This is a genomic window from Mycobacterium arosiense ATCC BAA-1401 = DSM 45069 (assembly GCF_002086125.1).
Lineage (GTDB): Bacteria > Actinomycetota > Actinomycetes > Mycobacteriales > Mycobacteriaceae > Mycobacterium > Mycobacterium arosiense.
This window is the reverse complement of record NZ_MVHG01000004.1, coordinates 1-115,343: the sequence shown is the minus strand read 5'-3', so window position 1 is coordinate 115,343 and position 115,343 is coordinate 1. Positions and strand designations below refer to the sequence as shown.

General features: G+C 66.4%; 106 protein-coding genes, 4 tRNA genes and 3 pseudogenes (1 of these 113 running past the window's edge). 58 read left to right on the top strand and 55 right to left on the bottom strand.

The window, feature by feature from the left end; all coding sequences use genetic code 11:
* The 8 genes from BST14_RS03135 to BST14_RS03100 form a co-directional block, all read left to right on the top strand.
* On the top strand, positions 1 to 187 hold the end of the coding sequence (locus BST14_RS03135; protein ID WP_083063130.1) for a decaprenyl-phosphate phosphoribosyltransferase. It extends 722 nt beyond the left edge of the window; 187 of the gene's 909 nt are visible here — the last part of the coding sequence; its start codon lies off the left edge, out of view; it ends in the stop codon at positions 185 to 187.
* The gene (aftB, locus tag BST14_RS03130; protein ID WP_281252791.1) at positions 174 to 2,147 is read left to right on the top strand and encodes a terminal beta-(1->2)-arabinofuranosyltransferase; all 1,974 of its coding nucleotides are present in this window, start codon (positions 174 to 176) and stop codon (positions 2,145 to 2,147) included. Before BST14_RS03135 ends, aftB begins: the two co-directional genes overlap by 14 nt.
* Positions 2,148 to 2,486: 339 nt before the next feature.
* Entirely contained in the window at positions 2,487 to 3,530 is a 1,044-nt protein-coding gene (gene ag85A, locus BST14_RS03125) for a diacylglycerol acyltransferase/mycolyltransferase Ag85A (RefSeq protein WP_083063128.1), read from the top strand.
* Positions 3,531 to 3,680: 150 nt separating this feature from the next.
* Positions 3,681 to 4,592, top strand: a complete 912-nt coding sequence (locus BST14_RS03120) for an esterase family protein (protein WP_083063196.1) — start codon at positions 3,681 to 3,683, stop codon at positions 4,590 to 4,592.
* Positions 4,593 to 4,735: 143 nt separating this feature from the next.
* The gene (gene culp6 / locus BST14_RS03115) at positions 4,736 to 5,746 is read left to right on the top strand and encodes a carboxylesterase Culp6 (RefSeq protein WP_083063127.1); all 1,011 of its coding nucleotides are present in this window, start codon (positions 4,736 to 4,738) and stop codon (positions 5,744 to 5,746) included.
* Between the two features lie 324 nt (positions 5,747 to 6,070).
* On the top strand, positions 6,071 to 7,969 hold the full coding sequence (gene fadD32 / locus BST14_RS03110) for a long-chain-fatty-acid--AMP ligase FadD32 (protein WP_083063126.1): 1,899 nt from the start codon (positions 6,071 to 6,073) through the stop codon (positions 7,967 to 7,969).
* A 15-nt stretch (positions 7,970 to 7,984) separates the two neighbouring features.
* On the top strand, positions 7,985 to 13,348 hold the full coding sequence (pks13, locus tag BST14_RS03105) for a polyketide synthase Pks13 (protein ID WP_083063125.1): 5,364 nt from the start codon (positions 7,985 to 7,987) through the stop codon (positions 13,346 to 13,348).
* 8 nt (positions 13,349 to 13,356) lie between these two features.
* Entirely contained in the window at positions 13,357 to 14,922 is a 1,566-nt protein-coding gene (locus BST14_RS03100; RefSeq protein WP_142279241.1) for an acyl-CoA carboxylase subunit beta, read from the top strand.
* 54 nt (positions 14,923 to 14,976) lie between these two features.
* Here BST14_RS03100 and BST14_RS03095 read toward each other — a convergent pair whose 3' ends face one another.
* The 20 genes and pseudogenes from BST14_RS03095 to BST14_RS03000 form a co-directional block, all read right to left on the bottom strand.
* Complete coding sequence (locus tag BST14_RS03095) at positions 14,977 to 16,761, bottom strand: acyl-CoA dehydrogenase family protein (RefSeq protein ID WP_083063123.1); 1,785 nt, start codon at positions 16,759 to 16,761, stop codon at positions 14,977 to 14,979.
* Positions 16,762 to 16,771: 10 nt separating this feature from the next.
* The gene (locus BST14_RS03090) at positions 16,772 to 17,209 is read right to left on the bottom strand and encodes an FHA domain-containing protein (protein WP_438502123.1); all 438 of its coding nucleotides are present in this window, start codon (positions 17,207 to 17,209) and stop codon (positions 16,772 to 16,774) included.
* A 184-nt stretch (positions 17,210 to 17,393) separates the two neighbouring features.
* Complete coding sequence (locus BST14_RS03085; protein ID WP_083063121.1) at positions 17,394 to 17,909, bottom strand: hypothetical protein; 516 nt, start codon at positions 17,907 to 17,909, stop codon at positions 17,394 to 17,396.
* Between the two features lie 171 nt (positions 17,910 to 18,080).
* A complete protein-coding gene (locus tag BST14_RS03080; RefSeq protein ID WP_083063195.1) occupies positions 18,081 to 21,308 on the bottom strand; it encodes an arabinosyltransferase domain-containing protein in 3,228 nt (1,075 codons plus the stop codon).
* A gap of 53 nt (positions 21,309 to 21,361) precedes the next feature.
* Entirely contained in the window at positions 21,362 to 24,688 is a 3,327-nt protein-coding gene (locus BST14_RS03075; protein WP_083063120.1) for an arabinosyltransferase domain-containing protein, read from the bottom strand.
* Positions 24,689 to 24,753: 65 nt separating this feature from the next.
* Entirely contained in the window at positions 24,754 to 25,377 is a 624-nt protein-coding gene (locus tag BST14_RS03070) for a maleylpyruvate isomerase family mycothiol-dependent enzyme (RefSeq protein WP_083063119.1), read from the bottom strand.
* Positions 25,374 to 25,859, bottom strand: coding sequence for an SRPBCC family protein (locus BST14_RS03065; protein ID WP_083063118.1), 486 nt, complete (start codon positions 25,857 to 25,859; stop codon positions 25,374 to 25,376). The genes BST14_RS03070 and BST14_RS03065 overlap by 4 nt, the downstream gene beginning before the upstream one ends.
* Entirely contained in the window at positions 25,856 to 26,179 is a 324-nt protein-coding gene (locus BST14_RS03060) for an ArsR/SmtB family transcription factor (RefSeq protein ID WP_083063117.1), read from the bottom strand. Before BST14_RS03060 ends, BST14_RS03065 begins: the two co-directional genes overlap by 4 nt.
* A 114-nt stretch (positions 26,180 to 26,293) precedes the next feature.
* Positions 26,294 to 29,569: an arabinosyltransferase domain-containing protein gene (locus BST14_RS03055; protein WP_083063116.1), complete on the bottom strand. Its 3,276-nt coding sequence runs from the start codon at positions 29,567 to 29,569 to the stop codon at positions 26,294 to 26,296.
* Positions 29,570 to 29,575: 6 nt separating this feature from the next.
* A complete protein-coding gene (locus BST14_RS03050) occupies positions 29,576 to 31,498 on the bottom strand; it encodes a galactan 5-O-arabinofuranosyltransferase (RefSeq protein WP_083063115.1) in 1,923 nt (640 codons plus the stop codon).
* A gap of 2 nt (positions 31,499 to 31,500) precedes the next feature.
* Positions 31,501 to 32,265 carry a decaprenylphospho-beta-D-erythro-pentofuranosid-2-ulose 2-reductase gene (gene dprE2 / locus BST14_RS03045; protein WP_083063114.1) on the bottom strand — a complete coding sequence of 255 codons (765 nt, stop codon included), beginning with the start codon at positions 32,263 to 32,265 and terminating at the stop codon, positions 31,501 to 31,503.
* Complete coding sequence (gene dprE1 / locus BST14_RS03040) at positions 32,266 to 33,654, bottom strand: decaprenylphosphoryl-beta-D-ribose oxidase (protein WP_083063113.1); 1,389 nt, start codon at positions 33,652 to 33,654, stop codon at positions 32,266 to 32,268.
* Between the two features lie 32 nt (positions 33,655 to 33,686).
* Positions 33,687 to 34,052: a GtrA family protein gene (locus BST14_RS03035; protein WP_142279240.1), complete on the bottom strand. Its 366-nt coding sequence runs from the start codon at positions 34,050 to 34,052 to the stop codon at positions 33,687 to 33,689.
* Positions 34,053 to 34,163: 111 nt separating this feature from the next.
* Positions 34,164 to 34,643, bottom strand: coding sequence for a GreA/GreB family elongation factor (locus BST14_RS03030; protein ID WP_083063194.1), 480 nt, complete (start codon positions 34,641 to 34,643; stop codon positions 34,164 to 34,166).
* A gap of 330 nt (positions 34,644 to 34,973) precedes the next feature.
* A pseudogene (locus BST14_RS03025) lies at positions 34,974 to 35,189 on the bottom strand (DUF222 domain-containing protein); the annotation flags it as partial.
* 109 nt (positions 35,190 to 35,298) lie between these two features.
* Positions 35,299 to 36,129, bottom strand: a complete 831-nt coding sequence (gene wzm, locus BST14_RS03020; protein ID WP_083063111.1) for a galactan export ABC transporter permease subunit Wzm/RfbD — start codon at positions 36,127 to 36,129, stop codon at positions 35,299 to 35,301.
* The gene (glfT1, locus tag BST14_RS03015) at positions 36,126 to 37,040 is read right to left on the bottom strand and encodes a galactofuranosyltransferase GlfT1 (protein ID WP_083063110.1); all 915 of its coding nucleotides are present in this window, start codon (positions 37,038 to 37,040) and stop codon (positions 36,126 to 36,128) included. The genes wzm and glfT1 overlap by 4 nt, the downstream gene beginning before the upstream one ends.
* Positions 37,037 to 37,831 carry a galactan export ABC transporter ATP-binding subunit Wzt/RfbE gene (gene wzt, locus BST14_RS03010; protein ID WP_083063109.1) on the bottom strand — a complete coding sequence of 265 codons (795 nt, stop codon included), beginning with the start codon at positions 37,829 to 37,831 and terminating at the stop codon, positions 37,037 to 37,039. Before wzt ends, glfT1 begins: the two co-directional genes overlap by 4 nt.
* A 20-nt stretch (positions 37,832 to 37,851) precedes the next feature.
* Positions 37,852 to 38,415, bottom strand: a complete 564-nt coding sequence (locus BST14_RS03005; protein ID WP_142279236.1) for a bacterial proteasome activator family protein — start codon at positions 38,413 to 38,415, stop codon at positions 37,852 to 37,854.
* The gene (locus tag BST14_RS03000) at positions 38,382 to 40,379 is read right to left on the bottom strand and encodes a DUF6541 family protein (RefSeq protein WP_083063108.1); all 1,998 of its coding nucleotides are present in this window, start codon (positions 40,377 to 40,379) and stop codon (positions 38,382 to 38,384) included. The genes BST14_RS03005 and BST14_RS03000 overlap by 34 nt, the downstream gene beginning before the upstream one ends.
* Before the next feature lie 117 nt (positions 40,380 to 40,496).
* Here BST14_RS03000 and BST14_RS02995 point away from each other — a divergent pair, with 117 nt between their 5' ends.
* Entirely contained in the window at positions 40,497 to 41,693 is a 1,197-nt protein-coding gene (locus BST14_RS02995; RefSeq protein WP_083063107.1) for a cysteine desulfurase-like protein, read from the top strand.
* 12 nt (positions 41,694 to 41,705) lie between these two features.
* Here BST14_RS02995 and BST14_RS02990 read toward each other — a convergent pair whose 3' ends face one another.
* Entirely contained in the window at positions 41,706 to 42,674 is a 969-nt protein-coding gene (locus BST14_RS02990) for an NAD(P)H-quinone oxidoreductase (protein WP_083063192.1), read from the bottom strand.
* 37 nt (positions 42,675 to 42,711) lie between these two features.
* On the opposite strand from BST14_RS02990, the gene BST14_RS02985 reads away from it, so the two are divergent.
* Positions 42,712 to 42,798 (top strand) — tRNA-Ser (locus BST14_RS02985).
* A gap of 7 nt (positions 42,799 to 42,805) precedes the next feature.
* Here BST14_RS02985 and BST14_RS02980 read toward each other — a convergent pair.
* The 4 genes from BST14_RS02980 to BST14_RS02965 are packed head-to-tail and all read right to left on the bottom strand — an operon-like array spanning position 42,806 to position 46,264.
* Complete coding sequence (locus BST14_RS02980) at positions 42,806 to 43,921, bottom strand: Rv2629 family ribosome hibernation factor (RefSeq protein ID WP_083063106.1); 1,116 nt, start codon at positions 43,919 to 43,921, stop codon at positions 42,806 to 42,808.
* 37 nt (positions 43,922 to 43,958) lie between these two features.
* On the bottom strand, positions 43,959 to 44,147 hold the full coding sequence (locus BST14_RS02975; RefSeq protein ID WP_083063105.1) for a hypothetical protein: 189 nt from the start codon (positions 44,145 to 44,147) through the stop codon (positions 43,959 to 43,961).
* A gap of 28 nt (positions 44,148 to 44,175) precedes the next feature.
* Positions 44,176 to 45,414, bottom strand: a complete 1,239-nt coding sequence (lipE, locus tag BST14_RS02970) for a lipase LipE (protein WP_211280642.1) — start codon at positions 45,412 to 45,414, stop codon at positions 44,176 to 44,178.
* Between the two features lie 25 nt (positions 45,415 to 45,439).
* On the bottom strand, positions 45,440 to 46,264 hold the full coding sequence (locus tag BST14_RS02965; protein WP_083063103.1) for a crotonase/enoyl-CoA hydratase family protein: 825 nt from the start codon (positions 46,262 to 46,264) through the stop codon (positions 45,440 to 45,442).
* A 23-nt stretch (positions 46,265 to 46,287) separates the two neighbouring features.
* On the opposite strand from BST14_RS02965, the gene BST14_RS02960 reads away from it, so the two are divergent.
* A complete protein-coding gene (locus tag BST14_RS02960; protein ID WP_211280641.1) occupies positions 46,288 to 46,872 on the top strand; it encodes a TIGR03086 family metal-binding protein in 585 nt (194 codons plus the stop codon).
* Between the two features lie 141 nt (positions 46,873 to 47,013).
* Here BST14_RS02960 and BST14_RS02955 read toward each other — a convergent pair whose 3' ends face one another.
* Positions 47,014 to 47,475, bottom strand: a complete 462-nt coding sequence (locus BST14_RS02955) for a DUF4334 domain-containing protein (RefSeq protein ID WP_083063101.1) — start codon at positions 47,473 to 47,475, stop codon at positions 47,014 to 47,016.
* A 9-nt stretch (positions 47,476 to 47,484) separates the two neighbouring features.
* The gene (hisC, locus tag BST14_RS02950) at positions 47,485 to 48,546 is read right to left on the bottom strand and encodes a histidinol-phosphate transaminase (RefSeq protein ID WP_083063100.1); all 1,062 of its coding nucleotides are present in this window, start codon (positions 48,544 to 48,546) and stop codon (positions 47,485 to 47,487) included.
* An 83-nt stretch (positions 48,547 to 48,629) separates the two neighbouring features.
* On the opposite strand from hisC, the gene BST14_RS02945 reads away from it, so the two are divergent.
* From BST14_RS02945 to BST14_RS31350, 3 genes are all read left to right on the top strand, one after another.
* Positions 48,630 to 48,718, top strand: a tRNA-Ser gene (locus BST14_RS02945).
* 42 nt (positions 48,719 to 48,760) lie between these two features.
* Positions 48,761 to 48,833 (top strand) — tRNA-Arg (locus BST14_RS02940).
* Between the two features lie 92 nt (positions 48,834 to 48,925).
* Positions 48,926 to 49,054, top strand: coding sequence for a hypothetical protein (locus tag BST14_RS31350; RefSeq protein ID WP_281252790.1), 129 nt, complete (start codon positions 48,926 to 48,928; stop codon positions 49,052 to 49,054).
* Here the strand turns inward: BST14_RS31350 and BST14_RS02930 are convergent.
* The 4 genes from BST14_RS02930 to BST14_RS02915 are packed head-to-tail and all read right to left on the bottom strand — an operon-like array spanning position 49,051 to position 51,520.
* Positions 49,051 to 49,620 carry a GNAT family N-acetyltransferase gene (locus BST14_RS02930; protein WP_083063098.1) on the bottom strand — a complete coding sequence of 190 codons (570 nt, stop codon included), beginning with the start codon at positions 49,618 to 49,620 and terminating at the stop codon, positions 49,051 to 49,053. The two genes, BST14_RS31350 and BST14_RS02930, sit on opposite strands and share 4 nt — an antisense overlap.
* Before the next feature lie 9 nt (positions 49,621 to 49,629).
* Complete coding sequence (locus tag BST14_RS02925; RefSeq protein ID WP_083063097.1) at positions 49,630 to 50,103, bottom strand: hypothetical protein; 474 nt, start codon at positions 50,101 to 50,103, stop codon at positions 49,630 to 49,632.
* A gap of 19 nt (positions 50,104 to 50,122) precedes the next feature.
* Positions 50,123 to 51,121, bottom strand: a complete 999-nt coding sequence (locus tag BST14_RS02920; RefSeq protein WP_083063191.1) for a phosphotransferase family protein — start codon at positions 51,119 to 51,121, stop codon at positions 50,123 to 50,125.
* Positions 51,122 to 51,160: 39 nt separating this feature from the next.
* Positions 51,161 to 51,520 (bottom strand): nuclear transport factor 2 family protein, encoded by a 360-nt coding sequence (locus BST14_RS02915; RefSeq protein WP_083063096.1) that lies wholly within the window; start codon positions 51,518 to 51,520, stop codon positions 51,161 to 51,163.
* A 125-nt stretch (positions 51,521 to 51,645) separates the two neighbouring features.
* Between BST14_RS02915 and BST14_RS02910 the strand changes: the two genes are divergently transcribed.
* From BST14_RS02910 to BST14_RS02895, 5 genes are all read left to right on the top strand, one after another.
* On the top strand, positions 51,646 to 52,590 hold the full coding sequence (locus tag BST14_RS02910) for a class I SAM-dependent methyltransferase (RefSeq protein ID WP_083063095.1): 945 nt from the start codon (positions 51,646 to 51,648) through the stop codon (positions 52,588 to 52,590).
* A 313-nt stretch (positions 52,591 to 52,903) separates the two neighbouring features.
* A complete protein-coding gene (locus BST14_RS02905; RefSeq protein ID WP_083063190.1) occupies positions 52,904 to 53,143 on the top strand; it encodes a hypothetical protein in 240 nt (79 codons plus the stop codon).
* A 23-nt stretch (positions 53,144 to 53,166) separates the two neighbouring features.
* On the top strand, positions 53,167 to 53,322 hold the full coding sequence (locus tag BST14_RS30255; protein WP_169926037.1) for a DUF6131 family protein: 156 nt from the start codon (positions 53,167 to 53,169) through the stop codon (positions 53,320 to 53,322).
* A 150-nt stretch (positions 53,323 to 53,472) separates the two neighbouring features.
* Complete coding sequence (locus tag BST14_RS02900; RefSeq protein WP_064880192.1) at positions 53,473 to 54,177, top strand: response regulator transcription factor; 705 nt, start codon at positions 53,473 to 53,475, stop codon at positions 54,175 to 54,177.
* Positions 54,155 to 55,663: a sensor histidine kinase gene (locus BST14_RS02895; protein WP_083063094.1), complete on the top strand. Its 1,509-nt coding sequence runs from the start codon at positions 54,155 to 54,157 to the stop codon at positions 55,661 to 55,663. The genes BST14_RS02900 and BST14_RS02895 overlap by 23 nt, the downstream gene beginning before the upstream one ends.
* Position 55,664: 1 nt before the next feature.
* Here BST14_RS02895 and BST14_RS02890 read toward each other — a convergent pair whose 3' ends face one another.
* The gene (locus BST14_RS02890; protein ID WP_083063093.1) at positions 55,665 to 56,132 is read right to left on the bottom strand and encodes a lipoprotein LpqH; all 468 of its coding nucleotides are present in this window, start codon (positions 56,130 to 56,132) and stop codon (positions 55,665 to 55,667) included.
* 172 nt (positions 56,133 to 56,304) lie between these two features.
* On the opposite strand from BST14_RS02890, the pseudogene BST14_RS02885 reads away from it, so the two are divergent.
* A pseudogene (locus BST14_RS02885) lies at positions 56,305 to 58,184 on the top strand (alkyl/aryl-sulfatase).
* Between the two features lie 7 nt (positions 58,185 to 58,191).
* Here BST14_RS02885 and BST14_RS02880 read toward each other — a convergent pair.
* The 6 genes from BST14_RS02880 to BST14_RS02855 form a co-directional block, all read right to left on the bottom strand.
* Complete coding sequence (locus BST14_RS02880; RefSeq protein ID WP_083063092.1) at positions 58,192 to 59,160, bottom strand: NADPH:quinone oxidoreductase family protein; 969 nt, start codon at positions 59,158 to 59,160, stop codon at positions 58,192 to 58,194.
* The gene (locus BST14_RS02875) at positions 59,160 to 59,783 is read right to left on the bottom strand and encodes a TetR/AcrR family transcriptional regulator (protein ID WP_083063091.1); all 624 of its coding nucleotides are present in this window, start codon (positions 59,781 to 59,783) and stop codon (positions 59,160 to 59,162) included. The genes BST14_RS02880 and BST14_RS02875 overlap by 1 nt, the downstream gene beginning before the upstream one ends.
* On the bottom strand, positions 59,764 to 61,047 hold the full coding sequence (locus BST14_RS02870) for an acyl-CoA dehydrogenase family protein (protein ID WP_083063090.1): 1,284 nt from the start codon (positions 61,045 to 61,047) through the stop codon (positions 59,764 to 59,766). The genes BST14_RS02875 and BST14_RS02870 overlap by 20 nt, the downstream gene beginning before the upstream one ends.
* Before the next feature lie 18 nt (positions 61,048 to 61,065).
* On the bottom strand, positions 61,066 to 61,830 hold the full coding sequence (locus BST14_RS02865; RefSeq protein ID WP_083063089.1) for an SDR family NAD(P)-dependent oxidoreductase: 765 nt from the start codon (positions 61,828 to 61,830) through the stop codon (positions 61,066 to 61,068).
* Positions 61,831 to 62,871 carry a phosphotransferase family protein gene (locus tag BST14_RS02860; RefSeq protein ID WP_083063088.1) on the bottom strand — a complete coding sequence of 347 codons (1,041 nt, stop codon included), beginning with the start codon at positions 62,869 to 62,871 and terminating at the stop codon, positions 61,831 to 61,833.
* 73 nt (positions 62,872 to 62,944) lie between these two features.
* Positions 62,945 to 63,628 (bottom strand): class I SAM-dependent methyltransferase, encoded by a 684-nt coding sequence (locus BST14_RS02855; protein ID WP_083063087.1) that lies wholly within the window; start codon positions 63,626 to 63,628, stop codon positions 62,945 to 62,947.
* Between the two features lie 75 nt (positions 63,629 to 63,703).
* On the opposite strand from BST14_RS02855, the gene BST14_RS02850 reads away from it, so the two are divergent.
* The gene (locus BST14_RS02850) at positions 63,704 to 64,342 is read left to right on the top strand and encodes a histidine phosphatase family protein (protein WP_083063086.1); all 639 of its coding nucleotides are present in this window, start codon (positions 63,704 to 63,706) and stop codon (positions 64,340 to 64,342) included.
* A 64-nt stretch (positions 64,343 to 64,406) separates the two neighbouring features.
* Positions 64,407 to 65,453, top strand: coding sequence for a phosphotransferase family protein (locus BST14_RS02845; protein ID WP_083063085.1), 1,047 nt, complete (start codon positions 64,407 to 64,409; stop codon positions 65,451 to 65,453).
* On the opposite strand, the gene BST14_RS02840 is transcribed toward BST14_RS02845, so the two are convergent.
* Complete coding sequence (locus BST14_RS02840; protein ID WP_083063084.1) at positions 65,450 to 65,800, bottom strand: LapA family protein; 351 nt, start codon at positions 65,798 to 65,800, stop codon at positions 65,450 to 65,452. The two genes, BST14_RS02845 and BST14_RS02840, sit on opposite strands and share 4 nt — an antisense overlap.
* A 99-nt stretch (positions 65,801 to 65,899) precedes the next feature.
* Between BST14_RS02840 and BST14_RS02835 the strand changes: the two genes are divergently transcribed.
* Genes BST14_RS02835 through BST14_RS02815 form a run of 5 tightly spaced genes read left to right on the top strand, consistent with a single transcriptional unit; the run spans position 65,900 to position 69,958 of the window.
* A complete protein-coding gene (locus BST14_RS02835; protein ID WP_083063083.1) occupies positions 65,900 to 66,847 on the top strand; it encodes an ABC transporter substrate-binding protein in 948 nt (315 codons plus the stop codon).
* A gap of 1 nt (position 66,848) precedes the next feature.
* Entirely contained in the window at positions 66,849 to 67,955 is a 1,107-nt protein-coding gene (locus BST14_RS02830; RefSeq protein ID WP_083063082.1) for an ABC transporter ATP-binding protein, read from the top strand.
* Positions 67,956 to 67,958: 3 nt separating this feature from the next.
* Entirely contained in the window at positions 67,959 to 68,645 is a 687-nt protein-coding gene (locus BST14_RS02825; protein ID WP_083063081.1) for an ABC transporter permease, read from the top strand.
* Entirely contained in the window at positions 68,642 to 69,358 is a 717-nt protein-coding gene (locus tag BST14_RS02820; RefSeq protein WP_083063080.1) for an ABC transporter permease, read from the top strand. The genes BST14_RS02825 and BST14_RS02820 overlap by 4 nt, the downstream gene beginning before the upstream one ends.
* The gene (locus tag BST14_RS02815) at positions 69,359 to 69,958 is read left to right on the top strand and encodes a putative glycolipid-binding domain-containing protein (protein ID WP_083063079.1); all 600 of its coding nucleotides are present in this window, start codon (positions 69,359 to 69,361) and stop codon (positions 69,956 to 69,958) included.
* Here BST14_RS02815 and BST14_RS02810 read toward each other — a convergent pair.
* Positions 69,921 to 70,865 carry a prephenate dehydrogenase gene (locus BST14_RS02810; RefSeq protein ID WP_245845274.1) on the bottom strand — a complete coding sequence of 315 codons (945 nt, stop codon included), beginning with the start codon at positions 70,863 to 70,865 and terminating at the stop codon, positions 69,921 to 69,923. The genes BST14_RS02815 and BST14_RS02810 overlap by 38 nt on opposite strands.
* Before the next feature lie 129 nt (positions 70,866 to 70,994).
* Between BST14_RS02810 and BST14_RS02805 the strand changes: the two genes are divergently transcribed.
* From BST14_RS02805 to BST14_RS02785, 5 genes are all read left to right on the top strand, one after another.
* Positions 70,995 to 71,516 carry a tRNA adenosine deaminase-associated protein gene (locus BST14_RS02805; protein ID WP_066872937.1) on the top strand — a complete coding sequence of 174 codons (522 nt, stop codon included), beginning with the start codon at positions 70,995 to 70,997 and terminating at the stop codon, positions 71,514 to 71,516.
* Positions 71,517 to 71,528: 12 nt separating this feature from the next.
* Positions 71,529 to 71,987 (top strand): nucleoside deaminase, encoded by a 459-nt coding sequence (locus BST14_RS02800; protein WP_083063077.1) that lies wholly within the window; start codon positions 71,529 to 71,531, stop codon positions 71,985 to 71,987.
* A 29-nt stretch (positions 71,988 to 72,016) separates the two neighbouring features.
* Positions 72,017 to 72,106, top strand: a tRNA-Ser gene (locus tag BST14_RS02795).
* A 115-nt stretch (positions 72,107 to 72,221) separates the two neighbouring features.
* A complete protein-coding gene (locus BST14_RS02790) occupies positions 72,222 to 73,226 on the top strand; it encodes a glycoside hydrolase family 6 protein (RefSeq protein ID WP_083063076.1) in 1,005 nt (334 codons plus the stop codon).
* 102 nt (positions 73,227 to 73,328) lie between these two features.
* A complete protein-coding gene (locus BST14_RS02785; RefSeq protein WP_169926036.1) occupies positions 73,329 to 73,805 on the top strand; it encodes a CAP domain-containing protein in 477 nt (158 codons plus the stop codon).
* A 63-nt stretch (positions 73,806 to 73,868) separates the two neighbouring features.
* Here the strand turns inward: BST14_RS02785 and BST14_RS02780 are convergent, their stop codons facing one another.
* The 4 genes from BST14_RS02780 to BST14_RS02765 all read right to left on the bottom strand — a co-directional run bounded on the left by BST14_RS02780 (position 73,869) and on the right by BST14_RS02765 (position 77,988).
* Positions 73,869 to 74,390 carry a hypothetical protein gene (locus BST14_RS02780; protein WP_142279234.1) on the bottom strand — a complete coding sequence of 174 codons (522 nt, stop codon included), beginning with the start codon at positions 74,388 to 74,390 and terminating at the stop codon, positions 73,869 to 73,871.
* 23 nt (positions 74,391 to 74,413) lie between these two features.
* A complete protein-coding gene (locus tag BST14_RS02775) occupies positions 74,414 to 76,057 on the bottom strand; it encodes a putative alpha/beta hydrolase (RefSeq protein WP_083063074.1) in 1,644 nt (547 codons plus the stop codon).
* Between the two features lie 124 nt (positions 76,058 to 76,181).
* Positions 76,182 to 77,315 carry a cellulase family glycosylhydrolase gene (locus BST14_RS02770; protein WP_083063073.1) on the bottom strand — a complete coding sequence of 378 codons (1,134 nt, stop codon included), beginning with the start codon at positions 77,313 to 77,315 and terminating at the stop codon, positions 76,182 to 76,184.
* A gap of 232 nt (positions 77,316 to 77,547) precedes the next feature.
* A complete protein-coding gene (locus tag BST14_RS02765) occupies positions 77,548 to 77,988 on the bottom strand; it encodes a TM2 domain-containing protein (protein ID WP_083063072.1) in 441 nt (146 codons plus the stop codon).
* A 129-nt stretch (positions 77,989 to 78,117) separates the two neighbouring features.
* Here BST14_RS02765 and BST14_RS02760 point away from each other — a divergent pair, with 129 nt between their 5' ends.
* The 5 genes from BST14_RS02760 to BST14_RS02740 all read left to right on the top strand — a co-directional run bounded on the left by BST14_RS02760 (position 78,118) and on the right by BST14_RS02740 (position 82,595).
* A complete protein-coding gene (locus BST14_RS02760; protein WP_064953898.1) occupies positions 78,118 to 78,504 on the top strand; it encodes a DUF2237 family protein in 387 nt (128 codons plus the stop codon).
* A gap of 92 nt (positions 78,505 to 78,596) precedes the next feature.
* Positions 78,597 to 79,868, top strand: coding sequence for a sulfotransferase family protein (locus tag BST14_RS02755; protein ID WP_083063071.1), 1,272 nt, complete (start codon positions 78,597 to 78,599; stop codon positions 79,866 to 79,868).
* A gap of 12 nt (positions 79,869 to 79,880) precedes the next feature.
* On the top strand, positions 79,881 to 81,119 hold the full coding sequence (locus BST14_RS02750; protein ID WP_083063070.1) for an MBL fold metallo-hydrolase: 1,239 nt from the start codon (positions 79,881 to 79,883) through the stop codon (positions 81,117 to 81,119).
* A complete protein-coding gene (locus BST14_RS02745) occupies positions 81,116 to 81,607 on the top strand; it encodes a VOC family protein (protein WP_083063069.1) in 492 nt (163 codons plus the stop codon). Before BST14_RS02750 ends, BST14_RS02745 begins: the two co-directional genes overlap by 4 nt.
* A gap of 16 nt (positions 81,608 to 81,623) precedes the next feature.
* Entirely contained in the window at positions 81,624 to 82,595 is a 972-nt protein-coding gene (locus tag BST14_RS02740; protein WP_083063068.1) for an LLM class flavin-dependent oxidoreductase, read from the top strand.
* Positions 82,596 to 82,601: 6 nt separating this feature from the next.
* Here BST14_RS02740 and BST14_RS02735 read toward each other — a convergent pair whose 3' ends face one another.
* Complete coding sequence (locus tag BST14_RS02735) at positions 82,602 to 83,252, bottom strand: GntR family transcriptional regulator (RefSeq protein ID WP_083063067.1); 651 nt, start codon at positions 83,250 to 83,252, stop codon at positions 82,602 to 82,604.
* A 67-nt stretch (positions 83,253 to 83,319) separates the two neighbouring features.
* Between BST14_RS02735 and BST14_RS02730 the strand changes: the two genes are divergently transcribed.
* The 3 genes from BST14_RS02730 to BST14_RS02720 are packed head-to-tail and all read left to right on the top strand — an operon-like array spanning position 83,320 to position 86,798.
* Positions 83,320 to 84,684 (top strand): LLM class flavin-dependent oxidoreductase, encoded by a 1,365-nt coding sequence (locus tag BST14_RS02730; protein ID WP_083063066.1) that lies wholly within the window; start codon positions 83,320 to 83,322, stop codon positions 84,682 to 84,684.
* The gene (locus BST14_RS02725) at positions 84,677 to 85,861 is read left to right on the top strand and encodes a CaiB/BaiF CoA transferase family protein (RefSeq protein WP_083063065.1); all 1,185 of its coding nucleotides are present in this window, start codon (positions 84,677 to 84,679) and stop codon (positions 85,859 to 85,861) included. The genes BST14_RS02730 and BST14_RS02725 overlap by 8 nt, the downstream gene beginning before the upstream one ends.
* Before the next feature lie 13 nt (positions 85,862 to 85,874).
* Positions 85,875 to 86,798 (top strand): HpcH/HpaI aldolase/citrate lyase family protein, encoded by a 924-nt coding sequence (locus BST14_RS02720; protein ID WP_083063064.1) that lies wholly within the window; start codon positions 85,875 to 85,877, stop codon positions 86,796 to 86,798.
* Here BST14_RS02720 and BST14_RS02715 read toward each other — a convergent pair.
* The 4 genes from BST14_RS02715 to prpD are packed head-to-tail and all read right to left on the bottom strand — an operon-like array spanning position 86,795 to position 93,730.
* Positions 86,795 to 90,178 (bottom strand): pyruvate carboxylase, encoded by a 3,384-nt coding sequence (locus BST14_RS02715; protein WP_083063063.1) that lies wholly within the window; start codon positions 90,176 to 90,178, stop codon positions 86,795 to 86,797. The two genes, BST14_RS02720 and BST14_RS02715, sit on opposite strands and share 4 nt — an antisense overlap.
* Before the next feature lie 5 nt (positions 90,179 to 90,183).
* The gene (locus BST14_RS02710) at positions 90,184 to 91,311 is read right to left on the bottom strand and encodes a bifunctional 2-methylcitrate synthase/citrate synthase (protein ID WP_083063062.1); all 1,128 of its coding nucleotides are present in this window, start codon (positions 91,309 to 91,311) and stop codon (positions 90,184 to 90,186) included.
* Complete coding sequence (gene prpB, locus BST14_RS02705) at positions 91,308 to 92,225, bottom strand: methylisocitrate lyase (RefSeq protein ID WP_083063061.1); 918 nt, start codon at positions 92,223 to 92,225, stop codon at positions 91,308 to 91,310. Before prpB ends, BST14_RS02710 begins: the two co-directional genes overlap by 4 nt.
* Entirely contained in the window at positions 92,225 to 93,730 is a 1,506-nt protein-coding gene (prpD, locus tag BST14_RS02700; RefSeq protein WP_083063060.1) for a 2-methylcitrate dehydratase PrpD, read from the bottom strand. Before prpD ends, prpB begins: the two co-directional genes overlap by 1 nt.
* Before the next feature lie 110 nt (positions 93,731 to 93,840).
* On the opposite strand from prpD, the gene BST14_RS02695 reads away from it, so the two are divergent.
* Positions 93,841 to 95,274: a short-chain fatty acyl-CoA regulator family protein gene (locus tag BST14_RS02695; RefSeq protein WP_083063059.1), complete on the top strand. Its 1,434-nt coding sequence runs from the start codon at positions 93,841 to 93,843 to the stop codon at positions 95,272 to 95,274.
* Between the two features lie 9 nt (positions 95,275 to 95,283).
* Positions 95,284 to 96,273 (top strand): D-2-hydroxyacid dehydrogenase family protein, encoded by a 990-nt coding sequence (locus BST14_RS02690; protein ID WP_083063058.1) that lies wholly within the window; start codon positions 95,284 to 95,286, stop codon positions 96,271 to 96,273.
* Between the two features lie 5 nt (positions 96,274 to 96,278).
* On the opposite strand, the gene BST14_RS02685 is transcribed toward BST14_RS02690, so the two are convergent.
* From BST14_RS02685 to BST14_RS02675, 3 genes are read right to left on the bottom strand one after another with little or no spacing between them, the layout of a single operon-like run.
* A complete protein-coding gene (locus BST14_RS02685) occupies positions 96,279 to 96,875 on the bottom strand; it encodes a TetR/AcrR family transcriptional regulator (protein ID WP_083063057.1) in 597 nt (198 codons plus the stop codon).
* The gene (locus tag BST14_RS02680; RefSeq protein WP_083063056.1) at positions 96,872 to 97,645 is read right to left on the bottom strand and encodes an SDR family NAD(P)-dependent oxidoreductase; all 774 of its coding nucleotides are present in this window, start codon (positions 97,643 to 97,645) and stop codon (positions 96,872 to 96,874) included. Before BST14_RS02680 ends, BST14_RS02685 begins: the two co-directional genes overlap by 4 nt.
* Positions 97,642 to 98,718, bottom strand: a complete 1,077-nt coding sequence (locus BST14_RS02675; RefSeq protein ID WP_169926035.1) for an NAD(P)H-dependent amine dehydrogenase family protein — start codon at positions 98,716 to 98,718, stop codon at positions 97,642 to 97,644. Before BST14_RS02675 ends, BST14_RS02680 begins: the two co-directional genes overlap by 4 nt.
* A gap of 112 nt (positions 98,719 to 98,830) precedes the next feature.
* Here BST14_RS02675 and BST14_RS02670 point away from each other — a divergent pair.
* The 5 genes and pseudogenes from BST14_RS02670 (at position 98,831) to BST14_RS02650 (ending at position 103,572) form a co-directional block, all read left to right on the top strand.
* Positions 98,831 to 99,440: pseudogene (locus BST14_RS02670) on the top strand (SDR family NAD(P)-dependent oxidoreductase).
* Between the two features lie 84 nt (positions 99,441 to 99,524).
* Positions 99,525 to 100,880: a WS/DGAT/MGAT family O-acyltransferase gene (locus tag BST14_RS02665; RefSeq protein WP_083063054.1), complete on the top strand. Its 1,356-nt coding sequence runs from the start codon at positions 99,525 to 99,527 to the stop codon at positions 100,878 to 100,880.
* A 6-nt stretch (positions 100,881 to 100,886) separates the two neighbouring features.
* Positions 100,887 to 101,372, top strand: coding sequence for an NUDIX hydrolase (locus BST14_RS02660; protein WP_083063053.1), 486 nt, complete (start codon positions 100,887 to 100,889; stop codon positions 101,370 to 101,372).
* A gap of 1 nt (position 101,373) precedes the next feature.
* Positions 101,374 to 102,279 (top strand): haloalkane dehalogenase, encoded by a 906-nt coding sequence (locus tag BST14_RS02655; RefSeq protein ID WP_083063052.1) that lies wholly within the window; start codon positions 101,374 to 101,376, stop codon positions 102,277 to 102,279.
* Positions 102,280 to 102,312: 33 nt separating this feature from the next.
* Entirely contained in the window at positions 102,313 to 103,572 is a 1,260-nt protein-coding gene (locus tag BST14_RS02650; RefSeq protein WP_083063051.1) for a cytochrome P450, read from the top strand.
* On the opposite strand, the gene BST14_RS02645 is transcribed toward BST14_RS02650, so the two are convergent.
* Entirely contained in the window at positions 103,569 to 103,937 is a 369-nt protein-coding gene (locus tag BST14_RS02645) for a hypothetical protein (RefSeq protein WP_083063050.1), read from the bottom strand. The genes BST14_RS02650 and BST14_RS02645 overlap by 4 nt on opposite strands.
* Positions 103,938 to 104,049: 112 nt before the next feature.
* Between BST14_RS02645 and BST14_RS02640 the strand changes: the two genes are divergently transcribed.
* Positions 104,050 to 104,340 carry a CDGP domain-containing protein gene (locus BST14_RS02640; RefSeq protein ID WP_083063049.1) on the top strand — a complete coding sequence of 97 codons (291 nt, stop codon included), beginning with the start codon at positions 104,050 to 104,052 and terminating at the stop codon, positions 104,338 to 104,340.
* A gap of 22 nt (positions 104,341 to 104,362) precedes the next feature.
* Here the strand turns inward: BST14_RS02640 and BST14_RS02635 are convergent, their stop codons facing one another.
* Complete coding sequence (locus BST14_RS02635) at positions 104,363 to 105,433, bottom strand: ATP-dependent DNA ligase (RefSeq protein WP_083063048.1); 1,071 nt, start codon at positions 105,431 to 105,433, stop codon at positions 104,363 to 104,365.
* Positions 105,434 to 105,459: 26 nt separating this feature from the next.
* On the opposite strand from BST14_RS02635, the gene ligD reads away from it, so the two are divergent.
* Both ligD and BST14_RS02625 read left to right on the top strand, forming a co-directional pair.
* Positions 105,460 to 106,497, top strand: coding sequence for a non-homologous end-joining DNA ligase (gene ligD, locus BST14_RS02630; RefSeq protein WP_083063047.1), 1,038 nt, complete (start codon positions 105,460 to 105,462; stop codon positions 106,495 to 106,497).
* Positions 106,498 to 106,547: 50 nt separating this feature from the next.
* Positions 106,548 to 107,450 (top strand): tyrosine-type recombinase/integrase, encoded by a 903-nt coding sequence (locus BST14_RS02625; RefSeq protein WP_083063046.1) that lies wholly within the window; start codon positions 106,548 to 106,550, stop codon positions 107,448 to 107,450.
* 246 nt (positions 107,451 to 107,696) lie between these two features.
* Here the strand turns inward: BST14_RS02625 and BST14_RS02615 are convergent, their stop codons facing one another.
* Positions 107,697 to 107,897: a hypothetical protein gene (locus BST14_RS02615; protein ID WP_083063045.1), complete on the bottom strand. Its 201-nt coding sequence runs from the start codon at positions 107,895 to 107,897 to the stop codon at positions 107,697 to 107,699.
* A gap of 662 nt (positions 107,898 to 108,559) precedes the next feature.
* Here BST14_RS02615 and BST14_RS31645 point away from each other — a divergent pair.
* From BST14_RS31645 to BST14_RS02580, 8 genes are all read left to right on the top strand, one after another.
* Positions 108,560 to 108,823 (top strand): helix-turn-helix domain-containing protein, encoded by a 264-nt coding sequence (locus tag BST14_RS31645; protein WP_083063044.1) that lies wholly within the window; start codon positions 108,560 to 108,562, stop codon positions 108,821 to 108,823.
* 59 nt (positions 108,824 to 108,882) lie between these two features.
* Positions 108,883 to 109,854 carry a hypothetical protein gene (locus tag BST14_RS02605; protein WP_083063043.1) on the top strand — a complete coding sequence of 324 codons (972 nt, stop codon included), beginning with the start codon at positions 108,883 to 108,885 and terminating at the stop codon, positions 109,852 to 109,854.
* A gap of 171 nt (positions 109,855 to 110,025) precedes the next feature.
* The gene (locus BST14_RS02600) at positions 110,026 to 110,250 is read left to right on the top strand and encodes a hypothetical protein (RefSeq protein ID WP_083063042.1); all 225 of its coding nucleotides are present in this window, start codon (positions 110,026 to 110,028) and stop codon (positions 110,248 to 110,250) included.
* A 156-nt stretch (positions 110,251 to 110,406) separates the two neighbouring features.
* Positions 110,407 to 110,793 (top strand): HNH endonuclease, encoded by a 387-nt coding sequence (locus tag BST14_RS31640; RefSeq protein ID WP_142279230.1) that lies wholly within the window; start codon positions 110,407 to 110,409, stop codon positions 110,791 to 110,793.
* A gap of 205 nt (positions 110,794 to 110,998) precedes the next feature.
* Entirely contained in the window at positions 110,999 to 112,465 is a 1,467-nt protein-coding gene (locus BST14_RS02595; RefSeq protein ID WP_083063041.1) for a terminase large subunit domain-containing protein, read from the top strand.
* A complete protein-coding gene (locus BST14_RS02590) occupies positions 112,462 to 113,865 on the top strand; it encodes a phage portal protein (protein ID WP_083063040.1) in 1,404 nt (467 codons plus the stop codon). The genes BST14_RS02595 and BST14_RS02590 overlap by 4 nt, the downstream gene beginning before the upstream one ends.
* A complete protein-coding gene (locus BST14_RS02585; RefSeq protein ID WP_083063039.1) occupies positions 113,858 to 114,223 on the top strand; it encodes a hypothetical protein in 366 nt (121 codons plus the stop codon). The genes BST14_RS02590 and BST14_RS02585 overlap by 8 nt, the downstream gene beginning before the upstream one ends.
* A gap of 91 nt (positions 114,224 to 114,314) precedes the next feature.
* A complete protein-coding gene (locus BST14_RS02580) occupies positions 114,315 to 115,148 on the top strand; it encodes a phage major capsid protein (RefSeq protein WP_083063038.1) in 834 nt (277 codons plus the stop codon).
* The last annotated feature ends 195 nt before the right edge of the window (positions 115,149 to 115,343 follow it).

The following is a 115,343-nucleotide window of genomic DNA, read 5'->3' as shown; positions in this document are numbered from 1 at the left end:
CCACCACTCGGGGTCCTGGTACGCGGTGTCGCTGGTGCCGTTCACCATCGCGATCCTGCGCTACGCGGTCGACGTGGACGGCGGGCTGGCTGGTGAGCCCGAAGACATCGCGCTGCGGGACCGGGTGCTGCAGCTGCTGTTCCTGGCGTGGATCGCGACAATCGGAGCCGCCGTTGCCTTCGGTTAGCCCCGAACTGCAGGCTCTCAAAGCGCGCATGATGCGCAGCCGGCCGGTGATCAGGCGGCCCGGCTGGCCGGTGTTTCCGTACACCACCATGGTGCGGGTCAGCCTGTGGATCGGCGTGGTGGTGGTCGCCGTGCTGTTCGGCTGGGCGAGTTGGCAGCGGCGGTGGATCGCCGACGACGGCCTCATCGTGTTGCGCACCGTGCGCAATCTGCTCGCCGGCAACGGGCCGGTGTTCAACCAGGGTGAGCGTGTCGAGGCCAACACGTCGACCGCCTGGACCTACCTGATGTACGTGGGGAGCTGGGTCGGCGGCCCGCTGCGCATGGAGTACTTGGCGCTCGCGCTCGCGCTGGTGCTGTCGGTGGCGGGCGTCGCGCTGCTGATGCTGGGCGCCGCACGGTTGTACGCGCCGAGCTTGCGCGGCCGCAAGGCCATCATGCTGCCCGCCGGCGCGCTCGTGTACATCGCGCTGCCGCCCGCGCGGGACTTCGCCACGTCCGGGCTGGAGAGCGGCCTGGCGCTGGCCTATCTCGGGTTGCTCTGGTGGATGATGGTCTGCTGGGCGCAGCCGGTGCGCAATCGCCCGGATAACAGGGTGTTCGCCGGCGCGCTGGCCTTCGTTGCCGGGTTCAGCGTGCTGGTGCGGCCGGAGCTGGCCCTCATGGGCGGCCTGGCGCTGATCATGATGCTGAGCGCGGCCCGGGCCTGGCGCCGCCGCGTATTGATCGTGGTGGCCGGCGGCCTGGTTCCGGTCGCCTACGAGATCTTCCGGATGGGCTACTACGGCCTGCTGGTGCCCGGCACCGCCCTGGCCAAGGACGCGGCCGGGGACAAGTGGTCCCAGGGCATGATCTACCTGTCCAACTTCGACGCGCCCTATGCGGTGTGGATCCCCTTGGTGCTGCTGGTTCCGCTGGGGGTGCTGCTGTTCGCCGCGCGTCGCCGGCCGTCGTTCTTGCGACCCGGTTTGGCGCCCGACTACGGCCGCCTGGCCCGCGCCGTGCACAGCCCCCCGGCGGTGGTGGCCTGGGTGCTGGTTAGCGGTTTGGTGCAGGCCCTCTACTGGATCCGGCAGGGCGGCGATTTCATGCACGCCCGGGTCCTGCTGGCGCCGCTGTTCTGCCTGCTGGCTCCCGTCGCCGTCGTCCCGGTCGCCATCCCCGACGGCCAGGACTATTCGCGGGAGACCGGTAACTGGGTGGCCGGCGCCGCCGGCGCGCTATGGCTGGGGCTGGCCGGATGGGCACTGTGGGCGGCGAATTCGCCGGGGATGGGCGACGACGCCACCCACGTCACCTATTCCGGGATCGTCGACGAGCGCCGCTTCTATGCCCAGGCCACCGGTCACGCGCATCCCCTGACCGCCGCGGACTACCTGGGTTATCCGCGGATGGCGGCCATCCTGACCGCGCTGAACAACACGCCCGACGGCGCGTTGCTGCTGCCGTCGGGCAACTACATTCAATGGGACCTGGTGCCACAAGCTGCGCCGGCGCCGGGCGACAAGTCCCCGCAAAAGCCGCAGCATGCAGTGTTTTTCACCAACCTCGGCATGGTGGGCATGAACGTCGGACTCGACGTCCGGGTGATCGACCAGATCGGTTTGGCGAATCCGCTTGCGCAGCACACGGAACGGCTCAAGCACGGCCGCATCGGGCACGACAAGAACCTCTTTCCCGACTGGGTGATCGCCGACGGCCCCTGGGTGAAGGTGTATCCCGGGGTGCCGGGCTACCTGGACGTGCAATGGGTCGCAGAGGCCGTCTCGGCGCTGCAGTGCCCCGACACGAAGGCGGTGCTCAGTTCCGTGCGCGCGCCGCTGACCCTGCACCGTTTCCTGTCCAACCTGGTGAATTCCTTCGAATTCACCGGGTATCGCATCGACCGGGTACCGCGCTATGAATTGGCGCGGTGCGGGCTACCGGTGCCCGACGAAGCACCCCCGCCGGCTCGCGAGTAAGCGTCGCGCAGAGGAATTTTCGGTAGATCCCGAGCAAATCACATCCCGCACGCCGCGAAAAAATGCCAGCAACATCACATTTGGCCTCTCACCAGCTGGCAATAACGAACAAGCACATGCCTGGATCGCGCCTTTTGGACACGTGTATGAATTGAAACCCGCTGGGTACGATGGCCGCTCGACGGTTGGGCGCCACCGGCTCGATGCGGCCGAACGCCATAAGGTGTGGTTGACTACACGAGCACTGCCGCGCCTGCGCGCTGGCAGGTTCGACCCAATCAAGACGCGCCCGATCGGTGGAATGCGCCGAAAGGCCGCAAGAAGGATGAGGAAGCAAGGATGACGCTTGTCGACAGATTGCGCGGCGCCGTGGCGGGTATGCCGCGCCGGCTCGTCGTGGCGGCCGCCGGTGCGGCGCTGCTCTCGGGCCTGATTGGCGCCGTTGGAGGCTCGGCGACCGCCGGGGCCTTCTCGCGCCCGGGTCTGCCGGTTGAGTACCTGCAGGTTCCGTCCGCCGGTATGGGCCGCGACATCAAGGTCCAGTTCCAAAGTGGTGGCGCCAACTCGCCGGCGTTGTACCTGCTCGACGGCATGCGTGCGCAAGACGACTTCAACGGCTGGGACATCAACACCCCGGCGTTCGAGTGGTACAACCAGTCGGGCATCTCGACGGTCATGCCCGTCGGTGGCCAGTCCAGCTTCTACTCCGACTGGTACAAGCCCGCCTGCGGTAAGGCCGGCTGCGTCACCTACAAGTGGGAAACCTTCCTGACCAGCGAGCTCCCCGCGTACCTGGAGAGCCAGAAGCAGGTCAAGTCGACCGGCAGCGCCGTGGTCGGCCTGTCGATGGCCGGTTCGTCCGCGCTGATTTTGGCCGCCTACCACCCGCAGCAGTTCGTCTACGCCGGCTCGCTGTCGGCGCTGCTGGACCCGTCGCAGGGCATGGGCCCGTCGCTGATCGGCTTGGCCATGGGCGATGCCGGTGGCTATAAGGCCGCCGACATGTGGGGTCCGAAGGACGACCCTGCCTGGGCCCGCAACGACCCGTCGCTGCAGGTCGGCAAGCTGGTCGCCAACAACACCCGCATCTGGGTGTACTGCGGTAACGGCAAGCCGTCCGACCTCGGCGGCGACAACCTGCCCGCCAAGTTCCTCGAGGGCTTCGTGCGGACCTCCAACCTGAAGTTCCAGGACGCCTACAACGGCGCCGGTGGCCACAACGCGGTGTGGAACTTCGACGCCAACGGCACCCACGACTGGCCCTACTGGGGCGCGCAGCTGCAGGCGATGAAGCCTGACCTGCAGTCGGTGCTGGGCGCCACCCCGGGTGCGGGTCCGGCCACGGCCGCCGCGACCAACGCCGGAAACGGCCAGGGCACCTAAACACGCCAAGCAATACGGCCAGCGGCGGGAACCCTTCGGGGTTTCCGCCGCTGGCCGTTTACGGCCTGTGACGTGTTTCACTACCCGGCGCGCGGGGGAACCGACGCGCTGGCTAATGTGCTCTCAGCGACTAGACGATGGAGGGTGGACATGACGGTCGGGCGGGGTATGTCAGCGCTTCTGCGGTTGTTCTGCGCAGCCGTACTGGCGGTCGGGTTGGCCTTTGCGCTGCAGCCCGCCGCAACCGTCGGCAAAGCCCGCGCGGCGGGCTACGAAAGCCTGATGGTTCCGTCGGCAGCAATGGGCCGCGACATTCCGGTGGCCTTCCTCGCCGGCGGCCCGCATGCGGTCTACCTGCTGGACGCCTTCAACGCGGCCCCGGATGTGAGCAACTGGGTCACCGCGGGCAACGCGATGAACACCCTCGCCGGCAAGGGCATCTCGGTGGTGGCCCCGGCCGGCGGCGCGTGGAGCATGTACACCAACTGGGAGCAGGACGGCAGCAAGCAGTGGGACACCTTCCTGTCCAGCGAGCTGCCCGATTGGCTGGCCGCCAACAAGGGCCTGGCCCCCGGCGGGCACGCCGCCGTCGGCGCCTCGCAGGGCGGGTACGGCGCGATGGCGCTGGCCTGCTTCCATCCCGACCGGTTCGGCTTCGCCGGATCGCTGTCCGGGTTTCTCTACCCGTCGAGCACCAACTACAACGGCGCCATCCTGGCCGGCCTGCAGCAGTTCGGCGGCGTCGACGGCAACGGCATGTGGGGTGCCCCGCAGCTGGGGCGCTGGAAGTGGCACGACCCCTACGTGCACGCCTCGTTGCTGGCGCAGAACAACACCCGCGTGTGGGTGTGGAGCCCGACCAACATGGGCGGCGACGACGCCGCCATGATCGGCCAGGCGGGCGCGGCGATGGGCAGTTCCCGGGAGTTCTATCAGCAGTACCGCAGCAACGGCGGACACAACGGCCACTTCGACTTCCCCGGCGGCGGTGACAACGGCTGGGGGTCGTGGTCGGCGCAGCTGGGGGCGATGTCGGGCGATATCGTCGGCGCCATTCATTAGCGGCGATCGCAAGCGCGGCGGAGCCGGGCGCAGCGGGTCGGCGCCCGATCAGCCCGCTCGGCAAAGCCGGTACCGTGTAGGGGTGCAGCAGGGGTCGGGAGGACCGCGTAGCTGCGATCCACCGACTCTGCTGGCGGGAGAACATGGCTAAAAGCGCGCGGCGTAAGCGCCAACGCACCCTCGCTTGGGTCGCCGCCCTGTCGGTCGCTGCCGTTGTCCTATTGGGCATCCTGGCCGCGGTCACCCTGCTGCGCGGCCACAACGCCGAGCCCAGCGCGGTGCCGCCGGGGGTGCTGCCTCCGCCGTCGACCACGGCGCACCCGCACAAGCCGCGGCCCGCCTCTCAGGACGCGTCGTGCCCCGATGTGCTGCTGGTCAACGTTCCCGGGACGTGGGAGTCCGCCGTTGCGGACGACCCCGCCAATCCGACGCAATTCCCCAACGCGCTGCTGCACAAGGCGACCGCCGAACTCACCCAGCAGTTCCCGTCGTCGCGCCTGCAGGCCTACACCACCCCGTACACCGCACAGTTCCACAACCCGCTGAGCGGTGACACGCAGATGTCCTACAACGCCAGCCGCGCCGAGGGCACCCGCGCGACCGTTCAAGCGATGACCGACATGAACGCCAAATGCCCGCTGACCAGTTACGTGCTGATGGGCTTTTCGCAGGGCGCGGTGATCGCGGGTGACATCGCCAGCGATATCGGCAACGGCCGCGGACCCGTCGACGAGGACCTGGTGCTGGGTGTGACGTTGATCGCTGACGGTCGCCGTCAGATCGGGGTCGGCAACGACATCGGGCCCAACCCGCCGGGGCAGGGCGCCGAGGTCACCCTGCACGAGGTGCCCATTCTGTCCGGGATGGGTCTGACCATGACCGGCGCACGCCCGGGCGGTTTCGGCGACCTCAACGGCAAGACGAACGAGATCTGCGCGCCGGGCGACCTGATCTGCGCCGCTCCGGAGGAAGCTTTCAGCATCGCCAACCTGCCGACCACGCTGAACACCTTGGCCGGCGGGGCCGGCCAGCCGGTCCATGCCCTGTACGCCACGACGCAGTGCTGGAGCATCGACGGGGCGCCGGCGACCGATTGGACGCTGAACTGGGCTCACGGTCTGATCGCGAATGCGCCACATCCAAAACACGGATGATCTCCGGCGGTGGGACACAAGCCTCAGGTGGCGGTTGACGGTGGCGATCAGCGGTACCTTGTGATTTGGTCTGCCGTAGGCAGCCCCGTAACATTAAGAGGAATTTAAGAGCTATCGGACCTTCGTCGCGCACCCAGTCGGGGTCGATGCTGGCTGGGCTGGCACATGATCGGCGTTCCCCAGCGGGTGCCGTGCGGGGTCCGGTGCGCGTGCGTAGACATGTAACCGTCGGCCCAGCCGGCGCAAGAACGAAGCCGTCGGCGAGCCGACCAAGAACAAAGCGTCGGCCGAGCCGACCGAAAACAGGTGCGACAGGAGAGCGGAATGCCCTACCACAACCCGTTCATCGTGAATGGAAAGATCAAGTTCCCGGACAACACCAACTTGGTCAAGCACGTTGAGAAATGGGCGAAGGTTCGCGGCGACAAGCTCGCCTACCGGTTCGTCGACTTCTCCACCGAACGCGACGGCGAATACCGCGACATCGTGTGGCGCGACTTCAGCGCCCGCAACCGGGCCGTGGGCGCCCGCCTACAGCAGGTCACCCAGCCGGGCGACCGCATCGCGGTGCTGTGCCCACAGAACCTCGACTACCTCATCGCGTTCTTCGGCGCCCTGTACGCCGGCCGGATCGCGGTCCCATTATTCGACCCCGCCGAGCCAGGTCACGTCGGCCGCCTGCACGCCGTCCTCGACGACTGCACCCCCTCGACGATCCTGACCACCACCGACGCCGCCGAAGGCGTCCGCAAGTTCATCCGCGCCCGGTCGGCCAAGGAACGGCCCCGCGTCATCGCAGTCGACGCGGTCCCCAACGAGGTCGCGGCGACATGGGAGCCGCCGGAGGCCGACGAGGACACCATCGCCTACCTGCAGTACACGTCCGGCTCCACCCGGACCCCGACGGGCGTGCAGATCACCCACCTCAACCTACCCACCAACGTGTTGCAGGTGCTCAATGGGCTGGAAGGGAAGGAGGGCGACCGCGGCCTGTCCTGGCTGCCGTTCTTCCACGACATGGGCCTGATCACCGCGCTGCTTTCGCCGGTGCTGGGCCACAACTTCACCTTCATGACGCCGGCCGCCTTCGTCCGCCGGCCGGGCCGGTGGATCCGGGAGATGGCGCGCAAGCCCGAGGACGATCCCGACAGCGAGGTCTTCACCGTCGCGCCGAACTTCGCGTTCGAGCACGCGGCCGTGCGGGGGGTGCCCAAGGAGGGTGAGCCGCCGCTGGAACTGAGCAACGTCAAGGCGATCCTCAACGGCAGCGAGCCGGTGTCCCCGGCGTCGATGCGCAAGTTCTACGAGGCGTTCGCGCCGTACGGCCTGCGGGAGACCGCGATCAAGCCTTCCTACGGCCTGGCCGAGGCGACGCTGTTCGTCTCCACCACGCCGATGGACGAGGCGCCCACGGTCATCCACGTCGACCGCGACGAGCTGAACAAGCAGCGTTTCGTCGAGGTGCCCGCCGATTCGCCGAGGGCCGTTCCGCAGGTTTCGGCCGGCATCATCGGCGTCGACGAATGGGCCGTCATTGTCGACCCGGAGACCGCCAGCGAGCTGCCGGACGGTCAGATCGGCGAGATCTGGCTGCACGGAAAGAACCTGGGCACCGGCTACTGGGGCAAGGAAGAAGAGACCAACGACATCTTCCGCAACATCCTCAAGTCGCGGATCAGCCAGTCGCACGCCGAGGGCGCCCCGGACGACGGCACGTGGGTCAAGACCGGCGACTACGGCACCTACCACAAGGGCCACCTCTACATTGCCGGCCGCATCAAGGACCTGGTCATCATCGACGGCCGCAACCACTACCCGCAGGACCTCGAATACTCGGCGCAAGAGGCCAGCAAGGCGCTGCGCACCGGCTACGTGGCCGCCTTCTCGGTGCCGGCCAACCAACTGCCGAAGGAAGTCTTCGACAACCCGCACACCGGCATCAAGTACGACCCCGACGACGTCTCCGAGCAGCTGGTGATCGTCGCCGAGCGCGCGGCCGGCTCGCACAAGCTGGATTACCAGCCGATCGCCGACGACATCCGGGCGGCTATCGCCGTGCGCCACGGCGTGACGGTGCGCGACCTGCTGCTGGTGCAGTCGGGCACGATCCCGCGCACCTCCAGCGGCAAGATCGGGCACCGCGCCTGCCGCGCCGCCTACCTCGACGGCAGTCTGCGCAGCGGCGTCGGCTCGCCCACGGCCTTCGCCAGCTCCACTGACTGAATCTCTTAAGGACCCATGGCTGACACTGAGCACCCCGAAAACCAGACCCCGGGCCCTGACGGGGAGGTGCCCGCCAAGAAGACCGAAATGACCGTGCCCGAGATGCGCGAATGGCTGCGCAATTGGGTGGGCCGGGCCGTCGGCAAATCCCCGGACGAGATCGACGAGTCGGTGCCCATGGTCGAGCTCGGCCTGGCGTCGCGCGACGCCGTGGCCATGGCCGCCGACATCGAGGACCTGACCGGTGTGACTCTGTCGGTCGCGGTCGCGTTCCAGCACCCGACCATCGAATCGCTGGCCACCCGCATCATCGAGGGTGAGCCCGAGGTGGCCGACGACGAGCTCGACGGCGCCGATTGGACCCGCACCGGCCCGGCCGAGCGCGTCGACATCGCCATCGTGGGCCTGTCGACCCGGTTGCCCGGCGACATGAACTCCCCGGACGAGACATGGGCCGCGCTGATGGAAGGCCGGGACGCCATCACCGACCTGCCCGAGGGGCGTTGGTCGGAATTCCTCGAGGAGCCGCGCATCGCCGAGCGCGTCAACACCGCGCGCACCCGGGGCGGCTACCTGAAGGACATCAAGGGCTTCGACTCGGAGTTCTTCGCGGTCGCCAAGACCGAGGCCGACAACATCGACCCGCAGCAGCGGATGGCGCTGGAGCTCACCTGGGAGGCGCTCGAGCACGCCCGCATCCCGGCGTCGAGCCTGCGCGGCGAGGCGGTCGGCGTGTACGTCGGCTTCTCCAACAACGACTACCAATTCCTGGCGGTCTCCGACCCGACCGTCGCCCACCCGTACGCGATCACCGGAACGGCCAGCTCGATCATCGCCAACCGGGTGTCTTACTTCTACGACTTCCGCGGTCCCTCGGTGGCGCTGGACACCGCCTGCTCGAGCTCGCTGGTGGCGACGCACCAGGCGGTGCAGGCGTTGCGCAACGGCGAGTGCGATGTGGCCGTCGCCGGCGGTGTCAACGCGCTGCTCACCCCGTTGGTGACGCTCGGTTTCGACGAGCTGGGCGCGGTGCTGGCCCCCGACGGCCGGATCAAGTCGTTCTCGTCGGACGCCGACGGCTACACCCGCTCCGAGGGCGGCGGCATGTTCGTGCTAAAGCGGGTCGACGACGCCCGCCGCGACGGCGACCAGATTTTGGCCGTGATCGCCGGCAGCGCGGTCAACCACGACGGCCGGTCCAACGGGCTGATCGCCCCCAACCAGGACGCCCAGGCCGAGGTGCTGCGCCGGGCCTATAAGGACGCCGGCATCGACCCGCGGACCGTCGACTACATCGAGGCGCACGGCACCGGCACCGTTCTAGGCGACCCGATCGAGGCCGAGGCGCTGGGCCGCGTCGTCGGGCGTGGCCGCCCGGCTGATCGACCGGCGTTGCTGGGCGCGGTGAAAACCAATGTGGGACACCTGGAGTCGGCCGCCGGCGCGGCGAGCCTGGCCAAGGTGGTGCTGGCGCTGCAGCACGACAAGCTGCCGCCGTCGATCAACTTCGCCGGCCCGAGCCCCTACATCGACTTCGACGGCATGCGCTTGAAATTCGTTGACACCGCTCGTGATTGGCCACGCTACGGCGGCTACGCGCTGGCCGGGGTGTCCAGCTTCGGCTTCGGTGGGGCCAACGCGCACCTGGTGGTGCGCGAGGTGTTGCCCCGCGACGTGATCGAACGCGAGCCCGAGCCGCAGGCTGAGGTCATTGCGCCGGCGGGCGCCGGCGAGGGCCAGGCCGAGGCGGCCACGCTGGAAAGCCACGCGCTGCGCTTCGACGACTTCGGCAACATCATCCCCGACCCGTCCCAGGAGGCGGACGAAGAATACGAGCTGCCGGGCCTCACCGACGAGGCGCTGCGCCTGAAAGAGATTGCCTTACAAGAGCTTGCCGCGCAGGAGGAATCGGAGCCGACCAAGCCGCTGATCCCACTCGCGGTGTCGGGGTTCCTGACGTCGCGCAAGAAGGCCGCCGCCGCCGAGCTCGCGGACTGGATGGAAAGCCCAGAAGGTCAGTCGTCGTCGCTGGAATCGATCGGCCGGGCGCTGTCACGGCGCAACCACGGCCGCTCGCGTGCGGTGGTGCTGGCCCACGACCACGAAGAGGCCATCAAGGGCCTGCGGGCGGTCGCCGAGGGCAAGCAACGGCCGAACGTGTTCAGCACCGACGGGCCGGTGACCAGCGGGCCGGTATGGGCGATGGCCGGTTTCGGTGCGCAGCACCGCAAGATGGGCAAGAACCTGTACCTGCGCAACGAGGTCTTCGCCGAGTGGATCGAGAAGGTCGACGCGCTGATCCAGGACGAGCGGGGTTACTCGGTGCTCGAGCTGATCCTCGACGACTCCCACGAGTACGGCATCGAAACCTCCAACGTCGTGATCTTCGCGATCCAGATCGCGCTGGGCGAGCTGCTCAAGCACCACGGCGCCAAACCCGCTGCGGTGATTGGCCAGTCGCTCGGTGAGCCCGCGTCGGCGTACTTCGCCGGCGGCCTGTCGCTGGCCGACGCGGCCCGCGTTATCGCATCACGCTCGCATCTGATGGGTGAGGGCGAGGCGATGCTGTTCGGCGAGTACATCCGGCTGATGGCGCTCGTCGAATACTCCGCCGACGAGCTCAAGACCGTGTTCGGCGACTTCCCCGGCCTGGAGGTGTGCGTCTACGCCGCACCCAGCCAGACCGTGATCGGCGGTCCGCCCGAGCAGATCGACGCCATCGTCGCCCGCGCCGAGGCCGAGGGACGCTTCGCCCGCAAGCTGCAGACCAAGGGCGCCGGACACACCTCGCAGATGGATCCGCTGCTCGGGGAGTTCTCCGCGGAGCTGCAGGGCATCACGCCGATGAGCCCGACCGTCGGAATCTTCTCGACGGTGCACGAGGGCACCTACATCAAGCCCGGTGGCGAGCCGATCCACGATGTCGCCTACTGGGTCAAGGGAATGCGGCATTCGGTGTACTTCACCCACGGCGTGCGCAACGCCGTCGACAGCGGCCACACCACGTTCTTAGAGCTCGCGCCCAACCCGGTGGCGCTGATGCAGATCGGCCTGACCACCGCCGCCGCGGGTCTGCATGACGCCCAACTGATTCCGACGCTGGCCAAAAAGCAAGACGACGTCGAGTCGATGATCTCGGCCATGGCCCAGCTCTACGTGCACGGACACGACCTGGACATCCGCACGCTGTTCACCCGTGCGAAGGGCCCCGAGGACTACGCGAACATCCCGCTGACGAAGTTCAAGCGCAAAGAGCACTGGCTGGACGTGCACTTCTCCGGCGACGGCTCGGTGATCATGCCGGGCACCCACGTCGCGCTGCCGGACGGGCGCCACGTCTGGGAGTACGCACCGCGCAACGGCGAGACGGATCTGGCCGCGTTGGTGAAATCCGCTGCGAAGCAGGTCCTTTCGGACGCGCAGCTGGTGGCATCCGAGCAGCGCGCGGTGCCCGGCGCGGGCGCTCGGCTGGTGACGACCATGACCCGGCACCCGGGTGGTGCCTCAGTCCAGGTGCACGCCCGCATCGACGAGTCCTTCACCCTGGTCTACGACGCGCTGGTGTCGCGGGCCGGTCAGAGTGTGGCGGCGTTGCCCACCGCGGTGGGCGCCGGTGCGGCCGTCGCCGCTCCGACCACGACCGCCGCGGTCGAGGCGGCTCGTGAGTCCGCGGCGCCGGCCGAAGAGGCCGACGCCGAGACGTTGTCGGACAGCCTGACCAACCGCTACCTGCCGTCCAGCGTGGGCCGATGGTCACCGGATTCGGGTGAGACCATCGGCGAGCGGCTGGGCTTGATCGTCTCGGCGGCCATGGGCTACGAGCCCGAGGACCTGCCATGGGAGGTGCCGCTGATCGAGCTGGGCCTGGACTCGCTGATGGCGGTGCGGATCAAGAACCGCGTCGAATACGACTTCGACCTGCCGCCAATCCAATTGACGGCCGTGCGGGACGCCAACCTGTACGCCGTCGAGAAGCTGATCGAGTACGCGATCGAGCACCGCGACGAGGTCGAGCAGCTGCACGAGCACCAGAAGACGCAGACGCCCGAGGAGATCGCCAGGGAGCAGGCCCAGCTGCTCAGCGGGGCAACGCCGACGACGGCCGCCGCCCCGGCTCCGGACCCGCAGGCCGAGCCCGAGACCCAGCCGTCGCCACCGCCGTCGGACGTCACCATCCCGCCGCCGCCGACGGACCCGTCGGGCCCGAAGGGTGCGGCGACCAACGGCGCGACGCCGGACCTGGCCGGCGCGCTCAGCCAGGAGGCGGTCGCCAAGGCGCTGAATTCCGATGTGCCGCCGCGCGACGCCGCCGAGCGGGTCACCTTCGCCACCTGGGCCATCGTCACGGGCAAGTCACCGGGCGGCATCTTCAACCCGCTGCCCAAGCTCGATGAGGACACCGCGGCCAAGATGGCGCAGCGGCTTTCCGAGCGCGCCGAGGGTGACATCACCGCCGAGGACGTCCTGACGTCGGACACCATCGAGGCGCTCGCCGAAAAGGTGCGTCAGTACCTGGAGGCCGGGCAGATCGACGGCTTCGTCCGCACGCTGCGGGCGCGCCCCGAGGGCAGCTCCAAACCCGCGGTGTTCGTCTTTCATCCCGCCGGCGGTTCGACCGTGGTCTACGAGCCGCTGCTCAAACGGTTGCCCGCGGACACGCCGATGTATGGGTTCGAGCGCGTGGAGGGCACCGTTCAGGAACGGGCCGCCCAGTACGTGCCGAAGCTGTTGGAGATGAACGGGGGCAAGCCGTTCATCCTGGCCGGGTGGTCGCTCGGCGGCGCGCTGGCCTACGCCTGCGCGATCGGTCTGAAGCGGGCCGGCGAAGACGTGCGCTTCGTCGGGATGATCGACACCGTCCGCGCAGGCGAAGAGATCCCACAGACACAGGAGGAGACCCGCAAGCGCTGGGACCGGTACGCGAAGTTCGCCGAGCGCACCTTCAACGTCGAAATCCCGGCGATCCCCTACGAGCAGCTCGAAGAGCTCGACGACGAGGGGCAGGTCAAGTTCGTCCTGGACATCGTCCAGCAAAGCGGCGTGCAGATCCCGGGCGGCATCGTCGAACACCAGCGGACGTCCTATCTGGACAACCGGGCGCTCGAAACCGTCCAGATCGAGCCGTACGACGGCCACGTGACCCTGTACATGGCCGACCGCTACCACGACGACGTCATCGAATTCGAGCCGCGATATGCGATCCGCAAGCCCGACGGCGGCTGGGGCGAATACGTGGCCGACCTCGAGGTGGTGCCGATCGGCGGCGAGCACATCCAGGCCATCGACGAACCGTTCATCGGCACGGTCGGTGCTCACCTCTCGGACGTGCTGAATAGGGTGGAGGCCGAAACCAGCCAGACGAGTGAGGTAGGCAAGTAGTGACGGAGATGGCGCCCGCCCCCATCCAGCACACCACGGCCGAGAAGCTGGCCGAGCTCTACCGTCGCCTGGAAATGGCCAAAGAGCCCGGCGGTGAGAAGGCCATCGCCAAGCGTGACAAGAAGGGCATACCCAGCGCCCGCGCCCGCATCCATGCGCTGGTCGACCCGGGCACCTTCTTCGAGACCGGGGCGCTGGCCAAGACGCCGAACGACCCCAACGCGCTCTACGGCGACGGCTGCGTCACCGGCCACGCCATGATCGACGGCCGGCCGGTCGGGGTGTTCTCCCACGACCAAACCGTGTTCCAGGGCACGGTCGGCGAGATGTTCGGCCGCAAGGTCGCCCGGCTGATGGAGTGGTGCGCGATGGTCGGCTGCCCGATCATCGGGATCCAGGACTCCGGCGGCGCGCGCATCCAGGACGCCGTCACGTCGCTGGCGTGGTACGCCGAGCTGGGCCGCCGCCACGAGGCGCTGTCCGGTCTGGTGCCGCAGATCTCCCTGATCTTCGGCAAATGCGCTGGGGGAGCGGTGTATTCGCCGATCCAGGACGACCTGCTGGTCTCGGTGCGCGACCAGGGGTACTTCTTCGTCACCGGGCCCGACGTGATCCAGGAAGTCACCGGCGAGGAGGTCACCCTCGACGAGCTCGGCGGCTCGGACGCGCAGGCCCGCTTCGGCAACATCCACCAGGTGGTGAACTCGGAGGCCGAGGCGTTCCAGTACGTCCGCGATTTCCTGTCGTTCTTGCCGTCGAGCGCCGTCAGCGAGCCGCCGATCGTCAACCCGGGCCTCGAGCCGGAGACCACGCCGACCGATCTCGAGCTCGACTCGATCGTGCCCGACTCGGACAACATGGCTTATGACATGCACGAGATCCTGCTGCGGATCTTCGATGACGGCGATTTCCTCGACGTCGCCGCGCAACACGGGCCGGCCATCATCACCGGGTTCGCCCGAGTCGACGGGCGCCCGGTCGGCGTGATCGCCAACCAGCCCATGTACCTGTCCGGGTCGATCGACAACGAGGCCTCCGACAAGGCGGCGCGCTTCATCCGGTTCTGCGACGCGTTCAACATCCCGCTGGTGTTCGTCGTGGACACGCCCGGCTTCCTGCCGGGTGCCGAGCAGGAGCGCAACGGCATCATCAAGCGCGGCGGCCGGTTCCTGTACTCGGTGGTCGAGGCCGACGTGCCGAAGGTGACGATCACCGTCCGCAAGTCCTACGGCGGCGCCTACGCGGTGATGGGGTCCCGGCAGCTGACCGCCGACTTCAACTTCGCGTGGCCGACCGCGCGCATCGCGGTGATCGGCGCCGAGGGGGCCGCGCAGCTGCTGATGAAGCGGTTCCCCGACCCGACCACCCCCGAGGCGCAGCAGATCAAGAAGGACTTCATCGAGGGTTACAACCTCAACATGGCGATCCCGTGGACCGCCGCCGAACGCGGATTCATCGACGCGGTCATCGACCCGCACGAAACCCGGCTGCTGCTGCGCAAGTCGATGAAGCTGCTGCGCGACAAGCAACTGTGGTTCCGCACGGCACGTAAGCACGGGCTCATCCCGATCTAGTTCTTACGCCGAGCAGACGCAAATGTTCCGCTTTCTGCGGCGCGTCGGATACTTTTACGTCTGCTCGCCAGAGAATGCGCCGTCGAGCAGTTCGTCGAAACGCTCCAGCGCCTCGTCGGAGTCGTCGTCAATCCCGCGCAGCGCCCCGCGATCGGCGAGATAGCGCTGCGCATACAGCGACGCGACGAGCGCCTTGCGCTCGCCACCGCGGTCGGCCCGCTCCCAGGCCGCCTGCTCGATGAGCAACGCGCCGGCGTAGACGTCGCCCATGAATTGGGCCAGCGGGAACAGCCGCGCCTCGGCCACCTCCCTGTCCAGCTTGGCCCACGCGGTGATCGCTGCGTCCAGATCCTCGATCCGGCCGGCGACCAGGCGGGTGGCTTCCCCGTCGTCGGCGACCGACACCGCGTCGCGCAGCCGCGCCAACAGCGTCTCGTGCGCGCGGGTCTGCTCGATCCCACGTCGCACATCCAGGCACAGGATGTTGTCCGGCCCCTCCCAGATGGTGTTTACCTGCGCGTCGCGCAGCAGCCGCGCCACCGGCCACGTCTCGATATAGCCGTTGCCGCCGTGGATTTCGATCGCATCCGAGGCCGCGGTGATACCCAGCCGGCACACCTTGAGTTTCGTCACCGGCACGGCGATGCGTTGCCGCATGCCGCGCGGCTGACGATGGTTGATGGCCCCGGTGCCGTCGAACACCAGCGCCTGCGCGGCCTCGACATCGACGATCAGCTCGGCCAGCTTGCGCCGCATCAGCGGCTTGTCGATGAGCGCGCCACCGAACGCCCGGCGTTGCCGGGCATAACACAGCGATTCGACCAGGGCGCGGCGCGCGTTACCGAGCGCGAACAGGGCGATGCCCAACCGGGCGGCGTTGGTCAGCTCCATCATGCGTCCCAGCCCCTTGCCGTCCGACGGCCCCGCGGCGGCATCGGTGGGCTCGCCGGACAGCAGAAACGCTTCGGCGTCAACGAATTCGACCTCACCCGAGGCCACCGAGCGGGTGCCCAGCTTGTCCTTCAGCCGCCGGACCCGTACCCCGTTGCGCGACCCGTCCCGGCGAGTGCGCAGCACCAGAAAGTTGGCGACACCCCGCGAAGAGTCCGGTGCGCCTTCGGGTTTGGCCAGGACGACGAACGCCTCCCCGGCGCAGTTGGAGGCAAACCACTTGAAGCCGTTCAACAACCACGCGTCACCATGGCGGGTCGCGGTGGTCTCCAGCGCGCCCAGGTCGGAGCCGCCGGTGCGTTCGGTCAGCAGCTGCGCCGTCTCGCCGGCCCACTCGCCGGAGGCGAACTTGGCCAGCACGTGTTCGGCGACGTCGGGCGGCGCGTAGGCGGCCACCAGCGACTGCACCATGCCGCCGCCGGTGCCCAGCGCGCAGCCCATGCCGATATCGGCCTGGTTGAGCAGATAGTTCGACGCGAACATGGTCAGCGACGAGCTCATCTTCGCCTCGCGCGCCTCGGCGCGCAGCGCCTGCTGGGCGTCCAGGATGGCCCGCTTGGATTGATTGAACGAGGTCGGCATCACCACCTCGCTGATGTCGTGACCCCACCGGTCATAGCGGTGCAGCTGCGGCGGGTTGCGATCCGTCTCTTCCGCCCACCGCGCCACCGGGCCGCCCATCAGCTCACCGATGCGCGTCAAGTGGCGTTCGGCCAGCTTCAGTTCGTCGGGCTCGAGGTAGTAGGCCATGGTGAACTGCAGCGTGGGATCGGTGAGGTACCAATTGAGCCCGACGGCCCCGCGGTAGTTCTCCGTCGCGTAGCGTTGCGATTTCTCGTCGGTGGAAAACGGCAGCCGGTCCACCGCCTCTATGGCGTAGTCGCTCACCAGTCAGACGCTACGCGCCGGGCGAATCGTCGGGTGGCAGCGCGTTGTGGCTGTCCCCAGGTGTGTACGTCGGCGTGGCGGTGAGAAAAATCAGCCGGAAATTGCCGATCTGCAGCACGTCGCCGTTGGCCAGCACCGCGGAGTCGACGGCGGCGCGGTTGACATAGGTGCCGTTCAGGCTGCCGAGATCGACGACGCGGAATTCGCCGCTATCGCAATGGAATTCGGCGTGCCTTCGGCTGACCGTGATGTGGTCGAGAAAGATGTCGCTGGCGGGATGCCGTCCGGCGGTCATCACCGGTTGGTTCAACGAGAACCTCGCCCCGACGTTGGGGCCTCGCTTCACCACGAGCATCGCCGAGCCGCGGGCCAGTGTCGCCGCCGCTTCGGCGACGGCCGACGATGTGTCGATGTCGTCGCGGTGGTCGGCGTGCAGCGCCGCACCCATGTCGCCGGTAGCGTCACCCGTCGCGATCGGTTGCTTGCTTGTCTGACTGTATGACGCCGTCACCGCTCCCTTTCACCAGGTCCTCGCCGCTACCTCCATCGCGGCATTCGAGTTGAACGTCGAGTTAGGGACCGAAGTCCTTGCTTCGTCCCGGCGTTCGTGTCGATCGGCGTGCCGGCGATGGTTATGCCCCCACCGGAACCACGAACTCGGACGTGTAGAACTCCGCCGGGTTCTGCGAGTTTGCATTCGGCCGCTCGATAATCAGCCACACGCCGGTGGTGCCCGGTCGAATGGTGTCAGCAACCGTCGCCGTTCCGTTTCCCGCGCCATCGGTGTCCATGCCGGTATATGCGGTTCCCGGGTCCCCGGGCCCGCAGGTCGACGAGGACGGGCGGGGTTCTTCAATGAGGCCGACGTCGAGATGCATGCCCGGTTCGGGCCCGTCGACCAGGTGCACCTCTGCGACTGCCCGCGAACCGCTGACACGGATGATGGCCGAGGCGCTGCCGAGCATCGGGCTGGGCACCTTAGGGGCAATGCTGATCTTGCTGAAATCACAACGCCGCAGATAGTTGTCGAAAGCTACGGCCGTGCCGCCACCTTCGGCGGCCGCGATACCGATGGCCGAACTCGCGGCCAAGACGATCGGAACCGTCACCGCGGCCGGATAGCTACCCAGCCGTATCGGCGTGTGCATGGGGCCACCTTTTCGTCGTGTGAACTGGATCACAGCGAAATAAGTATTGACCCGTAAATGGCGGAATCAAACCCTTGTCCGAGAATTACCCAGCCGTTAATTCAGCGCACTATTCGACCGGTGAGTAATGACGTGCAAGGCCATTTCCCGGCGCAGTGTTTTCGACGCCCGCTATGGCTTGATGCGGATCGGCCCGGGCGACCACCATCCGGTGCGGGTCGCCGTGCCCAGGTCGAGTTGCGCCGGGCGGGCGTCGGCGATGGTGTCGAATTTTCGCAGCGATCCCCAGTCGCGGCCCCAGTCATGGGACAGATAGGTCGACATGACGTGGGCCCGCAGCAACAGGTCGGTGATGCCCAACAGGCCGCCGTTGACCCCGTCCTGCCAGGTGTCGGTGTCCTGCTTCTTGGCGTTGTAGTCCGGGGTGATGCGGAACTCCGGGATTTCGGTGACGCCGTCGGAATGCAGCATCGGATGTTGGCACGGGAACGCCAGGCCGACCGCCCAGTCCATCAGCACCGGCCGCGTGGAGCCCACGTACTCCTGCAGCGAGCGCAGCTCCGGTACCCGCGGCGGGGTCAGCGCGATCCAGTCGTCCGGCGTCAGGGACAGGTCCTCGGCGACCACCCGCACCGCGATGGCATCGGCGGGCATTTGGGAGCGCGCAAAGCGCAGGTTCCGCCACACCTTCGGCTGCTCGCCGTACAGGTCGTAGGGCACCAGCCGGCCGGCCGGCTGCACCGCGCCGCCGGGACCGGGCCTGCCGAATTCCAGCTCCACGGTCTGCCCGCTGGTGTGGCCGTGCAGGATGCTGTTGCCGGCGATCGTGCCCGCAGCGGTCACCACCACCAGTGGGTGCCCGTCATCGAGCTTCGGCAGCCGGTACCAGGCCGAGGTCAGCCTGCTCTGCTGCTGTGCGCCGGTGGTGTAGCTGCCCGCCAGCGGAACCCGGGCGGGGTCGAGTCCATACGGCAGCGGCATCGTCGAGCCGTTGATGCCCGGGGCCTTCAGCTTGGTCGGCGCGTCCCAGTCGTAGTCGGTGCCGGGCTGCGGCACCTCCGTCTCCTTGATCGACTCGGCCAGGGTGCGGTCCGGTACCCCGTTGGGCGTGAATCCCGTTGGGTTGACCCCACCCAACGGCCCCAGCGGGCCGTAATCGCCGGACAGGGCAGCCATGAAGCCGGCGTTGCTGTCCGGCTCGACGAGGATGTCGTCGGCCAGCCCGCAGCCTCCGCTGAATTCCCGCAGGTTGTCCCAGGCGTTGGAGTAGGTGGGGTACTGACGGACGATGCCGGCCACCATCGACGCGATGAACACCAGCGCCATGAAGCCCGCCGCGATCGGGATGGGCGCGGCCGTCAGCGCCCGCGCCAGCCGTCTTTCGCCGCGGTCCGGGGACGCGAAGTGCAGGTAAGCCGCGTACAGCGCGGTCAACACGAACAGCGCGAAAAAGACTGTGCTGACGCTGATTCCGTGGAACCTCGGCATCACGTTGTTGAACGGCACGCCGAAGCTCGAGACATACCACCAGCCGTTGGTGGTGGCGAAACACAGCGCCAGCACGAAGAACAGCGCCGCCACGAAGGCCATTCGGTTGCGCGACCAGCGCAGGACCTCATGCGACACCAACACCGTCGTCAGCGCGGCCATTGCCGCTCCCACCGCGGCGAACAGCCCGAAGTGGTGCACCCACTTGGTGGGGGTGAACATCAGGAAGAACATGGTGCCGAAGATGACACCCATCAGCCGCCACGCCGGCCCGCGCGCGACACCGGGAATCCGCTTGCGCCGCAACATGATAAACACCGCGGTGAATAAGCACAGCGCGGCGATCAGGAAGCCGAAGCGACGCGACAGCGAACCGTCGACGGTGGGCAGGATCAGGTAGTAGTAGCGCAGGTTCTCGGTGTACCAGGCTTGGCTGGGGCCGATCGAGGTGCGAATCCTGGTGGCTTCCAACACCGCCCGCAGCGTCTGATCGGCGAACACCACGGTGAGGATGACCGTGCCGGCGGCCAGCATCGGCGCCACCAGCGGCCAGGTGCCGACCAGCCGGTGACGTTTCACCAGGATCCGCAGGATCGGGCGGCCACCGGCGACCAGCGCGGCCACCGCGATCAGCCCGGTGGGCTGCACGCCGAGGGTGAAGGCCGCGGTGATGACGGCCAGCGCGGCGGGCGTCAGCCGGCTGTAGCGCATGGAGCGCTCGATCAGCACATAGGTGATCAGCGAACCGACGGCGATGATCGGCTCGGGACGCAGGCCGTTGTTGAACGGCATCCAGGCGGTCAACAGCACCATGCCCGCCGCCCAGTTCGCCGGCTTGCTCGCGGCCACCGCGGGCCCCAGCCGGGGCAGCACCTCCCGCGACAGCAGCAGCCAGCACACGATGCCGGCGATCAGGTCCGGCAACCGCATCCACAGGCTGGCGTCGGTGACATGGGTCATCAGCGCCAGCAGGTTGTAGTACCAGCCGAACGGGTCCTCGGGGCTGCCGAACCAGCGGAAGTAGTTCGACATGTAGCCGGCGCGGTCGGCGACGCGGGCCATGCCCAGGATGTAGCCGTCGTCCGACGAGTTCGCCCCGATCACGTGCCACAGCACGAAGCCCGAGATCACCGTGACGTCGGCCAGGGTGAACGTGCGCCAGTTGGTCGGGATGAGCCGGCGCATCCGGTGACCGTCCAGCTGATCGAGCCGCCACAGGGCGATCAGCGCGACGATGGTGGACACGATCGCCAGCACCATCGCGGTCAGCTTCAAAGTGGTTGGGGTGGTGGAGAATCGGGTGTCGATGGTCGCCGAGAGCTGCAAACCCGCCGGGGCCGGCCCGGTCAGGTCGGTGAACACCCCGACGATCTGCGGCCGCAGGTTCGGGTCCGGGAAGCCGCCGCCCAGCGGCTTGCCCGCCGGATCGTTCAGCCCGACGAACGTGGCGAAGGCGCCCGCCTTCGTCGAGGTGATCTCGATGCGCTGGCACTGGGGCGACTGCACCTGATCGCGGGCCGCGCTGGCGATCACCACGTTGCGGTCGGTGACGTCGACGCGCTTGCCGTTGACCACCACGAACAACGCATTGAGGGCGGCGTCCTTGCCCTTCTTGGGCGCCGTGCTGAGCACGACCCCGCCGTCGGGCGGCAGGCCGCGCACCACCGAACACGGCACGGTCACCTTGACGTCGACCGGTGTGAGCGAAATCAGCGGCGCCGTAACGCTGTTCAGCTGTCCGTTCTGCGGCCAGTTCAGCGTCGCGGTGGTCTGCACGACGGGCAGCAGCGGCGTCGCGATCGACAGGATGAAACCGATCAGCCCGGCGATCGTCGCGACCCAGCGCGTCACGCGCACATCTTGGCGGGGTGCCGCTTCGCCCTCGCGCTTCTCGACGGTCGTGACACTCATTTGCTGGTCGGTTCGCGACCCGCTGCGCGCGGCTTCGCCGCCCTTGCGATCGCTCATGGCAGCGCCCGAATCGGTCCCTGCCGGCTCCAGCCGTGCACTGTCATCACACCCTGTTCGATTGCGGCGTCCGGCGCCTGGTCAGCCGGCACCAGCCGGAAGTACTGCTCCACGGATCCCCAGTCGCGATGCCAATCGCCACGCAGGTACGTCGCGATCGTCGAGGTGCGCAGCATCGTCTGAGTGAACAGGAACGGACCGCCGTCCTCGCCGGCCTCCCACCCGTTCGAGGACGCCGCCGTTTGTTTGTGATCGGGCAGGATGCGGTACTGCGGGAGCTCGGCAACGCCGAGGTGTTCGGAGAACGGCCGCTGGCACGGGAAGTTGGCGGCCGTCGCGATGTCCATCAGCACCGGGGTCTGGGACCCCATCAGCTGTTGCAAAGTCTGCAGCACCGGGACCCGTGGCGGTGTGACCGCGAACCACTGATCCGAGCTCAGGTTCGGGTCGTAGGCGACGATGCGCGCCACGTTCGCCTCCGGTGGCGCCCAGGCCAGTGGGAACCGCAGATTGCGCCACGCCGGCTCCGGGCCGATGTCGATCGGATAGACCTCTGCCAGCGGCTGGGTGGTACCGTCGGGACGGGTAACGCCCCACTGCAGTTTCAGCTGTTGGCCGTAGGTAAAGGTGCCATCCTCCTTATACGACCAGATGGCGCCGGCCGCCGTCACCACCACGATCGGCCGGTCGCTGGTGCGCGGCGGCAGCTGGTACCAGGCCGAGGTGGCGGTCGCGGCCAGTGTGTTTTCCCCGTAGCTGCCCATCACCGGGGTGCGGGCCGGGTCGAGGCCGAACGGCAGCGCCGCGTGCGAGCCGTTGACCCCGATCGGGCCTCTCCCGCCGGCCGTGCCCGCGGAGTCACTCATGGTGGCGTTGGGTTTGTTGGGTGACCCGGTGGAATTGACCACGCCCGGCTTGGTCACCACCGGGTACGACCTCAGGTCGTCGCCCACGCCGTCGGGTTTGAAGCCGACCGGGTTGACGCCGCCGAGCGGGCCGTCCGGACCGAAGGTCTGCCCCGGCACCGGCTGCAGCATGCCCGCGTTGGGGTCGGGCTCGGCCAGCACGTCGTCGGCCATCGCGCAGCTGGCGGGCGAGAGGCCGGATTCCAGCGCGGCCAGGTTGGCCTTGCCGGTGGTGTAGAGCGGATAGCGGAACACCGCGCCCTTGGTCAGCGAGGCGACTTCGCCGACGACCATGATGGTCGCGACCACCAACAGTGGCGTCGACGCCAGCACCCGGTTGCGCCGGTTGTCCCTGACCTCGGTGTGCCCGGCGTAGTCCATCCGGAAGTGCTGCCAGGCGGCCAGCAGGCCGGTCGCGATCGACAGCGCCAGGAACATCGACGTCACCGGGTGGCTGGCGACGACCGGCTGGATGTCGTACCACGGCACCCCGTAGTTGCCGACGTAGAACCAGCCGTTGATGCCGGAGGTGGCCACCGCCAGCACGAACAGCAGGGCGGTCACGTACAGGGTCAGGTTGCGGCGGTTGTGCAGGCCGATCCGGGCCAGGGCGAACGCGGTCACCGCGCCCAGCGCCCCGGCCAGCCCGGCGAACGCACCGAATTGGATCGCCCACTTGGTCGGGGTGAACGTCAGCAGCAGCAGGCCGAACGCGCATGTGCCGATCAACCGCCAGGCCGGCCCGCTGGCCACGCCGGGAATCCGGCCCCGGCGCAGCAGGGTGACCAGCATGCCGAACATGCACAGCAGCAGGATCAGCACGGCGAATCGCCGGGCCATCGACCCGTCGGGGTTGGATTCGACCGTCAGGAAGTAGTAGCGCAGCCAATCCTGGTACCAGGCGATGGTGGGGCCCACCTTGTATTTGATGCGGGCCGATTCGCCGACCGTGGCCAGCGTCTGACTGCGGAAGATCACCACGAGGATCAGCGACGCCGAGGCCGCCAGCACGGCCAGCGGCGCGAGCAGGCCGTCGCTCGCCCGGCGGCGCCGGATCGTCTGGGCGACGGCGCGTGCCCCGGTCAGCAGGGCGGCGACGGCGATCAGGCCCTGTGGTGCCAGCGTCGCGCTCAGCAACGCCACGATGATGGCCACCGCCGCCGGGGCCAGTCGCCGCAGCGCGATCGCGCGTTCCACCAGCATCCAGGTGACCAGCACGCCGAGGGCGATCAGCGGTTCGGGCCGCAGTCCGTTGTTGAACGGCAGCCACGCCGCCACGAACACCGCGCCCGCGGTGAAGACCGCCACCCGGTTGGCGGCCAGGCCGCCGCGGCCCGGTCCGAGCCGGCGCAGCACCCAGTGGCTGATGATCAGCCAGCACCCGATTGCGGCCAGCGTGGCGGGCAGCCGCATCCACACGCCGGCGGTGCTCACCGAGGCCATCTTGGCCAGCAGGCTCAGATACCAGTCGAAAGGAGCGTCCGCGGTGCCGAAGTAGCGGTAGTAGTCGGCGATGTAACCGGCTCCGGGGGCGACGCGGGCGATGGTCAGGTTGTAGCCGTCGTCCGACGACGTGGCGCCGATGACGTGCCACAACAGCAGGGTTGCGATCACCCCGGCGTCGGCGATCCAGGTCGCGACGCTGACCCGCCGCCAGTTGGCGAGGTGCGTGCCTGGGCGGTACCTGGAGAGCCAGGCGATCGGCGAGCGCCAGTTGAGCAGCGTGCCGCCGCCCCGGCTGCGCCGATCCAGCAGCGCGAGCGCGATGATGGCCGTCAGCACGGCCAGGGCGCCCAGGGCCATCACGATCTCCTTGAGGGCGGTGGGCGCGGTGATGAAGCGGGTGTCGATGTCGATGCGGGCCGACAACCCCGGCCCCGCGGGCACTTTCAGGTCGGTGAAGACGCCGCCCACCTGGGGTTTCTTTTCTGGGGACAGCGTCCCGGAGGCGCCCGGTATGCCGACGAAGTCCGCGCCGGTCGCGCCGGCATCGGCCCAGACGTGCAGCACGCTGCAGCCGCCGGCGGCCACGGCCGAGCGTTGCGCGACGGCGGCCACGGTGTCACGGAACGCGACGACGACGACGTCGTTGTTCGCCCGTACGAACAGGCCGTTCTTGCCGGCGTCCATGCCACCGGGCGGCAGGGTCGAGACCACCAGGCCGCCGCTCGCGGGCAGGGTGGCGATGTCCGGGCAGGGGATGGAGATGTCCAGCGCGCGGGGCGCGCCCGACACCAGCGGCGCGGTGATCTGGCTGACGCGTCCGTCCGTGCTGCCCTGTGGCCACAGGACCGTCGCGGTGGTCTGCTTCACCGGAAGCAGCGGGACGGACAGGCACAGCAGCAGGCCCACGATTCCCGCGATCGCGGCCACCGACCGGGGGATCCGCTGCGATCGCTCTTTACCGTCGTGGGACACGAGGCTCGATCGTAAGCGACGCGGCTTTGTCCGATGAGGACGCGGGGCCGCGCGCAGGCCCCGGGCTATCGGCGGACTCGGGCCGCCAGCGTGGCGACTCCCGGACCGGTCAGGTCGGCCAGGGCGGCCGGACGCCCGGTCATGGCCAACAGGAGTGCCTCGCCGGCGCCGGTCACCTCGGGGCCGGCGCCGTGCGTCCAGTGAACGTCGGTGGCGCGCAGTCGCAGGCCCCGGATCCTGCGTCCCGCGCCGAGCCGGGGATTACCGGGCACCAGGGGAAGGATCCGCTCGAGCCGATCGGGCGGCACCTCGCGCGGCCGGTCGAGCGCGCGGCGGATGTCCTGGTGATGAATGGTCCCGTCGACGAGCGCGATCATCCCGCCGAAACCCGCCGTCAATCCCCGTGGTTGCAGGTGGCTGCGCAGGAATTCCAGCAGCTGTTGCGGGGTCAGGGCGGCGAATTCGTCGACGCCCACCTGGTTCGCCCGCACGATGCCACCCTTGGCGAAGCGTTTCAGCAGGCCCAGCGCGCCCAGCTCTTCGTAGCTGATCACGTGCGCGACAACGTCTTTGACGCTCCAGCGGGTGCACAAGCTGGGCGCCTCCCACTCTCGCGGGGTCAGGGTGGCCAGGAATTCCGCGAGGTCGGTCCGCTCGGCGTGGGCCATGGTCATCAGGTCCGAGCTCATTGCGCGTCACCGCCGATCATCAACTCCTGGTACCGACCCAGATACAACGGCCAACCTGCATCACCGTCGACGCCGTCGGCGACGGACTGCCAGCCCGGCCCGTGGCGGTCCAGATGGCGGTGTACGAGTTCGACTCGGGTGTGTTCGTCGGATTCGGCGGTGAAGCGGACGTCGACCTCACTCGTCTTGGCCGGGTCGGTCTCCAGCTGCCATGTCGGACCGATGTCCCAGCTGAACACCACGCGGTGCGGCGGCTCGTAGACCAGGATTCGCGCCCATCGGCACACGCTGCCGTCGACGCCCCGGTCGCAGATATGGCCGCCCACTCGGGGTTCGAACACGGTCTCGGCGATGGGGACCGCCAACAGATTGTGCTCGCGCGGCTTGAATGCACCGAACTGTTCGGTGAAGACGGCGAAAGCTCGCTCGATGGGGGCGTTGACGACGACGTGGTGATTGACGTTTGGAATCCGCTGCGTCATGTTGCTCCCTCGTTCATCTCGTCGATGGTCCGCGCGTAGCCGGCCAGCGCTTGAGTCCAGAACCGGTCGAGTTCGGCGCGCAGTGCCTGCAGGCCGGCCGGATCGAGCTGATACACCCGACGGGTTCCTGCGGCGCGGTCGCGCACCAGGCCGGCGGACTTAAGCACCTTGAGATGTTGGGACACCGCCGGTCTGCTGACCGGCAGGTCGCGGGCCAGCTCGCCGACCGCCGACGGGCCGTGGGCAAGGCGATCCACGATGGCTCGGCGCGTCCCGTCCGCCAGCGCCAGCCAGACGTCACCCACTTGGTAAGTGACCACGAACCGTAAGTGTACGCTTACCAATCCTCGGGCATCAACGGTTCTGGCGGAGCCGCCAATGCCGGGGGCTGGCGCCCGCGCGACGAAGGCCCTTCCGTGAAGTGTTGTGCGCCTTTAATGCCTCAGCGGTGCCGCGCCCCACAGGCCGCTGCGCGTCGCGGTCCCCAGCAGCAGTTGGGCGGGCCGCGCGTCGGGGTAGTAGGGCGTCAGCCGTTGCAGCGAACCCCAGTCGCGGGACCAGTCGTCCTTGAGGTAGGTGGCCATGGTGGTCGCCTTGACCAACAGCTCGGTCACGCCCAACGGACCGCCGCCGTTGTTGTCCATCACCGGCGAGTTGGCCTCGGCGCCGAATCGGTCGGGCAAAATGCGCCATCTGGGAGTCTCGTCGACCCCGTTGCGATGACCGAACGGCCGCTGGCAGGGGAAGGCCAGCCCCACGAGCCAGTCGAGGAACACCGGGTCGGCGGAGCCCACCACGTCCTGCAGCGTGCGCAGCTGCGGAATCCGCGGCGGGGTCAGCGCGATCCAGTGCTGGGGGGCCAGGTCTTCGTCGTCGGCGACCAGCCGGATCTGGGTGGCGGAACCGGGGATCGCCGACAGCGGCAACCGCAGGTTGCGCCAGGCCGGCGACGCCCCCACGTCGGCGAACTGGAACGAACCTTGCGCGTGTCCGCCGGCCGCCTGATCGTCGGTGGCCCACTGCACCTGGACCTCGCGGGGGTCGAAGCGCCCGGCGGCGCTCACCACCAGCAGCGGCCCGGCCCTGTCGCGCGCCGGGAGTCGATACCAGCTGGACCGCAGGTGCGCGGGAATCTGGATGCCCGAGCGCCAGCTGCCGAGCACCGGTGTCCGGGCGGGGTCGAGGTTGAAGGGCAGCTGAGCCGACGAGCCGTTGATCCCCGGTGCGGGGGTGGTGCCGCCCTCGGTGCCGGCCTGGTTGCTGCCGGTCTTCGCCTCGTCGGTGACGAAGCTGCGGTCACCCGGCCGTTCCATCACCGGGTCCGCGCGCACGTCGGCGGGAATACCGTTGGGCGTGAAGGCTTCCGATAAGCCGGCCCCCAACGCGTCGGCTACCGGTGCATTCACCGGCGCCAGCATCCCGGCGTCGGGGTCCTGCTCCACCAGCACGTCCTCGGCCAATCCGCACGACTTCCCGGTCAGCGCTTGCAGATTGGAGCGACCGACCGACCACGCCGGATATTGGTCGGTCATCGCCAGGGTCAGCGAGGCCACCTCGAACACCACCAGCAACCACGTGGCAATTGCCAAGGGGGACTGGATTATTCCGGCTACCCGTTCTCCGAGCCGGGTCCTGGGCGGTCCGTTCTCCGGGGCGACGAAGTGGAACCAGGCGGCCAGCAGCAGCACCACCGCGGTCAACCCGAGTAGTGCGGTCGCGAAGGCGTAATGCCAGGCCGGGAACTCGTTCGACCAGGGCACACCGAAATTCGAGACGTACCACCAGCCGTTGACACTGGCGAACGACAACGCCACCAAGAACAGCACGACGGCGGCGTACACGGTTCGGTTGCGGCGCGAGCGCATCGCCGCCGCGGTCACGGCGACCGCGGCCAGCGCGCCCAGCGGTCCGGCCAGTCCGGCGAACACCCCGAAGTGGTGGGTCCATTTGGTGGGGGTGAACATCATCGCGGCGAAGGAGATGATGGTGATGCCGACGATGCGCCGGCTCGGCCCGGCGGCGGTGCCGGGAATCCGTCCCTTGCGCAACGACATTGCGACCGTAACGCCGAGCGCGAGGACCAGCGCCAGCACGGCGAAGCGGCGGGCGACGGACCCGTCCGGGCTGGCCATGAACAGCCGCTCGTAGCGGATGTGTTCGTCGAACCAGCTCAGGCTGGGGCCGACGGCCCGCTTGAGCATGCTGGCCTGGATCTCACCAATCAGCGTCTGATCGCGGAAGATCAGGATGGCGGTGACGGTGACGGCGGTCAGCAGCGGAGCTATCAGCGGCAGCGCGCCGAACCGCGTGGAGCGGCGGTGCAGGATGGTCCGCAACGGCCCGATCGCGACCAGCAGCGCTCCGATCGAGGCGATGCCCGTCGGCCCGGAGAACAGGGTCAGCGCGCCGATGATGCAGGCGATCGCCACCGGCAGCAGCCGGCTGGTGGCCACCGCGCGTTCCACCGAGCACCAGGTCAGCAAGATCCCGAGGGCGATGATCGGCTCGGGCCGCAGGCCGTTGTCGAGCGGCAGCCAGACGGCCAGGAACGTGCCCGCGGCGGTCCAGGCCGCGGCCCGGTTCTGTTTGACGGCGTGACCGAGCCGGGGCATGACCTCGCGGCTGATCACCCACCAGCACGTCAGCGCCATCACCAGGGTGGGCAACCGCATCCAGACGCTGGTGGTGCTCACGTGGGCCCACAGCGCCAGCAGGTCGTAGTACCAGCCGAACGGCGCTTCGGGCGTGCCGAACCAGCGGTAGTAGTTGGCCATGTAGCCGGCGTGCTCGGAGACCCTGGCCATGGTCAGGATGTAGCCGTCGTCGGATGTGTTTGCGCCGACGAAATGCCACCACACCAGCACGCCGGTGACCAGCGCGTCCAGCCCGCCGATCGACCACCAGCGGGCGGGCAGGAACCGGCGATGCCGGGTGCCGTCGGAGGTGTCGAGGATGTGCAGGGCGACCAGGGCGGCCGCGGTCAGCGCCAGCCCGAGGACCATCGCGGCCATCTTCTCCCGCGTGGGGCTGCTGCTGTAGCGGGTGTCGATGGTCGCCGAGAAGTGCAGGCCCGACGGCGCCGGCCCGCTCAGATCGGTGAAGACCCCGACGATCTGCGGCCGGAAGTCGTAGCCGCTTTTCTCGCCGCGCAGCGGCGAGCCGGGATGCTCGGCATTGGGTCCCTGCGTGAGTCCGACGAACTCGGCGGTGACCTTCTCGGCGTGCGCGGTGAAGGTCAAGCGCTGGCAGGCCGGACTGAGCACCTCGCGCAGTGGGGCCGTCACCACCGGGACGTTGCGCACCACCAGCGCCAGGTCGTCGTTGGCGCGCACGATCAACAGTCCCCGGTCGACGGCCTTGGGTGCCTGTTTGGGCACCGTCGACAACAACACCGTCTTGCCGGTGTTGCCGGGCCCGGCCAGTCCGGCGGCGGCGTCGCACGGCACGGTGATGTTCAAATCGGTGGCTACGTAGCCGATCAGCGGGGCGTCGACGCTGCCGAAGGTGCCGTTCTGCGGCCAGTTCAGCTGGGCGGTGGTCTGGTTGACCGGAAGCAGCGGGGTGGCGATCGCCAGCAGCACACCGAGCAGTCCGGCGACGGAAGCGATCAGCCGGGCGATCCGGTGATTGCCTTCCGCGTCTTTCACGGTGCTAGATGCTAGTTCTTCGGCGGTACGGGCCCCCGGCTGAGGCGCGGTGTCGGTGCTCATCAGCGGTTACGCCCCCGGCTTGCGGATGGCCAGCACGAACGGGCCGACGCTGCGGACGGCGAAACGCGGACTGTCGAACAGGGCGCCGCGCAAATCGACGGTATAGCGCCGCACGTTGGGCTGGTTGGGGTAGACGTCCTCGGCCAGCCGCAGCGTGTAGTTCCCGCCTGCGCCGCGGCGCATCAGGAAAACCGTGGGCGGGGGCCAGGGGCAGGTATCCAGGGCATGGATCAATTCGTCGGCGGTCTTGAGATTGGACCACTTGTTGATTTGCGCGGCCCGCAGGTCGAACTGCGCGAGCGGGTTGGCGTAGTGCGAGGTGAGCCCCTGAAATCCCCAGTACGGGTAGAAGGACAGGAAGCTGTAGTCGGCGGTCATCACCACCGTCTGATCGCGTGGCTTGCCCGTCACCTGGGTGATCGTGTGATCGATTGTGGCGTAGAACTTTTCGGCACTGGGCGGCCGACGGTCCCCGCGTTGCCCGTGACCGTCGGTATCGGTGTAGGCGATGGTGAGGTCGGGCCGCAGCACGTCGGGGATGTCCTGGCTGAACGCGATCGCGGCGGCCAGGCCTATGGCCGCGGCCACCGGCAAGACGCCGCGGCCCCAGCTGCGTTCGCGGCCCGCGGCGGCGAGCGCCCGCGCGAATTCGACGAAGCCGAACGCCCCGGCGGCGACCAGCAGCACGCTCAGGGTCGGCTGCAGCCGGAACGACAACAGGGTGGTGCGTGCCAGCGTGGTCAGCATCGACAGCAGCGACCACAGATAGATGGCCAGCACGCCGATCGCCAGGGCGCCCGCCCGCACCGACGAACGGGCCCGCACCACCAGCCACAGGGTGCCGATCAGGCAAACGACGCCGAGGAGCGTGAACTGCAGCATCGGGAACGTCAGCTCCGCGCCGTCGGCCGGCAGGTAGTGCTGGGCGCTGCCGGTGTTGCTGATTGGGCTGTGCACCGCTCGCAACACGAACGGCAGCCAGGTCGTGCAGGCGATCACGAGCGCGGTGCCGGCGATGACGGCCAACCGCCGCAGCGGATCGAGGGCGGCTTTGCCGGCCCCGCGGGGCCGGTTGCGCCGCCAGCGCACGCCGGCCAACCACAGGGCCATCAGTGCCACCGTGAACGCGGTGAACCCGAACAGCAGCGTGTACCAGGTGGCCGTCCAACCGAGGAATATCCCGGCGCCGATCACCGCGCCCCGGCCCGCGCCGGCCGGCGCGTCCGGGCGGTCACCGGCGCGCAGACCCGACCAGGTGAGCACCAGCATCGGCGGCAACAGCACGGTGATCATCGCCGAGTAGGGCTCGGGCGAGCCGTAGGCCAGCGTCACCGCGGCCGTCGCGGCGGTGACGATCAGCGCATATTCGAACCGCACCATCCGCCACCAGAGCACCAGCGCGACCGCAACCGCGATCGTGATCGACGTGATGGCCCACGGCTTGAAGACCTCCCACGCCGGTGTGCCACCGAGCGCGGCGGCGCGTCCGCCGATCCAGAACCAGCCCGGCGGGTAATACGGCGGCAGTCCGAGATAGGTCATGTCGCGCAGGGCGGGGCTATCGGCGAGCCGGGTGATGTACTCGGTGCGGAACTGCTGGTCGACGGAGATGCCGAACAGATACAGCTTGGTCGCCCCCAGCGGCATGCCCAGCGTCACCACGGTGAACGCGGACATGAACACCAGCCCGGCCAATTGGGTTAACAGCCGGCCGCGCGCGCGGGTGCAGCGCCGCCACACCCAGCCGACGGCGACCAGGCCGGCCAGGCAGCCGACCTGGCCGACGGTGGTCAGCGCGTGCAGTTGATTGGAGGAGGGAAAGGCCGGCCATTGCACCCGGGAGATGGCGATCAGCGATACCACCGCGACGGCAACCGCGACCAGCGCCGCCGAGGCCATCTGGCCGAGGCTGGCCAGCGCGTTCCGCATGATCAGATGGGAAGCTTGCGGAAGATGGGACGCGGGACGTGTCGCAACACCATCATCACGTAGCGGAATGCTGCTGGTGCCCAAACCAATTCCTTACCTTTGGCGGCCGCAGTCACCGCGAGGTTGGCGACGTATTCCTTGTCGACGGTGAGCGGGGCTTCCTTGACGTGCGCGCTCATCCGGGTGCGCACCTGGCCGGGCCGGATCACCAGGACGCGAACCCCGTACTCGCGCAGCGCTTCTGAAAGACCCAAGTAGAACCCGTCCAATCCGGCCTTGGTGGAGCCGTAGACGAAGTTGGACCGCCGCACCCGCTCGCCCGCCGCCGAGCTCATCGCAATGATCTGGCCGAAGCCCTGCGCGCGCATCTTCTCGGCCAGCAGCACTCCCACCGAAACCGCTGCGGTGTAGTTGATCTCGGCGGCCAGCACCGCCTTCTGCTGGTTCTGCCACAACTCTTCGGCATCCCCGAGGATGCCGAATGCGACGATTGCCACGTCGACATCACCGTTGGCGAAGGCGGCCTCGATCATCTTCGGATGAGTGTCGGGCTCGGTGGCCTCGAAGTCGATGAGCTCGACCGAGCGCGCACCGGCGGCCTTCATCTGAGCCACCGCGGCTTCGCGGCCCGGGTCATTGGGCATGGCGGCCAACACGATCCGCGCGTGCGCGTTCTGCAGGTAGCGTTCGCAGATGGCCAGGCCGATCTCGGAGGTACCGCCGAGCAGCAGGATGGTCTGCGGATTGCCTACGGCATCGAGCACCATTTAGAGCAGCTCCAAACGTCGGGCCATGTCGGAGGCGAACACCCGAAGGGGGTCGGCCTTGCGGCGTATCGCGATCCATTCGTCGATGCGCGGATACATGGCGTGGAAGGTTTCGGCGCTCACCCGGGAATCCTTGGCGGTGTACACCCTTCCGCCGAAGTCCAGCGCGCGCCTGTCGAGTTCGTTGAGGAACTCGTTGATCCCCGGCTTGTTGGGGAAGTCCATGGCGACGTTCCAGCCGGCCATCGGGAAACTCAGCGGCGCGCGGTTGCCCGGGCCGAAAAGCTTGAACACGTTCAGCGCCGAGTAGTGCCCGCTGGTCTGGATCCAGCGGATGATGGCCTTGAACTCGTCCATCGCGTCCGGCGGAACCAGGAATTGGTGTTGGGCGAAACCCCTTGGGCCGTAAGCATTGTTCCAGCCACTGACCAGGTCGAGCATGTGGTAGAACTGCGACAGATTCTGGATCTTGCCGCTGTAGGTCCCGCCCAGCCGGTAATACACCTCGCCGATCGCCATGAACGACAGCTTGTTCATCGCGCTGATGGGAAACACGTCCGGCACCGTCAACAGTTGCGGCGCATCGAATTTCAGCGGATTCTTGGCCAGCTTCTTCGGCAGCTGGTCCAGCTTGGCCAGACTGCCCCGGCTCACCGCGGCGCGACCCAGCTTCGGTGGCGGACTGATCAGGTCGAACCAGGCGCTGGAGTAGGTGTAGTTGGCCTCGCTGCCGTCGAGGTGAACGGCGACCGTCTCGTCGAGGTCCCTGGTGGCAATGCCGTCGGCGATGAAATACGCCGTCTCCGTGGGCGTCATGGCGATGGTGGCGCGCAACACGATCCCGGTCAGGCCGTTGCCTCCGACGGTCGCCCAGAACAGCTCGGCGTCCTCCCCGTCGGGGGTGATGGTGCGGACGGTGCCGTCGGCCATCAGCAGGTCCATCGAGCGGACGTGGTTACCGAAGCTGCCCGCGCTGTGGTGGTTCTTGCCGTGGATGTCGCAGGCGATCGCGCCGCCGACGGTGACCTGTCGGGTGCCCGGCAGCACCGGAACCCACAACCCGAAGGGCAGCGCCGCCTTCATCAACTGGTCCAGGCTCACGCCGGCCTCGACGTCGGCCAGCCGGGTGTCGGCGCTGATCGAGTGGATGCGGTCGAGCCCGGTCATGTCGATCACCAGGCCGCCGCCGTTTTGGGCGTTGTCGCCGTAGGAGCGGCCCAGCCCGCGGGCGATCACGCCCCGACCCTTGTCGGCCGAGTCGGCCACCCGGGCCACCGCCTTGGCGATCACCTCGGGATCGCGGGTTGTTAGCACCTGGGCCACCGACGGCGCAGTGCGCCCGAAGCCCATCAACTGGGCGCGCTTGATCACGGGATCGGTGCTCGACATCGTCAAAGAGGGTACCGCCTGCCGACGGCGGCTCAGCGGATGCGGAAGATTACGGCCCGCTGCACGACGAAGTTGATCACCGTCGCGGTGCCCTGCGCGATCACGAACGCGAACAGCGGCGCCCACCCCCGGAAGTGCAGCAATGCCAGGCACAGATGGTTGAGCCCGACCTGGACGGCGAACGTGATCGCGTAGAGAACCATGACCGCGACGAACCGGGCGGTACTGGGAGTCGCCTGGAAGGTCCAGCGGCGGTTGATAAGGTAGGCGGTGACGGTGCCGACGACGAAACTCGTCGCCTTGGACAGGTCGACCTGGACGCCCAGGGCCTTCCACAGCAACAGGTAAAGCCCGAAGTCCACGATCCCCGCCAGGCCACCGGTGACGACGAATCGGATGACCTGCGTCGTCAGGGTCAAGTCCGGACGCACGTCCTCGGACGCGGAATCGGGCAGCGGGGCAACCATCGAGGGGAGTCTAACGGGCCACCGGGCGCTTCCCGGCAAGCGTCAGCGGGGCAGCTTGACCGAGATCAACTCGACCTGGTTCTCCCCCTGCGGCGTCGAATAGGTGACCTTATCGCCGGGTTTGCGCCCGGCCAGGGCCTGCGCCAGCGGACTGCGTGCGGTCAACGTCTCGGCCTCCCGGCCGACCGGAGTCTCCTCGACGATGGAGATCACTTGCATCGTGACCACTTCACCGTCGGCGAACCGCAGCGTCACCTCGGTGCCCCCGGGCAGCGTCTCGGACGCGTCGGCGTGCGACGGCCCCGCCCGCAGGCGGCGGTCCAATTCGGAGATCCGGTCGGTGAGCACCACCAGTTCCTCCGCGCGCTGGATCGCCTCGGCCGCGTCACCGTGGTCGCCCACCATCCCCCGGTCGTTTTTGACCTCGGCCTCCAGGCGGTCGCGCCGCTGGCGTAGCCGGTCCAGCTCCGCCTCGAGATTGTTCCGCGCGGCGTCCGCTGCCGATGGGGCTTTCTTGCTCACGTCGGTGGACCTTTCGACCGGTTGCTCAGGTGGCGTTCCAGTGTGACACCACGACGAGCCCCCCGCCACCATCTGAAACGGCGGCGGATCGTTGTTGTTGGGCGCCAAGCGCTGGGCGTCGTCCGCCGCCTCGGCACGGATGCGCGCTTCGTTGATGCCGCGCTCGCAGCGCACCCGGGCGGCGCGATCCTGTTCCCGGGTTCGTCGCCGGAGCGGCATCATGGCTCCACGAGCTCCGGCGGGCGGGAGCTGTTCGGCGCGCGGCGCAAGCGCCTCCGTCGGGACCGACAGCGCCGGAAAGTAAAGGCCGCCGAGGGCCTTGGGCAAGCGTTCACGCAGCGCGATCGCGTACCGCAGCCGCGCCGCGGCCCGCCCGCGACTGATCCGCAGCGCCGCGGCCACCTCGGCGACCACATTCTCGTGTCCGTCGACCGCACAATTGAAACGATCCGCGTCGTCGGCCGGCGCTCGCCGCGCATACAACTCCCCGATGGCGGCCAGTTCCTGCGTGCACTGCGCGTTCCGCGAGCGCGCCGCATCCGACACGGCATCGGCCGCGTCGGCGTCGGAAAGACCACCGAACGTGTGTTCGAATTAACCAAACGGGCCGTCGCGGGAAGCCCCGGCGAATCCAGCCGGTGGATAACCTCGACCGCTACACCCAGTACGGCACCCGGGCCCGATACTGGCGCATCGCGAAGGCGGCCAGCAGCCAGCCGACGGCGGTGAGCACCAGCACCACGGCCCAGTGCCGCAGTTCTTGATGCGAGCCCAGCAGCGGGGCGCGCACGATGTCGAGGTAGTGCAGCAGGGGATTGAGTTCCACGATTTTCGACCACCGCCCGGCGCCCTGCTGCCGCAGGGTGTCGTCGTTCCAGATGATCGGCGTCATAAAGAACAGCAGCTGGACGATCGAAAACAGCAGCGGGCCGATGTCGCGGTAGCGGGTGGCCAGGATGCCGAAACACAGCGACACCCAGATGCAGTTGAGCACAATCAGTGCCAGCGCGGGAATGACCGACAGGTCGGCCCACGACCAAGGTTTGGGGAAGATCACCGCGATGACGACGTAGATGACGATGTTGTGCGCGAACAGGATCATCTGCCGCCACACCAGCCGGTAGACGTGCACGCTCAACGGCGTCGGCAACTGCTTGATCAGACCCTCGTTGGCGACGAAGACGTCGGCGCCCTCCAGGATGGCGGCGTTGATCAGGTTCCAGATGATCAGCCCCAGCGTCACATACGGCAGATGGACCGACAGCTCCAGATGAAACAGCTTGGAGTACAAGCCGCCCATCGCTACGGCCGTGGTTCCGGTCGCGATGGTGATCCAAAACGGCCCCAACACCGAGCGCCGGTAGCGCTGCTTGATGTCCTGCCAGCCCAGGTGCAGCCACAGCTCGTGCCGGCGGAAACCGTCGACCAGGTCGCCCCGGGCCCGGGTGAACGTCCGCGATTGCGCCGCCGCGTCGATGAACGTCATGTCGACCCTCCCGGCTTGCCAAACCGCTCGCGACGTCCCAAGCGGCGCAACCGGATCCACTCGGCCAGACCGCGCGGGTCGCGGCGGGTCACAAGGAAGAACCAGCCGAACCGCACCCACTCCTGCACCAGCAGCTTGCGCAGGCCGGGCTGTGACAGCAGGAAGCCGCGGTTGCGGTAGGTGTAGAACCGCTTGGTGGGGTTGTCAGGATACTGGGTGTGCATCCGGCCGCCCAGGATCGGCCGGAACTCATCGGATCCGCAGGGATGCAAGTAGATGGTGTCCAGGCAGGTCCCGAACGGCAGGCCGGACCGCACCAGCCGGCGGTGCATCTCCACCTCGTCACCGCGGATGAACAGCCGCAGATCCGGAACTCCGACCGCGTCCAGGGTGGCGGCGCGAAACAGTGCGCCGTTGAACAGCGATGCGATCCCCGGTAGCAGATCCTGACTTGCCTCGGTGCGCAATTCGCTTGCGCGCCTGCGCCATACCAGGCCGCGCCGCAGCGGGAACGCCAGCCGTTCGGGGTCGGCGGAGTTGCACACCATCGGCGACACCTCGGCCAGGCCGTGTTTCTCAGCGCAGGCCAGCAGGGTGGCCAGCACGCCCGAATCCTGCGGTCGCCCGTCGTCGTCGGCCAGCCATACCCAATCGGCGCCGTGGGCCAGCGCGTGCAGCATGCCCAGCGCGAAACCCCCTGCGCCACCAAGGTTTCGGCGTGATCCCAGATAGGTGGTCGGAATCGGCTGGCCGGCCACCAGGTCGCGGACCCGGCCGTCGCCCGAAAAGTCGTTGTCCACAACGATCAGGTGATCGGGCAGCCGGGTCTGGGTGCTCAGCACGTCGAGCGACTTGGCCAGCTCGTCGGGGCGCCGGTGGGTGACGACGACGGCGACGACGGTCTCACTCATCCCGCCGCGGTCTCTTCCAGCACTTCGCGGACGTGGCGGGCGGCGTCTTCGCCTTCGTACGCACGCACCACGTCCTCAATACCGCCGGACATGCGGATGACACCGTGATCGATCCACATCGCCGTCTTGCACAACCGGGCGAGGAATTCGTTGGAATGGCTGGCGAACACCAGGATTCCGGAGCGTTCCACCAGACTTTGCAACCGCGACTGGGCCTTCTTCAAAAAGTCCGCGTCGACCGCGCCCAGACCCTCGTCGAGCAGCAGTATCTCGGGGTCGATACTGGTGACCACGCCCATCGCCAGCCGAACCCGCATGCCGGTGGAGTAGGTGCGCAGCGGCATCGACAGGTAGTCGCCCAGTTCGGTGAACTCGGCGATCTCATCGACCTTGGACAGCATCTGTTTTCGGGTCTGGCCCAGGAACAGGCCACGGATGATGATGTTCTCGTAGCCGGAGATCTCGGGGTCCATGCCGACCCCGAGATCGAAGACCGGCGCGACCCGGCCGGTGACCGTCGCCCAACCCCGGGTGGGTTCGTAGATGCCCGAAAGTAGGCGCAGCAGAGTCGATTTGCCCGCCCCGTTGTGGCCCACCAGTCCGACCCGGTCACCCAACTCGAGGGACATGGTGATGTCGCGCAACGCTTCGACCACCACCACGTTGGAGCTGTTGCGGCCGATCGTGCCGCCGGCCTTGCCCAGGAAGGCCTTCTTCAACGAACGCGACTTGGCATCGAAGATGGGAAATTCCACCCATGCGTTGTGCGTCTCGATGTGCGGACCCGACACCGTCAACTACTCGGATTCGCTTACAGGTACTGACCGTGCCCGGGTGCACCGCCCGACTTACCGACGCCCGGCGGCAGCGCACCCTGGCGCATCTTCTCCAACTGCGCGCGGGCGGCCATCTGCTGGGCGAACAGCGCGGTCTGGATGCCGTGGAACAGTCCTTCCAGCCAGCCGACCAACTGCGCCTGGGCGATGCGCAATTCCGCATCGGAGGGCGCCGCGTCCTCGCTGAAGGGCAGGGTGAGGCGGTCCAGTTCCTCACGCAGTTCCGGCGCCAGGCCCTCTTCGAGTTCCCGGATGCTGGTCGCGTGGATCTCGCGCAGCCGGTTACGGCTGGCCTCGTCGAGCGGTGCGGCGCGCACTTCCTCGAGCAGTTGCTTGATCATGGTCCCGATCCGCATCACCTTGGCCGGCTGCTCAACCAGGTCGGTCAGGGAACGCTCGTCGGCGTCGTCGTCGGTCAGCGCCATGATCCGCGGGTCGACGCCGCCGATGATTTCGACACCGTCGTCATCGTTGCGGGTACTCAACTTTTCACCATCCTTTGTGACTATGAGTGGGGCGTCGCGCCGCTTCCGCGCCATTCATAAATTCGGGCACCGCCATTGTCATAGATCAGCGCCCAGGACTTCGACTTATCCAGTGACACTAGTCCTTCGGGTACGGCGAACCCGCGGACAGTCGGCGAGCTGGTGTAGATGTACCGGATATTGAGCGCCTTAAGCGCCTCGAGGACCCGCGGATCGGAATCACCTTTGCGGGCCGAAGTCCAGAATATGTACCGGTTCGGGCCCGGCCCCATCTGTTGTGGGTAGTCGTAGTGGGTCCAGAGCGGATGCAGGTCGGCGACGGCGTACATCCAGGCCGTGCCGTCGGTGTTGGCGTTGCCGATCAACGTCTCGTGCGCGCCGGGCAGCGTGGCCAGATAGGCCATCGCCATCAGATCGCGCTGGTCGATCATCACCGAGTCGTACTTGTCGCCGAACAACACGATGTGCCGATAGAGGTAGTGGCGCCCGGTGAGCACGGTGATCGCCACCAGCAGCACCGCGGTGGTGGCGATCCACACCGGGACGGGCCCGAGGCGCCAGTTGCTTGGCAGGGACGGTCTGAACCGGCCGGCCACCCGTTTCGCCACGGCCACGACGCCCACGACGATCGCAAACAGCGCGACCCCGGCCGCCGGCTCCAGCAGCAGGGTGATGGCCGCCGAGATCCGGCGTGGATCTTTATAGAAGAACTCGCCGAACATCCCGGCCACCGCACCGACCGGACCCCCCAGCGGATTTCCGGCGTCGACGTTCACCACCACCAGCACCAGCCACAAAACGAGCGGCCACCAGATCTTCTTGACCACAAAAATCACCCCGCCCACGGCGGTCAGCGCGATCAGTCCGTACTGCACCGGAAAGTCGTTGAGGTGCCGGGAGTGCTGGAAGACGGCGTCGAAGACCCCCCGCTTCTTGCTCAGGTAGGTCAGGAAGGAGTGCCCGGCGATGATGTCCTCCTGTCCCTGGACGCTGATGAACTGCGGCAACAGGATCAGTGCGGTCAGCACCGCGACGCAGGCCAGGGCGACGAAATCGGCCAGCCTGCCGCGCACCGGATGCCACAGCACGTCCACCGCCCACCAGGTCACCAGGAACAACAACACGATCACCCCGCCGGTGATGTGCACGGACATGACGCCCACCCAGGCCAGCACGGCCGCCGGGATGCGGTCACGGTGTCGCAGCGTGGAGGTGATCAGGACGAACGCGGGCACCGCGACCCCGGAGGCCGCCAGGTTGGGCATCGCGGCGACGCCGAACTCGACGTAGGGGACCGCGGTGAACGACGCCGACAGCGCGGCCGCGGTGGCCGCCGCCCCGGCGCAGCGCCACTCGGTAGTGCGCGGCCGCAGCAGATGCCAGGTGAGCATCGCCGCGCTGGTGGGGAACAGCCATACCGAGGCGGCGACCGAGCTCAGCGTGTAGCCCGTGGTGGGCGCCGCTCCGGTCAGCTGGCAGAACACGGCGATCAACGCGTGGAACACCGACGGGTAGTACAGCGTCTTGTGGGTCTCGACGTTGCGCAGCTCGCCCATGTGCGTGGACGACGCCTGGCCGGTGTCGAGGATGAACCGCACCTCGTTGGCATGCCAGACGGCGTCCCAGGTGCTCGGGATGGTCTGCCAATGGGCGGCCAGGCCGCGGTAGGCGGCCCACATGATGAGCAAAGCCCCCAGCGCCACTCCGGCCCCCACCGCGACGGCGGGCCATCGGCTGGCCGCGCGGGCTTCGGCATCGCGGTCGCGGTGGCGGGCGAGTAGCAGCTGTAAACCGGTCATCAGCAGGCACACCACGACCAGCGCCGCCAGCGCCGTCCACCCGTTCCACGGAATCCCGATGGCACCAAACGGAATAATGGCAAGCGCGACCATGCCGTAAGTCAGCGCCGGACCGACGGCGACGGCGATCGGCCACGACAATTGACTGATTCGTGCGGCGATCGCCCCGGGCGCTATCAGCAAAAACAATGCAATGAGCGTTCCGCACCAGAGCCCCACTCGACTAGTATGGCTGGCCGGGTGCCCTGGCTCGGGAGGCCACCAGCTGGCCGGAACGTCTGTGGCACCCGCTACCGTCACAGTTTCGCAAAAAGCGGAAGCTTTAAGGTGGCCCACATGGCATACGACGTCGCCCGGGTGCGCGGACTTCATCCGTCACTGGGTGACGGGTGGGTTCACTTCGACGCCCCGAGCGGGATGCTGGTTCCCGATTCCGTCGCGACCACCGTGTCGACGGCCTTCCGCCGGTCCGGTCCCACCACCGCGGGCGCACACCCGTCGGCGCAGCGCAGTGCCGCTGTTCTGGACGCGGCGCGGGCGGCGGTCGCCGACTTGTTCAACTCCGAACCCGGCGGCGTCGTGCTGGGCGCCGACCGGGCGATCCTGCTGTCGGCGCTGGCGGAGGCGTCGTCGTCGCGGGCCGGCCTGGGCTACGAGGTCGTCGTCAGTCGGCTGGACGACGAAGCCAACATCGCCCCGTGGCTGCGAGCGGCGCATCGCTACGGCGCCAAGGTCAAGTGGGCCGAGATCGACATCGAGACCGGTGAGCTGCCGACGTGGCAATGGGAGGGCCTGGTCGGCAAGTCGACCCGGCTGGCCGCCGTCGCCTCGGCGTCCGCGACGCTGGGCACGGTCACCGATCTGCGGGCGATGACCAAGCTGGTGCACGACGTCGGCGGCCTGGTGGTGGTCGACCATTCCGCCGCGGCACCCTACCGGCTGCTCGACGTGAAGGAGACCGACGCCGACGTGGTGGCGGTGAACGCCGCGGCGTGGGGCGGCCCGCCGATCGGGGCCGTCGTGTTCCGCGATCCGGCGCTGCTCAACTCGTTCAGCTCCATCTCGCCGGATCCCAAGGCGACCGGCCCGGCGCGCCTGGAGGTCGGCGCGCACCAGTTCGGCCTGTTGGCCGGGGTGGTGGCCAGCATCGAGTACCTGGCCTCGCTCGACGAATCTGCCCGCGGCAGCCGGCGCGAACGTCTGGCGGTGTCAATGCAATCCGCCACGTCGTATCTGAATCGGATCTACGACTACCTGATGGTGTCGTTGCGGTCGCTGCCGTTGGTGATGGTGATAGGCCGGCCCGAGGTGCGCATCCCGGTGGTCAGTTTCGCGTTGAACGGCGTGCCCGCCGAACGCGTCGTGCAGCGGTTGGCGGACAACGGAATTCTGGCCGTCACTAACGAAAGTTCCCGCGCGCTAGACGTTTTGGGCGTCAACGACGTTGGCGGAGCGGTCACCGTCGGCCTGGCGCACTACTCGACGACGGCCGAAGTCGATCAGTTGGTCCGCGCGCTGGCTTCGCTGGGCTGAGGCCGGCCTGGGCTAAACGGTCAGCACGACCTTGCCGTGCACCTCTCCCGCCGCCAGCTTCTGGTGGGCCTTGCTTGCCTGCTCGATGGGGATCCGCTCGCCGATGACCGGCCGGACGCGGCCTTCGGCGATCATCGGCAACACCTTGGCCGTCACGGCCGCCACGATCTCGCTCTTGCTGTTCGGTCCGTTCACCGGGCGGCCCCGCAGGGTGGTGCCGATGACGTGGGCCCGCTTGGCGAGCAGCTTGCCGATGTTGAGCTCGCCCTTGATGCCGCCTTGCATGCCGATGATGACGAGCTGCCCGTCGGGGGCCAGGGCGTCGATGTTGCGGTCCAGATACGAGGCGCCCATGATGTCGAAGATCACGTCGGCGCCGCCGGACTTTTGCAGCCGGGCAACGAAGTCGTCGTCGCGGTAGTTGATGGTGATCTCGGCGCCCAGGTCGCGGCAGGTCTGCAGCTTTTCCTCCGATCCGGCGGTGACGGCCACCCGGGCACCCAGCGCCCGGGCGATCTGGATCGCGTGGGTGCCGATGCCGCTGGCCCCGCCGTGCATCAGCAGCAGCTGGCCTTTGCTCAGGTGGGAGGTCAACACCAGGTTCGACCACACCGTGCAGGCCACTTCGGGCAACCCGGCCGCGTCCACCAGGTCGACGCCGTCGGGAATCGGCATCAGCTGGCCGGCGGGGACGGCGACGTACTCGGCGTAGCCGCCACCGGCGAGCAGCGCGCAAACCTCTTGTCCGACCGACCATTCCGTCACATCGGCGCCGACGTCGCTGATGACACCGGACACTTCCATGCCGATGATCTCGCTCGCTCCCGGCGGGGGCGGGTACTTGCCGGCCGCCTGCAGCAGGTCGGCGCGGTTCACCCCGGCGGCGGCGACCCTGACCAAGACCTCGCCGGGCCCGGCGGAAACATCCGGCACGTCCTGCCAGGAGAGTTGATCGGAAGATTCGGCGACGATGGCGCGCATGGTGGCCACGCTACCGAGTCCCGCTACCCTGATCAGCGGTGGCGTGGCAGAGCGGCCTAATGCACTCGCCTTGAAAGCGAGAGACGGCTAAAACCGTCCGGGGGTTCAAATCCCTCCGCCACCGCTCGTGTTCACTCAACGCTTCGGTGCAGCGTCGGCGCGTAGCGCAGCACCGCGCCCACCCCGTCGACCGGGGAGATCCGCTCGTCGGTGCGCACCAGCGCGGCGCCCACCGCGATCGCCGACATCGGCAGCGCCTCGTCGGCCCGCAGAGTCTTGGCGGGGGCGGCGCCCTGCTCGGACAGCACGTTCTCGTCGGGGGCCAGCGTCGTCAAGCCTTCGTCGGCGACGACGGTCGCGTCGCCGATGTCACCGATGATCAGCGTCTCCACGGCGCCCTGGCGCAGCGCCGAGCAGACCGCGCCCAGACCCTCGGCGGCCAACCCCGACTGCCGCCCGATCTCGGCGGTAAAGCGCTGCGCGGCATCGTCGATGGTGCGCAGCTGGCGCTTGACGAACTCGGCTTCGATGGCCTGCTCGATCTCGCCGAAGTCGTGTCCGCTGTGGCGCGCCCCGACCTCGAGTGCCACCGTGCGTTCCTGCAGCCGTTCCGGCAGCGCGGCCAGCAGATCGGATCGCGAGCGCACCTCGCCCACCACGAAGATCACCTCGATCGCCTTGTCGTCGGCCAGTTCGGCGACCCGGTCGGCGACGGCGCGCACGTTCTTGCGTGCGGCCTCGTCGGTACGCAACTGGGGGTCGCCGTAGCCCGCGGTCTCGGCGCCCGCGGATTTGTGCACGGGGTAACCACCGCCGTCTACCGTCTCGGCGCGCAGCGTTCCGCCGATGTGGGTGATGTCGGCACCGCTGTGGTCGACGACCGCCAGCACGTAATCGGGATGATCGAAGCTCTGCTCGAGAATCGGTACCAGATAAGGCAATTCGGATACACGGACGACGTCGGCCGCGGCGGGGCGCGCCAGGTGTTCGTTGATCACCACGCCGTCGGCGCCGGCGATCACCGCACGTCCGCTGCGGCCGATCGGTGGACGCAGGCTCTTGATCGCGTCCTCTATCTGGTCGACGACCGTCGCGGTGGCGTGGGAGCGTTCCAGCTCTTCTTTGACCGCCCGCCACTTGAGCTCGAGTTGAGCCTCGGCGTCATGGGTGTCGTGTGAGTCGTCGAAGTAGACCGAAGCGAACGGCCCCGGTGCGTCCAGCAGTTTGCGGAAGCGTTGCGAGTCCATGCCTTGTTGGTTGCCCCGGCAGCCAGGGGACAAACACCTAGCTTCGATCGCCCTCGCTGTCGTCGAAGAAATGCCACTCGCCGTCCTGTTCGACTTCCATGCGCCAGCCGAGCTCGCTGTTGTCGGCCATCTGGTCGACGAACCACGCGTGTGCGTCGTCGGCGCTTTCGATGTCTTTGGTTGCGACGACCTCGCCCTTCGGGTTGAGCACTCGATAGGTAGCCATGAGGGCAGTGTTCCCACTGCCGGCGTCGTCAACCCAAGGGGATTTCGGCGGTGATCGTGTCCAGCAGTGCGGTGTACCGGCGGGCTTCGGGGTCTCGCCCGGGTTTGCCGCTGCTCACCACGCCGGCCGACAGGCTTCGCGCCGGGTCGGCCCAGATCGCGATGTTGACCAGCCCCAGGTTGCCGAACGCGTGGGGCGCGTTATGCCCGAACGGCCCCCAACGGTTGGTGCCGAGGATGTACCCTGTACCCCACCGGGCCGGCCGCAGTCCGACCGCGAAATCCGGTCGTAGCCTTCGGCATTCGGTCACCGCGCCGTACATGGTTTCCGGGCTGATCACCCGCACGCCATCGAGTTCGCCTCCGCGCCGCCATATCTCGGCGAACCGCGACATCTCCTGCGCGGTCGACACGGTGTTGGACGACGGAATGATGGTGGTCAGAAACATCGGCGAGTTCGTGTACGGGATCATCTCGTGCACCGTCCCGCCGATCGCCTTGCGGAAGATCTGGGCGACCACCGGCGGCAGCGTTCGCCCGGTGGCGTGGCTCGGCGCGACCAATGCGACGTCCTGTTTGGACACGCCGAAGTTGGTCCAGCGGAAGCCGAGTGGGTCGAGGATTTCGGTGGCCAGGATCTCGCGGATCTCCTTGCCCGTGGCCGCGTAGACGATCTCGCGCACCAGCGGTCCCCAGGTCAACGCGTGGTACATGTGGACCAGTCCGGGACGGTAGAGGGGCCGCAACTCGCCCAGTTTCTGCTGCGCGTACTCGTGGTCGTCGGCGCGCGTGACGTCGGGTCGGGGTCCGGTGGGGAAGGGCAGCCCCGCGCTGTGGGTCAGCACGTGCCGGATGGTGATCCGGTGTTTGCCGTGGCTGGTGAACGTGGGGATGTATTCGCACACCCGGTCGTCGAGCGAGAAGACGCCGCGCTCAACGAGCATGTGCACCACGGTCGCCGCCATGCCCTTGGCCGCCGAGTAGACGCAAAACGGTGTGTCGGGGGTGACGGCGATCTTTTCGGCGTCGGGCGGGTCGCTCGGCGCGTTGCCCCACCCGTGGCCGATCGCCCGGTTGAGCACGACGCGGCCGTGCCGGCGGATGCACAGCTGGATGGCGGGGTGGAAGCCGGCCCGGTACCAATACCGGGCGGCCTGCCAGATCCGGTCGACCGCGGCGCTGTCGATCTCGGAGTGGTCCTCGGGGCCGATCGCCGTCACGGAGTCCAGGTCGGCCGGGACGCGGATCTTGCCGTCTGGTGTCATCACCTCAGCGAGGGTACGTGGCGCGGGACTACTCGCCGGTGAACTGCGGCGGCCGCTTTTCGAACGTCGCCGAGATGCCCTCGGTCAGGTCCTTGGACGGCAGGAAGGCCGCGTTCCAGGCGGCCACATACCGCAGGCTCTCCGAGACCGCCGCGACGCGCTGCTGGTCGAGGACGTCCTTGATGCCGTGCACGGTCAGCGGGGGATTGGCGGCGATCTCCGCGGCGGTGGCGTGCGCGGCGGCCAGCGTGGCGTCGGCGTCGGCGTACACGTCGTTGACCAGACCGATCTTCTCGGCGCGGGCCGCGTCGATGTCCTTCCCGGTCAGCGCCAGCTCGCGCAGGTGTCCGTCGTTCAGGATCATCGGCAGGCGGGCCAGGCTGCCGACGTCGGCGACGATGGCTAGCTTGACCTCCCGCACCGAGAACTTGGCGTCGGCGCTGGCGTAGCGGACGTCCACCGCGGAGATGAGGTCGACGCCGCCGCCGATGCACCAGCCGTGCACCGCGGCGATGGTCGGGGTGCGGCAGTCGGCGACCGCCGTGATGGCGCCCTGCATCCGCCTGACCTCGCGGTGGAAGGCCGCGCGCGGGCCGGCCAGCGCGTCGCCGGACAGCAGCGGGGTGAACGAGCCGCCCATCGCCGGCAGGTCCAGGCCGTAGCTGAAGTTGCGGCCCGAGCCGGTCAGCACGATGGCCCGCACCTCGGGGTCGGCGTCCAGCGTGGCGAACAGTTCGGGCATCTCCGACCAGAACGCCGGTCCCATCGCATTGCCCTTGCCCGGTCCGATCAGCGTCACCTGGGCGACGTGGTCTTTCGTCTCGACGGTGACGGATTCGTATGCTTGCGCCATATCGAGACCGTAGCGTGGCGAATATGGCTCCTGACTTGCGACCCGGACCGCATTCCCCGCCCACCGACGAGCTGCACAGCGCCGAGGACACGCTGGGTGTGCTGCAGCGGGTGCTGCACAGCATCGCCGCCGACGACCTGTCGCGACGGACGCCCTGCACGGAATTCGATGTGTCGGCGCTGACGGGACATCTGCTGAACTCGATCTCGGCGCTCGGGAGCATGGTCGGCGCGCAGATTCCCGATCGCGACGAAGGCGATTCGGTGGAGCGGCGGGTGATCGCCGCGGCCCGGCCGGCGCTGGATGCCTGGCACCGCCACGGCCTCGCCGGGTCGGTGCCGTTCGGCAAGGGGGAGACCCCCGCCAAAAGCGCGTGCGGCATCCTGTCGATCGAATTCCTGGTCCACGCTTGGGATTACGCCACCGCGGTGGGCCACGACATCGACGCGCCCGAGCCGTTGTCCGAATATGTGCTGGGCCTGGCGCGTCAGATCATCAGGCCGGAGCTACGCGGTCAGGCCGGATTCGACGACCCGGTCGGCGTCCCCGAGGACGCCGGCGCGCTCGAGCAGTTGGTCGCGTTCACCGGTCGTAACCCGGCGGGGTAGCGGGCGCCGACGTCGAGTGTGAATCCTGGGCGTTGGGTGTCACGCCACGGCTGCCGCCATCGGCGTGTCGGCGCCATGGACGCACAGCCAGAGCCGTCAGTTCACACTCGACGGAGCGAAGGCAGCGCGCCGGCGGAACCGCTACTCGCGCTCGAGATAGAAGTAGTAGAACTTGCCGTTATCCCGCACGCCCTTGCCGTTCATGATGCCCATCACGGCGTCGTCGTCGATCTTCTTGAAGTGGTCGTGCACCGGCTGGCCGTCGTAAACCATCGTCGCGGTGACCTCGCCGCGGAACTCTTCGAGCCACAGGCTGGCCTCGCCCTTGCCCATCTGGACGTTGGAGAACTTGTTGCCGTCGGCGTCCAGGCAAACGAGCGGCTGCACGTCGCGGGCGGACTTGAAGGTTTTGCCGTACCAGCCGGCCTTTTCCAGTTGACCGTTCATCTTATGGCCGGTCTGGAACTCGCCGCCCTTCCATTCGCCGAGCATCCCGTCGATCGTCGCGGGCTGAAGGTCGGCCCAGAATTCGTCGAGCTCGGAATCCGCGATGTCGCCGCTGCGCTCTTTGAACTCGGTGAACTTCTTGCGCGCGAGGTCCACGGCGACTCCTTACGATTCGGTGCGGGCAATCCAGTCGCAGGCGAAGCGCAGCAGGGCGTCATTCTCCTCCGGCGCACCAATGGTGACACGGATGCCTTCGGACGCGAACGGCCGAACCACCAGGCGCGCGTCGGCGGCCTGCTCGGTGAAGTCCATGGTGCGCTCGCCCAGCGGCAACCAGATGAAGTTGGCCTGCGACGGGGGCAGTTCGAATCCGGCCTCGCGCAGGGCGTCGCTCACGCGGGTGCGCTCGACAACCAGTGCGTCGGTGCGGGCCATCAGCTCGTCGGACGCTTCGAGCGACGCGATGGCGGCCGCCTGCGCGACGTTCGTCACCGCGAACGGCATGACGACCTTGTCCAGCGCGGTGATCAATTCCGGGTGACCCACCGCGTACCCGCAGCGCAGCCCCGCCAGCCCGTAGGCCTTCGAAAAGGTCCGCAGCACAACGACGTTGCTGCGCGTCAGGGCCAGCTCCAGGCTGTTGGGCAACATGCCGTCGCGGATGTATTCGACGTAGGCCTCATCGATGGCGATCAGGATCTGCGGCGGCACGGCCTCGACGAAGCGCGTCAACGCGTCCGGGTCGACGACGGTGGACGTCGGATTATTCGGGTTGCACACGAAGATCAGCCGGGTGCGGTCGGTGATCGCGGCGAGCATCGCGTCGAGGTCGTGCGTGTGGTCGGTCAGCGGCACCTTGACGGTGGTCGCGCCGGACACCTGGATGATGGGCAGATAGCACTCGAAGCTGCGCCAGCCGATCACCACCTCGTCGCCGGCCGCCGCGGTGATCTGAACCAGCTGCTGGCACAAGGTGACCGAACCGCTACCGACCGCGATCTGCTCGGGCGCGACGTCCAGGTGCATGGCCAGCGCGGCCTTGAGGTCCACGCTGGCGTTGTCCGGGTAGCGGTTGACGACGGCAACCGCGCGCTCGATGGCCGCGCGCACGCTGGGCAGCGGGCCATACACGGTCTCGTTGCTGGCCAATTTGATGGAGCCCGGGACGTTCTTACCGGGGACATAAACTGGCAGTCCGGCCAGTTCGTTGCGAAGGCGTGCGGTCACTTCGACAGTCTATGTCTCGACTGTGTACAGTATGGCCGGTTCCGCGTGACCGGAAAGGGGTCGGTACCCTCAGAAAGTCCAAGGGAGGCGTGCCAGAGCGGCCGAATGGGGCTCACTGCTAATGAGTTGTCCCCCTCAAAGGGGACCGGAGGTTCAAATCCTCTCGCCTCCGCTAGATCCCTAGCGGCAACGCGGAACGACAACTGAAGAACAGGCGCCCGTAGCTCAACGGATAGAGCATCTGACTACGGATCAGAAGGTTAGGGGTTCGAATCCCTTCGGGCGCGCTTACCGGTCACGGGCTCGGCGACCCAAAATGATTCGAATCGTTCAGACCCAGTTTCTTGTCGGCGGAACTTTTCGCCGATACCTTCCGCCCATGACAATCAACATTGAGCAAATCGGTGGCGGTGCGGGTGGCGGCTTCGTCGGTGGCGGCGCCGGAGGCGGTTTCGTCGGCGGTGGCGCCGGCGGGGCCTTCGTGGGCGGTGGCGCCGGCGGGGCCTAAGCCCCGGACTCGCACGCCCGGCCCGGCGCAATGATCGGGCCGGGTGGCTCATCCGGCTGGGCAGCGGCCAGGTCGAGTTGCATCCACGCCACGTCGTGCCAGCCGCCGTGTTTCCATTCCACGCGCCGGTACAGCCCGGCGTCGATGAACCCGAAAGACCGGTGGAAGGCCATGCTGGCCTCGTTGGGCTGGGTGATTCCGGCGAAGGCCTGCCGGTAGCCGCGCTCGGTGAGCCTGCGCAGCAGCTCGGTGTAGAGCGCACGGCCTCCGCCGGTTCGGCAATGGCCGGCCTCAAGGTAGATCCCGGTCTCGGTCGACCACTGGTACGTGGCAAGGCGATTGAACGCGTGCCCGTAGGCGAAGCCGATCACCCGGCGATCGCGTTCTAGGACAAGCCATTCATGGCCGGCCTGGGCGGCGGCGATCCGCGCGGCCATCTCATTTTCGGTCGGGACGTCGATCTCCCAGCTGATGACCGTGTGTTCGACGTACGGCCGGTAGATGGCAAGGCACGCCGCCGCATCCGCCGCCGTTGCCGGCCGGACAGGTCCGCCGCTTGCGTGCACGTCGCCGCGCTAGGGGCGGGGCTGGAACGGCCGGAACGGTCCCCGTCGGGGCGGTTCGGTCACGGTCTGCGTGACGGTGCTGGTTTCGGTGCTCGGCGAAACGGTGACGGTGCTCGGTGGCTCCGTCGTCGTGGGGGTGTCGGTGTTCGGGGCCGTTTCGGTCACCGTCTCGGTGGGCGCGCCGCCACCGCCGTGGTGTCGCGGCGCGTGCGTCGTGGTGGTCACCGGCGCGGTGGTGGACGGGACGGCCGTCGTCGTCGCGGGGCTGGGCGCCGGCGAGCCGCTGGTGAGCTTGACCACCGCGAACACCAGCGCCGCCAGCAGGATCACCCCGAGGGCGCCGGCCGCGACCAGCGCCGCCGGACGGCGATACCACGGCGTCGGGGGCTCGGGCGGTGGTGCCTCGGGCTCGTAATACCCGCCGTACCGCGCGGCCGCGGTGGGCTCGGAGTAGAAATCCGGTTCCTCGGGATAAGGCGGCACGAGAGGAGATGTTAGTGGGTCAGCCCGCGCCGGCGATGAGGCCCAGCGCCCGCTCGAACAGGTGCACCGTGGCGGCGTGCAACTGGTCGCCGACCTCCTTCTCCGCCTCTCCGGCGCACGCCCGGGCCAGCGTCCCCTCGATCACGATGCCCAGCTTGAAGCAGGCCAGCACTGTGTACCAGGTGAGGTGGGACAGGTCGCGGGTGGTGTTGGCGGCGTAGCGCTCGAGCAGCTCGTCGGTGCTGGCCAGCCCGTCCTGCCCGCCCAAGGCGTGACTGAACACGCTGGAACCGTCGGGCTGGCGCCAGGTGGCCAGCAGCCAGCCCAGGTCCAGCAGCGGATCCCCGATCGTGCACATCTCCCAGTCGACGATCGCCACCACCTCGGGCCCGGTCCAGGAGAACATCACGTTGGCGGCGTGGTAGTCGCCATGCATGATGCCCGGCGTCCAATCGGCCGGCCGATGCCGTTCCAGCCAGGTGGACACTTCCGCGATGCCCGGGATGTCGGGGCCCGGGTAGCCCTCGTACTCGTTGTAGGACTCCAGCTCCGAAAGCCACCGTGGCACCTGGCGTTCCAGGAAACCCTCCGGCTTGCCGAAATCGGCCAGCCCCACCGCGACGTGGTCGACGGCACCCAGCTGGGCCAACGCGTCGGCCATCGACAGGCCCATCCTGTGGCGCACCGTGGCGTCGCCGGCATGCAACGGCGGCAGGCCCTCGCCCGCGTTGAATCCGTCGACCGGATCCATCAGGTAGAAGACGGCGTCGCCCAGCACCCTCGGGTCCTCGCAGGCGGCGATCAGGTGCGGATGGGGGACATCCGAATCGGCAAGTGCGGCAAGAACTTTCGTCTCCCGCAGCATCACGTTGTTGCTGCGCGGCCGCAAGTGCCGTGGCCCGCGCCGCAGCACGTAGGGCCGACCGGCCCTGGTGAACCGCAGCATGACGTTCTGTGTTCCGCCGGTGACGTTGGAGACGTCCTGCAGGGGCCCCTCACCGAGCCCCTGCCCGGACATCCACTCCGCCACGGCTTCTAGATTCACGGATTCCACTCGTCAGCCCTTCGAGTGCGGCGTGCATCGGACGGTTTGTGCTCGGATCATGCCGGGCCGGAACACGAAGGTGTCAACGCCGTCGTCGACTTGATTGACGGCAGAATCGGCGGCCCACACCAGGAACAGCACGTCGTCGTCGAAAAGCTGAGTTCTCAGATCCCATTGCGCATTCGGCAGATCGGCGAGCAACGCCTCGAACACCCCGCGGATGGCGCGCTTGCCGCGGGCGATGCCGGCGGGGTTGATCACCACGGAATCCCCGGCGTAGTCCGCGACGATCTCGTCGAGGTCACCCGCGGCCAGTGCGGCGCCGTGGTGGGCGAACACCTCCTGCGGCGTGCGCGACGGGATGGGCGTCATGGCACTCCCTTGCAACCTGTGGACCGTCTGGGAAAAAGACTAGGACAGCGGCGGCGGACGGCCCCGGGTGGCGGTGGCTGGAAGAATAGTGTGCATAACTTACTTTTTCGGGAAGGAAACTGGCCATGCCGCGGACCGACGATGATTCCTGGGAGATCACCCAAAGCGTGGGCGCCACCGCGCTGGGTGTCGCCGCGGCTCGCGCGGCGGAGACCGAGAGCGAAAACCCGCTGATCAGCGATCCGTTCGCGCGGGTGTTCGTCGACGCCGCGGGCCAGGGCATGTGGAGCATCTACGCCGATCCGGCATTGCTGGCCAAGGCGGGCGACATCGAGCCGGACCTGCGGGACCGGCTGCAGCTGATGGTCGACTTCATGGCCACCCGGACGGCGTTCTTCGACGAGTTCTTCCTCGGCGCCGCCGACGCCGGCGTTCGGCAGGTGGTGATCCTGGCCGCCGGCCTCGACGCGCGCAGTTGGCGGCTCCCATGGCCCGACGGCACGGTCGTCTACGAGCTCGACCAGCCCAAGGTGCTGGAATTCAAATCCAACACCCTGCGCGAGCACGGCGCCCAACCGAAGGCGCAGCTGGTCAACGTTCCGATCGACCTGCGTCAGGATTGGCCGAAAGCGCTGCAGCAGGCCGGATTTGACACCTCCAAGCCCGCCGTCTGGTCGGCCGAGGGCCTGGTTCGTTACCTGCCGGCGCAGGCCCAGGACCTACTGTTCGAGCGGATCGACTCGCTGAGTGTCGCGGGCAGTTGGCTGGCCTCCAACGTGCCCGACTCGGGTTTCACCGACCCCGGCCGGGTGCAGCGGCAGCGCGACGACATGCGGCGGATACGGGCGGCGGCCGCCGAACTGGTCAACGCCGAGATCACCGACTTCGACGACCTCTGGTACCCCGAGGAGCGCACGCCGGTCGACGCGTGGCTGCGCGAGCGTGGCTGGGATGTCACGACGGCGTCCTTCGCGGAGTTGATGGCGCGGTATGACCGCAGCGTCCCGCAGGGCGCGGAGGACTCGATGCCGCCCACCCTCTACGTGTCCGCGCAGCGGCGAGCGGACTGATCAAATCGGCTTGGCGGCAACGTCTCTCACCACGGTCACGAGCAGTCGTTACCTCGCCGTCATGGCTGCTCGACGCGGCAGGCTCAACGGCATATCCCAGGTCGACTGACAAAAATTAACAGGACCGAATTAGCTGAGCTGATTCAAGACGCCTGACTGTCCCGGGTGTCGGAGAAGCGCGCCGCCACCTGGCTCGCCTTTACCCTTAGCCCCGCGAGCCGCGCCGACAAGCACTGCCGCATAACCCATTGCATGTTTAGACATAAGTCGAATGGGTAATTTCACGTCCACGAGAAACTTCTTCTCGTCCACATTGGAGGTCACGATGCGTGGCAGCGGGATCATCGGAACGGTTGCGTTGGTGTGGTTGCTGATCGGAGTCTTCGCGGCGTGGCAGCGCGACTACTTCAAAAACGACAACACGTCATGCGCCTCGGCGGGCACGGTTGCGGTGACCGTGATCGCCGGACCCTTGAATTACTTCGGTGTCAATCCAAAAGTCACGGATTGCCATCTGCCGCAACCAAGTTCAATGCAATTGATCAACCTCTAACCGCTCACTCAAAGGAAGTCGACATGGTTATCTTAGGGATTGTCCTGCTCATTCTCGGATATTTTTTCCACGTACCTGTCCTGACCACGCTGGGCATCGTGCTGCTGGTCATCGGCGCGATCCTGTGGATCCTGGGCTCGATCGGCCGCCCGGTCGCCGGCCGGCGCTATTGGTATTAACGGCTTGACCCAAGAACGGATCGCGCGACTGCCCGGCAGTCGCGCGATCCGTTTCACAGGACACGCATAGGTTCGGCATAGGCGTTACTCAGCCGTCGGCGGATACTGGAACTTGTGACGCAGCCCCGAGCCTCGGTAGAGCGGGTTGTCATGTGCCGTGCGGACGGCAACCCCATCAACGTTTTGGTCGTGGACGATGAATCCGTCCTGGCCGATATGGTGTCGATGGCCCTGCGGTACGAGGGCTGGAACATCTCCACCGCCGGTGACGGCGCGTCCGCCATCGCTTCCGCTCGCTCCCAGCGGCCCGACGTGGTCGTTCTCGACGTGATGCTGCCCGATATGAGCGGGCTCGACGTCTTGCACAAGCTGCGCGAGGAGAACCCGCAGCTGCCGGTGCTGCTGCTGACCGCCAAGGACGCCGTCGAAGACCGCATCGCCGGGTTGACGGCCGGTGGCGACGACTACGTCACCAAACCGTTCAGCATCGAAGAGGTCGTGCTGCGTCTACGGGCGCTGTTGCGCCGCACCGGGGTGACCACGGTGGACAGCGGCGCACAGCTGGTGGTCGGGGATCTGGTGCTCGACGAGGACAGCCACGAGGTCACCCGCGCCGGCGAGCCAATCTCGTTGACCTCCACCGAGTTTGAGCTTTTGCGATTCATGATGCGCAACTCCAAGCGGGTGCTTAGCAAGGCCCAGATCCTGGACCGGGTATGGAGTTACGACTTCGGCGGCCGATCCAACATCGTCGAGCTCTACATTTCCTACCTGCGCAAGAAGATCGACAACGGCCGGGAACCGATGATCCACACGCTGCGCGGCGCGGGGTATGTCCTCAAGCCGGCCCGCTGACACGCGAAGGGTCTGGTCGCTGCGACTGCGGCTGCTGGTCGGACAGGTCGTCGTCCTGGCCATCGTCTGCGTCGGCATCACCGCGGCGACCGAATTGGCGCTGCTCCACCACCTGGTTGCCCAGCTCGACGGCCAGCTGGCCGGAACCTCCTATCGCTCGGCGCTCATGTACCCCGAGCCGCCGCATTCGGGCTGGCGGCATCAGCACGTCTATCCACGGCCGGGTCCCGGTCCGCGGTTCCTCGATGCCCCGGGCCAGCCGGCGGGCATGGTGGCGGCGGTGGTCAGCCACGGCGACACGGTGGACGCCGGTTACACCACGAGCAGCGGCGACCGGGCCGAGCTGAGCCCCACCGCCCAGCGGCAGCTGTCCGGGATCGCCGGCAGCCGCAAGCCGGTCACGCTGAACCTGGACGGGCTGGGCCGTTACCGGGTGGTCGCCGCCCCGAGCCGAAATGGCGGAGACGTCATCGTCACCGGTCTGTCGATGGCCAACATCGACGCCACCCTGATGCGGATGCTGGTCATCTTCGGCATCGTCACGATCATCGCGCTGGTCGCCGCCACCACGGCCGGCGTGATCATCATCCGGCGGGCGCTGGCGCCGTTGCGTCGCGTCGCGCAAACCGCGAGCAAGGTGGCCGGCCTGCCGCTGGCGCGCGGCGAGGTCGAATTGCCGGTGCGCGTAGACGAATCCGATGCCAATCCCGCCACCGAGGTGGGGCAGCTCGGCGCCGCCCTCAACCAGATGCTGGACCACATCGCCGCCGCGCTGTCGGCGCGGCAGGCCAGCGAGACACGGGTTCGCCAGTTCGTCGCCGATGCCAGTCACGAGCTGCGCACACCGCTTGCGGCGATCCGCGGGTACACCGAACTGACCCAGCGGATGGGCGACGATCGCGAGGCGGTGGCGCAGGCGATGAGCCGGGTGGCATCCGAGACCGAGCGGATGACGCGCCTCGTCGAGGACCTGCTACTGCTGGCCCGGTTGGACTCGGGCCGGCCGTTGGAACGCGAACCGGTGGATCTGTCGCGGTTGGCCGTGGATGCGGTCAACGACGCACACGTCGCCGGACCCGATCATCAATGGGAACTCGACCTGCCCGAAGAACCGGTGGTCGTCACCGGCGATGCGGCGCGGCTCCACCAGGTGCTGACCAATCTGCTTGCCAACGCCCGCGTCCACACCGGGGCGGGCACCGTCGTCACCACGCGGTTGAGCACCGAGCCATCGCACACCGTGCTGCAGGTGATCGACAACGGACCAGGCATCCCGGCGGCGCTGCAATCCGAGGTTTTCGAACGGTTCGCCCGTGGCGACTCGTCGCGTTCGCGCAAGGGCGGCAGCACCGGATTGGGTTTGGCGATCGTCTCCGCGGTTGTCAAGGCGCACCACGGGTCGATCGAAGTGGACAGCGCGCCGGGCCGAACCGAGTTCACGGTGCGGTTGCCACCCAACGGATGGCAACCGCCCGCCGTCGAGTAACTCAGGAGCAGGTCGCGTCGATTTCGAACGGCTTGTTCACCGGCTGCATCGGGTTTGCCATGTCGACGCCCGTGGCGGTGCCGGTCACCTTGTACGTGCTGCCGTCCTTGGTCGCCGAGGCGTTGCCCTGACCGCCCTGGGCGTACTGAAGCGTCACGCCGTTGACGTTGCCGAGTTGGACCGCTTTCACCGCGAGCGGATTGGCATCGGCGAGCACCACGCTGATCCCGGTTGTGTTCCCACCGACCGCAATTGAGATATTGCCGCCGGCCTTGGTGCAAATGGTGGTGCCCTGGACGTTCTGGTCCTTGCCGTCGATGACGACCTTCGACGAATTGTTGCCGCCGGCCGACACGGAGCCGCCCGGCACCGAGGTCGAAACGCCACTTGATTTGTTACTCGAACAGCCGGAAATACCCGCGGCAAGAATCGCCGCTCCAGCAACCGCGACCGTCAGTTGACGCTTCACCTGTTCTCCTTTGCCCGATAGTTGCGGTCCCCGGCATTGGGGGCCGTCTGGGCAGTATGCGGGTTAACTGGGCCGCGATCCAGAACCCGAAGAAATTGTTGCTGTGTTCACTAATTGGACGGCGAAAAGCCGCCCGAACCACCATTGTTTGAAGCCGCTTTGATGCCAAGGTATGACCGTGGACCACAAACCTCCCAGCGCAGTCATCGAGTCGGCCCATCGCGAACACGATCTGCCATTGCATGACCAAATGGATTTCGCCGAAGCCGACCGCGGATTCATTGCGGCCTTATCCCCGTGCGTGATCAAAGCGGCCGACGGGCGGGTGGTATGGGACAACGACGCGTACGCGTTTCTCGGCGGTCCCGCCCCGACGTCGGTTCATCCCGGCCTCTGGCGGCAGTCGACGCTGGCCGCCAAGCAAGGCCTCTACGAAGTGGTGCCCGGCATCTATCAGGTTCGCGGACTGGACATCTCCAACATCACCTTCGTGGAGTCCGACAGCGGCATCATCGTCATCGACCCCTTGGTGTCCACCGAAGTGGCGGCGGCGGCGCTGACGCTGTACCGCACCCACCGCGGCGCTGAGCGTCCCGTGGTGGCGGTGATCTACACCCACAGCCACGTCGACCACTTCGGCGGCGTCTTGGGCGTCACCTCGCAGGCGGAGGTGATTCCGGTGCGGTTGCCGTCTTGGCGCCGGAAGGCTTCATCGAGCACGCGGTGTCCGAAAACGTCTATGCGGGACCGGCGATGACGCGACGGGCGACCTACATGTACGGCTCCCTCCTGGCGCGCGGACCGCTGGATCAGGTCGGCTGCGGGCTGGGCCAGGCGCCGTCGGCCGGCGAGGTCGCCGTCATCGTGCCCACCGTCGACATCCGCACCACCGGCGAGACGCACACCATCGACGGGGTGGAGATCGAATTCCAAATGGCGCCCGGCACCGAGGCGCCGGCCGAAATGCATTTCTATTTTCCGCGTTTCCGCGCGCTGTGCATGGCCGAGAATGCGACACACAATCTGCACAACCTGCTGACCCTGCGGGGCGCGCTGGTGCGCGATCCGCACGCCTGGTCCGGTTATCTCACCGAAGCGATCGAGACGTTCGCCGATCGCGCCGACGTGGTCTTCGCTTCGCACCATTGGCCGACCTGGGGACGGGACAGCATCGTCGAATTCCTGTCGTTGCAGCGCGACATGTACGCGTATTTGCACGACCAGACGCTGCGCTTGCTGAACCAGGGCCACACCGGCGTCGAGATCGCCGAAATGTTCCAGATGCCACCGGCTCTCGAGCGGGCCTGGCATACGCATGGGTACTACGGAGCGGTGAGCCACAACGTCAAGGCGATCTATCAGCGCTACATGGGCTGGTTCGATGGCAATCCCGGCCGGCTGTGGCCTCATCCGCCCGAGGCGCTGGCACCGCGGTATGTCGAGGCGATGGGCGGAATCGACCGGGTTGTCGACCTCGCGCGGGATGCGTTCGACGCCGGGGACTTCCGGTGGGCCGCGACGTTGTTGGACCATGCGATCTTCACCGACGCCGCGCACGCCGGTGCGCGCGATCTGTACTCCGACACCCTCGAGCAGCTGGCCTATGGGGCCGAAAACGCGACCTGGCGCAACTTCTTCCTCAGCGGCGCAACGGAATTGCGCGACGGCAATTTCGGCACCGCGACCATGACGACATCCGTCTCGATGCTGCGCCAACTGACGCCGGAGCAGATCTTCGACGGCCTGGCGGTCCGCGTCGACGGGCCGCGCAGCTGGGATCTGGACCTCGCCATCGACGTCGCCTTCGCCGATACCGCGGTCAACTATCGACTCACCCTGCGCAACGGGGTGTTGGTTCAGCGCAAGGTGGCACCCGATCCCGCGACGGCGACCGTGACGATCGGCGTGGCCAATAAGGTTCGGCTGCTCGCCGTGGTGATGGGGGATTTCAGCTCGCCGGGCCTGGAACTCTCGGGTGATCGAGGCGCGCTGCAAGCCCTGCTCGGTGTGCTCGACGGACCGGACTCGAATTTCAACATCGTCACCCCATGACACGGCGTCAAGCGACGTCGATCACCACTTTGCCCAGCACCTTGCGGTCGGCCACATGCCGCAACGCCGCCGCGGCCTGCGACAGCGGGAACCGCGCACCGATGTACGGCCGCACCGTGCCGGCGGCGAACATCTGCGCCAACTCCGCCAGGTCGCGCACGGCATCGTCGGGCCGGTCGGTCATGAAGGTGCGGATCTCCATACCACGCACGCAGATATCTTTCAGCAGAATGAGATTGAGCGGAATGGCCGGGATGGTGCCCGCGGCGTAGCCCAGCGTGACGAAGGTGCCGCCACGCGCGAGACCGCGCAGTGCCGGCTCCGAATACGGTCCGCCGACCGGGTCCAGCACCACGCGGGCGCGGTCCCCGGTGAGTTCACGGATGCGGGCCTTCAGGTCTTCACGGTCGTAGTCCACGGTCGCCTCGGCCCCGCGCCGCCGGCACAGCTCGAGTTTCTCCGGGCTCGACGCCGCGGCCAGCACCCGGGCCCCCATCGCGACCCCCAGGTCCACCGCGGCCAGCCCCACGCCGCCGGCCGCGCCGAGCACAACCACCCAATCCCCCTGCGTGACAGCGGCCGTCGAGCGCAGCGCGTGATAGGCGGTGCGATAGGTGACGCCGAAGGCGGCGGCGGAGGCGAAGTCGGCGTCGTCGGGCATGAGCTCGGCCTGGCTCGCGTCGAGCAGCGCCAGTTCGGCGAAGGCCCCGAAGGTGGTTCCGGAAACACGCTGCCCGGGATAAAACGGCGCGCCCTCCCCGGCGGCGATGACCTCCCCGGCGATCTCGTTGCCGGGTATGAACGGCGGCGGGATTTTGACTTGGTATTTGCCGGCGATGAACAACACGTCGGGAAAGTTGACCGCGGCGGCACGGACCCGCACCAGCAGCTGGCCGGGAGCCGCAACGGGATCGGGCACGTCGTCGATAACCAGGTCCTCGGGTGTGCCATAGGAACGACAGACCATCGCGCGCATCAACTGACCCCCAATCCCCGCAAACAGAACTGCACCACGTGGGCGATGTCGTCGGCGCCGGGCTGCTCGACCGAACCCACATAGCGTCGCATGGTTGCCGCGGTGCAGCTGAACACCGCCTCGACGTCGCGTTCGACGTCGGCACTGCCCAGCGCCGCAACGGGTTCGACGAGCAGCTCGCGAAGCGGCAGCATCATCTCCCGATCGGCCGCGCGCCAACTGGTGCCGGCCGACATCTGGCCGGCCGCGGCGCGTGTCAGGCTGATCAGGTGCGGGTCGGCCACCTGGGCCAGCGTGCCCTCGATCCACCGCATGACCTTGTCGCGCGGGCGGGACTCCTTGGCCATCTGATGTTCGAGGTAGGACACCACGATCGCCACGCCGCGTTCCATCACGGCCAGGATCAGATCGTCCTTGCCGGCGAAATAGCGGTAGAACGCCTTGTTCGACGAACCCGCCTCCGCGACGATATCGCTGACCCGGGGTGCCTCGGGCGCAACGCGTTCCATGACGCGCACCGCGGCGGCCAGGATGCGTTCCACCTCCTCGGTGGCCTCCCGCTGGCGGTCATCGAGTGCCCGCTCGACCGCCGCGGTCACTCGGTCAGAGGTCAACGAGCTCACCGTATTTGGCGCGCGCCGCCGCGCGCCGCACATCGAGCATCTCGCTGGGCCAGTCGCCTTCTTCGGCCTCGTAACCCTTGAGCAGCATCCGGGCCAGGTTCACCTTGTGCGCCTCGGTGGGCCCGTCGGCCAGGCCCAGCGCGATGCCGCCCAGCAGGACGTTGACCAGCGGCAGCTGATCGGTGAGGCCCAGCGCCCCGTGCACCTGGATCGCCCGCAGTGCAATCGATTTGAGCACCTGCGAGGCCAGGATCTTGCAGGCGGCGATCTCCGCCCGCGCGGCGCGCTCGTCGCCGTTGTCGATCAACCACGCCGCGTGCAGCACGGTCAGCCGGAACGGTATCAACTCGGTGTAGGAGTCGGCGACGAATTCCTGGACCAGTTGTTTGTCGGCCAGCAGGCTGCCTTGGGTGAAGCGGCTCTTCGCCCGGCGCGACATGATCTCGACGGCGCGTTGCGCCATCCCGATGGAGCGCATCGCGTGGTGCAGCCGCCCGCCGGCCAACCGGGTCTGCAATATCAGGAAGCCCTGCCCGGGCTCTCCGAGCAACGCGTCGGACGGTACCCGCACGTCGTTGTAGTGCACCAGGGAATGGCCCGGCTCGTGCGGGTCGGCCCCGACCAGATGGTGATTGGCTTCCAGGACCAGGCCCTCGGTGCCGGCGGGGATCAGGAACGTCGACGCGCCGGTATGCACCGGCACGTCGGGGTCGGTGATCGCGACGACGATGAAGAACGAGGCGACGGAGGCGTTGGAGGAGAAGTACTTTCGCCCGGTGATGACCCAGTCATCGCCATCGCGCACGGCGCGGGTGGTGAAGACCCTCGGATCGGCGCCGCCCTGCGGCTCGGTCATCGAGAAACAGGAGAAGATCTCACCGGACAGCAACCCCGCCAGGTAGCGGTCCTTTTGCTCCTGGGTTCCGAAGCGGGCGATGATCTCGGCGTTGCCGGTGTCGGGCGCTTGCGTCCCGAACACGATGGGCGCCCACGGGCTGCGGCCCAGGATCTCGTTGATCAGGGTCAGCTTGACCGCGCCGAAACCCTGCCCACCCAGCTCCGGGCCCAGATGCGGTGCCCACAAACCCTTGTCGCGCACCTGCTGCTTGAGCGGGTCGACAATGCGGCGCCGCTCGTCGTTCAGCGGCAGAAACTCGCAGCCGGGGAACAGCACCTCGAGCGGTTCCACCTCGTCGCGGACGAACCCGCGGATCCATTCGAGCTTCTCCTCGAACTCCGGCTCGGTGGAAAAGTCCCAGGACATCGTGCAACCTCCTGCTCGCTAAGGGATCCCGCCGTCGGCCCGCAAAATCGAGCCGGTGGTGAAGCTGGACGCATCGGACGCCAAAAACAGTGCCGCGCCGACGATTTCACGCGGCTCGCCCGCGCGCTTCAAGGCAAGACCCTGGAACGGGTTCTGATGTGCCGCCTCCAGATTCCAAGCCTTGCTGACGTCGGTGAGAAACGGCCCGGCCATCAGGGTGTTGACCCGCACCGCCGGGCCGTACGCCTTCGCCAACGCCTCGGTCATGGCGTTGAGCCCGGCCTTGGACGCCGCGTACGGGATGATGTCCGGTGTAGGTCGCAACGATCCGGCCGTACTCACATTGATGATCGAACCCCGCCCCGTCGCCACCATGCGCTCACCCACCAAGGCCGACAACCGGAATGGGCCCTTGAGGTTGAGATTGATCACGGCGTCGAACAACTTCTCGGTCACGTCGGTGAGCTTGTCGTACAACGGCGACATGCCCGCGTTGTTGATCAGTGTGTCGACTTTGCCGAACCGCTCGTAGGTCGCCTCGACCAAGCCGTCCAACTGATCCCAGCGCCCCACGTGCACCTGATACGGCATGGTCGCACGGCCGGTCTCGGCCTCGATTTCCTCGGCGGTACGGACGCAGTTGTCCAGGTTGCGGCTGGCGATCACCACGTCCGCACCGCAGCGGGCCGCGCCGAACGCCATCTCACGCCCGAGTCCGCGGCTGCCGCCGGTGATCAGGATTACCCGGTCGGTGAGGTCGAAAAGCTGGTCGGCATAACCCATTCAGGCCCCCTTGGTAGCTCGGGCGAGCTCGGCCGCCGTGGCGATCAGCTGCAGAATCATCGGGCCGAACGCGTCGGTGATCTTGGGGTCGACCGTGCCGGTCCGCACCCCGGCCGCATACGTCTTCTCCAGCACGATGCCCAGCTTCCAGTTGGCCAGCACCAGGTAGTAGTCGATGTTCTCGGTCGACAACCCGCTGACGGTTTCGTAGTGCTCCAATAGCTCGCTGCGCGTGGGCATGCCGCGCATGTCGAGATAAAATCCGTCCTCGCGCGGCTTTTCGCCGTCGTAGCCCAGCAGGCACCAAGCGAGGTCGAGCAGCGGATCGCCGACCGTGGTCATCTCCCAGTCCACGATCGCGGCCAACCGCGCCGGCGCGCCATGGGCGAACATCACGTTGGCGAACTGATAGTCGCCGTGCATGATGCCCGCCCGGTAATGCGCCGGGCGGTGGCGGCGCAGCCAGTCAGACGCCTCGTCTAGACCTGGCAGCTCGCGGACCTTGTAGGCGTCGAGAAACGCCAGCCAGCGATCGACCTGCCGCTCATGGAATCCGTCCGGGCGGCCAAAGCCTTCGAGTCCTTGTTGGCGCCAATCCACCCGGCCCAGCCTGGCGGCGCCGTCGACCAATTGGAAGGCCAGGCCGCGCCGGGCCTGCAAGTCGGTGTCGAACGGCGATTGCCACCCGCCGTCCATCGGGCTCCACCCGTCGATCGCCTCCATCACATAGAACGGCATGCCCAGCACGGTGCCGGTGTCGTCGGCCGCGATCAGCGCCGCGTGCGGGACGTCGGTGCCGGACAGCGCCCGCACCAGGCGGATCTCCCGCAGCAGCCCGTCGATGCGGGCGGCGTCGGCCCGCGCGCCGGGCATGCGCAGCACCATGCGCTCACCGGCGCGCTCGATCAGGTAAAGGGTGTTCTGCGAGCCGCCCTTCAGCTGGGTCAGCTGCGGCCGCTCGCCGCCACCGGGTGCGTCGCTTGCATCCAGCCAGCGGGCGAGGACGTCCGCGTCGATTCCCGATTCGCCCACGTGCGTCACCGCCCAACCATCGCTGCACACCCCAATCTCCGCATGGAGAATAGCATTCTCCACGGATTGAGGCATGTGCGGCTCAGTCCGGCTTGTGCGCGCTGAGCAGGAACCCGGGGGCCATGAAGTGGCCGTCGTCGTCGTGGTCGAGGTGGGCCAGCGGACCGTCCGGAGACCCGCCGGTATCGTCGTTGCCGTACACCCTCGCTGCGCGCAGGTCGTCGACGCACCACAGTGTCGCGACCACGTCGTGCAATTCGGATTCGGTGAAGCCGCGTGGGCCCGGCCGGTCCGCATGTGCGTCATCCAGCGCTCCGGCCGCGAAGGCCAGGATGTACAGCGCGGCTCCCGGCGCCGCGGCGCGGAAGATCGACTGCATGTAATCCTGGCGCCGGTCCGGCGGTAGCGCGTGGAACAGGCCACTGTCGAGAATCGTGGAGAAGCGGCCTTCGCAACCAGGCGGATAGCCGCCGAAGTTGGTGACGTCGGCCTGCGCGAAGGTCGCCGTGGTGAGTCCCTGTTCGGCTGCCGCGGCGGTGGCCGCCCGGATCGCGGTCGCGCTGGCGTCCAGCCCGACAACGGTGTAGCCGAGCCCGGCCAGCGTCAGCGACAGCGCGGCGTGCCCGCAGCCGGAGTCCAGCACCTCGCTGCGTACCTTGCCCTGATCGATGAGACGGGCCAGCTCCGGTTGGGGCCGGCCGATGCTCCACGGCGGCGGCGCGGCTTGTCGGTAGGTGGCATCCCAATCCCTGTCCGGTTCGGTCATCCGCCCTCCTCGAGATCGGCGTCGCCGGGCGCGGTGAGAAACTGGCGCTCCCACCATCGAACGACGGGAACGAATATGCAAGTGCTTCTGGTCCGGCACGCGCTGCCGTTGCGCAGCGAACACGGCGAAGGTTCCGATCCGGACCTGTCGGCGGCGGGGCTGGCCCAGATCGAACGACTGCCCAAGGCGCTCGCCAGGTTTCCTATTTCGCGGGTGGTGAGCAGCCCGCAGCGCCGGGCCATCCAGACCGCCGAACCGGTCGCGGCGGATCGCGGGCTGAGCGTCGAGATCGACAATCGCTTCGCCGAGTACGACCGCGACCTTCCGGTATACATCCCCGTCGAGCAGATCCGCGCGGAGATGCCCGAAGAGTGGGCGCGCCTGGCTCAGGGCCATCTTCCGAGCGCGGTCGACGAGGACGCTTTTCGCGCCCGGGTGCGCGCCGCGATCGACGACCTCGTCACCGCCGCCGACCCCGAAGACACGGTCGCGGTGTTCAGCCATGGCGGGGTCATCAATGTCCTCCTGCACGAAATTCTGGGTACCGCGCGCCTGCTGTCCTTTCCCGTCGATTACGCGTCGGTGACTCGGCTCTTGTTCTCCCGGTCCGGTCAAGCGACGGTGGCCGCGGTCAACACCACCGAACATGTCTGGGACCTGTTGCCGCGAAACCAGAGGCTGCTCGACGACGACGCGGGCCGTGGCACGGCGTGAGCGGAAAGGGCCGCAAATCGCAGGTGGTGCACCGGGTCGAGGTCGGCGATGGTAGACAAGTCCGGTGACTTCAGCTGACCAACTCGAGGGGCTCGACCTGGCCTCGCTGGACTCCTACCTGCGTTCGCTGGGGATCGTGCGCGACGGCGGGTTACGCGCGGACTTCATCTCCGGGGGTCGGTCGAATCTGACGTTCCGCGTCTACGACGACAGCACCAGTTGGCTGGTGCGCCGGCCGCCCCTGCACGGTCTGACCCCGTCGGCGCACGACATGGCTCGCGAGTACCGCGTCGTCGCGGCGCTGCAGGACACCCCGGTGCCGGTCGCGCGCACGATCGGGCTGTGCGAGGACGATTCGGTGCTGGGCGCTCCCTTCCAGGTCGTCGAGTTCGTCGCCGGGCAGGTGGTGCGGCGACGCGCTCAACTCGAATCGTTCAGTCACACCGTCATTGGGGGCTGCGTCGACTCGCTGATCCGGGTGCTTGTCGATTTGCACAACGTCGATCCCGACGCCGTCGGTCTGGCCGACTTCGGCAAGCCGAGCGGTTATCTGGAGCGTCAGGTGCGACGCTGGGGCTCGCAGTGGTCGCTGGTGCGGTTGCCCGAGGATCGCCGCGACGCCGACGTGGAACGACTGCATTTCGGTCTGGGCGAAGCCATTCCGCAGCAGAGCCGGACGTCGATCGTGCATGGCGACTACCGGATCGACAACACGATCCTGGACGCCGACGACCCGACGAAGGTGCGCGCCGTCGTCGATTGGGAGCTCTCCACGCTGGGCGATCCGCTGTCCGACGCGGCCCTGATGTGCGTGTACCGCGACCCCGCCCTCGATTTGATCGTCAATGCGCAGGCCGCGTGGACGTCACCGCTGTTGCCGACGGCCGACGAACTGGCCGACCGCTATTCGCTGGTGGCCGGTACACCGCTGGCGCATTGGGAGTTCTACATGGCGCTGGCCTACTTCAAGCTGGCCATCATCGCCGCGGGCATCGACTTCCGCCGACGCATGTCGGATCAGGCCCGCGGCACCGACTCCGATCACGCACCGGAGGTCGTGGCGCCGCTGATTTCCCGCGGTCTGGCCGAACTGGCGAAGCTGCCCGGCTAACGCGGGGCGGCGGCGTGTTGACGTTTGGCCGCCCGGCGCAACTGCAGAATCCGTGCGGTGCCCACCGCAACGGTGATCAGCCCGCCGACCACGGCCGCCAGCAAGATCGCCACACCCTTGGGTTGGCTCCAGTGCCAGCCCAGGAACTGAAAGTCCGCCGGTGTCGTGTTCTGGGTGATGAAGATCAGCAACAGGATCAGGATCACAAATCCGGCGATCAGGGAGGACCACAGTGCACCGGCACGGGTGAACCCGATGGCCGGTTCTTTGGCGGGTGCGCCGGTGGTGCCCGCAGGGTTGGGTTTAGGGGGCGGCTGCCCGGGCGAGGCAGGGGTGTGGCTGCTCATACTGCCATCTTTGCCCTATCCGACGCAGAATGAAACCGATTCACCGCCACCAATTCCGCATGCCAGCGTCCCCGCGGTTCGGGCACTAGGGTCGGCGGTATGACGACGCTGCCGCGCCTGCAAGGCAGGATCGCGCACGCGGCGGCCCTGCTGATGACGATGTGCGTTGTTGCGGCGTGCAGCAATTCCGATCCGCTGGGAGCGCAGGTTCGAAGCCCCAACTCCATAGTCATCGGCTCCGGCGACTTTCCGGAATCGCAGATAATCGCCGAGATCTACGCACAAGCGTTGCAGGCCAACGCGTTTGAAGTGGGAACGCGGATGGGCATCGGCAGCCGGGAAACGTATATCCCTGCGCTCAAAGACCATTCCATCGACCTGGTGCCGGAGTACATCGGCAATCTGCTGCTGTATTTGGCCCCGCAGTCCAAAGCCACCACCCTGGAGGCCGTCGAGGCGGAGCTGCACCAGCGCCTGCCCGGTGACCTGTCAATTCTGGCGCCCGCACCGGCCACCGACACCGATACCGTCAGCGTGACCGAGCAGACGGCGAACTCCTGGAGTCTGAAGACGATCGCCGATCTGGCTCCTCACTCGCCGGGCGTGCGATTCGGGGCCCCGTCGGCGTTCGCGACCCGCCCGGCCGGGCTGCCGGGGCTGCGGCAGAAGTATGGGCTCGATATCAAACCGGGCAACTTCGTCGCCATCGACGACGGCGGCGGAGCGGTCACCGTACGCGCGTTGGTCGAGGGAAGGGTGAATGCCGCCAACGTTTTCACCACGTCCCCGGCCATACCGCAGAACCACCTGGTAACCCTCGATGACCCCGAACACAACTTCGTGGCCGGAAATATTGTGCCGCTGGTTAATTCGCAGAAGAAATCCGACCGCCTCAGGGGCGTGCTGGACGCTGTGTCGGCGAAGCTGACCACCTCCGGTGTCGCCGGCCTCAACGCCGCGGTGTCGGGAAACGCGGGTATCGATCCGGACCAGGCCGCGCGAAACTGGATCCGGGACAACGGCTTCAACCATCCGATCGGAGGATGACTTGATCGTCTTCGACAGGGTCAGCAAGGCCTTCGCCGACGGAACCATGGCCGTCAACCAGCTCGACCTGAGCGTCCCGAACGGGGAGCTGACCGTGTTCGTGGGGTCGTCGGGCAGCGGCAAGACCACCGCGTTGCGGATGATCAATCGGATGATCGAGCCCAGTTCGGGCATCATCGCGATCGACGGGGTCGACGTGTCCACCCGCGACCCGGTGAAACTGCGCCTCGGCATCGGGTATGTCATCCAGGACGCCGGCCTGATGCCGCATCAGCGCGTGATCGACAATGTGGCAACGGTTCCCGTTTTACGGGGCCAGTCCCGCCGGGCCGCCCGCAAAGCCGCCTACGAGGTGCTCGAGCGGGTCGGCCTGGACACCAAACTAGCGACCCGCTATCCCGCGCAGCTCTCCGGCGGTGAGCAACAACGGGTCGGCGTGGCGCGCGCGCTGGCCGCCGATCCGCCGATCCTGTTGATGGATGAGCCGTTCTCCGCCGTCGACCCGGTGGTTCGCCACGAGTTGCAGAACGAAATATTGCGCCTGCAAGGCGAACTGCACAAAACGATCGTCTTCGTCACGCACGACATCGATGAGGCCTTGCGCCTCGGCGACCGTGTGGCGGTGTTCAAGGGCGGTTCCTTGCAGCAATTCGGCGATCCCGCCCAGCTGCTCTCGAGGCCGGCCAACGATTTCGTGTCGAGGTTCATCGGCCTGGGCCGCGGCTACCGATGGTTGCAACTTCTCGACGCGGCCGGACTGCCATTGCACGACGTCGACCGGGTCGTGGCCGAAAACATCTCGCAGACAGAGCTTTCCGGTGGATGGGCCGTCGTGGTGGGTTCGGGGGGAGTGCCCATCGGCTGGATCGACGGCGAGGGAGTGCGCCGGCACCGCGACGGCGTGCCGTTGACGGACAGCATGAACGGGGTCGGATCGCTGTTTCGACCCGGGGGCAACCTGAGCCAGGCGCTGGACGCGGCGCTGTCGTCGCCGGCGGGCATCGGGGTCGTCGTCGATGACGGCGGCAAGGTCATCGGCGGGGTGCTGGCCGACGACGTGCTGGCCGCGGTCGAGGCTCAACGCCTGGCGGAACATCGAGGGACCTAGCCGATGCGTTATCTGATGAGCCATCTGGACGACGCCTGGGCGCTGACCGTCGTGCATTTGCGGCTGTCGCTGGTGCCGGTCCTGATCGGGCTCGCGATCGCCCTACCGCTGGGAATGTTGGTGCGGCGCACCCGAATCGCCCGCGGGCTGACGACGGCGGCCGCGAGCGTCGTATTCACCATCCCGTCGCTGGCGCTGTTCGTGGTGTTGCCGATGATCGTCGGCACCCGCATTCTCGACGAGGCCAACGTGATGGTGGCGTTGACGGCCTATACCGCCGCATTGCTGGTGCGCGCGGTGCTCGAGGCGCTGGACGCGGTGCCCGCCCAGGTGCGCGACGCCGCCACGGCGGTCGGCTACCCGCCGATCACGCGGATGCTCAAAGTCGAACTGCCGCTCTCGGTTCCGGTGCTCGTCGCCGGGCTGCGGGTCGTGGTGGTCACCAACATCGCGATGGTCTCGGTCGGCTCGGTCATCGGCATCGGCGGGCTGGGCAGCTGGTTCACCCAGGGCTACCAAACCGACAAGAGCGATCAGATCCTGGCCGGCATCATCGCGCTGTTCGTCCTGGCGGTGGTCATCGACGTGCTCATCGTGGTGGCCGGCCGGCTGGCAACGCCGTGGACACACGCCGCGCGCCGCACCGGTCGCCGCGCGGTCGTCGCGCCCGTAGTGGGTGGTGCGCGGTGAACTTCGTCGGGCGGGCGATTTCCTATGTGTCGACCGCCGACAATTGGACGGGCCCGGTCGGGCTCGCCGCCCGCATCCTGGAACACCTCGAGTACACCGCGCTGGCGGTGGCGGCCTCCGCCCTGATCGCGGTTCCCGTCGGCCTGATCATCGGCCACACCGGCCGGGGCACCCTGCTGGTGGTCGGGGCCGTCAATGGCTTGCGCTCCCTGCCGACGCTGGGCGTGCTGCTGTTCGGAACCCTGATGTTCGGGCTGGGGCTGGGACCGTCGCTGGTGGCGCTGATGCTGCTGGGCGTGCCGGCGCTGCTGGCCGGTACCTACGCCGGTATCGCCAACGTCGAACCCACCGTCATCGATGCCGCCCGGGCGATGGGCATGACCGAGGCCCAGGTGCTGCTGCGGGTCGAGGTGCCGAACGCGTTGCCGTTGATCCTGGGCGGGCTGCGCAACGCGACGCTGCAGGTGGTCGCGACCGCGACCGTGGCGGCCTACGCCAGCCTGGGCGGTCTGGGCAGATACCTGATCGACGGGATCAAGGAACGTGAGTTTTATCTCGCCCTGGTCGGGGCGCTGATGGTGGCCGCGTTGGCGCTGGTGCTCGACGGACTGCTGGCAGTCGCGGTGTGGATTTCGGTGCCGGGCACCGGGCGGCTGCGGCGAACATACCGGGCACTTCCGCATCAGCTGGCGGGCACGTCTTACGGTAGATGAGTGAACGCAGCCCCCTCTGATCCGTCTCGCCGCGTGTGGCAGGCGATGCTCACCTGGCGCGCACAGGATGCTCCCCGCATGGAATCGGTGCGAGTCCAGGTGTCCGGCAACCGAATCAAGGCCAATGGCCGCATCATTGCCGCCGCCACCGAGACCACCCCGGCGTTCGGCGCCTACTACGACCTGCTGACCGATGAGACCGGCGCCACCAAACGGCTCGGCATGACCGTCACCCTTGCCGAGCGCGAGCGGGTCTTCTCGTTTGCCCGCGATGAAGAAAACATGTGGCTGGTCACCGACCACCAGGGCGAGCATCGCGCGGCCTACAACGGCGCGCTCGACGTCGACGTGGAATTCAGCCCCTTCTTCAACGCGCTGCCTATCCGGCGGCTCGGGTTACACGAGCGGCCCGCCTCGGTCACGCTGCCGGTGGTCTACGTGCACCTCCCGGAGATGTCCATCTCGGCGGACACCGTGAGCTACAGCAGCGCCGGCAGCCCCGAGGAGATCAAAGTGCGCTCGCCGATCGCCGACACCACGGTCAGCGTCGACGAAGAGGGATTCATCGTCGACTATCCAGGCTTGGCAGAGCGGATCTGATCACCCCGCCGGCCCTGCCCGCGGCGGCCAATTCCTGACGCCAGTTCTCCGCGCCGACGATGACGTGGAAGATGTCGCTGCGCGGGAAGCTGTCGTAACGGGTTCGTGCGGCGTGGCCGGACTCGGTGAGGTCGGCGACCGAATTGTGGGCGGCCAGCGATTCGCGGGCACGGCTCAGTAATTCGATGAGGCGGTCGACCGTGGGCACCAGCTGGTCGGAGTTGCCCTCGCACATCGCCCGAACCAGGTCCGGGGCGGTGGCAGCGACCCGGGTCCCATCGCGGAAAGACCCGGCGGCCAACGCGAAGGCCAACGGGACGTCTCCGGCCACCACCGCCAGCGCCTCCGCGAGCAGATGGGGCAGATGCGAGATGGCCGCGGCGGCGGCATCGTGTTCGTCGGACCTGGCCGGCACCACGACCGCGCCGCAATCCAGCGCCAACGTCATGACCGTCGACCAGACCGCCGGATCGACATGGTCGTCGACGCTGATCACCCACGGGGCCCTGGTGAACAACCCTGCGTGGCCGGCCGTCCAACCCGACTGCGCGGTGCCCGCCATCGGATGGCTCCCGACGAAGCGTTCCTGCAGCCCCGCCGCGACGACCTGATCGAGCACCGCCTGCTTGACGCTGGTGACATCGGTCAGTGGACACTTCGAAGCCGTCTCCTTGACGTGGGCGAGCATGCCCGCTATCGCCGGCATGGGCACGGCCAGCACGATCAACGCCCCGGAGTCGGCGGCGCGCGACAGCGTCGCGGTCAGATCGGTGTCGGCATCAAAGCCGTCGGCGGTCGCAGCCTGTGCACCCTCGACCGAGCGGTTATAGCCGAACACTTCCCGGCCGGCCGCGGTGGCGGCCCGCATTATCGAGCCGCCGATCAGCCCCAGCCCGAGCACACACACCGGTGTCTTGGAAGGAGGGTGTGTCACATTCCAAGGTTGGCACATCTGGTTGAAAGCGGTGCCGTCAGATCGCGTGGCCACCCGCCGCCATCTGGTCAGGGGCCTGGTCAGGGACTACCGTAAGCGGCCATGGGAGCACAACGGGCCTCCGCCCAGGGCCTGTCCGCGGACACGCCGGACGGTTTCGGCGTCGCGGTGGTGCGTGAAGAGGGCCAGTGGCGGTGCGCCCCGATGGCCCGTAAGTCGCTGACGAGCCTGTCGGCCGCCGAGACGGAGCTGCGCGAATTGCGCAGTTCCGGGGCGGTCTTCGGCCTGTTGGACGTCGACGACGAATTCTTCGTCATCGTGCGGCCGGCGCCCTCGGGGACGCGGTTGCTGCTCTCGGATGCCACCGCCGCGCTGGATTACGACATCGCCGCCGAAGTGCTCGACAAACTGGACGCCGACCTCGATCCGGAGGATCTGGAGGACTCGGACCCATTCGAAGAGGGTGACTTGGGGTTGCTGTCCGACATCGGGCTGCCCGAGGCGGTCCTGGGGGTCATCGTCGACGAGACCGATCTGTACGCCGACGAGCAGCTGGGCCGCATCGCCCGGGAAATGGGCTTCGCTGATCAGCTGTCGGCGGTGATCGACCGCCTCGGTCGGTGATCGCTGACGTCGGTGGTCGCTGACGAAGACCTGATCCGGTCCGCGCTGTCGGTTGCCGCGACGGCGGCTCCGCGTGACGTGCCCATCGGTGCGGTGGTGATCGGCGCCGACGGAACCGAGCTGGCCCGCGCAGTCAATGCTCGCGAGGCCCTGGGCGACCCGACGGCCCACGCCGAGATCCTGGCCCTGCGCGCGGCCGCCGAGACACTCGGCGACGGGTGGCGGCTGGAGGGCGCCACGCTGGCGGTCACCGTCGAACCGTGCACCATGTGCGCGGGCGCGCTGGTGCTGTCGCGCATCGCCCGCCTGGTGTTCGGGGCCTGGGAGCCCAAGACCGGGGCGGTCGGATCGTTGTGGGATGTGGTGCGTGATCGCCGGCTCAATCACCGCCCCGAAGTGCGCGGCGGTGTACTGGCGCAGGAGTGTGCCGCGCCCCTGGAGGCCTTCTTCGCCCGCCAGCGATTGGGGTGACGGGCCCGCTGTTGGGTAAGCTGCTCGGCGGTGGCGTGTCCGAGCGGCCTAAGGAGCACGCCTCGAAAGCGTGTGACGGCTAACACCGTCCGAGGGTTCAAATCCCTCCGCCACCGCCACAATCTAGCTGCGAAAACCCGCAGCCGGATGCGTTGCGACGCGCGTTGAGTCAGTTCGCCATCACCCGCGCGGCCAATTGGCGCTCGATGCTTTCGACCCACTACTTTTCCTGAGGTGAACTTCTCAGCTGGTGGTGCAGCTCTGCGGTGGATCGTCCCCTTACTTACTGTGGCGGCCGTCGCCGGCGTGGGCGTGATCGCGGGCCCGGCGCAGGGGCGTCCGGCCCCGCCGGTGCGGCTGGTCGCCGATGGCGACCCGCTGGCCGGGGCGCCGTTCTATGTCAATCCGACATCGGCGGCCATGCGCGCCGCGCAGAGCGCCGATCCGCCAAGCCCCGAGCTGACCGCCATCGCCAATACACCGCAGGCGTATTGGATCGTCCCGGGCGGGTCGGCAGGCACGGTCGGGAAGTATGTCGGCGACGCCAATGCCGCCGGCGCCATTCCGGTGCTGGCGATCTATGGTATCCCGCACCGCGATTGCGGCAGCTTCGCCGCCGGCGGCATGGGCTCGGCCGGCGAGTACCGCTCGTGGATCGACGGCATCGCATCCGGTGTGGGCGCTTCGCGGGTGGCGATCATCGTCGAACCCGATGCCCTTGCCATGGCCGACTGCTTGTCGGGTGATGCGCGCCAGGAACGCTTCGACCTGATCCGCTACGCCGTCGACACTTTCACCCGCAATCCGAACGCGGCCGTGTACGTCGACGCGGGTCACTTGCGTTGGCACAGCGCCGACGACATGGCCGCCCGGCTCAACCAGGCCGGCGTCGGCCACGCGCGGGGTTTCAGCATCAACACCGCGAACTTCTTCACCACCGAGGACGAAATCGGTTATGGCGAAGCCATTTCGGGTCTCACGAATGGTTCGCACTACGTGATCGACACGTCGCGCAACGGTGCGGGGCCGGCCCCCGACTCCGACCTCAACTGGTGCAATCCCAGCGGGCGAGCACTGGGCACTCCGCCGACCGCCAGCACCGCGGGTGCGCACGCAGACGCGTATCTGTGGATCAAGCGTCCCGGTGAATCCGACGGAACATGCGGCAAGGGTGATCCGCCGGCCGGCAACTTCGTCAGTCAATACGCAATCGATCTGGCGCGCAACGCCAACCATTAAGTGCCGCAAAAGTCGTTTGGCAATTCGTCATCGCTCTTCGTTGAGGATGGGTAGCTTTCAGATATCGACAGATAGCAAAGCGAGCGCGCGACAAGAGGCATCATGGCCAGCAAAGTCGAGATCATCGCCGTCTTCGCGATCTGCACTGCCTCGGTCACCGCTCCCAGCGCGCTGTCCGATTTCGCTGCGCACGCCGACGATCCGGGTACCGCGTTGTACAGCGGCATCAACCAGCTTCGCTCGGGATGCGGGCCGGTCAGCGACGACCCGCGTTTGACCGAAGCCGCTCAGCGCCACGCCGATGACATGTTGCGCAATGGGGTCAGCGGACACATCGGGTCGGACGGCTCGTCGCCGCAGGCGCGAATCATGGCCGCGGGCTATCGGAGCAGGTATTCGGGTGAGATCGTCTTTTGGGCAACCGGATCCGCCGCGACCCCCAAGGAGGCCCTCGAGATGTGGATGCAGAGCCCGCCACACCGAGACATCATTATCAACTGCGCGTATAACGCGGGCGGCTTCGCCACCGCCCGGGATGACAACAAGGTGATCGTGGTGGGCGACTTCGCGGCGTCGTAAGGCCGGTTAGCACAAGCTCTTTCGATGACGGCCTCGCGGGCAACGATGATCGCGCGGCGGCCGTCATACGTGGGGCAGCCACCCAGATCCCTTCGGCGACAGCACGAAGCCACGGCCCTGAGCGTCTTTGCACGCGGTGGTGCCCGCGTTGTCGACCCCGCAGACGATGCCGTTGACGGTGATGGAATGACCCGGCGGAAGCGTTTTGACCGGCTGCCCGTCGATCACGCGTGACGGCTCACCCTCATTCGACTGCTTCAACCCAGTGGTGGTTCCAATCCAATTGACCCCGGTGATTCCGGCATCGGGATTGGACGGCGCGGGAGGGATCGCGGGCAGATTATTTCCGGTGCACTGCGCTTGATCCGGCGTGTAGTTGCAGACGACCCCGTCGGGAGTGAGGAAATACACCGTTGGCAGGGGTGGGCGGCCAGGGTTGGGGACGTCGATCGTGTAATCGCGGACGTTCACCGGCGCGTCGGCGCTCAGGTCGGGAAATCTCGGTTGATCGGCATGCGCCGTGCAGGAAAGCGAGAAACCAGCTCCGACGAGTGTCGCGACGCCGACCAGCTTCTTGATGACCATGTGCATCCAATCGGTTCAGGCGGTCAGTGATACGGGTTGAGTTGAAACTCTCGGGTGTTATACGGAGCGCCGAAGGGCACGCCGTTCGCATCCTTAAGCGTATTCCATTGACTGCCAAACAATTTCAAATCGTCCAGGGTTGATCCTGGCAGGATATATCCACCATACGGTTGCGGGATGAACTTCGGGGCTGCAGGATCGCCGTTTTGCGCAACGAGGGTCGTGGGCGCGTTTGCGCCGAACATTTCGGTCGGGCTGGTTCCCACCCGCACTTCAATGCTGCCCTGGTGCGCATCGACGTTGAAGCCGGACAAGACGGGCTTCCCGCCGATTTCTCGAAAGCTCAGCTCCCCATAACGGTTGGGGGTTACCTGGACGGCCTGCTGTCCGGGCTTTCCCCAGTCGCTCCCGTTCCATGGCTGCCAGGTGGAACGGTCGAACACATTGCCGGGATCCGCGCGGTACATGGTGACGCCTCGGCTGCGGTCGAAGGAATCGGCGGCAATGTAGACCTTGCCGTCTGACCCTTTGTAGCCGCTGACCTGTGTCGGGGCGTCACCCGCGGCCCGATACGACCCCGGCACCATTGCCCATCCCTTGCCGGGATCGCCGTTGACTTCGACCAGCCACGAGGCCACCGGCTTCAAATCACCCTGGGTGCCCGTCACCATCATGTACGTTTTGTCGCCGAGCGTGATCGTCCCAGCGGGCAACGTGTCGTTGACGCCGGCCTTGACGGCCTCCGCCGGCATGGGGAACAGCTCGCGGCCGCTGTCTTTTGCTCCCGTCAACGGGGCGCCGAAATGCGGGCGTCCGTCGGCGTCGAAGGTCACCGGCACGGCAACGGATCGATAGTGCTCACCCTCCCCGACCTTATTGCCGGAGAACGAATCACCGAAGATCGCGAGGTACTTTCCAGGCTGCCCTGGCACCTCGACGACTTCCCCTAAGTCAGCCGCCCCGATGCCCGGGATGCCGGGAATGCCGCCGGTCCCGGCGATCGGCCCAAGGTCCCTTACCTCACCCCGCCTCAGCGGACTCTCGATCCAGTCGTCTACCGCTTTCGGCGGGTCGTAGCCGTCGTTATGCAGGGCGCTCATCGACTTCCGCAACGTGTCCGAGTAGGCGTTGCGAATTGCATTCATCTGCTTGACGGCGTCGCGGACATCGTCCACCGCCTGGGCGTGCACAGCCTGCTTCAACTTCTCCAATTTGTCGTGTTCCGCCGCGGGGAGGTCGAGCGTCAAATCCTGGTTTATCGCGGTCATGATTCTGTCGAGACCCCGCAGCTCGCTATCCAGCAGGGCGATCTCCTGATCCCCCTGCTTTTGTGCGTCGGCCAGCGCGGCGGCGATGGACTCCAGGTCGGCGCCGATCTTCGGCAGCTGCTCGGACTGCACACCAAGCGATTTGGTGACCCGTTGGACTTCAGCGGAGTCATTGATCGGGTGGCCCCCCTGCTGGTGGTTCCAGGCCGCGGCGAAGCGTTTCCGTGCGTCCTCGAAAGCGTGGTCGGCTTCGGCGGTGCGCCGCCCGGCGCCGTGAAAGGCCTCCGCCAACCGGGATATCTGAAACGGGCTGCCGGCCTGCAGGCTCCGGTTGATCGCCCACGGATCCCCGCCGGCCGACGCGATCAGTTCTGCTTCGCTGAAATTCGCCCACGTCATGGCAGCCGATCACCACCGACGAGCATTTCCGCCCCCTTCTGAGCTGGTATGAACCCTACTCTGGAAGGCCGACGGCGGGTTGATGTTCGCGGATGACCGCAGCTCAGAGGAGCTAAGATTCACTTCAGGTCTGGCTACCGGCCAACTTTCGCACCGTCAGCGCTTCGATGTCTTGGAACGGCCGCCCCTCGGGCCGGATCAGGTCATGGAACCACACCTTCGGGACCGACGTGTACGGGTGATCCCAGGAATCCCAGGGGAAGTAGGTCTGGGTCTTGCCGGCGACCAGGCCCCAGTTGATGGCACCGACGTTGTGGCGCTTGGCAACCGGCAGGATCGATTCGACGGTGCTGCCCTGCGGCCGCGCCATGTATTCGGTGCACAGGATCGGCCGGCCCAGCGGCGTGAGCTCGTTGATCCGATTCTCGAACCCGGAAGGCCCGGCGTAGGAGTGGAAGGTGATGACGTCGGCGTTGGCGAGCTGGATGTCGCTGATTGCGCTGCGGCCCCGAGGTTGCCCCCAATTACCCTGCCACACACCGCTTGTCAGCGGCTGGCTAGCGTCGACAGCCCGGGCCCACCGAAACACCTGGGGGAGCAGGTTGGTGACCAGTTGTTCCTTGTCGCTTCTTTCGACGGTGCGGTACTGACGCGCGGGATTGTCGGGCTCGTTCCACAGGTCCCAGCCCAGAACTCGGTTGTCGTTGCGGAATTGGGTCATCACCGCGGTGACGTAGTCGCGCATGACCGGGACATAGCGAGGGTCGCCCAGCCGTTCGGCGCCCGGGCTCTGCGCCCATCCCGAGTTGTGCACGCCGGGCCTCGGCGCACGCTGGCGGCCGGCGCGTGGATGCGGATCCCAGCAGGAATCGAAGAAGACGAACAGCGGCTTGATGCGGTGGCGCGCCGCGATGTCGACGAACTGGCCTAGGCGCGTTTGGAAGCCACGCTGATCGGCGGCCCACAGCTGATCATGAAGGAACACCCGTGCGGTGTTGTGGCCGTAGAACTGGGCCCAACCGAGTTCGGTGTCGATGCGCCGTGGGTCGAAGGTGTCGGGCTGGAACATCTCGAGCTGGTTGATGGCGTTGGCCGGAATGTAGTTTGCTCCGACGAGCCAGCCCTGCGCTTGATACCAACGGTTCGCGCGGTCGGGTGACCACCGGCCCGCTTCCTCCGCGGAAGCCCGGGGTGCCTTGGCAACTGCGGCGCCGGCCGCCAATAACAGGGGGAGTTTCAGGGCCGTACGTCGTTCCACGATGTGACGATAAGTTTTCGGGGAGATTTCCCCGGGATTTGCTCAGCGCGTCGCGAAAGGTTCGTTGTCGGCACCGTCGCGCGGCGAACTTCGCGTTGAGATCGTGACCAATCCGTGACACAACTACCGGCGCGCCCGGACCGCCGCGGCTCTCAACCAGGTTAAAATCAGGCTCCGTTGCGTACCAAACGCATTGTCGGACAATGGGAAACGCTGTCACATCGCCGCTCGTCTAGCGCAGCTTGCGACCGTATTTGTCTTTGACGCTGCCCGTGAAGATCATGATCGCGTCGACGATGGCCCAGACGATGACGCCGAGCAGGACAGGGAACCCGAGAAAGCAAAAGAGGCTGAAGAGAACTCCGAACAACCCCAGGCACAGCTGCGCGACCGCGATCTGCATCGAGTCGATATAGAAGCGGCCGATGCCGAACACACCGAGGAACAGCTGAAGCAAGCCGGCGGTGGTCGCAGACTTGTCCGACAGCGCCAGCCCGGTCACCGGATCGCGGCCGAACGGCGCCCGGGGATCACCATATCCGGGATGACCGGGATACCCCGGGTAGCCGGAGAAGCCGGGGTAAGGCTGCGGTGGCGGATATCCCTGCGGCGGACGCCATCCCCAGGGTGGCTCATCGGGCGGATCTCCGGGTTGGTGGGGCGGCGTCGACATCGATCCGAGTTAACACGTCCGATGTTCCGGCGTCCACACGGGCCCCGGCGGGACCGTCGGGCGAAAACTCGACGAAGCAGTCGACAGATTCGCCGCAAACTTCACCCTCAAGCGCGCAATACTGAACGGGTGCCTGATCGAAACGTGCTCGGCGGTCCGCTGGAACCGTGCGGCACAGACCCGCTGACCGGCTTCTACCGCGATGGCTGTTGCTCGACCGGCCCTCAGGATCTTGGGCGGCACACGATCTGCGCGGTGATGACCGCCGAGTTCCTGGAGCACCAGCGCTCGATCGGCAACGACTTGTTGACGCCGGTGCCCGAGTACCGGTTCCCCGGTCTGCTGCCCGGCGACCGCTGGTGCGTGACCGCGTTGAACTGGCTGCGTGCCCATCACGACGGTTGTGCAGCCCCGGTAGTGCTGGCCGCCACTCACGAGAGCACCCTCGAGGTGGTGCCCTTGGAGGCGCTGCAAGAACACAAGGTCGACGTTCCCGACGACCTGGCGAACCTTTAGCGCCGGCGGGCGCGGCGAGGTGGATGCACGACGCATCCGCGCCGCGGCTAGCGTCTGTCTCATCTCACCTGATGCGTCGGAGAGGGGTTGCGGTGGGTTCCGCGGTTGACGAGATCGACTTCGACGACCTGACGGCGCCCCGACTGACCGATGCGCAGCGTCAGATCCTAGAATTCACCGAGGCAAAGCCCGTCGATTTGGGCATCGACCGGATGCTCGCGGAGGCCATCGAGCAGACCGGCCTGCCGGCCGGAGCCGCCGACCTCGACGACACCGACGGCTTCGCCGACCGGCTGCGAGTGCACGTCGGAGCCATCGAAGCCGACGGTGACCTGCGCCAGCTCACCCGCGGTTCGCTGCGCCACCGCATCGTGCGCCTGATCCGCAACCGGTTATCGCTCACCGAACTCATCCGGCGTTACCCCGAGATCGAGTCCATCCCGATCGAAAAACCGTTCATCGTCGTCGGGATGCCGCGTTCGGGCACCACCCATTTGGTGAATCTCATTGCCTCTGACCCGCGCCGCCGCGCGCTGCCCTATTGGGAGAGTCAGGATCCGATTCCCGCGCTGGGGCAGGGCCCCGACACCTTCGGTGTCGATCCCCGATACGCGCGCGCGAAAGCCGAACACGATGCGCTGATGGCGAGCGCACCCGTGGTGGCCGCGATGCATGACCGATTTCCCGAGGCCATCGAGGAGGAAGTGGAGCTTCTCGACCTCGACTTGGCCTCCTACGTGCTGGAATGGCATGCGCGCGTGCCCGCTTGGCGTGACTACTACCTGGGTCTCGACCAGACTCGCCATTACGCGTACATGAAGAAGGTGTTGCAGGCGCTGACCTTCCTGCGTGGTCCACGGACCTGGGTGCTCAAGAGCCCGCAGCACTGTGAACAGCTCGGCCCGCTGATGGTGACATTCCCGGACGCGACAGTGGCCTTCACGCACCGCGACCCGGTCGCGGTGATCCAGTCGGCGATTACGATGATGGCCTATTCGGATCGGTTGCGCCGCAATAGCATTGATCCGCAGTGGCTGCTGGACTATTGGAGCGACCGTGTGCATCGGCTACTCAGCGCATGCGTACGTGACCGTCACCTGGTGGCACCCGAACACAGCATCGACGTCAACTTCCACCAGCTGGGCGGCGCCGAGGTGCCGGTGCTCGAAAAGCTGTATCAGCTTGCCGGCGTGGAGCTACCGCCCACGGTACGCGAACGGTTCCAGCGCTACCTGGACGCTAATCCGCGGGGCAAACATGGCCGCATCCGCTATGAACTGCAGCGGCACTTCGGCACCTCCGCCGAGGAACTGCGCGGCCGTTTCGGCTTTTACTTCGACAAGTTCGACGTTCGTCCCGAGTAGGAGTCACTAGCGATGTCCGAACCCCTCTATCGGAGCAGGCCGGGCGCGGACGCGATGCGCCCGGCGTCCGCCGAGAGGGCCGAGGAGATCGCCCCGGGGCTGTGGTGCTCGCCCGGTTTGTCCAACTCGTATCTGCTCACCACGACTGATGGTCGGGTGATCATCAACACCGGGATGGGCTTCGAGGGGCCGGTGCATCGCGCCAACTTCGACGCCGTCGACGCGTCACCGGTGCGCTACATCATTTTCACGCAGGGCCACGTCGATCATGTCGGCGGCCTGGACAGCGTGCGCGACCCCGAGACGATCGTTGTCGCGCAGGCGAACTGGAAGAACTGGCGGGACGACAACGACCGGCTGATCCGGTATCGGGCCAGCCGCAGCGCGTTCGCATTCAAAGACACGCTGACCACCGGCGTCCAGGCCATCCAACGGCGCCTGGGTACATGGCGTATGGCGGATCAGAGCGTGCCCGTGGTGGACATAGATTTCGAGGACACCCTCCGCCTGCAGGTCGGTGAGCGGCGAATGGAACTGATTGCGGTGCCCGGCGGCGAGACCACCGACTCCCTGGTGGTGTGGCTGCCCGACGAGCGGATCTGCCTGTGCGGGAATACCTTTGGCCCGCTTTTCGGGCACATTCCCAACCTCGTCACCATGCGCGGTGATCGGTATCGGGACGCGTTGACGGCGATCGCGTCGGTGGACAAAGTCCGGGATCTGCAGGCTGAGCTGCTGGTGACCGGGCACTTCGAGCCGGTCGAGGGCGCCGAGCGCATCAACCAGGAGCTGACCCGGCTGCGCAACGCCATCGGATACATCCACGATCGAACCGTTGACGGGATGAACGCCGGCAAGGACGTTCGCACCTTGATGCGTGAAATCACGCTGCCCTCGGAATACGAAGTGGGCCAGGGCTACGGCAAAGTCGCCTGGGATGTGCGCGCCGTCTGGGAGAACTACTCGGGCTGGTTCCACCACGAATCGACCACCGAGCTTTATCCCGTCGGGTTTGACTCCGTCGCCGCGGACGTGGTCGAACTGGCCGGCGCCGACGCGCTATTGGAGCGAGCCCGGGCGCATCTGGCCGCCGATCGCGCGCTGCAGGCCATCCATTTGGCCGAGCTTGTTCCGGCCGATCATCCGGGGGCTCGCGCGGTTCTGCGGGACGCGCATGAAAAGCTTCTCGCCAGCAGCACGAACTTCTGGGAAAGTGCCTGGCTGCGCAACCAGATAGCGAGGAACACATGACGGCACTGGCGCTACGACCCGAGGACTTCTACCACACCGGCATCATCGTGCCCAACCTCGAGGCGGCGATGGCAAGGCTGAGCGCGCTGGCCGGGTACCGGTGGATCACCCCGGTGAGCTACACGTTGCCCTTTCGCACCACCAGCGGAACCCATGAAGTCACTTCGACTTTCGTCTATTCGTTGCAGGCACCACACGTCGAACTGATCAAGGAGGTGCCCGGAACGGCCTGGGCGGCGGCACCCGGCAACGCGGTTCACCACCTGGGCTACTGGACCGACAGCCTGGCCCAGAGCGCGAAGCTGCTGGAAGACAACGGCTTCAGCTTCGAAGCCACCGCCGAGACCGCCGGCCCGTCTTCGGGCAAAAATCTTTCGCTCTTCGCCTACTACATCGACGCGGCGGGGACCCGCATCGAGATCGTCGACCGCGCGCTGTTCCCGGACTTTCCGGCCTTCCTGCAGGCGGCGGCGGGCCCGGAAGCGTAGAGGGGCGGGGCGGCAAATGCTGTTGACGGTGCTGCGCTTCAATTTCGCTTCCCCGCAAGGTGATCCGGGCACACAGGGCAAGCTCCTATCCGCGGCGCTCGAGCTGGGACAGTGGGGGGAATCCCACGGCATCACGTCCATCAGCGTCGACGAGCATCACGCGACCGGGCACGGGTGGAGCTGCAATCCGATCATGACCGCGGCGATGTTTTTGGCCCGGACCTCGAGGCTGATCGCGAGCGTGGATTGCGCACTGGGACCATTGTGGAATCCGGTGCGACTCGCCGAGGACATCGCGCTCGTGGACAACATGAGCCGCGGCCGCTTGCACACGACCGTGGGCCTGGGGTACCGCGCGGTCGAATATGACGCTCTCGGAGCCAATTTCAGCCGGCGCGGTGCGCTGATGGACGGCCTGCTCGAACGAATGCTGGAAGTCTGGTCCGGCGGCGATCCGGAAAACGGGATCTGCAGCGGCACCTGGTCGCGGCCACACCCGCCGCTGTACGTCGGCGGTGGAGCACGTGCCACGGCGCGGCGCGCGGCCCGGTTTCGGCTGCCGCTCAGTTTGGCGGATCACTTGCCCGACATCGCCGACTATTACCGCGAACTGTGCGCGCAGGCGGGCACGTCGCCGTTGGTCCTCATGCCGGGACCGGTCAACCGCGGAATGATCTACCTGCACGAGGATCCCGACCGGGCGTGGGCGGAGCTCGGAGAGCACATCCTCTGGGAGGCAGTTACGTACGGCCGGTGGTCAACCGACCAGCGTTCGCTCATGCACCTGCCCGGGGTTCAAACCCTGGACCAGGTCAGGGCATCGGGACGTTACCGCTTCCTCACCCCGGAGCAGCTGATCGCGGAAATCCGCGATGCCGACAACTACGGCCCCCTCGTGATGCACCCCCTGGTCGGCGGCATGCCGGTCGACGAAGCGTGGAAGTCGGTCCAGTTGCTCACCGACAATGTCTTGCCCGCACTCACCTGAGCGCGGTCAACCGTCGCGGCGCTGCTCGAGCCAGTCGGCCAGCGAGCGACCCGCGTCCAGGACGTGTCGTTCGGCGATGGTGCGCGCCCGCTCGGCGTCTTTGTCGCCGAGCGCATTCAGGAGCTCCTGGTGCTCGTCGAGTGAGTGCTTCTCGTGCTCGGGGAACAGCGTGAGGAAATTGCTCGGTACCACCCGGGCGGCCTGCTTGATCTGGTTCATCAACCGGGGCGAGTGCGCGGCCCGGTGGATCATCTGATGGAAATGCCAGTTGGCCTCGCCGATGCTGTCCTCACCGGATCGGACGGCGACGTCGGCGGCGAGTGCGCGCAGCGTTTCGAGCTCTTGAGGCTCGATCCGCGCGGCGGCCCAGGCCGCGGCCTGCCCGGTGAGCACACCGAGGATGGTGAAGCTGTCCACGACGTCGTCCGGGCTGATGCCGAGCACCGTCACGCCGCTGCGCGGGGCGACCTGGACCAGGCCCTCGAAGGACAGCTCCAGCAGCGCCTCCCGCACGGGGGTGCGGCTGGTCGCGAATTCCTCGGTGATGGCATCGAGGTCGACCCGTGCTCCGGCAGGCAGTGCGCCGGTGAGAATCCGGTCGCGTAGCTCGCGGGCGGCGCGCTCGCGGACGGTTCCGGAAATATCGATCCTCGCCACCTGCGTACGATACCAAACGGCAAACCTAGCGTTTGATATCTGAAATATCAGATGCTACGTTTCAAAAATGCGCACCGACAAGATGGCCCTCGTCGCCTTCATGCAGGCCGGCAGCACTTCGGTCTACGCGGGCTCGTGGCGGCACCCCGCGACGGAGCACCGATACCTGGACGCCTCCTACTACGCCAAGATCGGCCGCCAGCTCGAAGAGGGCTGCTTCGACCTGATGTTCTTCGACGATCGCCTGGCGATGCCGGGCGTCTACGGCGGCTCGGTGGGCGAAGCCGTCCATTACGGCGCCCGCCCGGTCAAGCTGGACCTCAGCGTGATCCTCGGCGTGCTCGCGCAGGCCACCTCGAAGATCGGGCTGGGCGCCACCTACTCGACCACCTACTACCAGCCGTTCCATGTGGCCAGAACGTTCGCCTCGCTGGATCACGTGTCGCGCGGCCGCGCCGCGTGGAACGTGGTCACCTCCGTCAACGACAGCGAAGCGCAGAACTTCGGCGTCGACGCCCACCTCGGTCACGACGAACGTTACGACCGGGCCGACGAATTCATGGACGTGGTGACCGGACTGTGGGACACCTGGGAGGACGGCGCGATACTGCACGACCGGGCGTCCGGGCATTATGCGGACCCCGCCAAGGTGCACGAGTTGGGCCACGTCGGCCGATTCTTCTCCGCGCGCGGGCCGTTGACGGTGCCGCGGACCCCGCAGGGCCGCCCGGTCATCATCCAGGCCGGCTCGTCGGGCCGGGGACGCGAATTCGCCTCGCGGTGGGCCGAATTGATCTTCACCGGCGATCCGGGGATCGACGTGGCGCGCAGCCACTACGCCGATCAGAAGGACCGTATCGCCGACGCCGGTCGCGATCCGGCCGCGGTGCGCATCTGCCCCATGGCCTACGCTGTCGTCGGCGAGTCGGAAGCTCACGCCAAGGAGCGCGAAGCCATGTTCCTCGATGACCTGGTTCATCCGATGGCATCGCTGACGCTCTTGTCGGAATTGATGAATTACGACTTCGCACAGCACGATCTGGACGACCCGGTCACCGACGAACTGCTCGCCTCGGTTTCCGGAATCCGCGGGTTGGTGCAGAATCTGCGCACCCATATCGGCGGGGACACCGTCACGCTGCGCGACCTCGCCAGCCATCGTGCCACGCTGCTGCAGGGGCCGCGTTTCGTCGGCACCGGCCAACAGGTCGCCGACCAGATGGCGGACTGGTTCCAAAGCGGGGCCTGTGACGGATTCGTGCTCGCCGCAACGCATCTGCCCGGCGCGTTCGAAGATGTTGTGCGCATGGTGGTTCCGGAGCTGCAACGCCGTGGGCTGTTCCGCACCGAGTACGAGTCGTCGACGCTGCGGGGACACCTCGGGTTGCAGCGCCCTTCGAGCGCACGGGTGGCTGCCGGTGCCAATGCTTGACGGGCTGCGGGTTCTCGACCTCGCCACCCTGGCCGCCGCGCCTTTGGTGGCCACCTATCTCGGCGAGTTCGGCGCCGACGTGATCAAGGTCGAGGAACCCAGGCACGGTGACCCGATCCGCGGCTGGGGTAACCAGCGCGACGGCGTTGGCCTGATGTGGAAATCGTTATCGCGCAACAAACGGTCGATCACGCTTGACCTGCGCTGCGCCGAAGGCCAGGACCTGGTACGCCGCTTGGTGGCCCACGCCGACGTCGCCATCTTCAACACCCGGCCGCAAACCCTGCGCAAGTGGGGGCTGGACTACGAGAGCCTGCGCGCGGTCAACGATCGCATCGTGATGCTGCACATCACGGGCTACGGGCTGACCGGGCCCAAAAGCGAGCGCCCGGGCTTCGGCACGCTGGGGGAGGCGATGAGCGGATTCGCGCACATCACCGGCCAGGCCGGCGGCCCGCCCACGCTACCGCCGTTCATGTTGGCCGACGGTGTCGCCTCACTGAATGCCGCTTACGCCGTGCTGATGGCGCTGTATCACCGTGACGTGCACGGCGGGTCGGGACAGCTGATCGACGTCAACTTGATCGACCCGCTGGCCCGGCTGCTGGAACAGACGCTGCTGGGCTACGACCAATTGGGCCTGGTGCCCGAGCGGTCCGGCAACCGCTGGGATATCTCGGCGCCGCGCAACACGTATCAAACAGCCGATGGGCGTTGGCTGGCCATGTCGGGCAGTTCACCGGCGCTGGCCCTGCGGGTGTTCCGGGCGATAGGGCGCGACGACCTGGTGACCGACCCCGACTTCTCCGACCCGCAGCGGCGGTTGGCCCGGGCCGGTGAAGTCGACGCCGTGGTCGCGGACTGGGTTGCCACAAAGACACTTTCGGAAGCGATGGACGCCTTCGACGCCCACGAGGTGGCCGCGGCCCCCGTTTACGACATCAACGATCTTCTCGCCGACGAGCAGCTGGCCCATCGCGAGGTGTTCATCTGCGTCGACGATGCACAACTCGGGACGATGAAGGTGCAGGCACCCGTTCCGCGCTTCTCCTCGGCGTCCGGAGCGGTCGGCCATCTCGGACCCGGCCTCGGTGAACACAACGCCGAGGTCTACGGCGAACTACTCGGCTTGACTCCCAGCGACATTGACGACCTGCGCGCCCGCGGCGTGTTGTGACGGAAAGAAACCGATGACTGATTTGCTCCGTCGTTCCGAACTCGCAGTACCGGCGTGCAACGACAACATGTTCGAGAAGGCCGCCCGGTGCGGCGCCGACCTGGTGTTCCTCGACCTCGAGGACGCGACCCCTGTCGGGGTCAAGGTGGAATCGCGCGCCAAGGTCATCGCCGCGCTCAACGACCTCGACTGGGGCCGCACCGCCCGCGCCATCCGGGTCAACGGCCTGGACACCCAGTGGTGCCACGACGACGTCGTGGAGGTGGTCACCCAAGCCGGCCAGAACCTCGACACGATCATCATTCCCAAAGCCCGCAGGGCCCGCGATGTGTGGTGGGTGGACGTGCTGCTCACCCAGCTGGAGGCCAAACTCGGCCTGGCCAACCGCATTCGGCTTGAGGTTCTCATCGAAGAGGTGGAAGGCCTGGCCAACGCCGAAGAGATCGCGGCGGCCAGCCCGCGGCTGGACGCGTTGATCTTCGGCGTGGGCGACTTCTCGCTGTCGCAAGGCGCCCGGGTGGACACCAACTTCGTTCCGCTCGGCGAATATCCCGGCGAATTCTGGGCTTACGCGCGCAACAAGGTGATCGTGGCCGCCCGCATCGCCGGCATCGACGCGATCGACGCGCCGTATCCCGATTACCGCGACCTGTCGGGGTACGAGCGCGACGCGCGGCGCGCATCGCTGCTCGGTTACACCGGCAAGTGGGCCATCCACCCCGACCAGGTGCCCGTCGCCAACCAGGTCTATGCCCCGACCGCCGACGAAATCGCCCGTGCCGAGGCTAATGTCGCCGCCTATCGGGAGGCCGAGGCCGAGGGGCGCGGCGCCGTCGGGGTGAACGGTGTCCTGGTCGACGCCGCCCACGTCAAGCAGGCCGAGCAGACCCTCGCGCGCGCCGCCCTGATCAACGGCCGCGCTCGCGATCGTCGCTAGTCGATCACCACCAAGAGATCGCCGCCCTCGACCTGCGCGGTGTGCGCGACCGCGATCCTCGCGACCTTGCCGGCCTTCGGCGTGGTGACGGCGGCTTCCATCTTCATCGCTTCGATCGTCGCGATGGTCTGGCCGGCTTCGACGTGTTCGCCGACGTCGGTGGTCACCGTCACGACACCGGCAAAGGGAGCCGCGACGTGGTCCGGGTTGGCGTGTTCGGCCTTCTCCGCGGCGGGGACGTCCGCCGCGATGCTGCGATCGCGCACCACGACTGGGCGCAGCTGGCCGTTGAGGATGCACATCACCGTGCGCATGCCGCGTTCGTCGGCATCGGAGATAGCCTCCAAGCCGATCAACAGCTCCACACCGCGCTCCAGCTCGACGCGGTGCTCGTCACCCTGGCGCAGGCCGTAGAAGAATTGGTTGGCGCTCAGCCGAGAGGTGTCCCCGTACTGTTCGCGATGGTCCTCGAGCTCTTTGGTGGGCCCGGGGAACAGCAGCCGGTTCAGCGCCGCCTGCCGGTCGGCGCCCGGGGTGGCCAACGCCTTTTCGTCCGCGGCCGACAGCTCCTGTTCGGGCTTCGCCGGACCGCGTCCCTCCAATGCCTTGGTGCGCAACGGTTCCGGCCACCCACCGGGCGGATCACCGAGTTCCCCGCGCAGGAAACCGATCACCGAGTCGGGGATGTCGTAGCGGGCGGGGTCCTCGGCGAAGTTCGCAGCGCTGATGCCGGCGCTTACCAGGGCCAGCGCCAGGTCACCGACCACCTTGCTGGACGGGGTGACCTTGACGAGGTGCCCCAGGATGGCATCGGCCCCGGCGTAGGCGTTTTCGATGTCCTCGAACCGGTCACCGAGCCCCAGGGCGATGGCCTGCTGGCGCAGGTTCGACAACTGGCCACCGGGGATCTCGTGGTGGTAGACGCGCCCCGTCGGGGCGGGGAGCCCGGATTCGAAGGGCGCGTAGACCTTTCGGAGCGCCTCCCAATACGGCTCCAGGTCGCATACCGCCGGCAGCGACAGCCCGGTGTCGTAGGCGGTGTTGGCCGCGGCGGCCACGATCGACGACAGCGCGGGCTGACTGGTGGTTCCCGCGAGGGGGGCCGCGGCGCCGTCGACGGCGTCGGCTCCGGCGTGCCAGGCCGCAACATAGGTCGCCAGCTGCCCACCCGGGGTGTCGTGGGTGTGCACGTGCACCGGCAGGTCGAATCGGGACTTGAGCGCCGAGACCAGGGTGGTCGCCGCGGGTGCGCGCAGCAGCCCGGCCATGTCCTTGATCGCCAGCACGTGCGCGCCCGCTTCGACGATCTGTTCGGCGAGCTTCAGGTAATAGTCCAGCGTGTAGAGCTTTTCGGCGGGATCGCTGAGATCGCCGGTGTAGGACATCGCCACCTCGGCCACCGATGCCCCGGTTTCCCGCACGGCCTCGATGGCGGGCCGCATCGAGTCGACGTTGTTCAACGCGTCGAAGATCCGGAAGATGTCGACGCCCGTCGCCGTCGCCTCCTCGACGAACGCCGTCGTGACCGTCTCCGGATAGGGCGTGTACCCAACGGTATTGCGGCCGCGCAGCAGCATCTGCAGGCAGATGTTCGGCAACGCCTCGCGCAGCGTCGCCAGCCGCTCCCAGGGGTCTTCCTTCAAGAACCGCAGCGCCACATCGTAAGTCGCACCGCCCCAGCATTCGATCGACAGCAACTGTGGTGTGGTGCGGGCGATGTAGGGCGCCACCTTGACCAGGCCGCTGGTGCGCACCCGCGTCGCCAACAGCGACTGGTGGGCGTCGCGGAAGGTGGTATCCGTGACGCCGACACCGCGTGACTCGCGCAGCCAGGCAGCGAATCGCTCCGGCCCGAGTTCGGTCAACCGCTGCTTGGAACCCGCCGGCGGATCCACCGACAGGTCGACGTCGGGCAGCTTGTCGTGCGGGTACACCGCGGACGGACGCTCGCCGTGTGGCTTGTTGACGGTGACGTCGGCCAGATAACTGAGGATCTTGGTGCCGCGGTCGGCGGAGCTGCGCGCGGTGAGCAGCTGCGGGCGCTCCTCGATGAACGACGTCGTGATGCGACCGGCCTGAAAGTCAGGGTTGTCCAGGACCGCTTGCAGGAAGGGGATATTCGTAGAGACGCCGCGAATGCGGAATTCGGCGACCGCGCGGCGCGCCCGGCGCACCGCCGTGGCGAAGTCGCGGCCCCGGCAGGTCAGCTTGATCAGCATCGAGTCGAAGTGCGCGCTGATGTCGGCGCCGAGCGTGGTGCCGCCGTCCAGCCGGATTCCCGCGCCGCCCGGGGTGCGATACGCGGTGATGCGGCCGGTGTCCGGACGGAACCCGTTCGCCGGATCCTCGGTGGTGATCCGGCACTGCAACGCCGCACCGTGCGGAACGATCGAATTCTGGCTCAACCCAATATCTTCCAGGCTCTGACCGCCGGCGATGCGCAGCTGTGCGGACACCAGGTCGACGTCGGTGATCTCCTCGGTGACCGTGTGCTCCACCTGGATGCGCGGGTTCATCTCGATGAACACATGGTTGCCGCGTTCGTCGAGGAGGAACTCCACGGTGCCGGCGCACGTATAGCCGATGCTTCGCGCGAAAGCCACCGCGTCTGCGCAGATTCGTTGGCGCAGCGCAGGGTCCAGATTGGGAGCCGGCGCGATCTCGACAACCTTCTGATGGCGGCGCTGCACACTGCAGTCGCGCTCATAGAGGTGAATGACGTTGCCCTGGGTGTCGGCCAGGATCTGCACCTCGATATGACGCGGATTGATCACCGCCTGCTCGAGAAACACCGAGGCGTCCCCGAACGCGGATTCGGCCTCGCGGCTGGCGGCCTTGATCGCCTCGGGCAGCGATGCCGCGTCGGCGACCCGGCGCATCCCGCGTCCGCCGCCACCGGCGACGGCCTTGACGAACAGCGGGAACGTCATCGAATCGGCGGCGGCCACCAGCTCGTCGACCGACGTCGAAGGTGGCGAGGAGGCGAGCACCGGAAGACCCGCCGCTCGCGCCGCCGCGATCGCCCGGGACTTGTTGCCGGTGAGCTCGAGCACTTCCGCGCTCGGACCGACGAAGGTGATGCCCGCCGCCGCGCATGCCGCCGCCAAATCGGGATTCTCCGACAGGAAGCCATAGCCGGGGTATATCGCGTCCGCTCCGCATGCCTGCGCCGTCGCGACGATGTCGTCGACCGACAGGTAGGCGCGGACCGGGTGTCCCTCCTGGCCGATCTGATACGACTCGTCGGCCTTGAGCCGGTGCACGGAATTGCGGTCCTCGTACGGGTAGATCGCCACCGTGCCGATTTCCAGCTCGTAAGCCGCGCGGAACGCGCGGATCGCGATCTCTCCGCGATTGGCGACCAGTACCTTCGCAAACACGGTATTTACGATAGAGCCCGCTGCGGTGCTCCGACATACTCGCTGAGCGGACGGATCAACGCGTTGGACGCGGTCTGCTCCATGACGTGTGCCGTCCAGCCGGTGACGCGGCTCATCACGAAGATCGGTGTGAAGATGCCGATGTCGAAGCCCATCAGGTAATAGGCCGGTCCGGTCGGGAAATCGAGGTTGGGTTTGATGCCGTTGGCCGCGGCCATGCCCTTCTCCAGGACGTCGTAGATGTCGAGCCACTTCTGCCCGTCGCGCGCCGCGGCGACGCGCTTCAGTGCCTCCTTCATGGTCGGCACCCGCGAGTCACCGTTCTTGTACACCCGGTGCCCGAATCCCATGATCTTGTCTTTACGAGCCAGCTTGTTGCGCAGCCATTCCGCGGCGCGATCGGCGGTGCCGATGTCGAGCATGTCGTGCATGACGGCCTCGTTGGCGCCGCCGTGCAGCGGTCCCTTCAGCGCGCCGATGGCCGCCGTGACCGCGCTGTAGATATCGGACTGGGTCGAGGTGACCACCCGGGCGGCGAAGGTCGATGCGTTGAAGCTGTGCTCGGCGTACAGGACCATCGACTGCTCGAACGCGTCCACCACCACCTGCTCGGGGACGTCGCCGAAGCACATGTGCAGAAAATTCTGCGCGTAGTTCATGTGGCTGTGCGGGGCGATGGGGTCCAGACCTCGCCGGCGGCGCATGTCCGCGGCGACGACGGTGGGCAGCACCGCGAACATCCGCAGCGCCTTGGCGTGGTTCGCCGCCGGACTGCCGTCGTCCTCGTCGGGGTCTTCGGCTCCCATGGAGCTGATGAAGGTGCGCACCACGTCCATCGGATGGCAGTTCTCCGGCAATCTGGACAACAGTGACAGCTGGGATCGGTTCAGCCGCCGGGCCGCTCGTTCCCGCTGGGTGAACAGCGCAAGCTGTTGGTCGTCGGGCAACTCGCCGTGCCACAGCAGGTAGGCCACCTGTTCGAAGCTGCACTTCGTCGCCAGGTCTTCGACCGCATATCCGCGGTAGGTCAGGGAGTTGGTCTCCGGGACCACCTTCGAGATCGCTGTGCTGTCGACGACGACACCGGCCAGGCCTTTGTAGATGCGGGACTTGTCTTCGATGTTGCCATTCATGTCGTTGCTCCTTGGAGGGCGAAATTGTAGATGTCGGAGTCGAATTGGGTGTAGTCGGCGTAACGCAGCAGCTCGTAGAGGCGGCTGCGGTGCTGCATCTGATCTAAAAGACCGGATTGTGTTCCGGCGTCGGAGATTTCCCGAAGGCCCACCTCCACGGCGTGCATCGCCAACCGCAGCGTGGTCACCGGGTAGATCACCACGTTGTAGCCGATGTCGGAGAGCTGCTTGGCGGTCAGGAGCTCGGACTTGCCGAATTCGGTCATATTGGCCAGCAGCGGGGTGTCCACCGCGGCGCGGAATCGCTCGAATTCGGCTGGTGTGTGCAGAGCTTCGGCGAAGATCAGATCAGCACCCGCGTCGGCGTAGGCCTTGGCGCGGTCGACCGCAGCGGGGATCCCTTCGATACCGGCCGCATCGGTGCGGGCGCAGATGATGAAATTCGGGTCCCGTCGGGCGGATACAGCGGCGCGAAGGCGTTTGATCATCTCGCCGGCGGGCACCACGGCCTTACCGTCCAGATGCCCGCATCGCTTCGGGTTCTGCTGGTCCTCCAAGTGGCAGCCGGCCAGTCCGGCGTCCTCCAGCGCGGTCACCGTGCGCGCGGCGCTCATCGGTTCGCCGAAACCGGTGTCGGCGTCGATCAGGGTGGGCAGGTCGGTCACGCCCGCGATCTGTGCGCCCCGGCCGCTGACCTCTGTCAGGGTGGTCAGCCCGATGTCGGGCAGGCCCAAGTCGGCAGAGAGCGCCGCGCCGGATACGTACACCCCGTCGAAGCCGAGCTCGGCGACCAACTTGGCCACCAGTGGCGAGAAGGCGCCCGGGAAGCGTTGCAGCTGGCCGCTTTTCAGTGCGCTGCGGAGTCGCGCCCGCTTGTCGGCCGGGGCAACGGCGCTCGCGATCAGGCCACTCATCAGAAGATCCCCGGTGGAATCGTCGGTCCCCGGTCGAGCACGAGCGGATCAACGGTGATGTTGAGCGCACCCAGCGCGCCGGCCTGCAGGTCCGGAACGGCTTCGACCGCCGACAGGAACCGCTGCTGCTCGGAGTCCGAGACGATGCCGTCGGCCAGATCGGTGAACTTCCCGATGTACTGCTTGCGCTCGAACGGGTGGGCCCCCAAGGGGTGTGCGTCGGCGACGGCGAGTTCATCGGAGATCACCTCGCCGCTCTTCAGTGTCACCTCGGCGCGTGCCCCGAACGCCTTCTCGGCAGGATCGTTGGAGTGATAGCGCCGAGTCCATTCCGGATCCTCAACCGTGGAGATCTTGCGCCATAGCTCGACGGTCTCAGGCCGGTGCGCTCGCTCCGGCGCGTAGGAACGCTCGTGATGCCAGGTGCCGTCCTGCAGTGCGACCGCGAAGATGTAGGGCAATGAGTGGTCCAGCGTCTCCCGCGAGGCATCCGGGTCGAACTTCTGCGGATCCCCTGATCCCGTGCCGATCACGTAGTGGGTGTGGTGGCTGGTGTGCAACACGATCGTGGCGACCTGCTCGAGATCGCCGATACGCTCGCGCAGCCGGCGTGCGAGGTCGATCGGCGCCTGACTCTGATACTCCGCCGAATGCTCCTTGGTGTAGGTGTCCAAGATGGCCCGCTTGGGTTCCCCGGGTTCGGGCAGCGGCACCCGGTAGGTACGTTCGGGACCGCCCAGCAGCCAGGCGATCACGCCGTCCTCGCCTTCCCAGATCGGCGCCGGTGCGCCCTCTTTGCGCATCGCGCGGTCGACGGCCTCGATGGCGACCTTGCCGGCCCACGCGGGCGCGTATGCCTTCCAGCTCGAGATCAAACCCTTGCGCGATTGGCGGGTGGCGGTGGTCAGGTGCAGTGCCTGTCCGATCGCCTGGTAGATGGTTTCCTTGTCCAGATGCAGCATGGTGCCCAGGCCGGCCGCCACCGACGGGCCGAGGTGCGCGACGTGGTCGATCTTGAACTCGTGCAGCGATATCCCCCTGACCAGATCGACCTGAATCTCATACGCGGTCGCCAGACCGCGAATCAGATCGGCGCCACTGATTTCGAGATGCTGGGCGACGGCTACCAGTGGCGGGATGTTGTCACCCGGGTGGGAGTACTCCGCGGCCAGAAAGGTGTCGTGGAAATCCAACTCGCGGACCGCAACGCCGTTCGCCCAGGCCGCCCACTCGGGTGAGTAGTCGCCGCCGATACCGAACACCTTCGCACCCTTGACCGAATCGGGGTGCGCCCGAGCTTGAGCCCGCGCGGCGGCCACCGGGCGACGAATCACCGAAGCGGCGGAAACCGCAGCGTTGTCGATGATGCGATTGATCACCATCGCCTCGGTCTCCGCGGGCACGGCGACGGGGTCGGCCGCGACCTCGGCGATCTTCCAGGCCAGGTGTTCGTTACGGGGGAAGTCGTCGGCGCTGCGCCGGGTTCCAACGTCGTGAATCCGCATACGCCGCACAGTACGCACGCGCGGGGATGGCGTAAATGCCCTGTAAAAGCGTAAATTTGTGTCCTTATCCCGCAATTCTTGCGAATGTTGCGAAAGACGGTGGGCGTACGGTGACGAATGTGGCGAAGACGTTCGCCGGCGCGCGTCTCCGGCGATTGCGCGAGGAACGGGGGCTGACCCAGGTGGCGCTGGCGCGCGCACTGGGATTGTCGACCAGCTACGTCAATCAGCTGGAAAATGACCAGCGTCCGATCACGGTTCCGGTGCTGCTCACCCTCACCGAGCGGTTCGACCTACCGACGCAGTACTTCGCGCCGGAGTCCGACGCCCGCTTGGTCTCGGACCTGCGGGAGGTTCTGGCCGACACGTCCGCCACGCCGGGACAACTCGAGGAGCTGGTCGCTCGCATGCCGGCGGTCGGCCAGACGCTGGTCAATCTGCACCGGCGACTGCACGACACCACCGCCGACCTCGAAGCGCTCCACAGTCGCGCCAACCTGGAAAGCTCAGACACGTCGGCAGTCTCGCAGCAGCCCATGCCTTTCGAAGAGGTCCGCGACTTCTTCTACGACCGCAAAAATTACATCGGCGAACTGGACGTCGCGGCCGAAGACCTGTTCAACGAGAACAACTTGCGCATCGGCGGTCTCGACGGCCAGCTGGCCCGGCTGCTCGCGGACAAACTCGGCGTCACGGTGGTGATCGACGACGGCCAGGCGCTGGATCCCAACTCCAAACGGCTGTTTGCGCCCGAATCGAGGACCCTGTATGTAGCGCGGTGGCTTCACCCCGGGCAGCGCGCCTTCCAGCTCGCCACCCAGATCGCGCTGCTGACCCAGGACAGGTTGATCGCCGGGATCATCGCGAGCGGCGATCAGCTCAGCGGGGACGCCCGCGGCGTGGCCCGCATCGGCCTGGCCAACTATTTCGCCGGCGCCCTACTGCTGCCCTATCTCCGATTTCTCGATGCCGCCGAGAGCGTCCGCTACGACATCGACCAGCTGGCAAGGCGATTCGAGGTGGGGTTTGAAACCATCTGCCACCGGCTGTCCACCCTGCAACGCACCAACGCGCGCGGGGTGCCCTTCATCTTCGTCCGGACCGACAGCGCGGGAAACATCTCTAAACGCCAGTCCGCCACGGCCTTTCACTTCTCTCGCGTCGGCGGAAACTGCCCGCTGTGGGTGGTGCATCATGCATTCTCCAGGCCCGGTCAGTTCCTGACACAGGTCGCGCAGATGCCCGACGGGCGCACCTATTTCTGGCTCGCCAGGACCACCACGAGGGAGCCGAGCCGCTATCTCGGGCCGGACAAGAGCTTCGCCATCGGACTGGGCTGCGACGTCGCCCACGCCGAAAAACTCATCTACTCGGTCGGCATCGATCCGACCAACACCGAATCGGTCGTGCCGATCGGGGCCGGCTGCAAGATCTGCGACCGGCCCGCCTGCCCGCAGCGCGCCTTTCCCTATCTCGGGCGCCCCGTGTATGTCGATCCGCACACCAGCACGGATCTGCCGTACCCACCGGCGATTTCGAACTAAGGAGACCACGTGCCCAAGGTTGCGATTCTCGATGACTACGCCGGCATCGCCTTAGGCGTTGCCGACTGGTCACCGGTGCAAAAGCGGGCCGACATCACGGTTTTCGACCGGCACCTCACCGAGGACGAAGCGGCTCATGCGCTACGCCCGTTCGAGGTGGTCTGCACCCTGCGGGAGCGGATGGCGTTTCCCCGGACACTGATCGAGCGGCTGCCGAGCCTGAAACTGATCACCATCGTCGGCAGGAGCCTGCCAAACCTGGACATGACCGCGGCCGGCGAGCATGGGATTGCGGTGGCGCACTCGGATTTCACCCATCCCCGGTTCAGCTCGGTGCGTGACGCCACACCGGAACTCGCCTGGGGGCTGATGATTGCGACGGTGCGCAATCTCGCCGAAGAGCATCACAACATGCGTGAGGGTCGCTGGCAGAGCAGCGCGGGAGTCACCCTGTCCGGCAAAACCCTCGGACTTCTCGGCCTGGGCCGGGTCGGCGCTCGAATGGCCCACTACGGCGCGGCGTTCGGCATGGAGGTCCTTGCGTGGAGCCAGAACCTCACCGAGGAGACCGCCGCGAACCTGGGCGCACGCAGGGTCAAGAAGGCGGCGCTGTTCGAATGTTCGGACGTGGTGTCCGTTCATCTCGTGCTCTCGGAGCGCACTCGAGGTTTGGTCGGCGCGCCCGAGCTGGCGCTGATGAAGCCGCATGCGTACCTGATCAACACCTCCAGGGGCCCGATCGTGGACGAGGCGGCCCTGATCGACGCTTTGGAAGCGGGCCGCATCGCCGGGGCCGGCCTGGACGTCTACGACACCGAGCCGCTGCCGACAGGCCATCCGTTGCGGCGACTCCCGAACGTGACCCTGTCCCCACACCTGGGCTACGTCACTCGTGAGATGCTGGGCGCCTTCTACTCCGACACGGTGGAATCAGTGGCGGCCTGGCTGGACGGGAAGCCCATCCGGATCGCCAATCCCGAAGCGATACAGCGCCGCTGAACCGTCTACTTGCGTTTCCAATGCGGGCTTTTGACCGCCTCGAGGGCGTCGGTGACGTAACGATCCAGCGGTCGCGGCCGTCCGGATCGGCGCACCCACTGCTGAAACGCGAAATCGGCTGCCGCGAAGGCGAGTTGGACCAGGAGGCCGGGACGCAGATCGGCACCCGGATCGACGCCCATCCGTTCGGCGATGAGCTTGGTCGCCCGCTCCTTGTCGGCGGGCCGGTGCACCGTGACCTTGTCGAGCAGGTCGGGCACCACCAGCAGGGCTTCGCGCCATTCTTCGGTGTCGGCCTGTTCGAACGAGCGGGTGCGCGTGACGATGGCATTGATCAGCGCGACATCGGGTGCCTCGCCGGCGGGTCGGCCCTCGAGAAGATTGACGATCGCGGCCCCGCCGTATCGCACCGGTGCCAGGAGCAGCTCCTCCTTCGCCGGCACATGCCGGAAGAACGTGCGCGGGGAAACTCCGGCGGCGGTGGCGATTTCCTCCGTGGTGACCGCGTCGTACCCGCGCTCGACGAACAGGCGGAACGCCGCGCGCCGAATATCGGCCCGGATCTGTGCGCGCTGCCGGTCGCGGAGCGACTCGCCGTTCATCGGAAGCAGCCGATCCCGCCGTCGACGTGAATGGTCTGCCCGGTGATGAACGTGGCGTCACTGCCGAGCAGGAACGCCACCAGCGCGCCCACGTCGGTGCGGACATCGCCGATGCGTTTCATCGGCACCCGGCCCACGGCCTTGTCGTATTCCTTGGGAGCGAACGATTTCCAGAACTTGACCCCGTCGGATTCGGCGAAGGGGCAGATCACGTTGACGCGGATGTTGTCGCGCCCCCATTCCAGCGCCGCCACTTTCGACAGTCCGCGGATGCCTTCCTTGGCCGCGGCATAACCGCCCCACTTCGGCTCACCGCCGGTGCCCGTGCCCGAACCGAGGTTCACGATCGACCCACCGCCGGCCTGGACCATCAATGGGTGTACGGCCTGCATCAGCAGGAACGTTGCGCGGGGGCCCACCTCGTAGCCGAGCGCCAGGTCGTCGGTGGTGATGTCGACGAACGCCTTCGGCTCGTTGGTGGCGATGGCGTTGTTGACCAGGCCGTGCACCGTGCCGAAGGCGCCGACCGCGGCGGCCGCGATCCGCTGCGCGCTCAGCGGGTCACGCAGATCCGCAACGAGCTGTTCGACCGGTCCGATCGCCTCGAGCTCGGCGCAGGTTCTGCCCAGAACCTCGTCCTGGATGTCGACCAGCAGCACCTTCGCGCCGCGTTCGAGCAATGCGGTCGCGACGCCCTTGCCGACGCCCTGGGCGGCGCCGGTGACGATCGCGACGTGTCCGCGCATGGAATCGGGGTGGCTGTAGCTCATTCGACCAATCCGGAGGCCGGGCGCCCGGCGAACAGCGGCAAGTCGAGGTAGGTCTTGATGCCCGGCCCGGCGGCGCATACGTCGGGAATGGCGTTGATGCAGTGATTGGCGGTGACCACGACGCCCGGATTCTTCACCAGTCCCTCCGCGATCGTCTCCGGTTGCAGACCCTTGAAGGTGAGGCTCACGTCGGGATCGCCGGTGATCTCCACCTCGAAGCGTTCACCCCGCCCGCCGAAGTTCCATGCCGGTTCCAGGTTTTCCTCGCCCATCAGCCAGTTGACCGCCGCGGTGATCACCGGTTCACCATCGACGAGCGCTTGCCAGCGGAACCGGCGCGCGGCCACGGTGCCGGTCGTGATCGGGAAGGGGTCGTAGTCGATGTCGGCGGTCGCCACGGCGACGTCCTGGACGGTCCTGATGTTGGGATCGATGCGAAAACCCATGTGATCGGCAATCATTCGCACCGACTGCTTGAAGCCCGCTTCGAGCAGGCCGGCCATCGGCCCTGCGGTGGCTTCCTCGGGGGTGCCGCCGAATCCCATGATGTGGCGCACCACGTCCGGGGCGTTGTAGGTGCGGATGTCGGAGAACTCCTCGGCCCGCACGTGCGTCACCGCCGACGACAGCGAGGACACCATGAGCGGGAATCGCTCCGTGATGCCGCCGGGGTGGATGCCCGAACCATGCAGCGTCACACCGCTTTCCGCTGCCGCGTTGGCGACGGCCTGGTGACGCTCGTTGGTCGCATCGGGATACACCCACCCGACGGGAGTGACAACGTTCTTGCCCGAGCGCAGGATCGCGATCACTTCGTCGTCGTTGGGTATCAGCGGGCTGTACATCACGCAGTCCGCGTCCAGCGCCAGGATCTCGTCGATGCTCGTGGTGGCGGTGACGCCCAGTTCGCCGGCACCGATGATCTTGCCGACGTCAACGCCGTTCTTGTCGGCGCTGTGCACCCAGCACCCCACCAGTTCCAGCTCGGGGTGATTGATGACGCACTCGATCGCCGCCTTACCCACGCCCCCGGTGGCCCACTGGATGACACGAAGCTTCGACGGGCTACTCATCATTGACCTCCCGGACGGCATGTGCGGCCTTTACACATCGGCGGATGAAATGGCAGGCTATGACTTGCTGGCAGTGACTGTCAACGGTCGATGGTTTCGCCGGGGGTCTGCGATGAGCGTCCTCGAGGGCAAAGTCGCGATCGTCACCGGCACCAGCCGCGGGGTGGGCGTGGGCATCGCCCATGAACTGCTGCGCGCCGGCGCGACCGTGATCGGCTGCTCGCGCTCACCGCTGGACGCGATCCCCGGCATCGAACCGGACCGGGCGCACCGGGCTTCCCAAAAGGTGTGCGACCAGGGCGACTACCGCTCGATCGACGCGTTCGTCGCGGAGGTCGTGGCCATCCACGGTCGGGTCGACATCCTGGTGAACATTGCCGGCGGCACCGTTCCGGCGCCCCACGCCGAGAGCATTCCCGAACTGGTGCAACGCATTCAAGGCGCGCCCGCCGCCGACGACGAGTACGCGCGCACCGCGCTGTTTCACGCGTTCGCCGTGCAGATCGTTTGTGTTGCCCAAGGACGACCCCGGTGGCGCAAGGTATTTCGCCGCCGTCCCGTTGCGCCGCGCCGGGGAGCCCGCGGAGGTCGGGCGGGTCTGTGTTTTCCTGGCCGGCGGCCAGGCCGACTTCGTCAACGGCACCACCATTGAATGCGAGGGCGAGATGCTTCCCGGTGTTCTCTACGACGCGGGACTGAAGACGATCACCGACCTGCTCTAACCGGCCGCCGTCGACCTGCGGGCCGGCGCCGGTGCGATAGCGCTATGCCTTTGCGGATCAGGCCGAAATGGGTCTAATGGGTGGATGGAACTGATGAAGCCCACCGACGCGATATTTCTTCTGGGAGAATCTCGCGAACATCCCATGCACGTCGGAGGCTTGCAGTTGTTCGCGCCCCCGCCGGGCGCCGGCCGCGGCTTCGTTCGTGACCTCTATAAGAGCCTGGCCGCTCAGCGAGACTTCCAGCCCACCTTCCGCAAACATCCCGCGAGCTTTGTCGGTGGCATCGCCAACCTGGGGTGGTCGTACGACGACGACGTCGACATGGATTACCACCTCCGGCGTTCAGCGCTGCCGTCGCCCAAACGCGTCCGCGAATTGCTCGAACTCACCTCGCGGTGGCACAGCGGCCTGCTGGACCGGCACCGCCCCTTGTGGGAGACACACATCGTCGAAGGTCTCAAAGACGGCCGGTTCGCTATCTACACCAAAATCCACCACGCGCTGATCGACGGCGTCTCCGCGCAGAAGCTGATGCAGCGCGCGCTGTCGACCGACCCCGACGACCTCGACATCCGCGCCCCGTGGGGTCTGCGCAAACCCAAGCGCAAATCCGGGCCGTCGTCTCCATTGCGTTCACTGGTTCGCACGGCGGGATCCGTTGCAGCACTTGCTCCCTCGACGCTGGTGCTGGCGCGTGCGGCGCTGCTGGAACAGCAGCTGACGTTGCCCTTCGGGGCGCCGAAGACCATGTTGAACGTCAAGATCGGCGGTGCTCGCCGCTGCGCCGCACAGTCCTGGTCGCTGGACCGCATCAAAGCCGTGAAGAATGCCACGGGGGTCACGGTGAACGACGTCGTGTTGGCGATGTGCTCGGGCGCCTTGCGCTACTACCTGCTCGAGCAGGACGCGCTGCCGGACACGCCGCTGATCGCGATGGTCCCGGTGAGCCTGCGCACCGAGGCAGAGGCGGACGCCGGTGGCAACCTGGTCGGAGCCATTCTGTGCAACCTCGCAACCGACACCGACGACCCGGCGCAACGTCTGCTGACCGTCAGCGAATCGATGCGCAGCAACAAGACGGTGTTCTCGCAGTTGCCGCGGTTCCAGGCGCTGGCGCTGTCCGCCGTCAATACGTCGGCGCTGGCGTTGGCGGCGGTTCCGGGCTGGCTGTCGTCGACGTCCCCCCCGTTCAACATCATCATTTCGAATGTGCCGGGGCCGACGCAGCCGATCTATTACGGCGGCGCCCGGCTCGACGGCAACTACCCGCTGTCCATCGCGCTGGACGGCCAAGCGCTGAACATCACCCTGGTTAGCAACGCCGGCAATCTCGATTTCGGTTTGGTGGGATGCCGGCGCAGCGTGCCGCACCTGCAACGCCTGCTCGCGCATCTGGAGTCCTCGCTGAAGGATCTGGAATGCGCTGTGGGAGCGTAGAACTCGATGGCGAAGTTGAGCGCGGGTGTGTTGTTGTTCAGGACCCGCGACGGCGCCGTCGAGGTTTTGCTCGCGCATCCGGGCGGACCGTTCTGGGCCCGCAAAGACGACGGCGCATGGTCGATCCCGAAAGGGGAGTACACCGACGGGGAGGAGGCCTGGGTGGCCGCGCAGCGCGAGTTCACCGAGGAGCTGGGACTGTCGGTGCCGGCCGGACCGCGCATCGACCTCGGTCAGCTCAAGCAGTCCGGCGGCAAGGTGGTGACCGCCTTCGGCGTGGGCGGCGACCTCGACATCACCGACGCGCGCAGCAACACTTTCGAACTGGAATGGCCGAAAGGATCGGGCAAGCTGCGCGAGTTCCCCGAGGTGGACCGCGTGGGTTGGTTCGCGGTGGCGACCGCGCGGACCAAATTGTTGAAGGGCCAGCACGGCTTTCTCGACCGGTTGATGGCGGACCCGGGCGTGGCCGGACTATCCGAAGGATCCTGACATGCGAACGCTGCGAACACCCGACGACCGGTTCGACGGGCTTCCCGACTTCCCTTACGACCCAAGGTATTGCGAAGTGCCCGACGGCGAAAGCGGCGCACTGCGGGTGGCCTGGGTTCAGGACGGCCCGGACAGCGCCGACCCGATTCTCATGCTGCACGGCGAACCGTCGTGGTCGTACCTGTATCGCAAGATGATTCCGGTTCTGGCCGCCGCAGGCCATCGTGTCATCTGCCCAGACCTGGTGGGGTTCGGCCGCTCGGACAAGCCAACCCGCCGCGAAGACCACAGCTACGCGCGCCATGTCGAGTGGATGCGGGCGATGGCCTTCGATGTCCTCGACCTTCGCAACGTCACCCTGGTAGGTCAGGACTGGGGCGGGCTGATCGGATTGCGGCTTGCCGCAGAGCATCCCGAACGCTTCGCTCGGGTGGTCGTCGCCAACACCGGGCTGCCCAACGGCGAGCAGCCGATGGCCGACGTTTGGTGGCGCTTCCGCGAAGCCATCACCTCGGCTCCGGCGCTGAACGTCGGCGCGTTTGTCCAGGGCGGTTGTCGTACGCACCTGAGCGAGCAGGAGCGGGCCGGCTACGACGCGCCGTTCCCCACCGACGACTACTGCGCCGGGCCACGCGCCATGCCCGGCCTGGTGCCCACGTCACCGGACGATCCCGCCGCGGCCGCCAACAAGTCTGCGTGGGCCAGGCTTTCGGCGAGCGCGACACCCATGCTGGTCGCGTTCAGCGACGGCGACCCGATCACCGGGCCGATGGCCGCGATCTTTGCGCGGGAGATGCGGGGCGCGCAGGGGATCGATCACCCGGTGATCCGGGGAGCGGGGCATTTCTTGCAGGAGGACGCCGGAGAAGAACTGGCCGGCCACATCGTGGAGTTCTTGCGCCGCTGACAGGCGCTGCCCGGTGCCGGGCACAATGTCAGGATGACGACCGCGCCTACCGAGTCCACCAGACCCGACGAATTGTTGGTACGGCTGCTGGACCCGGCGGTCCGCGCCGACCCGTACCCGCTGTTCGCGCAGTTTCGCCAACGGGGATCGTTTGCCCTGCCGGAAAGCAACCTCGCGGTTTTCGTGACGTACCGCGACTGCGACGACGCGTTGCGCCACCCGTCGTCGAGCAACGACCGGCTCAAGTCGACCGCCGCCCGCGCCCAGATCGAGGCGCAGACCCAGCAGCTGCTCGAGGCCGGTGCCGAGGCGCCGCCACAAACCCCGCCGGGGTTCTTGTTTCTGGACCCGCCGGACCACACGCGGTTGCGCAAACTGGTCAGCAAGGCTTTCGCGCCGAAGGTGGTGAACGCGCTGCAACCCGACATCAGCGCGCTGATCGACGGGTTGCTGGACCGGATCGCCGAAAAGGGGCGGTTCGAGGTCGTCGAGGACCTCGCCTACCGGCTGCCGGTGGCGGTGATCTGCCGACTGCTCGGCGTACCGCTCGAGGACGAACCGCAATTCAGCCGGGTGTCCGCGCTGCTGGCGCAATCGCTGGACCCGTTCGTCGCCTTCACCGGAACGCCGTCGGACAACCTCAAGGAGCGAATGGATGCCGGAATGTGGTTGCGCGCCTATCTGCACGCCCTGATCGACCGCCGACGCTCGCGGCCCGCCGACGACCTGATGTCCGCGCTGATCGCGGTGGAAGAGTCGGGCGAGCAGCTGACCGCGCAGGAGATCGTGTCCACCTGCGTCCTGTTGCTGGTCGCCGGTCACGAGACCACGGTGAACCTGATCGCCAATGCGGTCTTGGCGATGCTGCGTCAACCGCCGCAATGGATCGCGCTCGGCGCCGACGCCAACCGCGCCCCGGCGGTCATCGAGGAGACGCTGCGCTACGACCCGCCGGTGCAGATGATCGCCCGAACTGCGGCCGGCGACATGACAATTGGGGATATCGACGTCCCCGCGGGCGACATCATGATGCTCCTGACCGCCGCCGCGCAGCGCGATCCCGCCGAATACGACCGTCCCGATGTGTTTGATCCAGATCGGAAAGTGATGCGGCACTTAGGTTTCGGTCGCGGGGCACATTACTGCCTGGGCGCGCCGCTGGCCCGGCTGGAAGCCGGTGTGGCCCTGTCGGCGGTGACGGCGCGATTCCCGAACGCCCGGCTGGACGGCGAGCCGCAGTACAAGGCCAATGTCACGCTGCGCGGGCTGTCGCAGCTGGTGGTCGCGGTCTAATCCCCCTCCCACGGCGGGCTTTCGTTCATCTTTTTGTAGTACTTCGCCAAGTGGCTCTTGATCCGATCGACATCGGACTCGGGCACGTCGATGCCGCCCCGGGCACCGTTCATGATGGCGCCCGCCGCCATCACACCGCGTGGCACCGCCGTGAGGTTGCCGTCGATCACGTCGGCTAGCAGCAGCTTGTAGGCGGTGAAGTTGTCTTTTTTGTCGCCGTCGTACCAGACGTGCGCGTCGCGATATTTCTGGTTCGGGCCGTCCTGGGCGCCGGCCCACTTACGCACCCGCTTCTCGGCCGCGTCACCGTCCCACTGGCGGTTACGATCGGCCAGCGGCAGATCTTGAAAGGCTGTGACTGACATGGTGGCCGCGTGCCCGCTTCGGATCCCGACTAAACGCAGCCAAACCACTGTGTTCGCAACGACATAAGCGGTAGCGTTTTGACAGCTGACTGGGCTGCGACGGGAGGCGACCATGAAGCGGTGCATCGTGACGGGATCGGCCGCCCTGCTGATGGCCGCACAGCTGATCGCCTTGGCGCCGCCCGCCGGCGCCGGCTGCCAGTACGGGGGACCGGTGCTCAGCAAGTGCGATGGACCCATTGCGCCCGACGGCACCTGGCAGCGTTGCGTCGCGGTCACCCGCTTCGTTCCCAACGGCGCCAGTTCCTATCTCGTGCCCGACAATCACTGCGGTCTGATGGGTCCCGGCCAGCAGCCATCAGATTTCGTCTTCGCCGACCCCCCGACACACATCGACGGGTGAGCGGTGACGAGGGGCCGCCGCGCTAGCCTGAACCGAGCCCCGGCACGATGTCGCCCAGGCTGAAGGTCACCGGCTGTTCGAGCTGTTCGTAGGTGCACGAGCGCGGGTCACGGTCCGGGCGCCACCGATTGAACTGCGCGGTATGACGAAACCGCCGGCCTTCCATATGGTCGTAGCGGACCTCGACCACCCGCTCGGGCCGCAGCGGCACGAACGACAGATCCTTGCCGGCGTTCCAGCGCGAGAATTCGTTCTTCCGAGGCGTGCGCTCGCCGGCCTCGTGTGCCGCCCAATTCCACGGGTGGCCTTCGAAATCGGTGACGAGCGACTGCATTTCGTGGAACAGCCGCCGCCGCTCGGCCATCGGAAACGCACCGATCACCCCGACCGACGCCAGCTGGCCGTCGTCTTGATAAAGACCCAACAACAGCGAACCGATCGCGTCGGCACCGGATTTGTGTACCCGGTAGCCGGCGACCACGCAGTCGGCGGTCCGCTCGTGTTTGATCTTGAACATGATCCGCTTGTCCGGTTGATAAGTGATGTCCAGCGGCTTGGCGATCACGCCATCGAGGCCGGCGCCCTCGAATTCGTCGAACCAGCGCTGCGCGGTGTCCAGATCAGTCGTCGCAGGCGTCACGTGAATCGAGGGCCCCGAGCCGTCCACGGCGTCGACCAGGGCGGCGCGCCGCTCGGTGAAGGGCCGCCGCGTGTAGTCGTCGTCGCCCAGGGCAAGCAAGTCGAACGCGATGAAGGACGCCGGCGTGGTCTGCGCGAGCATCCGGACCCGCGAATCCGCCGGATGAATCCGTTGTTGGAGCGCCTCGAAATCCAGGCCCCGGTCGGTGGCGATGACGATCTCGCCGTCGATCACGCAGCGGCGCGGCAGCTCGGCCCTGACTGCGGCGACCAGCTCGGGGAAGTAGCGCGTCATCGGTCGTTCGTTGCGGCTGCCCAGCTCGACCTGGTCGTGGTCCCGGAAGCAGATCGACCTGAACCCGTCCCACTTGGGCTCGTAGGACGCATCGGGCGGAATCGAGCGAACCGACTTCGCCAGCATCGGCGACACCGGCGGCATGACAGGGAGGTCCATAGCCTGATTGTGCTGGAATCACAGGTATGGCTGCTGCAGAAGAGCTCGACGTCGACGGCATTGCGGTGCGGCTGACCAGTCCGGACAAGGTGTATTTCCCCAAACTGGGATCGAAAGGCACCAAGCGGCACCTGGTGGACTACTACCGTGCCGTCGCGGGCGGTCCGATGCTCGACTCGCTGCGCGACCGGCCCACCCATCTGCAACGGTTCCCGGACGGCGTCGACGGCGAGGAGATTTACCAGAAGCGGATCCCGCAGCACCATCCCGACTACCTGCAGACGTGCCGGGTGACCTTTCCGTCGGGGCGGACCGCCGACGCGCTGAAGATCACCCATCCGGCGGCGGTCGTGTGGGCGGCACAGATGGGCACGATTACGTTGCACCCATGGCAGGTGCGCTGCCCGGACACCGACCACCCCGACGAACTGCGCATCGATCTGGATCCACAGCCCGGTGTCGGATTCGACCAGGCGCGCGCGGTCGCGGTTGATGTGCTGCGGCCGTTGCTCGACGAGCTCCGGCTGGTGGGATACCCGAAGACATCGGGCGGTCGCGGTATCCACGTGTTCCTCAGGATCGCGACCGACTGGGACTTCATCGAGGTGCGTCGTGCCGGCATCGCCCTTGCCCGCGAAGTCGAGCGCCGTGCGCCCGATTCCGTCACCACGTCCTGGTGGAAGGAAGAACGTGGCGAGCGCATCTTCATCGACTTCAACCAGAACGCCCGGGACCGCACCATGGCGTCGGCGTATTCGGTGCGACGCACCCCGATCGCGACCGTTTCGATGCCGCTGACATGGGACGAGCTCGCCGCCGCCGAGCCGGACGACTACACCATGGCGACCGTTCCCCATCTGGTCGAGGGCCGGGAAGATCCTTGGGCCGCAATGGATGATGCGGAGCAATCGATTGTTCCCCTGCTGGAAATGGCCGACGCCGACAACGAGCGCGGGCTTGGGGACATGCCGTATCCGCCGAACTATCCGAAGATGCCCGGCGAGCCGAAACGCGTTCAGCCATCCCGAAACACTGACTTGACTAGGAAAAACAGGTCCAAGTGAAGTTGTGCGAGCACTAGCATAGAGCACGTTCGCCAGATAACCTAGACATCGTGTCGGTGAGTTTAGAGTCCCTGCGGGGCAGCTTCTATAGGTCGCTTCGGGTGGAGGGCAAAGCCGAACGGACCCAAGTTCTGTACGGGCAAAGCCTCACCTATTTGAGTCGGTGGATGGAGTCGCAGGGCATCCCGGCAGACCTGGAAAACGTCACCCGCGAGAACGTTCTCGATTGGCTCGACCACCTACGTCAACGGGGTTTGACCGATGGCACCATTCGCACCCGGTGGCGCGGACTAAGACGGTTCGTGAATTGGCTTCTCGCAGAAGAGATTATCTCCTCGGACCCGTTAACGAAGATCACCGTGGAGAAGCCCGAAGCGAAGCCCGTACCAGTGTTGACGGACGAGGAACTGTCGGCCTTGATTGGGGCATGCAAGGGCAAGTCATTTAATGACCGCAGGGATGAGGCTGTGATCCGGCTGCTCATTGATTGCGGGATGAGGGTTTCTGAGCTGACCGGGATTGATCTCGACCACCTGGACCTCGACGCGGAAACCGTCGTTGTGACTGGGAAGGGCTCGCGGGTGCGGTCGGCGTACTTCGGGGCCAAGACGGGTCAAGCCCTTGATAGATACGTTCGGGAGCGTGGGAAGCATCGCCACGCCCGCAACCCAGCGTTATTCCTGGGGGAGCGGGGGAGATTCACGTCCGATGGGGTAAGGGAGCGATTGAAGGTCCGCGCCGAGATGGCCGGCCTAGACCCAAAAGCGGTATTTCCCCACCGCTTTCGCCATACAAACGCACACGATTTTCTTCTCGCGGGTGGACAGGAACGTGACCTCAAACGTTTGATGGGTTGGCGGTCGGATGCAATGCTTGAGAGGTACGGGTCAAGTGCCGCCGATCATCGGGCGCGGGAAGCTGCTAGGAAGTTGCGCCGGGGAGACCGGGTCTGACGTTGGTCGCGTTGGCTCGTCTCTTGCGCGCCTGAGCGCTTTTGCGGGCCATCCGTTGGTAATGGGCATGACGTAGCTTCTCGGCCATTTGTAGGCGAACTGAGGGCTCTAATACCCCATCAGGGTCTGCAAGCTTCTCAAACCGCTCTAGTGCCGCCCTGCGTGCTGGCAGTGTCCTAGCGGCCCTGTCAATTGTTCGCCCCCAGGAAATGTTCGACGCGATTGAGGCGACTTGGCTTCGATCTGTCACTCGTCGGCCAGCCAGTCGCGGGATTGCGGGTGCTCGTAGGGCAGAAGCTCGGCCTGTTTCAGCGCTAACCTAAGGGCCTCTTGGGGCGTGAAGATGTCGCCACGAAAACGGAAGTCATTCATCTTTTCGCTGTGCTGTTGCTGAATCAAAACCTGCACGGTGCCGTCGTCCAGGATTCGCCTTATCACAATGTCCATGCATACAGTTTACGAGCCTTTGCCGTTTCCCAAATTTGGGAACTTTTACGCTCAACCGACGAAGCGGCAACTTGGGGGATAATGTATATGTGGACACCTTTATCCCTCGCAACCGTAGAGGCGCTTGGCGCGACGACAAAGGCCGCCTGCACTCTCCTATAGCCAATTGGCGGGATGAAGTGCGCGGCGTCGAGATCAGATTCGCCAATGGTCAGACTAGGAATGTGCTGCTGGCCAGCATAGATCCCGGCCATCGCTGACCCACTGCTATAGAAAAATCCCCCATTCAGCAATTGCTGATACAATTAAGGCAAGAGCAATTTAAATGCCATCGTCGTGATGACAGACGGCGCTCCATTAAGTTCCCCGTTCGGGGTCAGACCACTAACACTGGTTCAGTGTATGCCGGATATAGGGCAATTCTTTCCTGTGCTCTGTAAGCGCAGTAGGCTTCGGCCACATTGTGTTACCTGCCCCCTCGTAAGTGAGGGTCAATCCGGGAACCGGACAAGTGAGAGCACGGCCGGGACGAGTGAGATACCCGGATATTGAATCAGATTGATACACGAGGACTGTCCAACCTGCAGCCTGAGCAGTCGCAAGAGTTCGTGATCGAGTGACCGCCGCAGGCCCATGGGGGTCAAGACTATTCACGGCCAAGGATGGTGCAACCCATTGAAGATTATTTGGCCGTGCAGTACCAGGTTGGGCAAGGAGCAAGGAATATGGATGTCCTGACAACTAATGAAGCAGCCGAGATGTTGGGATATTCCCCGTGGACGCTGCGGCAGATGAGGTGGGAAAATCGCGGCCCACTCTCGTATAAACGTGCCGGTCGTGTGGTTTACCTAAAAAAAGATTTAGAGACTTATCTCGAGTATGAGCGTCGAGCCACAACTAGGGGTCAAGCCTTGAGTGATCACTGAGGATCGCAACATTCAGCGAGTAGATAAGTGATGTATTCCCCAATTAGCGATTGCAGCATATGACGATCACCACTGGTGGCCCACCGGGAACCGGCTTCAACGGCGTCGGATTGATCTTCACCCAATTCGGTGTCGAGCTAGAGCCAACTGTTGTGATGCGCCAGGTCCCGGACGCAAGCTTGAACCTGAAGGTCGAGCCGAGCATTTCGATGATGCCGCCGCAAAACGTGACTGTGCGGGTTGCGCCAACAATCTCAATGGCGGCAGGGGCCAGGCAACCAGCAGCTTTCAGCGTCGGTGTCTCACCACGAATCGGCATGTCCAACTTTGAGACACCTGATACGGCATTCGTCCTCAACGCTGTCAACCCGTCGATGTCAATGCAGGGTGGTTCTAAGGAGCCTGCGGCGTTCGCGTTGCACCCCACGGTGTCTTTGGGAATGTCCGGTACTCGTTCGGTCACCTTTGATGCGGCCGGTGTCGGGGATTCCGGGGTTAAGTCGAGTTACAGCTGGTCGCAGACGATCACCGGGAATAGCGTTCTCGTCGTGGTTAACGTTAACGCTGCCCTCACGGCCACGGCCAAGGTGGGCAGTACGGCGATGACGCAACTTTATGCGTTGAACAGCTACACCGGTAGCCGCGGGATAATCGTGTTCGGCTTGTTGACCCCGCCTACCGGTAGTCAAAACATCTCGGTTTCGTTGTCGGGAAGTGATGCGGGTGGGGCGTCTTCCGCATCGTATTTCAATGTGTCGAGTTTCGGCACGCCCCTTACCGCGACGGGAACTGGCGCAACCGCATCGCATACCGTGAGTGGATCTCCGGGGACAAGGCTATTCCAGGTGTTCTCCGGTGACACCCACACGTTCAGCAGCTATTCCCAATCCCAGCGATACAATCAGACCTACATTTCCGGTCAGCATATTCCGATGGTGTTTGGTGACGCTCCGGGTGGTTCTGTGACGTTCTACGCTACCACTACGGCCTCGGACAACTGGGGATCAATTGTGGTCCCGCTAATCCCGTAAGGAAGCCGTGGACTACGAAACCATCTTTCCGCACAGTCTCGATGTCATCGGTCATCCATCTCGCGGCGTCATGGATCTCGTGCTCGTTGATAACGACAAGCACACTCGAGTAAACCTCACCGTCGACCTCTGCCACATATTGGCGCATAAACTCCGAAAGAAACTCGAGTCATGATCATCGAAGAACACATTCAACCCGAGAACCTGCATGTCCTCGTCGGTGCTGCCACACACTACGCCGGCAACGGCAAGTACGTATTGCGCACACTTGACCACAATGACGTGACCAAAGATTTCGTCATGGACGGGATCGCATTCGACCATCTATCCAAGATGATCGACCACAGCATCCTAGAGGGCTTGGCCGACCTTGAAGATCACGGAGAACAAGCATGAGTAATGACGATCACGTAATGGTCTGGAACCGAACCAGAAGCGACGACGAATGCTTTGCCATCGACTTCCTGTTGAAGCAAGAACTACGTCACGCCGACCGCGCGGACATCGAGCCCCATTTGATTAAGAGCCTTCAAAGGCATCTAGACGAGTTCTATGGGACTGCCTAGGCCATGCCTGGATTGCGGCACACCAACACCTCACAGCAGATGCGACGACTGTAAGCGCCCAGACAACCGCGGAATCCGCTCTCACCCGTTCCTACACACTCAGCGCTGGAAACGGCTCAGTAAGCGTCTGAGAGCCCAATCACCGCAGTGTGAGAAGTGCGGCTCAACCACCGCATTAAGCGTCGACCACATTGTGCCGGCCAGCGAACGGGCCGACCTCATCTTCGTAGTGCACAACCTGCGTGTGTGGTGCATGGACTGCCAACGCAGACGCGGCAACCACTGCACAGGTGAGGAGCGTCAGATGGTCGAGGACCGCATAGCTAAGTACAAACGTGCAGGTCAGGGATTTCCCCCGTTCACGAGGCTCTGACCTGCGGAAACGCGGCGGATTTCCCCCATTGAGAGATCCAGCTAATGTTTGCTGTAGAACCATCCCCGCAGGTGAGGGGGGTAGGGGTCGATCGCTGCAATCCCCGACACTCATGCAAAAGCGGGGAGGGGTTCGTTGACGGGCCCCGCGCAGGTCAACGCACAAAACCTGACCATTTTCGCTGCCATTTTCACGAAACGGAATTATGCGCCTCAAACAGGTGGACAGTTCACCGCTGCCGTGGCGTCCGCGTGGGAAAGAATCGGAGCGGTTCGCACAATTCTGTAAACGCTTCCTGAAAGTACCTGACGGGCACCACAAAGGGAAGCCGGTCGATCTGCGGGATTGGCAGATTGAGCTTGTCGCCTCGGTGATGGATGCGAAACCGCGTCCACGCCTCGCCGGATGGATGATTGGTCGGGGTAATGGTAAGAGTTCGCTCCTAGCCTGCTGGGCTGTGTACGAGCTTTTCACAGGCGGTAGCCGCGGTCATGTGATCATTTGCGCCCGTAATCAGAAACAAGCCAGCATTTTGTTCGGTATTGCTAGGGCGCTGGTGAAGGGAAGCCCGGAGTTGGCTTCTCGCTGCCAGGTGCTCGAGGAAGAGATCAGGATTCCTCACCTCGAGTCCAAGTTTGAGTGCCTACCAAGCGAAGCGGAAAGCTTGGAAGGGCTCAACTTCTCGCTGTGCATTGTTGACGAATTGCAATACACGCCGAAAGCCACGGTTGCGGCCCTGGATTTGGCGCAGGGTAAACGCCCCGAATCGACACTGGTCGGCATCGGTACACCCCCGGCGGAGAAAGAGAACTCCGTGCTGGTGGAATGGCGCAGTCTGCACCGGGAGCTGGGCGACGACTTCCTCGTGTGGCGCGAGTTCTCCGCCGATGAGTTTCAGCATCACGACTTGCTGTGTGAGCACTGTATCCGCCTCGCCAACCCGGCCTATGGCGACTTCCTGGCCATGGATGTGTTCGCCAGGGACGCCCGCATGGTGCCCGAGCCGGCCTACCGCCGCTCCCGCCTCTGCCAATTTGTGGAATCGAACGAATCCCCGCTGGTCGGCGCCGATGTGTGGGACGGACTAGCTACGCCAAATCCGATCCCGGATGGGGCGGAGGTGGTGGTTGGGTTTGACGGCAGCGTGGGCGGACAGAACGCGGACTCCACGGCCTTGGTGGTGGGCACCGTTTCGCCTGAACCTCGATTCGAGCTATTCAGACTGTGGGAGAACGACGGCACACCCGACTTCCGGATCGACGTGGCATCGGTGGAGGACGCGATTCGCGCCGCCTGCCACAAATACCGGGTGCGCGAGGTCATCGCAGACCCATTCAGGTGGAACGCCTCCCTGCAGAAGCTAGAAGGCGAAAAGATACCGATAGTTAAGTTTCTCTGGTCGTCTCCCAAGATGGTCTCCCAGGCGGTTAATGACTTCCGCACGGCGGCGATAAACGGGAACTTCACCCATTCGGGTGATAAGCGTCTAAGAGAACATGTGCTCGCCACCAAAATGGTCGAGACGAATTATGGAATCACCATTGATAAGACCTCCCGGAAGACTAGCGCCAAAAAGATCGACGCCTGTGCTGCACTCATCCAGGCTCACACCCGCTGCCTTTTCTACGCGAATAAACCTAAAAGACGAATGAAAGTAGCTAGCTGGTCATGACGACCCCCGATGTGCTCGCAGATCTCCTACAAACCCTAGACGCCCCACAACCGCGCTATCAGATGCTTTCCCGCTGGTATGAGGGTTTGAACAATCAACTCCATTTCATCGAGCCCGAATCACGCGAAGCGCTCGGCAACAAACTGGAACGCCTGTCCATTAATCTTTGTCGGCTATCCATTAATTCCATTGTGGAGCGGCTAAGGGTCTGCGGCTTTGAAGGCGACTCTAGACTCTGGGAGTGGTTTGAGGATAACGAACTCGATATTGAGTCAGCGTCCGCCCACCGTGAAGCGTTGCTTTACGGCTCATCCTGGGCTTTCGTGTGGGTAGACTCACAAGGCTCGCCGAATGTCACAATCGAGTCTTCTAGAAACGTTGCTGCGCATATCGACCCGGGGACAAGGGAGATAACCGAGTGCATCAAGCGATACTATTCGCGCGGCCAGACGCACTGCTGGCTCTATCTACCGGATGTGATTCAGCAGTACGTGGCCGACAGCGTTGGAGCTAATACGGATTTCCAACTGGTCAAGGAGATCGCGAACCCGCTGGGCACCCCACCCGTGGCACAGTTCCGCAACCCGGGCCGCATCCATGTTCCCGGTTTGAATTATCCGGAACGGGCGAATTTGGGCACCTCGGAGATTCACGATTTGATTCCAATCAACGGTGCGATTGATATGACCGTTGCCGATGCCTTGGTGACGAGCAATTTTTGTGCGCGCCCGCGCCGTTATATTTCCGGAATCCCGCTGACGGAAGTTCCTCGCGTGGACCAGAATGGCACCCCGGTTTTAGACGCCAACGGGGAACAAATCATAGACACCGTTAACCCAATCCCCGAGGGTGCCCGGATGATCGCTGTTGAGGATGAGAACGGCAATGTGAAAATCGGCCAGCTGCCCGCAGCGGACCTAGCTGGCTACGAGAGTCTGGTGAAGGTTCTTATGGCGGCTGCCCAGGCAACCTCGGCATTGCCTAGTAATTACCTGGGCATTTTGACCGACCAACCCGCCAGCGCGGATGCATATAGGGCGGAAGCGGCTGGCCTCACGGCCCGCAGTGAGGAGAAAGCTAAGGCCTTCGGCAAAACCTGGGACCGGGTTGCAAGGCTCATGATCGCGGTTGCTGACGGCGTCCCCGTTGAAAGTGTGAAGGTCAGGACAAAGTGGGGGCCGGCGGATTATCGCTCCATCGCAGAAGAAAGCGACGCAATGGTCAAATTGTCCACGCCTCCTCTGTACTCGCGCGAAACGGCACTGGCCAAATTGGGAATGTCTGCCGACGAGATCGAGGCAGAAATTAACCGGCTGGACAACGACCAGTTCAGTAAAGAGTACTCCCAGCTCAGTGCAATTACTAAAGCCACGTCACAGGACAGAGGAATAAATGGCTGACGAAATCACCGTAGACGAACCGGAAGCGGATACCGCCACCACGGAGGAGGCGGAAATGTTTCCTCGGGAAGTTGTCGAAGAACTGCGCAGAGAAAACGCGAAATGGCGCGAACGCACACAGGCCTCAGAGAAACGCCTACACACCGCCCTAGTTAAGGCCACAGGACGTTTAGCGGACGCTTCCGACCTTCCCTACTCGGCCGACCATTTGGACGACCCAGATAAGCTCTCAACGGCCATTAATTCCCTACTGGAAAGCAAACCCCACCTGGCTTCGAGGAAACCGTCACCAGGAGATATCGGCCAGGGCTCCCGTGGCGATTCAAAACCCACAGACTTCTCCGGGCTATTCCGGTAAAATTGAATTAGGACCAGGCGTCCGAAATTCTTTTCAGGGGCTCGACGCTCCGAACTCCCCCAACAAAACTTTTCACCATTAAGGATTATTCATGGCAGTTCTAGACTCGGCCTTGCAGGAAGCATGGTCACCCCACGACTATGGGAAGCTGATTGATACGGTCATCGCGGCCAAATCGGTGGCTTTCCATGTTGCGACCGTTGTGCAGACCGGGAACGAATCGATTCGCTTCCCAATGATCACCGCCGACCCGGCTGTGGGCTGGTATGCGGAGAACACCCAGATTTCGCTGACCGACCCCACCACCAACGAGCTGGTGATCACCCCCAAGAAAACCGCTGGTTTGACCCAGATCAGCAACGAGGCGTACGAGGACACCAACCCCGCCATCGCGGAGCAGGTCGGCACGTCCCTGGCGCGGTCGATTGCGAAAAAGATCGACGCGGCGTTTTTCGCCAACACCACCACCAACGCCCCCAACGGCGTACTGAGCCTGTCCGGCATTCAAACCGTGGACCCCGGCGCCACCTACACCAATTTGGATGCCTTCCACGAGGCCAAGAGTCACGCCCTCACCAACGGCGCCACCCTGACGCACTTTGTCCTGGCCCAGGATGTTGCGCTCGCGCTGTCACAGGCCAAGGTGGGCACCGGCTACAACACGAGCCTGTTGGACACCAACGGTGTCGTGGACGGTCTGACCATCGCGGGTGTCCCGGTTATCGTGTCGGTGGACGTGGCGGACGGGAATGTGTGGGGCTTCGATGCCTCCCAGGTCTACACCGTGCAGCGCACCGGAACCACGGTTGTGCCGGACAAGTCCGCCGCCTTCGCCTATGATGCCGTACAAATCCGCGCAACTGCGCGTGTTTCGTGGGGTTTCGCCAACCCGGCCGGCGTTGTCAACATCGTCCATTCGGCATAGTGGCCGCACCCTCCGCTAGCGATGTCCAGGACTTCCTTGGACCTAATCAGGCCGTTGATTCTGGGCAGGCTACTGCGATTCTGTCTGTGGTTACTGCGATGTGCTCTGCGTACACCAGGGTCAAGTCCAGGGACGTGGTGTACGGGGTCGTCTTGTGATTCTTCGAGATGATGGTTCAAGCGGTCAGTGCCGCAG

Coding starts and splice junctions, on each gene's coding strand:
- ag85A (WP_083063128.1), top strand. CDS start 2,487: ATGACGCTTGTCGACAGATTGCGCGGCGCCGTGGCGGGTATGCCGCGC.
- BST14_RS03120 (WP_083063196.1), top strand. CDS start 3,681: ATGACGGTCGGGCGGGGTATGTCAGCGCTTCTGCGGTTGTTCTGCGCA.
- culp6 (WP_083063127.1), top strand. CDS start 4,736: ATGGCTAAAAGCGCGCGGCGTAAGCGCCAACGCACCCTCGCTTGGGTC.
- fadD32 (WP_083063126.1), top strand. CDS start 6,071: ATGCCCTACCACAACCCGTTCATCGTGAATGGAAAGATCAAGTTCCCG.
- pks13 (WP_083063125.1), top strand. CDS start 7,985: ATGGCTGACACTGAGCACCCCGAAAACCAGACCCCGGGCCCTGACGGG.
- BST14_RS03100 (WP_142279241.1), top strand. CDS start 13,357: ATGGCGCCCGCCCCCATCCAGCACACCACGGCCGAGAAGCTGGCCGAG.
- BST14_RS03090 (WP_438502123.1), bottom strand. CDS start 17,209: ATGGGTGCGGCGCTGCACGCCGACCACCGCGACGACATCGACACATCG.
- BST14_RS03085 (WP_083063121.1), bottom strand. CDS start 17,909: ATGCACACGCCGATACGGCTGGGTAGCTATCCGGCCGCGGTGACGGTT.
- BST14_RS03080 (WP_083063195.1), bottom strand. CDS start 21,308: ATGAGTGTCACGACCGTCGAGAAGCGCGAGGGCGAAGCGGCACCCCGC.
- BST14_RS03070 (WP_083063119.1), bottom strand. CDS start 25,377: ATGAGCTCGGACCTGATGACCATGGCCCACGCCGAGCGGACCGACCTC.
- BST14_RS03065 (WP_083063118.1), bottom strand. CDS start 25,859: ATGACGCAGCGGATTCCAAACGTCAATCACCACGTCGTCGTCAACGCC.
- BST14_RS03055 (WP_083063116.1), bottom strand. CDS start 29,569: ATGAGCACCGACACCGCGCCTCAGCCGGGGGCCCGTACCGCCGAAGAA.
- BST14_RS03050 (WP_083063115.1), bottom strand. CDS start 31,498: ATGCGGAACGCGCTGGCCAGCCTCGGCCAGATGGCCTCGGCGGCGCTG.
- dprE2 (WP_083063114.1), bottom strand. CDS start 32,265: ATGGTGCTCGATGCCGTAGGCAATCCGCAGACCATCCTGCTGCTCGGC.
- dprE1 (WP_083063113.1), bottom strand. CDS start 33,654: ATGTCGAGCACCGATCCCGTGATCAAGCGCGCCCAGTTGATGGGCTTC.
- wzm (WP_083063111.1), bottom strand. CDS start 36,129: ATGACGTTCATCGACGCGGCGGCGCAATCGCGGACGTTCACCCGGGCC.
- glfT1 (WP_083063110.1), bottom strand. CDS start 37,040: ATGAGTGAGACCGTCGTCGCCGTCGTCGTCACCCACCGGCGCCCCGAC.
- BST14_RS03005 (WP_142279236.1), bottom strand. CDS start 38,415: ATGGCGCGGAAGCGGCGCGACGCCCCACTCATAGTCACAAAGGATGGT.
- BST14_RS02995 (WP_083063107.1), top strand. CDS start 40,497: ATGGCATACGACGTCGCCCGGGTGCGCGGACTTCATCCGTCACTGGGT.
- BST14_RS02990 (WP_083063192.1), bottom strand. CDS start 42,674: ATGCGCGCCATCGTCGCCGAATCTTCCGATCAACTCTCCTGGCAGGAC.
- BST14_RS02980 (WP_083063106.1), bottom strand. CDS start 43,921: ATGGACTCGCAACGCTTCCGCAAACTGCTGGACGCACCGGGGCCGTTC.
- BST14_RS02975 (WP_083063105.1), bottom strand. CDS start 44,147: ATGGCTACCTATCGAGTGCTCAACCCGAAGGGCGAGGTCGTCGCAACC.
- BST14_RS02965 (WP_083063103.1), bottom strand. CDS start 46,264: ATGGCGCAAGCATACGAATCCGTCACCGTCGAGACGAAAGACCACGTC.
- BST14_RS02960 (WP_211280641.1), top strand. CDS start 46,288: ATGGCTCCTGACTTGCGACCCGGACCGCATTCCCCGCCCACCGACGAG.
- BST14_RS31350 (WP_281252790.1), top strand. CDS start 48,926: ATGACAATCAACATTGAGCAAATCGGTGGCGGTGCGGGTGGCGGCTTC.
- BST14_RS02920 (WP_083063191.1), bottom strand. CDS start 51,121: ATGTCCGGGCAGGGGCTCGGTGAGGGGCCCCTGCAGGACGTCTCCAAC.
- BST14_RS02915 (WP_083063096.1), bottom strand. CDS start 51,520: ATGACGCCCATCCCGTCGCGCACGCCGCAGGAGGTGTTCGCCCACCAC.
- BST14_RS02910 (WP_083063095.1), top strand. CDS start 51,646: ATGCCGCGGACCGACGATGATTCCTGGGAGATCACCCAAAGCGTGGGC.
- BST14_RS30255 (WP_169926037.1), top strand. CDS start 53,167: ATGGTTATCTTAGGGATTGTCCTGCTCATTCTCGGATATTTTTTCCAC.
- BST14_RS02900 (WP_064880192.1), top strand. CDS start 53,473: ATGTGCCGTGCGGACGGCAACCCCATCAACGTTTTGGTCGTGGACGAT.
- BST14_RS02895 (WP_083063094.1), top strand. CDS start 54,155: ATGTCCTCAAGCCGGCCCGCTGACACGCGAAGGGTCTGGTCGCTGCGA.
- BST14_RS02880 (WP_083063092.1), bottom strand. CDS start 59,160: ATGCGCGCGATGGTCTGTCGTTCCTATGGCACACCCGAGGACCTGGTT.
- BST14_RS02870 (WP_083063090.1), bottom strand. CDS start 61,047: ATGTCCTGGGACTTTTCCACCGAGCCGGAGTTCGAGGAGAAGCTCGAA.
- BST14_RS02865 (WP_083063089.1), bottom strand. CDS start 61,830: ATGGGTTATGCCGACCAGCTTTTCGACCTCACCGACCGGGTAATCCTG.
- BST14_RS02855 (WP_083063087.1), bottom strand. CDS start 63,628: ATGACCGAACCGGACAGGGATTGGGATGCCACCTACCGACAAGCCGCG.
- BST14_RS02850 (WP_083063086.1), top strand. CDS start 63,704: ATGCAAGTGCTTCTGGTCCGGCACGCGCTGCCGTTGCGCAGCGAACAC.
- BST14_RS02840 (WP_083063084.1), bottom strand. CDS start 65,800: ATGAGCAGCCACACCCCTGCCTCGCCCGGGCAGCCGCCCCCTAAACCC.
- BST14_RS02835 (WP_083063083.1), top strand. CDS start 65,900: ATGACGACGCTGCCGCGCCTGCAAGGCAGGATCGCGCACGCGGCGGCC.
- BST14_RS02825 (WP_083063081.1), top strand. CDS start 67,959: ATGCGTTATCTGATGAGCCATCTGGACGACGCCTGGGCGCTGACCGTC.
- BST14_RS02805 (WP_066872937.1), top strand. CDS start 70,995: ATGGGAGCACAACGGGCCTCCGCCCAGGGCCTGTCCGCGGACACGCCG.
- BST14_RS02785 (WP_169926036.1), top strand. CDS start 73,329: ATGGCCAGCAAAGTCGAGATCATCGCCGTCTTCGCGATCTGCACTGCC.
- BST14_RS02780 (WP_142279234.1), bottom strand. CDS start 74,390: ATGGTCATCAAGAAGCTGGTCGGCGTCGCGACACTCGTCGGAGCTGGT.
- BST14_RS02775 (WP_083063074.1), bottom strand. CDS start 76,057: ATGACGTGGGCGAATTTCAGCGAAGCAGAACTGATCGCGTCGGCCGGC.
- BST14_RS02765 (WP_083063072.1), bottom strand. CDS start 77,988: ATGTCGACGCCGCCCCACCAACCCGGAGATCCGCCCGATGAGCCACCC.
- BST14_RS02750 (WP_083063070.1), top strand. CDS start 79,881: ATGTCCGAACCCCTCTATCGGAGCAGGCCGGGCGCGGACGCGATGCGC.
- BST14_RS02745 (WP_083063069.1), top strand. CDS start 81,116: ATGACGGCACTGGCGCTACGACCCGAGGACTTCTACCACACCGGCATC.
- BST14_RS02740 (WP_083063068.1), top strand. CDS start 81,624: ATGCTGTTGACGGTGCTGCGCTTCAATTTCGCTTCCCCGCAAGGTGAT.
- BST14_RS02730 (WP_083063066.1), top strand. CDS start 83,320: ATGCGCACCGACAAGATGGCCCTCGTCGCCTTCATGCAGGCCGGCAGC.
- BST14_RS02725 (WP_083063065.1), top strand. CDS start 84,677: ATGCTTGACGGGCTGCGGGTTCTCGACCTCGCCACCCTGGCCGCCGCG.
- BST14_RS02720 (WP_083063064.1), top strand. CDS start 85,875: ATGACTGATTTGCTCCGTCGTTCCGAACTCGCAGTACCGGCGTGCAAC.
- BST14_RS02710 (WP_083063062.1), bottom strand. CDS start 91,311: ATGAATGGCAACATCGAAGACAAGTCCCGCATCTACAAAGGCCTGGCC.
- prpB (WP_083063061.1), bottom strand. CDS start 92,225: ATGAGTGGCCTGATCGCGAGCGCCGTTGCCCCGGCCGACAAGCGGGCG.
- prpD (WP_083063060.1), bottom strand. CDS start 93,730: ATGCGGATTCACGACGTTGGAACCCGGCGCAGCGCCGACGACTTCCCC.
- BST14_RS02685 (WP_083063057.1), bottom strand. CDS start 96,875: ATGAACGGCGAGTCGCTCCGCGACCGGCAGCGCGCACAGATCCGGGCC.
- BST14_RS02680 (WP_083063056.1), bottom strand. CDS start 97,645: ATGAGCTACAGCCACCCCGATTCCATGCGCGGACACGTCGCGATCGTC.
- BST14_RS02675 (WP_169926035.1), bottom strand. CDS start 98,718: ATGAGTAGCCCGTCGAAGCTTCGTGTCATCCAGTGGGCCACCGGGGGC.
- BST14_RS02665 (WP_083063054.1), top strand. CDS start 99,525: ATGGAACTGATGAAGCCCACCGACGCGATATTTCTTCTGGGAGAATCT.
- BST14_RS02660 (WP_083063053.1), top strand. CDS start 100,887: ATGGCGAAGTTGAGCGCGGGTGTGTTGTTGTTCAGGACCCGCGACGGC.
- BST14_RS02655 (WP_083063052.1), top strand. CDS start 101,374: ATGCGAACGCTGCGAACACCCGACGACCGGTTCGACGGGCTTCCCGAC.
- BST14_RS02650 (WP_083063051.1), top strand. CDS start 102,313: ATGACGACCGCGCCTACCGAGTCCACCAGACCCGACGAATTGTTGGTA.
- BST14_RS02645 (WP_083063050.1), bottom strand. CDS start 103,937: ATGTCAGTCACAGCCTTTCAAGATCTGCCGCTGGCCGATCGTAACCGC.
- BST14_RS02640 (WP_083063049.1), top strand. CDS start 104,050: ATGAAGCGGTGCATCGTGACGGGATCGGCCGCCCTGCTGATGGCCGCA.
- BST14_RS02635 (WP_083063048.1), bottom strand. CDS start 105,433: ATGGACCTCCCTGTCATGCCGCCGGTGTCGCCGATGCTGGCGAAGTCG.
- ligD (WP_083063047.1), top strand. CDS start 105,460: ATGGCTGCTGCAGAAGAGCTCGACGTCGACGGCATTGCGGTGCGGCTG.
- BST14_RS02615 (WP_083063045.1), bottom strand. CDS start 107,897: ATGGACATTGTGATAAGGCGAATCCTGGACGACGGCACCGTGCAGGTT.
- BST14_RS31645 (WP_083063044.1), top strand. CDS start 108,560: ATGGTGCAACCCATTGAAGATTATTTGGCCGTGCAGTACCAGGTTGGG.
- BST14_RS02605 (WP_083063043.1), top strand. CDS start 108,883: ATGACGATCACCACTGGTGGCCCACCGGGAACCGGCTTCAACGGCGTC.
- BST14_RS02600 (WP_083063042.1), top strand. CDS start 110,026: ATGATCATCGAAGAACACATTCAACCCGAGAACCTGCATGTCCTCGTC.
- BST14_RS31640 (WP_142279230.1), top strand. CDS start 110,407: ATGGGACTGCCTAGGCCATGCCTGGATTGCGGCACACCAACACCTCAC.
- BST14_RS02595 (WP_083063041.1), top strand. CDS start 110,999: ATGCGCCTCAAACAGGTGGACAGTTCACCGCTGCCGTGGCGTCCGCGT.
- BST14_RS02590 (WP_083063040.1), top strand. CDS start 112,462: ATGACGACCCCCGATGTGCTCGCAGATCTCCTACAAACCCTAGACGCC.
- BST14_RS02585 (WP_083063039.1), top strand. CDS start 113,858: ATGGCTGACGAAATCACCGTAGACGAACCGGAAGCGGATACCGCCACC.
- BST14_RS02580 (WP_083063038.1), top strand. CDS start 114,315: ATGGCAGTTCTAGACTCGGCCTTGCAGGAAGCATGGTCACCCCACGAC.